Source organism: Chthoniobacterales bacterium (genome assembly GCA_018883245.1).
In the GTDB taxonomy this organism is placed as follows: domain Bacteria; phylum Verrucomicrobiota; class Verrucomicrobiia; order Chthoniobacterales; family JACTMZ01; genus JACTMZ01.
Genome location: VEQL01000006.1, coordinates 1 through 115,343, shown reverse-complemented (window position 1 = coordinate 115,343; position 115,343 = coordinate 1). Strand labels below are relative to the sequence as shown.

102 protein-coding genes, 2 tRNA genes and 1 other RNA gene (1 of these 105 running past the window's edge) are annotated in these 115,343 nt (G+C 61.4%); 52 read left to right on the top strand and 53 right to left on the bottom strand.

Annotated elements, in window-relative coordinates; genetic code table 11:
• A protein-coding gene (locus FGM15_03885; protein MBU3665003.1) for a hypothetical protein crosses the window boundary here: on the top strand, window positions 1-599 show its 3' portion. It extends 136 nt beyond the left edge of the window; 599 of the gene's 735 nt are visible here — the last part of the coding sequence; the start codon falls outside the window, past its left edge; it ends in the stop codon at window positions 597-599.
• A 108-nt stretch (window positions 600-707) separates the two neighbouring features.
• Here FGM15_03885 and FGM15_03880 read toward each other — a convergent pair whose 3' ends face one another.
• Both FGM15_03880 and FGM15_03875 read right to left on the bottom strand, forming a co-directional pair.
• Complete coding sequence (locus tag FGM15_03880; GenBank protein ID MBU3665002.1) at window positions 708-1,739, bottom strand: hypothetical protein; 1,032 nt, start codon at window positions 1,737-1,739, stop codon at window positions 708-710.
• 38 nt (window positions 1,740-1,777) lie between these two features.
• On the bottom strand, window positions 1,778-2,569 hold the full coding sequence (locus FGM15_03875; protein ID MBU3665001.1) for a sugar isomerase domain-containing protein: 792 nt from the start codon (window positions 2,567-2,569) through the stop codon (window positions 1,778-1,780).
• Here FGM15_03875 and FGM15_03870 point away from each other — a divergent pair.
• From FGM15_03870 to FGM15_03855, 4 genes are all read left to right on the top strand, one after another.
• On the top strand, window positions 2,561-3,487 hold the full coding sequence (locus FGM15_03870; protein ID MBU3665000.1) for a helix-turn-helix domain-containing protein: 927 nt from the start codon (window positions 2,561-2,563) through the stop codon (window positions 3,485-3,487). The genes FGM15_03875 and FGM15_03870 overlap by 9 nt on opposite strands.
• Before the next feature lie 154 nt (window positions 3,488-3,641).
• Complete coding sequence (locus FGM15_03865; GenBank protein ID MBU3664999.1) at window positions 3,642-5,012, top strand: SLC45 family MFS transporter; 1,371 nt, start codon at window positions 3,642-3,644, stop codon at window positions 5,010-5,012.
• Window positions 5,013-5,279: 267 nt separating this feature from the next.
• Window positions 5,280-6,524, top strand: coding sequence for a DegT/DnrJ/EryC1/StrS family aminotransferase (locus tag FGM15_03860; GenBank protein MBU3664998.1), 1,245 nt, complete (start codon window positions 5,280-5,282; stop codon window positions 6,522-6,524).
• A 258-nt stretch (window positions 6,525-6,782) separates the two neighbouring features.
• Window positions 6,783-7,691: a gfo/Idh/MocA family oxidoreductase gene (locus FGM15_03855; GenBank protein ID MBU3664997.1), complete on the top strand. Its 909-nt coding sequence runs from the start codon at window positions 6,783-6,785 to the stop codon at window positions 7,689-7,691.
• 276 nt (window positions 7,692-7,967) lie between these two features.
• On the opposite strand, the gene FGM15_03850 is transcribed toward FGM15_03855, so the two are convergent.
• Genes FGM15_03850 through FGM15_03830 form a run of 5 tightly spaced genes read right to left on the bottom strand, consistent with a single transcriptional unit; the run spans window position 7,968 to window position 12,796 of the window.
• Window positions 7,968-9,107, bottom strand: a complete 1,140-nt coding sequence (locus FGM15_03850; GenBank protein MBU3664996.1) for a M20 family metallopeptidase — start codon at window positions 9,105-9,107, stop codon at window positions 7,968-7,970.
• Window positions 9,104-10,003: an L-serine ammonia-lyase, iron-sulfur-dependent, subunit alpha gene (gene sdaAA / locus FGM15_03845; GenBank protein MBU3664995.1), complete on the bottom strand. Its 900-nt coding sequence runs from the start codon at window positions 10,001-10,003 to the stop codon at window positions 9,104-9,106. The genes FGM15_03850 and sdaAA overlap by 4 nt, the downstream gene beginning before the upstream one ends.
• Before the next feature lie 4 nt (window positions 10,004-10,007).
• Window positions 10,008-10,682 carry an L-serine ammonia-lyase, iron-sulfur-dependent, subunit beta gene (sdaAB, locus tag FGM15_03840; protein ID MBU3664994.1) on the bottom strand — a complete coding sequence of 225 codons (675 nt, stop codon included), beginning with the start codon at window positions 10,680-10,682 and terminating at the stop codon, window positions 10,008-10,010.
• Between the two features lie 11 nt (window positions 10,683-10,693).
• Window positions 10,694-11,758 carry a dihydrodipicolinate synthase family protein gene (locus tag FGM15_03835; protein ID MBU3664993.1) on the bottom strand — a complete coding sequence of 355 codons (1,065 nt, stop codon included), beginning with the start codon at window positions 11,756-11,758 and terminating at the stop codon, window positions 10,694-10,696.
• Window positions 11,759-11,761: 3 nt separating this feature from the next.
• On the bottom strand, window positions 11,762-12,796 hold the full coding sequence (locus FGM15_03830) for an NAD(P)-dependent oxidoreductase (protein MBU3664992.1): 1,035 nt from the start codon (window positions 12,794-12,796) through the stop codon (window positions 11,762-11,764).
• Between FGM15_03830 and FGM15_03825 the strand changes: the two genes are divergently transcribed.
• Together FGM15_03825 and FGM15_03820 are read left to right on the top strand one after the other, a co-directional pair.
• On the top strand, window positions 12,648-13,667 hold the full coding sequence (locus FGM15_03825; protein MBU3664991.1) for a TetR/AcrR family transcriptional regulator: 1,020 nt from the start codon (window positions 12,648-12,650) through the stop codon (window positions 13,665-13,667). The genes FGM15_03830 and FGM15_03825 overlap by 149 nt on opposite strands.
• Window positions 13,668-13,736: 69 nt before the next feature.
• Window positions 13,737-14,630, top strand: coding sequence for a PEP-CTERM sorting domain-containing protein (locus FGM15_03820; protein MBU3664990.1), 894 nt, complete (start codon window positions 13,737-13,739; stop codon window positions 14,628-14,630).
• A 443-nt stretch (window positions 14,631-15,073) separates the two neighbouring features.
• Here the strand turns inward: FGM15_03820 and FGM15_03815 are convergent, their stop codons facing one another.
• From FGM15_03815 to FGM15_03805, 3 genes are read right to left on the bottom strand one after another with little or no spacing between them, the layout of a single operon-like run.
• Window positions 15,074-15,709, bottom strand: a complete 636-nt coding sequence (locus FGM15_03815) for a DNRLRE domain-containing protein (protein MBU3664989.1) — start codon at window positions 15,707-15,709, stop codon at window positions 15,074-15,076.
• A 41-nt stretch (window positions 15,710-15,750) separates the two neighbouring features.
• Complete coding sequence (locus tag FGM15_03810; protein MBU3664988.1) at window positions 15,751-16,920, bottom strand: type II secretion system protein; 1,170 nt, start codon at window positions 16,918-16,920, stop codon at window positions 15,751-15,753.
• Window positions 16,539-17,558, bottom strand: a complete 1,020-nt coding sequence (locus tag FGM15_03805; protein MBU3664987.1) for a LacI family transcriptional regulator — start codon at window positions 17,556-17,558, stop codon at window positions 16,539-16,541. Before FGM15_03805 ends, FGM15_03810 begins: the two co-directional genes overlap by 382 nt.
• A gap of 154 nt (window positions 17,559-17,712) precedes the next feature.
• Between FGM15_03805 and FGM15_03800 the strand changes: the two genes are divergently transcribed.
• Together FGM15_03800 and FGM15_03795 are read left to right on the top strand one after the other, a co-directional pair.
• Complete coding sequence (locus tag FGM15_03800) at window positions 17,713-19,329, top strand: hypothetical protein (protein MBU3664986.1); 1,617 nt, start codon at window positions 17,713-17,715, stop codon at window positions 19,327-19,329.
• Complete coding sequence (locus FGM15_03795) at window positions 19,326-22,139, top strand: hypothetical protein (GenBank protein ID MBU3664985.1); 2,814 nt, start codon at window positions 19,326-19,328, stop codon at window positions 22,137-22,139. Before FGM15_03800 ends, FGM15_03795 begins: the two co-directional genes overlap by 4 nt.
• A 220-nt stretch (window positions 22,140-22,359) precedes the next feature.
• Here the strand turns inward: FGM15_03795 and FGM15_03790 are convergent.
• Window positions 22,360-22,433: transfer RNA gene (locus FGM15_03790), tRNA-Asp, on the bottom strand.
• 108 nt (window positions 22,434-22,541) lie between these two features.
• Here FGM15_03790 and FGM15_03785 point away from each other — a divergent pair.
• On the top strand, window positions 22,542-23,651 hold the full coding sequence (locus FGM15_03785; protein ID MBU3664984.1) for a carbohydrate kinase family protein: 1,110 nt from the start codon (window positions 22,542-22,544) through the stop codon (window positions 23,649-23,651).
• 14 nt (window positions 23,652-23,665) lie between these two features.
• Complete coding sequence (gene hemL, locus FGM15_03780; protein ID MBU3664983.1) at window positions 23,666-24,955, top strand: glutamate-1-semialdehyde-2,1-aminomutase; 1,290 nt, start codon at window positions 23,666-23,668, stop codon at window positions 24,953-24,955.
• An 18-nt stretch (window positions 24,956-24,973) separates the two neighbouring features.
• Here the strand turns inward: hemL and FGM15_03775 are convergent, their stop codons facing one another.
• The gene (locus FGM15_03775) at window positions 24,974-25,342 is read right to left on the bottom strand and encodes a hypothetical protein (protein MBU3664982.1); all 369 of its coding nucleotides are present in this window, start codon (window positions 25,340-25,342) and stop codon (window positions 24,974-24,976) included.
• Between the two features lie 17 nt (window positions 25,343-25,359).
• Here FGM15_03775 and FGM15_03770 point away from each other — a divergent pair, with 17 nt between their 5' ends.
• Genes FGM15_03770 through aroQ form a run of 4 tightly spaced genes read left to right on the top strand, consistent with a single transcriptional unit; the run spans window position 25,360 to window position 30,409 of the window.
• Complete coding sequence (locus FGM15_03770) at window positions 25,360-27,915, top strand: glycosyltransferase (GenBank protein MBU3664981.1); 2,556 nt, start codon at window positions 25,360-25,362, stop codon at window positions 27,913-27,915.
• Window positions 27,771-28,889, top strand: coding sequence for a tRNA preQ1(34) S-adenosylmethionine ribosyltransferase-isomerase QueA (queA, locus tag FGM15_03765; GenBank protein ID MBU3664980.1), 1,119 nt, complete (start codon window positions 27,771-27,773; stop codon window positions 28,887-28,889). The genes FGM15_03770 and queA overlap by 145 nt, the downstream gene beginning before the upstream one ends.
• Before the next feature lie 42 nt (window positions 28,890-28,931).
• Window positions 28,932-29,948: an NAD(P)-dependent alcohol dehydrogenase gene (locus FGM15_03760; GenBank protein MBU3664979.1), complete on the top strand. Its 1,017-nt coding sequence runs from the start codon at window positions 28,932-28,934 to the stop codon at window positions 29,946-29,948.
• Window positions 29,945-30,409 (top strand): gamma subclass chorismate mutase AroQ, encoded by a 465-nt coding sequence (gene aroQ, locus FGM15_03755; GenBank protein ID MBU3664978.1) that lies wholly within the window; start codon window positions 29,945-29,947, stop codon window positions 30,407-30,409. The genes FGM15_03760 and aroQ overlap by 4 nt, the downstream gene beginning before the upstream one ends.
• On the opposite strand, the gene FGM15_03750 is transcribed toward aroQ, so the two are convergent.
• Window positions 30,367-30,813, bottom strand: coding sequence for a nucleoside deaminase (locus FGM15_03750; protein MBU3664977.1), 447 nt, complete (start codon window positions 30,811-30,813; stop codon window positions 30,367-30,369). The genes aroQ and FGM15_03750 overlap by 43 nt on opposite strands.
• 74 nt (window positions 30,814-30,887) lie before the next feature.
• On the opposite strand from FGM15_03750, the gene rpe reads away from it, so the two are divergent.
• Window positions 30,888-31,520 carry a ribulose-phosphate 3-epimerase gene (rpe, locus tag FGM15_03745; protein ID MBU3664976.1) on the top strand — a complete coding sequence of 211 codons (633 nt, stop codon included), beginning with the start codon at window positions 30,888-30,890 and terminating at the stop codon, window positions 31,518-31,520.
• A gap of 169 nt (window positions 31,521-31,689) precedes the next feature.
• Here rpe and FGM15_03740 read toward each other — a convergent pair whose 3' ends face one another.
• The 5 genes from FGM15_03740 to ffs all read right to left on the bottom strand — a co-directional run bounded on the left by FGM15_03740 (window position 31,690) and on the right by ffs (window position 35,544).
• Window positions 31,690-32,892 (bottom strand): bifunctional folylpolyglutamate synthase/dihydrofolate synthase, encoded by a 1,203-nt coding sequence (locus tag FGM15_03740; GenBank protein ID MBU3664975.1) that lies wholly within the window; start codon window positions 32,890-32,892, stop codon window positions 31,690-31,692.
• Complete coding sequence (locus tag FGM15_03735; protein MBU3664974.1) at window positions 32,889-33,734, bottom strand: acetyl-CoA carboxylase carboxyltransferase subunit beta; 846 nt, start codon at window positions 33,732-33,734, stop codon at window positions 32,889-32,891. The genes FGM15_03740 and FGM15_03735 overlap by 4 nt, the downstream gene beginning before the upstream one ends.
• Window positions 33,735-33,743: 9 nt before the next feature.
• Window positions 33,744-34,478: a ComF family protein gene (locus FGM15_03730; GenBank protein ID MBU3664973.1), complete on the bottom strand. Its 735-nt coding sequence runs from the start codon at window positions 34,476-34,478 to the stop codon at window positions 33,744-33,746.
• Entirely contained in the window at window positions 34,444-35,376 is a 933-nt protein-coding gene (locus FGM15_03725; GenBank protein MBU3664972.1) for a CPBP family intramembrane metalloprotease, read from the bottom strand. The genes FGM15_03730 and FGM15_03725 overlap by 35 nt, the downstream gene beginning before the upstream one ends.
• Before the next feature lie 73 nt (window positions 35,377-35,449).
• Window positions 35,450-35,544: signal recognition particle sRNA small type (ffs, locus tag FGM15_03720), an RNA gene on the bottom strand.
• A gap of 143 nt (window positions 35,545-35,687) precedes the next feature.
• Between ffs and FGM15_03715 the strand changes: the two genes are divergently transcribed.
• The 4 genes from FGM15_03715 (at window position 35,688) to FGM15_03700 (ending at window position 38,729) form a co-directional block, all read left to right on the top strand.
• Window positions 35,688-36,494 carry a hypothetical protein gene (locus FGM15_03715; GenBank protein ID MBU3664971.1) on the top strand — a complete coding sequence of 269 codons (807 nt, stop codon included), beginning with the start codon at window positions 35,688-35,690 and terminating at the stop codon, window positions 36,492-36,494.
• Window positions 36,495-36,498: 4 nt separating this feature from the next.
• On the top strand, window positions 36,499-36,699 hold the full coding sequence (locus tag FGM15_03710; protein ID MBU3664970.1) for a hypothetical protein: 201 nt from the start codon (window positions 36,499-36,501) through the stop codon (window positions 36,697-36,699).
• A gap of 15 nt (window positions 36,700-36,714) precedes the next feature.
• Window positions 36,715-37,680: a glycosyltransferase family 9 protein gene (locus FGM15_03705; protein MBU3664969.1), complete on the top strand. Its 966-nt coding sequence runs from the start codon at window positions 36,715-36,717 to the stop codon at window positions 37,678-37,680.
• 239 nt (window positions 37,681-37,919) lie between these two features.
• The gene (locus FGM15_03700; protein ID MBU3664968.1) at window positions 37,920-38,729 is read left to right on the top strand and encodes a TlpA family protein disulfide reductase; all 810 of its coding nucleotides are present in this window, start codon (window positions 37,920-37,922) and stop codon (window positions 38,727-38,729) included.
• A gap of 10 nt (window positions 38,730-38,739) precedes the next feature.
• Here the strand turns inward: FGM15_03700 and FGM15_03695 are convergent, their stop codons facing one another.
• Window positions 38,740-39,339 (bottom strand): SET domain-containing protein, encoded by a 600-nt coding sequence (locus FGM15_03695; protein ID MBU3664967.1) that lies wholly within the window; start codon window positions 39,337-39,339, stop codon window positions 38,740-38,742.
• On the opposite strand from FGM15_03695, the gene FGM15_03690 reads away from it, so the two are divergent.
• From FGM15_03690 to FGM15_03680, 3 genes are read left to right on the top strand one after another with little or no spacing between them, the layout of a single operon-like run.
• Window positions 39,338-44,923: a hypothetical protein gene (locus FGM15_03690; protein MBU3664966.1), complete on the top strand. Its 5,586-nt coding sequence runs from the start codon at window positions 39,338-39,340 to the stop codon at window positions 44,921-44,923. The two genes, FGM15_03695 and FGM15_03690, sit on opposite strands and share 2 nt — an antisense overlap.
• On the top strand, window positions 44,608-47,151 hold the full coding sequence (gene pbpC, locus FGM15_03685) for a penicillin-binding protein 1C (protein ID MBU3664965.1): 2,544 nt from the start codon (window positions 44,608-44,610) through the stop codon (window positions 47,149-47,151). Before FGM15_03690 ends, pbpC begins: the two co-directional genes overlap by 316 nt.
• A gap of 3 nt (window positions 47,152-47,154) precedes the next feature.
• Window positions 47,155-48,309: an NAD(P)/FAD-dependent oxidoreductase gene (locus FGM15_03680; protein MBU3664964.1), complete on the top strand. Its 1,155-nt coding sequence runs from the start codon at window positions 47,155-47,157 to the stop codon at window positions 48,307-48,309.
• Here the strand turns inward: FGM15_03680 and FGM15_03675 are convergent.
• Entirely contained in the window at window positions 48,306-50,216 is a 1,911-nt protein-coding gene (locus FGM15_03675) for a hypothetical protein (protein MBU3664963.1), read from the bottom strand. The genes FGM15_03680 and FGM15_03675 overlap by 4 nt on opposite strands.
• 126 nt (window positions 50,217-50,342) lie before the next feature.
• Between FGM15_03675 and FGM15_03670 the strand changes: the two genes are divergently transcribed.
• The 4 genes from FGM15_03670 to nadA all read left to right on the top strand — a co-directional run bounded on the left by FGM15_03670 (window position 50,343) and on the right by nadA (window position 54,181).
• A complete protein-coding gene (locus tag FGM15_03670; protein MBU3664962.1) occupies window positions 50,343-51,074 on the top strand; it encodes a hypothetical protein in 732 nt (243 codons plus the stop codon).
• A gap of 100 nt (window positions 51,075-51,174) precedes the next feature.
• Window positions 51,175-52,302, top strand: coding sequence for a glycerate kinase (locus tag FGM15_03665; GenBank protein ID MBU3664961.1), 1,128 nt, complete (start codon window positions 51,175-51,177; stop codon window positions 52,300-52,302).
• On the top strand, window positions 52,299-53,222 hold the full coding sequence (gene fabD / locus FGM15_03660) for an ACP S-malonyltransferase (GenBank protein ID MBU3664960.1): 924 nt from the start codon (window positions 52,299-52,301) through the stop codon (window positions 53,220-53,222). The genes FGM15_03665 and fabD overlap by 4 nt, the downstream gene beginning before the upstream one ends.
• 35 nt (window positions 53,223-53,257) lie before the next feature.
• Entirely contained in the window at window positions 53,258-54,181 is a 924-nt protein-coding gene (gene nadA, locus FGM15_03655; protein MBU3664959.1) for a quinolinate synthase NadA, read from the top strand.
• Window positions 54,182-54,219: 38 nt separating this feature from the next.
• Here nadA and FGM15_03650 read toward each other — a convergent pair whose 3' ends face one another.
• From FGM15_03650 to FGM15_03635, 4 genes are read right to left on the bottom strand one after another with little or no spacing between them, the layout of a single operon-like run.
• On the bottom strand, window positions 54,220-54,534 hold the full coding sequence (locus FGM15_03650; protein ID MBU3664958.1) for a YbaB/EbfC family nucleoid-associated protein: 315 nt from the start codon (window positions 54,532-54,534) through the stop codon (window positions 54,220-54,222).
• Window positions 54,531-56,138 carry a DNA polymerase III subunit gamma/tau gene (gene dnaX / locus FGM15_03645; GenBank protein ID MBU3664957.1) on the bottom strand — a complete coding sequence of 536 codons (1,608 nt, stop codon included), beginning with the start codon at window positions 56,136-56,138 and terminating at the stop codon, window positions 54,531-54,533. Before dnaX ends, FGM15_03650 begins: the two co-directional genes overlap by 4 nt.
• A 39-nt stretch (window positions 56,139-56,177) precedes the next feature.
• The gene (gene purH, locus FGM15_03640) at window positions 56,178-57,704 is read right to left on the bottom strand and encodes a bifunctional phosphoribosylaminoimidazolecarboxamide formyltransferase/IMP cyclohydrolase (protein MBU3664956.1); all 1,527 of its coding nucleotides are present in this window, start codon (window positions 57,702-57,704) and stop codon (window positions 56,178-56,180) included.
• Entirely contained in the window at window positions 57,701-59,521 is a 1,821-nt protein-coding gene (locus tag FGM15_03635) for an ABC transporter ATP-binding protein (GenBank protein ID MBU3664955.1), read from the bottom strand. The genes purH and FGM15_03635 overlap by 4 nt, the downstream gene beginning before the upstream one ends.
• A gap of 133 nt (window positions 59,522-59,654) precedes the next feature.
• Between FGM15_03635 and FGM15_03630 the strand changes: the two genes are divergently transcribed.
• Window positions 59,655-60,278, top strand: coding sequence for a uracil phosphoribosyltransferase (locus FGM15_03630; protein MBU3664954.1), 624 nt, complete (start codon window positions 59,655-59,657; stop codon window positions 60,276-60,278).
• A 9-nt stretch (window positions 60,279-60,287) separates the two neighbouring features.
• On the opposite strand, the gene FGM15_03625 is transcribed toward FGM15_03630, so the two are convergent.
• Window positions 60,288-61,598, bottom strand: coding sequence for a DUF4159 domain-containing protein (locus FGM15_03625; GenBank protein MBU3664953.1), 1,311 nt, complete (start codon window positions 61,596-61,598; stop codon window positions 60,288-60,290).
• A 92-nt stretch (window positions 61,599-61,690) separates the two neighbouring features.
• Between FGM15_03625 and FGM15_03620 the strand changes: the two genes are divergently transcribed.
• The 3 genes from FGM15_03620 to FGM15_03610 are packed head-to-tail and all read left to right on the top strand — an operon-like array spanning window position 61,691 to window position 64,303.
• Window positions 61,691-62,347: a DUF374 domain-containing protein gene (locus tag FGM15_03620; protein ID MBU3664952.1), complete on the top strand. Its 657-nt coding sequence runs from the start codon at window positions 61,691-61,693 to the stop codon at window positions 62,345-62,347.
• A 9-nt stretch (window positions 62,348-62,356) separates the two neighbouring features.
• Window positions 62,357-63,244, top strand: a complete 888-nt coding sequence (gene folD / locus FGM15_03615) for a bifunctional methylenetetrahydrofolate dehydrogenase/methenyltetrahydrofolate cyclohydrolase FolD (protein ID MBU3664951.1) — start codon at window positions 62,357-62,359, stop codon at window positions 63,242-63,244.
• Between the two features lie 24 nt (window positions 63,245-63,268).
• Window positions 63,269-64,303, top strand: a complete 1,035-nt coding sequence (locus FGM15_03610; GenBank protein MBU3664950.1) for a spermidine/putrescine ABC transporter substrate-binding protein — start codon at window positions 63,269-63,271, stop codon at window positions 64,301-64,303.
• A gap of 59 nt (window positions 64,304-64,362) precedes the next feature.
• Here the strand turns inward: FGM15_03610 and FGM15_03605 are convergent.
• A tRNA-Thr gene (locus FGM15_03605) sits at window positions 64,363-64,438 on the bottom strand.
• Window positions 64,439-64,531: 93 nt separating this feature from the next.
• Here FGM15_03605 and FGM15_03600 point away from each other — a divergent pair.
• The 4 genes from FGM15_03600 to FGM15_03585 are packed head-to-tail and all read left to right on the top strand — an operon-like array spanning window position 64,532 to window position 68,052.
• Window positions 64,532-65,011 (top strand): Lrp/AsnC family transcriptional regulator, encoded by a 480-nt coding sequence (locus FGM15_03600; protein MBU3664949.1) that lies wholly within the window; start codon window positions 64,532-64,534, stop codon window positions 65,009-65,011.
• A 15-nt stretch (window positions 65,012-65,026) separates the two neighbouring features.
• Window positions 65,027-66,202 carry an aminotransferase class I/II-fold pyridoxal phosphate-dependent enzyme gene (locus FGM15_03595; GenBank protein ID MBU3664948.1) on the top strand — a complete coding sequence of 392 codons (1,176 nt, stop codon included), beginning with the start codon at window positions 65,027-65,029 and terminating at the stop codon, window positions 66,200-66,202.
• Window positions 66,203-66,215: 13 nt separating this feature from the next.
• The gene (locus FGM15_03590; GenBank protein MBU3664947.1) at window positions 66,216-66,749 is read left to right on the top strand and encodes a DUF983 domain-containing protein; all 534 of its coding nucleotides are present in this window, start codon (window positions 66,216-66,218) and stop codon (window positions 66,747-66,749) included.
• A gap of 46 nt (window positions 66,750-66,795) precedes the next feature.
• Window positions 66,796-68,052 carry an MgtC/SapB family protein gene (locus FGM15_03585; protein MBU3664946.1) on the top strand — a complete coding sequence of 419 codons (1,257 nt, stop codon included), beginning with the start codon at window positions 66,796-66,798 and terminating at the stop codon, window positions 68,050-68,052.
• On the opposite strand, the gene FGM15_03580 is transcribed toward FGM15_03585, so the two are convergent.
• Window positions 68,053-68,847 carry a polysaccharide deacetylase family protein gene (locus FGM15_03580; GenBank protein ID MBU3664945.1) on the bottom strand — a complete coding sequence of 265 codons (795 nt, stop codon included), beginning with the start codon at window positions 68,845-68,847 and terminating at the stop codon, window positions 68,053-68,055.
• 27 nt (window positions 68,848-68,874) lie between these two features.
• Window positions 68,875-69,795 carry a LysR family transcriptional regulator gene (locus FGM15_03575; protein ID MBU3664944.1) on the bottom strand — a complete coding sequence of 307 codons (921 nt, stop codon included), beginning with the start codon at window positions 69,793-69,795 and terminating at the stop codon, window positions 68,875-68,877.
• A gap of 55 nt (window positions 69,796-69,850) precedes the next feature.
• On the opposite strand from FGM15_03575, the gene FGM15_03570 reads away from it, so the two are divergent.
• Genes FGM15_03570 through FGM15_03560 form a run of 3 tightly spaced genes read left to right on the top strand, consistent with a single transcriptional unit; the run spans window position 69,851 to window position 73,138 of the window.
• A complete protein-coding gene (locus tag FGM15_03570) occupies window positions 69,851-70,546 on the top strand; it encodes a YggS family pyridoxal phosphate-dependent enzyme (GenBank protein MBU3664943.1) in 696 nt (231 codons plus the stop codon).
• Window positions 70,543-70,857, top strand: a complete 315-nt coding sequence (locus FGM15_03565; protein ID MBU3664942.1) for a DUF971 domain-containing protein — start codon at window positions 70,543-70,545, stop codon at window positions 70,855-70,857. The genes FGM15_03570 and FGM15_03565 overlap by 4 nt, the downstream gene beginning before the upstream one ends.
• A 55-nt stretch (window positions 70,858-70,912) precedes the next feature.
• The gene (locus FGM15_03560) at window positions 70,913-73,138 is read left to right on the top strand and encodes an NADP-dependent isocitrate dehydrogenase (GenBank protein MBU3664941.1); all 2,226 of its coding nucleotides are present in this window, start codon (window positions 70,913-70,915) and stop codon (window positions 73,136-73,138) included.
• Between the two features lie 128 nt (window positions 73,139-73,266).
• On the opposite strand, the gene glmS is transcribed toward FGM15_03560, so the two are convergent.
• The gene (gene glmS, locus FGM15_03555; GenBank protein MBU3664940.1) at window positions 73,267-75,114 is read right to left on the bottom strand and encodes a glutamine--fructose-6-phosphate transaminase (isomerizing); all 1,848 of its coding nucleotides are present in this window, start codon (window positions 75,112-75,114) and stop codon (window positions 73,267-73,269) included.
• A 100-nt stretch (window positions 75,115-75,214) separates the two neighbouring features.
• Here glmS and FGM15_03550 point away from each other — a divergent pair, with 100 nt between their 5' ends.
• Window positions 75,215-76,519 carry a glucose-1-phosphate adenylyltransferase gene (locus FGM15_03550; GenBank protein MBU3664939.1) on the top strand — a complete coding sequence of 435 codons (1,305 nt, stop codon included), beginning with the start codon at window positions 75,215-75,217 and terminating at the stop codon, window positions 76,517-76,519.
• Window positions 76,520-76,529: 10 nt separating this feature from the next.
• Complete coding sequence (locus FGM15_03545; protein MBU3664938.1) at window positions 76,530-77,945, top strand: sugar porter family MFS transporter; 1,416 nt, start codon at window positions 76,530-76,532, stop codon at window positions 77,943-77,945.
• An 83-nt stretch (window positions 77,946-78,028) separates the two neighbouring features.
• Here FGM15_03545 and FGM15_03540 read toward each other — a convergent pair whose 3' ends face one another.
• Window positions 78,029-78,613, bottom strand: a complete 585-nt coding sequence (locus tag FGM15_03540; protein MBU3664937.1) for a hypothetical protein — start codon at window positions 78,611-78,613, stop codon at window positions 78,029-78,031.
• A gap of 61 nt (window positions 78,614-78,674) precedes the next feature.
• Between FGM15_03540 and FGM15_03535 the strand changes: the two genes are divergently transcribed.
• The 3 genes from FGM15_03535 to FGM15_03525 are packed head-to-tail and all read left to right on the top strand — an operon-like array spanning window position 78,675 to window position 82,026.
• Window positions 78,675-80,957, top strand: coding sequence for a hypothetical protein (locus FGM15_03535; GenBank protein ID MBU3664936.1), 2,283 nt, complete (start codon window positions 78,675-78,677; stop codon window positions 80,955-80,957).
• A gap of 50 nt (window positions 80,958-81,007) precedes the next feature.
• Window positions 81,008-81,535 carry a lipocalin family protein gene (locus tag FGM15_03530; protein MBU3664935.1) on the top strand — a complete coding sequence of 176 codons (528 nt, stop codon included), beginning with the start codon at window positions 81,008-81,010 and terminating at the stop codon, window positions 81,533-81,535.
• Window positions 81,532-82,026 (top strand): DUF4339 domain-containing protein, encoded by a 495-nt coding sequence (locus FGM15_03525; GenBank protein MBU3664934.1) that lies wholly within the window; start codon window positions 81,532-81,534, stop codon window positions 82,024-82,026. Before FGM15_03530 ends, FGM15_03525 begins: the two co-directional genes overlap by 4 nt.
• On the opposite strand, the gene FGM15_03520 is transcribed toward FGM15_03525, so the two are convergent.
• Complete coding sequence (locus FGM15_03520) at window positions 82,001-83,296, bottom strand: argininosuccinate synthase (protein MBU3664933.1); 1,296 nt, start codon at window positions 83,294-83,296, stop codon at window positions 82,001-82,003. The genes FGM15_03525 and FGM15_03520 overlap by 26 nt on opposite strands.
• Window positions 83,297-83,381: 85 nt before the next feature.
• On the opposite strand from FGM15_03520, the gene FGM15_03515 reads away from it, so the two are divergent.
• The 5 genes from FGM15_03515 (at window position 83,382) to FGM15_03495 (ending at window position 88,667) form a co-directional block, all read left to right on the top strand.
• Complete coding sequence (locus tag FGM15_03515) at window positions 83,382-83,852, top strand: Rrf2 family transcriptional regulator (protein ID MBU3664932.1); 471 nt, start codon at window positions 83,382-83,384, stop codon at window positions 83,850-83,852.
• 99 nt (window positions 83,853-83,951) lie between these two features.
• Window positions 83,952-85,826, top strand: coding sequence for a hypothetical protein (locus tag FGM15_03510; GenBank protein ID MBU3664931.1), 1,875 nt, complete (start codon window positions 83,952-83,954; stop codon window positions 85,824-85,826).
• 50 nt (window positions 85,827-85,876) lie between these two features.
• Window positions 85,877-87,163: a phosphopyruvate hydratase gene (locus FGM15_03505; protein ID MBU3664930.1), complete on the top strand. Its 1,287-nt coding sequence runs from the start codon at window positions 85,877-85,879 to the stop codon at window positions 87,161-87,163.
• Complete coding sequence (locus FGM15_03500) at window positions 87,160-87,531, top strand: septum formation initiator family protein (protein ID MBU3664929.1); 372 nt, start codon at window positions 87,160-87,162, stop codon at window positions 87,529-87,531. The genes FGM15_03505 and FGM15_03500 overlap by 4 nt, the downstream gene beginning before the upstream one ends.
• A gap of 74 nt (window positions 87,532-87,605) precedes the next feature.
• Window positions 87,606-88,667 (top strand): peptide chain release factor 2, encoded by a 1,062-nt coding sequence (locus tag FGM15_03495; GenBank protein ID MBU3664928.1) that lies wholly within the window; start codon window positions 87,606-87,608, stop codon window positions 88,665-88,667.
• A 188-nt stretch (window positions 88,668-88,855) separates the two neighbouring features.
• On the opposite strand, the gene FGM15_03490 is transcribed toward FGM15_03495, so the two are convergent.
• The 7 genes from FGM15_03490 to FGM15_03460 form a co-directional block, all read right to left on the bottom strand.
• Window positions 88,856-90,238, bottom strand: coding sequence for a transcription termination factor Rho (locus FGM15_03490; protein MBU3664927.1), 1,383 nt, complete (start codon window positions 90,236-90,238; stop codon window positions 88,856-88,858).
• A gap of 35 nt (window positions 90,239-90,273) precedes the next feature.
• On the bottom strand, window positions 90,274-91,035 hold the full coding sequence (locus tag FGM15_03485; GenBank protein MBU3664926.1) for a YebC/PmpR family DNA-binding transcriptional regulator: 762 nt from the start codon (window positions 91,033-91,035) through the stop codon (window positions 90,274-90,276).
• A 196-nt stretch (window positions 91,036-91,231) separates the two neighbouring features.
• On the bottom strand, window positions 91,232-93,046 hold the full coding sequence (typA, locus tag FGM15_03480) for a translational GTPase TypA (protein ID MBU3664925.1): 1,815 nt from the start codon (window positions 93,044-93,046) through the stop codon (window positions 91,232-91,234).
• A 62-nt stretch (window positions 93,047-93,108) separates the two neighbouring features.
• Window positions 93,109-93,594: a hypothetical protein gene (locus tag FGM15_03475; GenBank protein ID MBU3664924.1), complete on the bottom strand. Its 486-nt coding sequence runs from the start codon at window positions 93,592-93,594 to the stop codon at window positions 93,109-93,111.
• Window positions 93,595-93,707: 113 nt separating this feature from the next.
• Window positions 93,708-94,448 carry a polysaccharide export protein gene (locus FGM15_03470; protein ID MBU3664923.1) on the bottom strand — a complete coding sequence of 247 codons (741 nt, stop codon included), beginning with the start codon at window positions 94,446-94,448 and terminating at the stop codon, window positions 93,708-93,710.
• Window positions 94,273-96,465, bottom strand: a complete 2,193-nt coding sequence (locus tag FGM15_03465; protein MBU3664922.1) for a polysaccharide biosynthesis tyrosine autokinase — start codon at window positions 96,463-96,465, stop codon at window positions 94,273-94,275. The genes FGM15_03470 and FGM15_03465 overlap by 176 nt, the downstream gene beginning before the upstream one ends.
• A gap of 71 nt (window positions 96,466-96,536) precedes the next feature.
• Entirely contained in the window at window positions 96,537-96,869 is a 333-nt protein-coding gene (locus tag FGM15_03460; GenBank protein MBU3664921.1) for a hypothetical protein, read from the bottom strand.
• 201 nt (window positions 96,870-97,070) lie between these two features.
• Here FGM15_03460 and FGM15_03455 point away from each other — a divergent pair, with 201 nt between their 5' ends.
• Entirely contained in the window at window positions 97,071-98,732 is a 1,662-nt protein-coding gene (locus FGM15_03455; GenBank protein ID MBU3664920.1) for a 2Fe-2S iron-sulfur cluster binding domain-containing protein, read from the top strand.
• A 15-nt stretch (window positions 98,733-98,747) separates the two neighbouring features.
• Here the strand turns inward: FGM15_03455 and FGM15_03450 are convergent, their stop codons facing one another.
• Window positions 98,748-99,428, bottom strand: coding sequence for a metal-dependent hydrolase (locus FGM15_03450; protein MBU3664919.1), 681 nt, complete (start codon window positions 99,426-99,428; stop codon window positions 98,748-98,750).
• Window positions 99,429-99,493: 65 nt separating this feature from the next.
• Here FGM15_03450 and FGM15_03445 point away from each other — a divergent pair, with 65 nt between their 5' ends.
• A complete protein-coding gene (locus FGM15_03445) occupies window positions 99,494-100,462 on the top strand; it encodes a bile acid:sodium symporter family protein (protein ID MBU3664918.1) in 969 nt (322 codons plus the stop codon).
• Entirely contained in the window at window positions 100,459-101,238 is a 780-nt protein-coding gene (locus FGM15_03440) for a hypothetical protein (protein MBU3664917.1), read from the top strand. The genes FGM15_03445 and FGM15_03440 overlap by 4 nt, the downstream gene beginning before the upstream one ends.
• 61 nt (window positions 101,239-101,299) lie before the next feature.
• Here the strand turns inward: FGM15_03440 and FGM15_03435 are convergent, their stop codons facing one another.
• The 8 genes from FGM15_03435 to FGM15_03400 form a co-directional block, all read right to left on the bottom strand.
• The gene (locus tag FGM15_03435) at window positions 101,300-104,401 is read right to left on the bottom strand and encodes a hypothetical protein (GenBank protein MBU3664916.1); all 3,102 of its coding nucleotides are present in this window, start codon (window positions 104,399-104,401) and stop codon (window positions 101,300-101,302) included.
• A complete protein-coding gene (locus FGM15_03430) occupies window positions 104,401-107,193 on the bottom strand; it encodes a hypothetical protein (GenBank protein ID MBU3664915.1) in 2,793 nt (930 codons plus the stop codon). Before FGM15_03430 ends, FGM15_03435 begins: the two co-directional genes overlap by 1 nt.
• An 86-nt stretch (window positions 107,194-107,279) precedes the next feature.
• Entirely contained in the window at window positions 107,280-107,864 is a 585-nt protein-coding gene (locus FGM15_03425; GenBank protein MBU3664914.1) for a hypothetical protein, read from the bottom strand.
• 48 nt (window positions 107,865-107,912) lie between these two features.
• Complete coding sequence (locus FGM15_03420; GenBank protein ID MBU3664913.1) at window positions 107,913-108,398, bottom strand: hypothetical protein; 486 nt, start codon at window positions 108,396-108,398, stop codon at window positions 107,913-107,915.
• 174 nt (window positions 108,399-108,572) lie between these two features.
• Window positions 108,573-109,028, bottom strand: a complete 456-nt coding sequence (locus FGM15_03415; GenBank protein MBU3664912.1) for a hypothetical protein — start codon at window positions 109,026-109,028, stop codon at window positions 108,573-108,575.
• 1,200 nt (window positions 109,029-110,228) lie between these two features.
• Entirely contained in the window at window positions 110,229-110,771 is a 543-nt protein-coding gene (locus FGM15_03410) for a hypothetical protein (protein ID MBU3664911.1), read from the bottom strand.
• A gap of 22 nt (window positions 110,772-110,793) precedes the next feature.
• Complete coding sequence (locus FGM15_03405; GenBank protein ID MBU3664910.1) at window positions 110,794-111,090, bottom strand: hypothetical protein; 297 nt, start codon at window positions 111,088-111,090, stop codon at window positions 110,794-110,796.
• A 20-nt stretch (window positions 111,091-111,110) separates the two neighbouring features.
• A complete protein-coding gene (locus FGM15_03400; GenBank protein ID MBU3664909.1) occupies window positions 111,111-111,638 on the bottom strand; it encodes a hypothetical protein in 528 nt (175 codons plus the stop codon).
• Between FGM15_03400 and FGM15_03395 the strand changes: the two genes are divergently transcribed.
• Entirely contained in the window at window positions 111,628-111,921 is a 294-nt protein-coding gene (locus FGM15_03395) for a hypothetical protein (GenBank protein MBU3664908.1), read from the top strand. The genes FGM15_03400 and FGM15_03395 overlap by 11 nt on opposite strands.
• Window positions 111,922-112,068: 147 nt before the next feature.
• Here the strand turns inward: FGM15_03395 and FGM15_03390 are convergent, their stop codons facing one another.
• The 6 genes from FGM15_03390 to tnpA all read right to left on the bottom strand — a co-directional run bounded on the left by FGM15_03390 (window position 112,069) and on the right by tnpA (window position 115,269).
• Window positions 112,069-112,473, bottom strand: a complete 405-nt coding sequence (locus tag FGM15_03390; GenBank protein MBU3664907.1) for a hypothetical protein — start codon at window positions 112,471-112,473, stop codon at window positions 112,069-112,071.
• A 438-nt stretch (window positions 112,474-112,911) separates the two neighbouring features.
• Window positions 112,912-113,118, bottom strand: coding sequence for a hypothetical protein (locus FGM15_03385; protein MBU3664906.1), 207 nt, complete (start codon window positions 113,116-113,118; stop codon window positions 112,912-112,914).
• A gap of 72 nt (window positions 113,119-113,190) precedes the next feature.
• A complete protein-coding gene (locus FGM15_03380) occupies window positions 113,191-113,967 on the bottom strand; it encodes an IS5 family transposase (protein MBU3664905.1) in 777 nt (258 codons plus the stop codon).
• A gap of 13 nt (window positions 113,968-113,980) precedes the next feature.
• Window positions 113,981-114,232: a hypothetical protein gene (locus tag FGM15_03375; protein MBU3664904.1), complete on the bottom strand. Its 252-nt coding sequence runs from the start codon at window positions 114,230-114,232 to the stop codon at window positions 113,981-113,983.
• A 295-nt stretch (window positions 114,233-114,527) separates the two neighbouring features.
• Window positions 114,528-114,782 carry a hypothetical protein gene (locus FGM15_03370; protein ID MBU3664903.1) on the bottom strand — a complete coding sequence of 85 codons (255 nt, stop codon included), beginning with the start codon at window positions 114,780-114,782 and terminating at the stop codon, window positions 114,528-114,530.
• A 13-nt stretch (window positions 114,783-114,795) separates the two neighbouring features.
• Complete coding sequence (tnpA, locus tag FGM15_03365; GenBank protein MBU3664902.1) at window positions 114,796-115,269, bottom strand: IS200/IS605 family transposase; 474 nt, start codon at window positions 115,267-115,269, stop codon at window positions 114,796-114,798.
• Window positions 115,270-115,343: the final 74 nt, after the last annotated feature.

Here is a 115,343-nt window from a genome sequence, read left to right as displayed (position 1 = left end):
CTTGGAAATCCGGGCCGGACGACGAAAACGCATTCGATTTCCGCCACGAGCTGGAATTCGGCGTGACCGACCGGTTTCAACTCGCCCTTTACGCCGCGGACTGGAACGTGGCCGACAACGTGGCGAGATACCAAAACACGGCATTGGAGGGCATTTACCAGCTGACGAACCCCGCAACTTCATTTCTGGGGTCCGCGCTTTACGGCGAGGTGAAGCTCGGCGACCAGCAATTCAAGTTGGAGACAAAAGGAATCCTGCAAAAAAATATCGGGCCCCTGGTTCTTGCATACAACGCGACCCTTGAAGCCGAATGGGAGGGGGCGAATCTCGACAACCTCGACGAGCGCCAGGGAAAGCTGGAGCACAGCGCAGGCGCGAGTTGGAAGATTTCGCCGAACATCAAGGTCGGCGGAGAATTCCAGCAAAAATTCTACCTCGCCGATTGGTCGGTTCCTACTCAGACGACTGTCTACGCCGGACCGAACATCGCACTTGAGTTCGGCAGATACTTCGCCACGTTCACCGGCATGATCCAAGCAACCGGTATCTCGGGGCAACCGGATTTCCAGTTGCGCACAATTTTCGGAGTCGAGCTTTGAGTTCCGAAAAAAACCGAGCCTGCGGGCCCCGAAAGACCTTGGACTTCTCGAGATTGATGCTGGAAAGCTGAAACTTGTGCAAGCTGCCCCAGGGAACGCTGGCCGGCTTCAGCGCGAAAGCACTTCCCCGTAGGCTTCACCGAGAGTTTTCCAAGCCAATTCCGGATCGGGGGCTTGCAGAAAAGTTCCGGCACCCGCCCGGTAAGTCCATGAGAAGATCGACTCGATGCCGGCCGCAGCGTAGCAGCGCGCGATCTCTTTGATGAAATTGATGTCACGGGGGCTGTCGAAATAACTCATGATCCATCGCTGCGGAATTTTGCCGTTTGCGAGGGCCAGACGGACGGTCTTCTCGGCGAGTCGGCGATGCACATCGATCGGCGCATCATAGCTCACGACAATCGAAGTCGAAAAAATGTCATAGAGCGGATTGGCCGCGATGGACTCCCAGTCGTCGAAGCCGCGCTGGTAAGACAAGTAATAGTTGTTCTCCGCCGGCAAACTGCACTGCGTGATGCTCAGCGCAGGATTGCGGGATTTGGCAATGCGCCCAGCCTCCGAGAGGATTTCATTGGCTTGATCGTGCCGGAACTTGCGGACGGTCTCGGTCAGAGTGCGTGGCATTTCGTAGCCATACTTGCGCTTGAAGATTTCCTGCGTGATAGGGCTGCGACAGGACCAATCCGTTGTACTCTGGTAGCCGACGGGGTCGATCGGCATGGCGTAATGCGGTTCGTCCCAGAAAAAGCCATCGGCATCGCATTCGCGGGCCAAGCGGTCGACAATGCCCCAGAAATACTCGCGGAAGGCCGGGGAAGAGGGCGAAGCCGCGGCCAGAGGTTCGCCGGCGACCGCTGTCCACTGGCGGTCGTGCAGGTGGCACTCCTGGAGAAAGCGACTGGGAGCCTCTCCGCCGAAGAATTTCCCCACTCCCCAAGTGTTGAGATAGACTTTCAATCCCCGCTTTTTTGCCTCATCGACGATTTTTGGAATGTTGCGGGTCCAGAAAAAAATATCGAACTCTGTCAGCGCCAGGAGGACCGCCGTGCAATGGTGCGCCCTCATTTCCTCAAAGTCCCTCCGCGCATGCTCGGGGTAGGAAATGCCGTAATAACTAACTCCGGTCTCTTTGACAGCCATGATCGTGCTCCTTGTCTTGGTCGGATCCGGTCAATTACTTACAGGAATTTGACCCGTGAGTTGTATTTGGCGCGCAGAGCAGCGTTGAACTCATCGCCGCCCGCCACATTCGCACTTCGCCAGACGGGCGGTTCGACGCCGCGGGCCAGGCAGGCCTTTACGCATTCGATCTCAAGGCGGTGCGCAATGTAGAAGTCGATCGTGCTGGAAATGCCGGAGATCGGCTGCGCCAACCCCTCGACTTCAATGACGGTATCGCCGAACGGGACATAGTTTTCGAGCTTGATGTCGGCCACGTCGAAAAGGTGCTTTCCGCTCCTGTGGCGCAAAGGAAAATCCTTGGGCGTGTTCCGGTCCCAATCGCTGGAGGAGATACCGACCACCCGGGCGCCCTTCTCCTTGGCGCGCAGCGCGCAATCGATTGTCGGCGGGTTGAAACCGTAGCTGTGGAAACAGAGAAGCAGGTCGTCCTTGCCCAAGCCGTAGTAGTCAACCAGAGCATCGCCAACGCCGTGCATGCGCTCATGGGACAAATACATGTAGGCGGGTGTGACCGGATGAATGGCAAAATCTATCATCGGACACAAATTCGCCAGACCGCCGGCCCTCCAGAAAAGCTCCTGCATTACAAGACAGGTGTGGCCGCCTCCACCGAATAGATAAATCAACCGGTCCTGCTCGATCGCATCTGCCATCCATCCCGCGGCCTTGGCGAGATTGCCCGCCTGCTCGCTTTCGAAGCGCGCAGCCAGTTCGTTGAATTTGTCGAGAAATCGCGAGTCAAACAGTTGATTGGAAGGTTTCATCGCGGCCAGTTTTCCATGGAACATCCCGCCTGGCTTCCGTATTTGTCTTGCGATACAAAATACAACATGACGACGCTCGATTTACGCTGCACGCCGGAGCGTCACATCCTCGATCTCAGGAAGTTGGATTTGCCCGGAGCCCGTGTGCTCGGGCGCTACCGCTATTCCTACCCGCATCGTCCGCTCCCACCCCACCGACATCCGGGCATGATCGAAATTTGCTACCTGCACCGGGGGCGGCAAATCTACGACGTGGAGGGACAAACCTTTGTGATCCACGGAGGAGAGTTCTTCGTGACCCTTCCGGGCGAGCGGCACAGCACCGGCGCGGACCCCGAAGATCGTGGAGTTCTTTATTGGATGATACTCTCCCTGACGGGGAACCGCGGCCCCTTCCTCGGGCAAACGGAGGGAATCGGCAGACAGATTTCCAAGCTGCTGGCCAAGCTTCCGCGCAGGCAGTTCGCGGCGCCCAAATCGACGCAGCGCACCCTCGAGCAACTCCTCAAATTCGGGGAAGCCAAGCCCGGTATTCTTTCAAAAATTTCCGCCCGTGTTATCGCGCTCGACTTTTTGCTCTCCGTGATCCACTCGAGCAAACGCCAGATGGAGCGCGAGTCCCCGGCATGGCTGCCGAAGGTCCTGCAGCATATCGACCACTCGTTTGCCGACAACCCGCAGGTTCCCGAACTCGCCGAAGTGGCGGGGCTTTCCGTCTCGCGGTTCAAGCTCCGGTTTCGCGAGATCACCGGTGTTGCTCCCGCGGAGTTTGTGCTGCGCAAGCGCCTCGCCGAAGCGGAGCGGCTTTTGACAACAACGGGCATGCCGATCACGAAGATAGCCTTCGACCTAGGGTTCTCTTCCTCGCAGGGGTTCGCCACCGCTTTCCGCCGGATGACCAACCGACGACCCCGCGACCTCCGCGCGGGCGACCGTTCATGAGGAAGATTGCCGCTGCTTCGCGGAACCATCGAGACGCTTTTGAAGAAACCCGTTAGTCATCAATATAAGCCAGACTTCTTTCGACCTTTCTTTCGAGACCGGATTGGGAAAGGTGTTCCATGCGCATGATTCGGCCCCAAAGCAAAAACCCGAGATGAGTTCCCACGGGCCGACAGGCCACCACACCGGCAAAACGTGGAAGGTGGGCACGCTCGTGTATTCCACCACCGGACTGGTGATTTTGTTCGGTTGGCTGCTGGTCGGCGATTTTTCATGGCAGGCTCGCGAGCGTGCGGTGACCCCGGTCGCGCAGGTCATGCTCAAACAGTTTGCGGTTTCCGACATGATGATCGGGTTTTTGGTGGGCTCGATGCCTTCGGCGCTGGGAATGTTTTTGAGCCCGGTGGTGGGGTATCGGTCGGACCGACTGCGTTCGCGGTGGGGGCGCAGGATTCCTTTTTTACTGGTGACGACACCGATCGCCGCAGGTGCCATGATGGCGCTCGGTTTTGTGCCCATGGGCGCACGATGGTTGGATACTTCCTTGGGAGAATCTTCGCCCGGACTTAACGCGTGCTTCCTCGGACTCTTCGGGCTGTTCTGGATTCTCTTCGAAGTTGCCGCCGTGGTCGGCAATGCCATTTTCGGCGCTCTGATCAATGACGTTGTCCCGACCGCCGTCATCGGCCGTTTTTTCGGGCTTTTCCGTGCGGTCAGTCTGATTGTCGGAGTGCTCTTCAGCTATTTTGTCCTCGGCAAAGCCGAGGAGGGCTACCTCTACATTTTTCTCACGATGGGACTGATTTACGGCGTCGGATTCGGGCTCATGTGTTTGAAAGTGAAGGAGGGCGATTACCCGCCACCCGCGGAATGCGGGGCGCCCAAGCGGAGTTTCGTAGCGGCGGCCAAAATCTATTTCCGCGAGTGTTTCACCCATCCCTATTACCTCTGGCTTTTCGGAGCCTGGGGTCTCGCAAACCTTGCCTTCAACCCCTTTTACACATTCAGCCTTTTCTACGCACGCAGTGTGGGGATGAGCTTGGACCAATTCGGCAAATGCGGAGCGATCTCGCTCCTTTGCTCTTTGATCATATCCTATCCGATCGGCTCGCTTGCCGACCGGATACATCCTCTGCGGGTTGCGCTGATTTCGCTTGTCCTTTACGTGGTGTTGGCCGGATGGGCTGCGCTTTTTGTGCGAACTCCGGACTCGTTTGCTTTCGCACTCATCGCCCACGGCGTCCTTGCCGGCGTGTTCTTGACCGGCACGGCCTCGCTCGGGCAGAGACTTTTTCCTCACGCCACCTTTGCGCAATTCGCCTCGGCAGCGACCCTTATCAACGGATTGCTTCTGATGATTATGCCTCCCCTCATGGGGGCGTGGATTGATATTTCGGGGCACGCCTATCACCTCACGTTTGCCGCGGGCTGCGGCATAGCCATGCTTGCGGTGGCCTGCCTTCTGGTCGTGTTCCGCTACTACCACAGGCTCGGCGGCGACAAGGCCTATGCCCCGCCGGAGTAGAGAGCATGCGAGTGGGAAGCGAAGGGTCGAGCGGATTGATTGATTGGGCAGGAGCAGAACCACGACGGTTCCCGCCAAAAGAACGCAGAGGCTGCGCCCCGATGGCGGATATCAAAAGCGTTCACGTTCAAAGGCGCCGAGGCGGAAGGTAATCTGTATGACCCGGGTCTGGATCGCTGTTAGTATGGACAACAACCAGAATTGCGCGGCTTGAAACTGCTATGCGGCTGTAAAATGCGGGGTGCGTGATCGCATGGTGCTTCTTTTATGAAAACGAATGTCAGGCAGGCTTTGCGGGCGCGCCCGACTCCGGGTTTGGGCCGGCTTTGGGTCGGAGAAGAAGAAAGCACCCTAATCAACGAAGTGCTGCGATCGCAGGAGCTGAACCGTTTTTACAAAACAGGCGAAGCGATGGCGGACCGCCTGGAGGCGGAACTTCGCGGGATGGTCGAGGTGAACCATGCGCTGGCGGTGTCCAGCGGAACGGGCGCGCTGGAATGTGCGCTGGGCGCATTGGGAGTCGGACCGGGCGATGAGGTGCTTGTGCCAGCGTGGAGTTGGGTGGCCTGTTTCACGGCGATCGTCCGCATGGGAGCGAAGCCGGTGCTGGTCGAGGTGGATGATTCGTTGTGCTTTGATCCGTCGGAAATCGCAGCCAAATCCACCCCCCGAACAAAGGCCGCGATCGTGGTGCACTTTCAGGGGGCGCCGGCAAGGATGGATGTGATCATGAGCGAAGCGGAGCGGCACAAGATCAAGGTGATCGAGGACTGCGCGCAAAGCCCCGGTGCGTTTTTCAAGGGGCGGCGTGTCGGGGCTCTGGGGCACATCAACACGTGGAGCTTTCAGCATCAAAAAACCATCACGAGCGGCGAGGGCGGAGCCGTGTTGACCGACGACCCCGCACTTTTCGAGCGTGCCGTGCGAATGCACGATCTCGGCCAGTATCGTCCGGCGTTTGCCCTGCAAAGAGCACCGGAGTTCCCGTCGTTTTGCGGCGGCCAATACCGGATGGGAGAGCTGGCGGCAGCCGTCGCGCTGGCGCAACTGCGCAAGCTGGATCGCATCCGGGCTCATTGCCGCGATCTCCAGCGGGTCTTTTTCCTGGAGCTCGGGGAGATTCCGGGTATCCGCCCCCGGACAATCCACGATCCGGAGGGGGATTCCGGGATCGAGTTGTATTTGTTCCTCGAAGGCGGGCTTGACGCGGCGGTCCTGCGCGAAGCGCTGGAAGCACGCAATGTGAACACCGTGCCGATGACCGGAACCTACTGCCACTACCGCAAGGATTATTGCGCACGGGGGCTGGCGCACCACCCGGCTGCCTCGCCGTTCCGGGACATCGAAATGCCTTCCCGCGGCTACCGTGCGGAAGACTTTCCGCGGACCGAGGCGCTGGTCAGCAACATGCTATCCCTTCCATTCGGCGTGTCTTACACGCAAGAGGATGCTGTCTACATGGCGCGGTGCGTCAGGAACGCTTTGGCGGAGGCCCTCTGCAAGACGTATTGATCCGGTAAATACCGTGCCAGCAATTTCTCAAAACGTGCGATGCGTGGCGCCCCTTGCGCACGGGACAATGTGCGAAACAAAGGGATCGCCTTCGGCGCGCGCGTTCAATGTCCCGGGCCGCCACCGCATCTCGTCACCGCAAGAGGCACGAAGGATGAATATCTTGGCCTCGTTGGAGCGCGAACCCAACTGCGGACGCAAAACCATGGAGGAAACCGCGGCTTGGATAGCCAGCAGGAGCGACTGAGCAAGCCAACCATGCCCGCCACGCTCAAACTCGCCATGGTCGGCCTCGACACCTCGCATGTCGAAGCCTTCGCCAAATTGCTGCACGATACGTCGCACCCGTATCATGTGCGCGGCGCGCGGGTCGTGGCCGCCTATCCGGGAATTCCCAGCCAGGACTTCGCCCTCAGCCGCGACCGCGTCGATGGCTACACCCGGAAACTGCGCGACGAGTTCGGCGTGACCATTGTCGGCAGCGAGGAAGATGCCGCTGTGGCGGCCGACGCTGTTTTGCTCGAATCTGTCGATGGCCGCGTCCACCGCACGCAGTTGGAAAAACTTGCCCCTGCGGGGAAACCCGTCTTTGTCGACAAGCCGTTTGCCCTTTCGATGTCGGATGCAGAGGCCATGTTCGAATTGGCGGCACGTCACCGCTTCCCCCTGATGAGTTCCTCCGCCCTGCGTTACGCGCAGGGATTAATCGATGCCTTGGCCGACGGAAGCAAGGGCCCCGTTATCGGAGCCGACTTTTACGGTCCGATGGCCATCGAACCGACCCAACCGGGTTTCTTTTGGTATGGCATCCACACCGCCGAAGCGCTCGTCGCCACGCTGGGATCCGAGGTCCGCGGGTTCGCAGTCGCGTCCAACGACGATCATGATGTCCTCACGGCCGAGTGGGCCGACGGGCGCATCGGAACAATCCGAGGGAACCGTAAGGGCAACACAGGCTTCGGCGGTGTGATTCACCGGGAGAAAGGGTCGACCTTCATCGACGTCTACGCGCACCCCAAGCCGTATTACGCCGGGCTGCTCGAGAACATCATAGCCATGGTGAAAACCGGTGTGTCGCCAGTTCCCGTGGCGGAGACCCTCGCCATTATCCGCATGCTCGAAGAGGCCAACCGCCTGCGCGAGAGCAAAGCCCCGGCCCGACTCTGACCGGCAATGTCGTCCATCTACGACTCTCCGATTTTCGACATCGCCAACGCCAAATACGAGCGCGCATGCGCGTGTCTCGATGTGCCAAAGAATACGAAGGAACGCACCATATGCATCTTGGCAAAGGCTTGCCGGTAAGCTCGCCGATTCGGCAAACGTCACGACCTTTGCACCCGCGAAGCCGCTCCCGGCACCGGCGTGCAAAAAGTGATTCAGAGAAAAGCGGGGCTTGTCTATGCGGAGACAAGAACCGATCTCGGCTCCCGAACATCCGGCTCAGCTGGCTGTTGCAATAACCTGCGCGAGCATATCGGTGGCACGCTCCACTTCATCGAGGTCGATCCATTCATCAGCCGTATGGGCGCGGGCGAGATCGCCCGGACCGAAGACCACGCAAGGGATCCCGGCAGACGCAAAAAAACCGGCATCGGTGGCATAGCGCGCGGGTTCATGCCAACCCGCGGCGGTCAGGCGGCCGATGACTTTGCGGAACGGGCTGTCTGGCGCGAGCGCGAAGGGCGGGTATTCCTGCGTGCGCTCGCGCAAGATGGCGATCCGCGATCGGCGCGCACAAACGGCGGCCGCGGACTGCTCGAGTATCCGCTCCGCTGCGGCAACATCCATTCCCGGGGGCAAACGGAGGTCCGTCTCGACAACGGCGCGCGAAGGAACACGGTTGACCTGATCCCCGCCTTGGATGATTCCCGCGCTGAAGGTTGGAGGCCCGGGTTCCGCCGTTGGCTCGGGACTACCGGAACCCGCCACCGCCCGTTCGGTCTCCACGATGAATTCCGCCGCGGCATGGATGGCGTTGGCACCGCGCTCTGGCGTCGAGCTGTGCGCCGCGACACCTTCGACCGTAATGCGATGGCGCACCGCGCCCTTGTGCGCCGCGACCGGACGCAAATTCGTCGGCTCGCCGACGATCATGCCGTTGCAGCGGAATCCCGACGACGCCAAATGCCGTGCCCCGAGTCCGCCGAGCTCCTCGTCGCATGTGGAGACGAAATACCACGTCACCCGAGGACGTCCGTGGTCGCGCAAATGACACAGCAGCGCAAGGATCATCGATGTCATAGGCCCCTTGGTGTCACAGGCCCCGCGTCCGTGGAGTTTGCCGCCGCGCACTTCCGCGCCGAACGGATCGACGGACATTCCAGCAACTCCCACCGTGTCGCTGTGCGCTTCCAAGGCATACGACTTCGTCCGGTCGCACCCGTCGAAACGGGCCACGAGATTAGGGCGACCGGGAGCAGGTTCAGTGATGGCGATATCATCGGCCCAAGGCTCGAGCAGGGCGGCCAGCAACGCGACCATGCCTGCTTCGCCGTGCCCGTCCGGACCGCCGGTGCTGGGGCAGCGAACCAATTGCGCCAAAAGTTCGGGCGCCGACGGCATCGGCGGGCGCGGTTTCACAATTTCGGGGAGACCGGCGGGAGTTTGCCCGGACGGAATTTCAGTCCGGTCGGCGTTGTGGCCAGGCCTCCTTTCGAGGTTTCCTTGTAGATGCGGGGCATGTGGCGCCCGACCTCGCGCAACGCGCCGACCACTTCGTCATAGGGCACGATGCTGCTTACCCCGCTTAGTGACACGGCCGCGGCACCGAAGGCGTGCAGACCGAAGAGTCCGTTGCGCATCATACAGGGCGCCTCGACATAGCCGCCGATCGGATCGCAGATCAGGCCGAGGGTGTTTTGCAGCGCAAGGGCAGCCGCGTTGACGGTCTGTTCCGGAGATCCCCCGTCGAGTTCGCAAATGGCTGCCGCTGCCATGCTCGAAGCGCTGCCCACCTCGGCCTGGCATCCGCCCTGCGCACCGGAAAAGCAGGCACCATGCCCGATGATGCGGCCGATCCCCGCGGCGGTGAACAGCCCGAGCGCAGTCGCTGCATCGCTTGCCCCGCGTTGCTCTTGCCAAGTGAGAAGGCAGGCGGGGCAAATACCGGCACTGCCGGCGGTTGGCGTAGCCACGATGCGACCGAATGCCGCATTGGTCTCGAGCACGGCGAGAGCGTAAGCGATAGAGCGCTCGAAGACCGACCCCAACGCGCTGACCGCCGGACCCTCGCTGTGCTCGAGGACTTTTTTCGAGTCTCCCCCGGACAAGCCGCTGCGGCTGCGCTCCGTGATGGACAAGCCGCGATGCACCGACTCCTTCATGCGGCCATAATATTCCTCCATGCGGAGGATAATTTCCTGCCGCGGAACGCCGGACAATTCGACCTCGGCACGGATGGTGATCTCGGCGACCGACGCGGCGTGCCGGGCGCACAGATCAAGAAGCTCGCTGGAGGTTTTGAACTGGTAGTCCATGTGCTCAATAACCCGGCAGAACCGGGAGGACAGCATGACGCTGAACGGAGGGCACATGATCGAGAAGGGCCAGGAGCGTTTGCGGAAAGCGGCCGTCGATCTCCACTGCAGTAAGCGCCCCCTCGCCGCGCTCGGTGCGGCTGGTGCGGATGGTCGCGACATTAATTTCCACGCAAGCCAGCAGCGCGGTGATGCGTGCGAGGAAACCGGGCGTGTCGTTGTGCCAGAGGAGGAGCGTATCAAGGCGACCAGTCAAGTGCAGATCGTGTCCGTCGATGGCCGTGACCAAAACCGCGCCGCCGCCGGTGGAGCTGCCGGTGATTTTTTCCCGCCGCGTTGATCCCTCCAGCGAGAGGTCCGCGCTGTTGGGGTGCGCCTCGGCCCCGAGGTCCACCTCGCGGAAAACAATCTGCAGGCCGGCCGACGGGGCCAATTCGAGAGCGCGAGGCAATCGCTCGTCGTCGGGGGCGAATCCGAGCAACCCAGCTGCAAGGGCTTCCTTTGTTCCATGCCCGTCGCCGGTGGCGGCAAATGAACCATGCAGCCCGATCTCGGCGCGACACGGTGCTTCGCCGAGGACTTGGCGCGCAGCCCATCCGATGCGGCAGGCTCCTGCGGTGTGAGAACTTGAAGGTCCGGTCATGACAGGTCCGATGATTTCGAAGACGGACAAGCCCATAGCGATCAGTCTCAGGATAGCCAGCGGTCCAGATTGGCCGCAACGAAATCGTCATCGACCAAGTGAGGGTATGCGGCGATCACGCGGTCGAGTTCCTCGGCTTGCCCGGGCGACAATGTTTCCTTCGGGTTGAGGCAGCAGATCGACGGCGCCAAGCCTTGACGCCGCAGCACTTCGAGAATGCCGGGTATGCAGCCGTGGAATTTGTTGGCGGCATCGAACAGCGCCGCGTTCATGTCGGTCACGGCCACCGCTTCGGCAAGCCATTCGGCGGAAATTTGCTTCCCGTCGCGCGCCGCCTTGATGCGCTCCAACTGATCGACGGCCCGCCGGGTCCAAACCCCCCAGTGTCCGAGCAGGCCGCCGGCGATGTGGCGATGCACGAGGCGGCCGCGATGCGGGAAAACCCACGGGGTAAGCAAATCGGTGACGATCGAGTCGTCGTTGCCAGTGTAGAGCGCGATGTCGTCGCGGCCGGCCTCGATGACCGCGCGCACCACGTCGATCGTCTGGTATCGGTTGAACGGTGCCATCTTGATGGCCACCACATTATCGATTTCGGCGAAACGCCGCCAGAATGCCGAAGGAAGAATGAGGCCTCCCGCCGCTGGCTGGAGGTAGAAACCAACCACGGGGAAATGCCGAGCCACCTCGGCGCAATGGTCGACCAACTCATCGAGCGTGGCCTCTTTCATCGCGGCAAGGCTGAGCAATCCCGCGTGGTAGCCCAGGCGCGCGGCCAAGCCGGCCTCGGCCACAGCCTGCGATGTGTTCCCGCACAAACCGGCGATCTTCAACACCGGCCGGCCGGTGCGCGCGACGTGGCGGTCGATTTCCTCCGAGGCCAAAGCCAACACCGGTTCGAACAAGCCGTGTTGCGGTTCGCGGATCTCGAACTGGGTCGAATGCACACCGACAGCCAGCCCCCCGGCACCAGCCTCCAAATAGTAGCGGCTGATGGCGCGCTGGTGCTTCTCGCTCAATCGCCGCCGGGTGTCGAGGGCCAGCGGTTGGGCCGGAATGACCTGACCTTCAGCCAGGAGCTTGCGGATCATCTTCGTTTCCATAGAAAGCAGAATTCAGTATTTGCCGTCGCGGCGTTCGAACTTGGTCGGCTTGCCGATGGTCTCGCCGCCGGACTTCAGCCAAGCCGCGGTCCATTCGACAGCCTGGTCGATGCCGACTTGCGGCTCGCCGAAAAGCGAGAAGGCCTTGCCGGGGTTGTTGAGCCATGCGGTGGACTCCTCGGCCCCCGTGAGCAGCGGTTCACGCCCGAAGATTTTTCCGAACCGCGCCGCCAAGTCCCGCACCCTGACAATGGGGAGACCGGTCACGTTGAGCACCGCGGCGGGACTGGCCGTCAAAACAATCGACCGCAGGATGTGGTCCACCGCATCCCGCTGCCAGATGACATTGACATGTCCCATCGTCACATCCAACGGCTCGCCGGCCATGACCCTCTGGGCAATATCGACCAACACGCCGTATCGGAACTCCACGGCATAGTTGAGGCGGATGAGCACCACGGGCGTCCCGCGGCATGCCGAGGCCTCGACAAACGCGTTCTCTCGCCCCGCACAAGACACGGCATAGTCGCCTTGCGGCGATACGGGATCCTCCTCGCGGCTGCCGCCGGATTCGATGGCGACAAAGGGATACACGCATCCGCTGGAAAACGCGACGATGCGTGACGCGGGAAACCTCGCTGCCACTTTGGCCGGCATTTCCTCGTTGAAACGGCGCAGGGCGCCCGGTTGTTCGGAGGTGCCGAACTTGATGCCGGCCATGAAATAAACTGCGCGAAAATCCGGCAAGGTGGACAGGGCCGCGTCATCCAGCAAATCGGCGGAAACCGTCTCCACCCCGAAGCGGGTGAACGCGTCGCGCGCTTCGGGCGACCCGAAACGCGAGACCGCGACCACCGGAACCTCGCGCCGCCCCGCCCCGTCGAGTGCACGCCGCAGCATGGCTGCCATGTGCAGCCCCATCTTACCTCCGGCTCCAAGCACACCAACCGGCCCCTCCAGGGATGCGGCTGCACGAATGGCGGACGCGGAAGGCTCGGACAGAAATTCGTCGATGCGCGAGGCTTCGCAAGGGAGCGGGGAATTCATAAGACGGCACACTTCACCGTTTGGTTACTTTGGTCAAGCGGCAAATCGTCACGGAAGATCGTTGGGGAAAGTTGAGGCGGGAGCTTGGGGACAAGGGAACGGCCGAGCGGGCGAACCGAGGCGGACACCCCTCTCAGCTTCCCGGAACAAAAATTCGTCGATCGGTCCCCCGCCCAAGGATAAAAAAACACCCATGGACCGTCGCAACACCACCAAACGTCCGTCCCCGCGTGGCGGCAAAAAAACACGCCCGCAACGCGTGAGGGACCGGTTGCTTGGCGCCGCTCTCAATCTCTTCGCCGACCGCGGCTATGACGGCGTTGCCGTCGACGAGATCGTGGAGGCCGCAGGGGTGAACAAACGGATGGTCTACCACTACTTCGGCAGCAAGGAAGGCATCTACAGCGCGGTGCTCGAGCAGGCCTATGAGCAACTACGAGCCAACGAAGAGAAGTTTTTCGCCCCACGCAAGACACACGGCAACCCGCGCAAAGCGATGCGCGATCTCGTCGGACTCAACTTCGAGTTCCTGCGCAGCCATCCGGAATTCGTCCGCCTCCTGCTTTGGGAAAATCTCCAGCGCGGCACCCACATAGGCAAGACCGGACCGGCCGTGAGCAAAAGCCCGATGCTCGCCCATTTGCAGGCCCTGCTCGATGCGGGCGTGGCCGAGGGGAGTTTCCGCCGCGGACTCGATGCGCGCCAGGTGCTGGTCAGCCTGATCGGCCTGTGCCTCGTGTATTATTCCAACCGCCACACCCTTGCCCGCACGGTCGGCGTTGACGTGTCGGACCCGACGGTGATGCGGAGAGCCATTCAGTGGAGCGCGGAGCTTATCCTCGACGGCATCGGCCGGCGACCCGCGCGATAAAAAGCCCCCGCTGTCGCCGGCTCCGGAGACAACCGTGGCCGCGTCTGCCAAGCCAAATTCCTGCGCAAGATGGCGGCGCCGTTGGCATCTCATGGGGCTGCATTAGTCAAACCCACCCGACAAGTAATCAATATCACGAATGAATCATTGGCGACCGAGAGGCGCTTGGTTGATGCACTAGGTGCATCAAAGAGGCAGATGCGCAATTCGTCCGCTTCTTGGGCAAATCAACATAAACAACACCCTCTACCCATGAACATTAAGAACGCCGTTTTATCCGTGCTCGTGTTGGCAGTCACTGCCACGCAGGCTTTTTCCCAAGCGATTATCGTTCCGATTACCGACGATGCAACAATCCAACAAAATGCCCCTACAAACAATTATGGGAGCGCGACGGGCTTTGGCGTCTACAATAGAACCAATGTTTACTATAAATCTTGGCTCAAACTTGACGCATCGTCCTTGCAGACCCTCACCGCGGGAAATACCAAGCTCACCCTCACGGCTGCGAACACCACCACCGGTTATACCGTCGAATTCTACCTATTGGCGGGGATCGACAGCAGCACGTGGAGCGAGAACACCATCACTTGGAACAATGCCCCGGGCAACAACACCAGCGGGTTCGGCTTTACCACACAGGCCAATGCCAGCTTGATTGGCAGTTTTACAAACTTCTCCTTCACCGCAAACACCGCCTACAACCTTGTCTTTACCGGCGCTGCCGAGACATCTCTTCTCGACGCGCTCAATAGCGGCAGCCGCACCGCAACGATTGCGCTCACGCGGCCAACCAACTCAACCGGAACCTCGGCGAACAATTTTTTCAGCACTGAGGCGACCACCGCCAGCTACGTCCCACAATTCTCGGCTGATGTGATCCCCGAACCCTCCACCTACGCAATGCTTGTTTTGAGCGCACTTGGCCTCAGCGGTTATGCGCTGCGCCGCCGGCTTCGCTGACCCGGCAGGCCGTCCTAAGGCGCATTTCTTCTGCAAAAGCAGCAATAATTCTGTCGGCGCTTCCTATAATTGAGGCGCTTCCCCGTGAATGCTTCGGCATGGAGGACTTACGCAAGAACACCGAGGGGTTTTGTATGCAGGCCATTGATCCTCTGCATCCGATCCTCACGGTCCAGGTTCAAAACATAGGTAACGGAATAGGTTCAAGACATGGGTAACACTTTTCGGCTGATGGCCGATGTGATGAGCATCGGTTCATGCCTTGGAAAGAGACCCAAAAGATGGACCAGAAAGTGATGTTTGTTCAGCAAGCGCTCAACCCGCAGGCCAACTTCCGGCACTGCTGAAGGTTTTTTACACCGCTCTAAACAGTCGGGGGCCCCGTCTCCGGCGCGCCGTGCAGGCAAAGCCAGACGGCGTATCAAATCCTCGTCGCTTCGGAATCAGTCCCGTGTCTCGAGGATGAGGCGGGGTGGCGTGTGGGCCGGGTTTTCCTTGCTGGCGAGGGTGAATGTGCTGGCTTGGGCGTAAGGTTTCTGGACGATAACGAGAGTGATTGTTTTTCCGGCGCGCTCATTAAGGGCGTCAAGGAACAGCGATTCGGCATTTGCATCGGCAAAAACGAGTTCGGTTTCATTTCCCGGACCCTTGCCGCCGATGTCGCCGATGCGCAGGGCAGAGCCAGCAAGCAAATAGGACGACGAAGTATCGTTGCCAGGCGCGTTGTTCCATGTGATCGAGGCCTCGTCCCAGTTGGCGCCGTCTTCCAGCATCCAGATCTCGGCACCCCGATCTCGCTTGGCGGTGTAGAGACCGACAAACCGTGCGGCGTCGAAAGAACCGGCAGGCAATCGGAAGGAAATGTATGACTTGGCGGCATCGCCCGTGTCGCCGTTCGGTCCCGAATAGGCCCAAATGGCGCCATCGTTGCCGCGGTTGGAGTCCGGTTCCGCCTGAAGAACCACCGCGTCCGCCACGGGTTCGATTTCAAGAGATCCGGCGAGGAGAGGCGTGCCACTAAGGGCCGGCGCGCAGACGGAGGCACACAGAAAGGGCCGAATACTTTTGATTGTTTTCATTGTGTTGCTGGAAATCGGGACAAAATTGTGCGGTCTGCTGATTACCAGCCTTTAGGCTTCCTCACGGTGCCGGGATCCCCACCAACATCGGTTTGGTTTTCCACGTGCCAGTCAAGGAAGAGGACGTTGATGCCATTGTAGATTTCGCCAAAGGGCGGAGACGCATTTGGCGTATCGGTCCAGTCCCAGAGAATCGGGGTTATGGAAGCGGGCAGTCTTGCCTTCCAAAGGTTCGGATTGCCGACCGGACGGTTGTTCTTGCTCTTGGCACCGACGTTGCCCACGGGAAAGTAATAGGTGCCGGGTGAATCGGGATCCTGGATAGCGACATTCGCGTAGTAAGCAACAGCCGACGGCAGACCGCTCGACCGGAACCACCGAACCCACGGCTCGGTGACGAAGCTTTCCTGCATGCCTTTGAAGCCCGAACCTGCAGCTTCTGCCGGGGCAATATAAGCTTGGATATAGTTGATCAAATGTCCGCTTGAAGCGCGCCACGGGGATTGGCCCTGCTTCAGCGGGCCAGGGAGATTTCCGCCATTATCCAAGGCATAGGAGTTCATTGCCAGCCCGATGTCCCGAAGCTTCGCCACACCTTCGGCGCGGGCCGCCGATTTCCGAACCCCTGAAAGTGCTACCATTGCCAGCGAAGCCAGCACGCCAAGGATTGCCACCACGGCAAGAAGTTCGATCAAGGTAAAGCCACCCCGCCTGGCATGACAGGTGCGGTCGGGGAATTGACGCAGTATCATCGTGGAAAGGCGCGCGATTCGCCGTCTAAAATTCCTTTGCTGCCGCGACCAGCGAACTTCCGCAAAAGTTATTCTGATTATCCGACCGTCTTTCCGGGATGAAACGTCCCCTCGATAGCGGTCATTTCCGGGACGGAGGGGACGCCGCATTCGCGGGCATGGTGAAGGCTGATAAGTTTGCGCGCGGCAATCTCGCCAATGCGCAGGTTGTCGAAAACCATGCCGCCGATGTGCCGTGACGGATCCGCCACGGTGAAGCACAGGCTGATATCTCTGGGGATGCGAAAGCCGGCGGCTTTGAGCTGGTCGGGCACTGATGAGTCTGTCGTGATCACCGCGTCCGGCCTGTGCCGATTCAGCCATCGTTCGAAGCGTTCCGGAAGATTGTCGCAGCGCAAGGGAGGAATTTTGCGCCCCCCGTTCTGCAGCAGCTGGGCAACGAGGAATCCCCCGAGCCATGCGCCCTGCGCCCGGCGTTCGATCTGCTCGCCGTAGGCAAACCCGATCGCCCGGCGTCCGCGGCGGTGCAGTGATTCGAAAAGAACGCGCATCGAAATGAAACCTTGGGCCGTCACCATGTGAAATCGCGGACGTTCGAGCGTGAACCCGAACGTCACCACGGAAAATTCGGAGAAATCCCAATCGGTCACCGTGCCGGGCTGTTCCTGCGGGCACACGAGAATGCACTCGATCCCCCGGGCCTTGAGGATGTCTTCCATGCGGCGGGGCGTCATTCCCGCTTCGCCCATCCAGAACGTCTCCAGCTCGTATCCGTGTTCGCGCAAGAAAGCTGCCGCCCCGCGGTGGTATTCGACGAAGGTCCCGATCTTCCACCCCTCCGCCCGCGAGAAATTCGTCAGCCACGCGACCGTCCCGAGGTAGCCGGGTTCGCGTTTGCCGGTCCGATACGCCGCCAGTGCGGCCAGTGCCGGATCGATTCGGTAGCCATGTTTCTCCGCATAGTCGGCCACCCGGCGGCGCACCGACGCTGACAACTTCCCCCGTCCATTGAGGGCCTGCGACACCGCCGCCTGCGACAAATCCAATGCGCGCGCGATATCACGCTGCGTCGGCCTCCGGGGAACTGGCGACTTCATGCGGTGTGAGGCTATGGTCCGCCGTGGAAAGGTGGGGCGACAAGCAGAGATTATATTGATAATCTGGATTGCCCGCACCGCCGGCAGGCCGTAGAATTATCTGTATAATCCTCCATTGAATTTCGCTCATCGCGCAGCAGGCCAGTCTTCTCGGGTGACTTCTCGCCAAACCGATTCCGGCCCCAACGGCTTGGCCTATTTTGATGCGTGGACACAGATCGGCGGCTTGATCGGCGATCACCCTTCGTTGCCGGCGGCCTTGGGGGACTTGGAGGCCGGGATGGACCGGTGCGGAATCGCCAACGCGCTGGTGGCGCGGCGCGATGTGAAAGCTTTGGACAGCCTCGAGGCCAACGTGGCATTGAGCGACCAACTCTCCGGCGGGCTTTCCCCGGTGTGGGTGGTCATGCCGGGAGCGGCGGGGGATTTCCCGGAGGGCGAGGCTCTTGCACAGCTGCTGGATGAATACCACGTGCCCGCAGTGCGGGTGTGTCCCCGCACGCACGGTTGGGATGCGATGTCTTTGTCGGGCCGGTGTCTGATTGCGGAATTGAGCGCAAGGGGCTGGCCGGTATTCGTCGAACTGGGCACGGAGATGGAAATCGGCGAATTGGCGCGCTTGGCGGAGGCGGTGCCCGGGGCCCGGTTCGTCGCGGTGAACCTCGAATGGACCCGCCAGAGGATGGTGAGTGCGCTGGCGCGGGATTGTCCCAACGTGCATCTGGCCTTGCACCTCTATCATGCCAACCGGGGCATCGAGCAGCTTGTGTCCCTTGGGGCCGCGGATCGTCTGCTTTTTTCAACGGGTTCTCCGGTGCGCGAGGCGGGGGCGGCGCGGGCCGCGCTGGACTGGGCGGATATCCCCGACACAACGCGGCGCATGATCGCCGGGGACAACCTCCGGAGAATTCTCAAATACCAGCCGACGGCGAAGCGGCAACCGGCCGCGGCGTTTGATTCGATCGTCCTCGCCTGCCAGGCCGGGAAACCTCTCCCGTGCGATACGATCGATTTTCATGCCCATGTGGTCAATGACGGGAGCAACAGCGGCGGATCGCAGGTGATGCTGCGGGGGGATGCCAAGGGGATGCTGGAAATGGCGGACCGCACGGGCGTGCGGGAAATCGGATTGATGACTTGGCAGGGCATCCAGGGCGTTGAGCAGGAGGCCGGCCACCGGACGGTTGTGGACGCCGTGCAAACAAATCCCGATCGCCTGTGGGGTTTGGCGTCGATCCATGTAGGCGACAAGACCGACTCGCGAAAAATCGCCGAACTCGACGATCTCCGGCGGCGCACACGCATTCTTGGTCTCAAACCCTACCCCACCATGGGCCTGCCGTATGACCATCCGAAATATGCAGCCCTTTGGGAGTATGCCCAGGCGCACGGGCTTTACGTCGGCGTGCACCCTTACCACTGGTATGAACCCGGCGAGTTTCGCAGCCTGTGCAGCCGCTATCCGGAACTCACCGTGGTAGCCTATCATGCGGGCAGCAGTTACGAGATTGCCGACACGGTCATCACGCTGTGTCGCGAGTTTCCGAATTTGTATGCCGAGATAAATTACAGCACGGTGACCGGCGGGGTGATTGAATACCTTGTCAAAGGCTGCGGTGCGGAGCGCGTGCTGTTCGGCAGCGACCAGCCCATGCGCGACCCGCGCCACCAACTCGGCTGGGTTGTCTATGCCGACGTGCCCGAAGCCGTGAAAACCATGATTCTCGGGGCCAATGCGCGGCGACTTCTCTCCCGGCCTTCCGCCACGTGAAAATATTCCGCATCCTTGCATTTCTTCCCGTTGTTGCCGCGACGGCCGCGCCCGATGACCTCGGGCGTGAAGCGGTGATCCAATACGGCTGGCAGCGCCACGAGGCAGAATTGTCCGGCTACCGCCCGGATTTCCAGCCGGGCTGGCCGATGTTTGACGCACGGAATCTTCCCGTGATCAAGGCCGGCTCCGAGAATGAAGTCGGGCTGCCCCCATTGCAGCAACTCGGCGAGGACGGTCGCTGGCGCGACTGGAACTATGACGCCGCCCTTCCGGGAAAAGCCGGACAATGGGCGAATCTCAGCCTCTTCCCGGCGGTGTTTGATGCCGACGGGGATGCCTATTTACTCGTCGATGCGACGGGAGACAAAGGAGGTTCGTGGGTCCTCCTTCATGCCCGCGCAGGCTCGCAGAAGTGGACCGCACACGCACTTCCCTACGGAAAAATGCGCGGAGATTACAAGGGCCGCATCGAGGACGGGAACCTCGCGATCATGCAGGTGCCCGACAGCGCGGAGCCCCTCGCGCACCCGCCGGTGATCCTCGGCACCGACGGCGAAGCCCTTTCTTTTGTTGCCCCGGAAAAGACCGCCGATGGCTCCCTTGTCATCCCCTCCCCGCAGAAAATCGCCTCCGTGGCCGGCGACCTGGACGTGAAATTCGACGCGTCATGGAAGGCAGGATGGGGCGGATGGGGACACGGCGAACCGCAGCGGGTGGCAACACACGGGCCGTGGATTTTCTTCGTCTGGGCGCGACCGACACCCGTGCCTCCGCACCCCGGCACGCCGATGTTCATCGCGGCATGGAACCGCGAGACGAAGTCCCTCGCCGGCCCGCTTTACCTCGGCTCGAGCGGACGCGAAGTGGACAGCCACAACATGCCCGTTGTGGTCACCGACAGCCGGGGTTTCGTGCATGTCGTGCTCGGCGCCCACGGCACGATCGAGAACCCGCTCGAAACATGCCTCTACATGAGGTCCAAAAAGCCCCTCGACATCACGGCGGGGTTCGGCGAACCCGAGCCGTTCCCGATTCCCGGAACGACATATCCTGGCGCTGTCGTCGGACCCGACGATGCGCTGCACATCCTCGTCCGCCGCTACGAGCAATACGCGGTCGTCCGCGAGGACACATTCGCCCGCGGCTTTGTGCTCAAAACTCGCGACCCCAAACATGACACTGCCGCATTTCCCGTTTATCCCCCTTCCCAGCTTGTCTATCTCCGCAAAGACAAAGACGGGTGGTCGCACCAGCCGCTGGTGCGTTCCTACTTCGGTTCTTATGTTTTCTGGCACAACAGATTGAGCATCGACCGCAGGGGAAATCTCTACGCAGCCTACCGCTACAGCCCGCGATCGGACTTTCTGGAAAAGCCCGTGCCCGCGGCACTGCTGACCAGCCGGGACGGCGGCAACAAGTGGCACCTCGCCGAGACGGCAGACTTCCTCATCGGCGCCGGACTTCCGGTGCCCGACACCGTGCCCATGCCGATCCGGCTGGGCGAGGAATCCGGAAAAACCAGCCTCGGCGAACCCGGATTCGGCTACAAACCCAACGCGATCTTCTTCGACCCGGCGGGGCACGCGTGGATTCCGCTCTGGCCATCCTCCGACAAGGCCCCCGCGTTTCAAATCCTCCGCGATGGCGCGTGGAAAACCGTCTCGACGGATTCCGCACTGCCTGAAGATTTCAAACCGGGTCCATGGATGCGAATGAACCGGCATTTCCCCGTGTTTGATTCCCGCGGACGCTCCTACGTGCTGGCCGATGGCACCGGCTCGCCCGGTGGCGCCTGGTATCTGCTCGTTTCGGCGGACGGCGGGGAAACATGGACGGCGCATAGGACTCCGCTGGGTGCGCTTCCTGGCGGGTTCAAAGACCTTCCCGACGCGAATGCCAACTTTCCCCGTCTGGTCGATCCCGACGGCGACCAGCCGCCCGCAATCCTTGCCAACGACGGCGAAAATCTCCTGCTGTTTGACGTCCGTCTCGACGATAAGGGGACTCCGAATTTCCAGAATGCGGTCAAGCTCGCGGACTCCGCCGCCCGGCACTCGGACAATGTGCCGACCCGCAGCCATGCCGGCTGGGGCGGCTTCGGGCACGACAATGGCTCACGCGCTGTGGCCATCGGCGACAAAATTCACGTCGTCTTTGCCCTGCCACGTCCGGTCGAGGGATTCGCCGGCACGCCGTCCTACGCCGTCACGTATGACCGCACCGACGGCAAAGTCACCGGACCGGTGTTCCTCGGCACAAGCGGCATCGAGATCGATGGCCACAACATGCCGGCGATCGTGGCGGATTCGAAGGGCTACCTGCACGTCGTGCTCGGGGCTCACGGCGGGAGACAGGGACAAAGCTTCATTTACTTGAAGTCGGCAAAGCCCGACGACACAACCGCATGGGAAACGCCCGTGGCCATGGAAAAGGGCACAACCTACCCGATCCTGCTCTGCGATAAACGCGACGTCCTCCATGTCATATCGCGCGGGCCCGACGGCACGCTCGTCCACGACCGCAAACCGCAGGGCGGCGCTTGGGAAACACGCCGCGAACTCGTGCGTCCCTTCCACGACGGACGATACGCGCTCTATTACCAAGACCTCGCCGAGTCTCCCGATGGCAGGCTTTTCCTCCACTTCCGCGCGATGAACCGCACCACCGGGCGTGCATCGCCGGACTCGGACCAGAAAGACTATGACCCGGTTTTGCTTGTTTCGGACGACGGCGGCGAAGATTGGAAAGCGGCAACAACCGAGCTGTTTGGAAACAGCTCCCCGGGCACCACAGAAACCGGCCCATAGGTCGTGAAAGAGCGCCCGGCCACGAGCGCAAAATGACACCGGGAAGAAGCTCTGTCATGCGGGTCATTCTCTTTATCTGGAACTGAGCCATTCCGGGGTGGCTCGCAGGGAATTTCAGAAGATCTTTTCGCGGGGCAAGCCAAACAGCCTGGCATCGGGACGACATCCTACGCCCATTCAGTCCCCAAACTTTGATGTAGACCCCCCGACCCCGAGAGACCGGAGCCTACGGGACTCGAACCCGCAACCTCTGCCGTGACAGGGCAGCGCTCTAACCAATTGAGCTAAGGCTCCTCGCAGAAAGTCCTATAAAAGCGTAGCCGGCGATGTGGCGAAAGCTCTTTTTACATAAGCCAAATTCGCGTGCCTTCCCGGTGCGCGGGTTTTAACCTTCGTGATCCTATGAGCAACTCATCGCTGGCAGCAGCAGCGGCGGATTTTTTATCCGAACGCGCCAAAGCTCTCCCGCATTCTCCGAGCCTGGTCGGTCTTGACGGCTTCGCGGACACGATCCTGCATGTAGTCGCCACGCGCGAGAGCACGGAGAGCTACAAACGGATGTCGAGCATGGCTGAGTTCGGCAAGAGGATCGGAGCGGCTGCCGGGCTGAGTGCGAACTTCGAAATGGTGCCGCAGATGGTGAAGCTCGGAGGCAACGGCCCGATCATGGCCAATGCGCTCGGCGCCTACGGCACGCCGGTGACCTACGTCGGCGTTCTTGGCGCTCCGAACATCCATCCGGTCTTCGCGGATTTCGCGGAACGCGCGAAGGTGATTTCGCTGGCCGAACCCGGCTACACCGATGCGATCGAGTTCGACGACGGCAAGCTGATGTTCGGAAAGCATTCGAGCCTGCGCGAAGTAAACTGGGAAAACCTGCTGGCACACATCCCCGCGGACAAGCTTGTCGGTCTTTTCCGCGAGTCGGCTCTCGTTGCGCTGGTCAACTGGACGATGCTCACGGGGATGACACGGATTTTCGAAGAACTGCTGGAAAAGGTCATGCCGCAAGTCGGTGGTGAGCCGTGGATGTTTTTCGATCTTGCGGATCCGGCCAAACGGACGCGCGAGGATATCAAGAAAGCGATCGGCCTCATCGCGCAATTCCAGACACATGCCAAGGTCATCCTCGGCCTCAATCTCCAGGAGGCGCGGCAGATCGGGGAAGTCCTCGGTTTTCCCCCGTGCGAGGAAACGCACGATGCGGGGGCAGCACACGCAGCCTTGATACGCGCAAAACTCGGTGTCGAGACGGTGGTCATTCACCCCGTGGCTTTCGCCGCTGCAGCGGACGCACAGGGCACATCGGCGGTGCAGGGACCGTTCATCGAAAAGCCGAAGATCACGACGGGTGCGGGCGACCACTTCAACGCCGGCTTCTGCATCGGGCGCATGCTCGGGGCACCCCTCGACGTCAGCCTGCAAATCGGCGTGGGAACTTCGGGATTTTATGTTCGCACCGCGAAAAGTCCGTCGGTCGCGGACATGACGGAATTTCTCCGCACGCTCTGAGCGCGAGACTCTCCATGCCCGGACGTCCGCAATCACAGAAACTTTTCGCCGCGGCGCGCGCGCGCATTCCCGGCGGAGTAAACTCACCCGTGCGCGCGTTCCGGTCGGTCGGCGGCGAGCCGTTTTTCGTCGATCATGCGCAGGGTGCGCGTATCCGCGATGTGGACGGCAACGAATACATCGATTACGTCGGCACGTGGGGACCGGCGATCCTCGGTCACGCACCGGAGGTCGTGATCGACGCAGTGCGCGAGGCGGCGAAGCATGGTCTGAGCCACGGCATCCCCAACCCGAGGGAAGTCGAAATGGCCGAGCTGATCTGCGCGTGGGTTCCCTCGGTGGAGAAAGTGCGGATGGTCAACAGCGGCACCGAAGCCACGATGTCCTGCGTGCGGCTGGCGCGCGGGTTCACCGGGCGCGGCAAAATCGTCAAGTTCGATGGATGCTACCATGGACACGTGGATTCGTTGCTGGTCCGCGCGGGTAGCGGCGCCCTTACCCACGGGCAACCGGACAGCGCCGGTGTGCCGGCCGAGCTGGCGGCACTGACGATCACCTTGCCTTTCAACGATACCGCGGCGCTCGGGGAGCTGTTTGCGCGCGACGGGGAAGGCATCGCCGCGGTGATCGTCGAACCGGTGCCGGCGAACGCCGGGCTCATACCTCCCGAAGACGGCTATCTCGCAAACTTGCGGAGACTCTGCACCGAGCACGGCGCGCTTCTCATTTTCGACGAGGTGATGACGGGGTTCCGCGTGGCCAAGGGCGGTGTGCAGGAGTTGACGGGCATCGTGCCGGATCTGACCGCAATGGGGAAAGTCATCGGAGGCGGGCTGCCGGTCGGAGCTTTCGGCGGTCGCGCGGACGTCATGGACAGGCTTTCACCCGACGGGCCGGTTTACCAGGCCGGGACGCTTTCGGGAAACCCGCTTGCCATGGCGGCGGGCTTGGCGCAATTGCGCGAGCTGGAACGAACCGGCGCATGGAGCAAACTCGAAAGTCTCGGCGCGCAATTCGAATCCGCGGTGCGCGAGACCTTGGCCTCGACCGGCCGCAATTTCGCCTTTCACCGCCTCGGCAGCATGTTCTGCCTGTTTTTCACGGATGGTCCCGTGCGCAATCTCGATGACGCCAAAAAGTCGGACACCGAGGCATTCGCGCGCTTTTTCCACCATTGCCTCGACCGCGGCGTCTATTTTGCACCTTCGCAATTTGAAACGGGTTTCATAAGCACGGCCCACAGCGCGGAAGATCTTGCACGCACCGCGGAGGTCGCGACTGCGGCGTTGCGGGCGACTGCCTGAGCCCGGTCGCGCGCCGGCTCAAAAGACCAGGACAACCACGATCGCCGCAAGCACCGCGACCGCGATGCCGACACCGATGCTCTGCGCCGTGCCTGAAAAAGCGGGCCGGAACTTCCCGCACCACTCGGCGAAGAGCAACCAAAGCGCGGGGATGAGCAGCAGCCAGACTCCGCCGGTGGCCGCGAGGACGGTCATGCGATCGGACCAGAGGCCGCTCGACGACGAGACAGCACCGGAATTGAGCAGGATGCGCGATGCCATCACTCCGAGTGCGAGCATGATGAATTGCGCCAAGGCGATGGCGATGTTCATGACAATCCACACCCTGTCGTCCGCGGGGGCGGCGGTCAATACCCCGATCGTCTCGACATCGGGTGCGGCTTGCACTAGCTAAACGTGCTTCCGTGAGCCAGCTCGCACCCATCCGCGTCCAAGCCAAATTTTTCCACGAGGGCGACCGGAAGTTTTTCGTCAAGGGAACGACCTACGGTCCGTTCGCACCGGACGCCGCGGGTCTGCACTTCGGCACACCGGAAAAGGCGCGCGCCGACATGGCGCTGATGCGCGAGGCGGGCATCAACCTCGTGCGCGTCTATTATGTTCCGCCCGCCTGGTTCCTGGACATTTGCGCGGAGCACGGCATCCGCTGCCTCATTTCGATCCCGTGGGCCGAGCACATCGAGTTCCTCAACCAGCGCAAGATCCGCCGCGAGATCGAGAAAACGGTCGTCGAAGCCGTCTCGGAAAACCGCGGACACCCGGCGATTTTCGGATTTCTCATCGGCAATGAAATCCCGAGCCACATGGTGCGTTGGCTGGGGCCGCATCGCGTCACGGAGTTCCTCGAAAACCTGATCTATCTGGCGAAGCGGGAAAACCCGGGCGTGCTTTACTCCTACGCCAGCTTCCCGCCCACGGAATACCTGCTCCCGCAGAACGCTGATTTTTTCACCTTCAACGTCTATCTGCACAAGCAGGCGGAGTTCGAACGCTATCTCGCACGCTTGCAGAATCTCGCGGAGGACCGTCCGCTCATGCTCGGGGAATTCGGCATGGACACCATCCGCCATACCGAAGACGAGCAGGCGGAGATGCTCGCATGGCACATCGAGAGTGTGGTCCGCGGGGGATTGGCCGGCACGATCATCTACGCATGGACCGACGAGTGGTTCCGTGGCGGGCAGGAAATCCTCGATTGGGCGTTCGGTCTGGTCACGCGCGAGCGCAAAACGAAAAAGGCGTTCCACGTTGTGAAGGAACTTTTCTCCGGCGAAAAACCGGTGGCGGAGCGCGTGCCGCTGGAGCGCTATCCGCGGGTGTCGGTCATTGTCTGTTCCTACAACGGGGGCAAAACATTGGGCGACTGCCTCGAGGCCCTCGACAAGGTGGATTACCCGGACTTCGAGATCGTCTTTGTTGATGACGGATCTACCGACAACTCTCAGGACGTGGTTGCGGAGTGGGAAAAGGCGCGCGAAGCGCGGCGGGCAGGAGGCGCGAAGTTGCCGGACTTCCGGAACATACGGCAGAAAAACATGGGCTTGAGCTATGCGCGCAACGCGGGCGCCGCAGCGGCAACCGGGGAGATCATCGCTTACACGGACAGCGACTGCATGGCCGACCCGGATTGGCTTTACTACCTCGTGGGCACGCTGCTTTCGGGTGATTACGCCGGCGTGGGAGGCCCGAACATTTCGCCGCCGGCGCAAGATTGGATCCAGGCATGCGTGGCGGCCGCTCCGGGCGGCCCGAGCCACGTGCTGCTCACCGACGTGGTGGCCGAGCACATCCCGGGTTGCAACATGGCGTTCCACCGCTGGGCGTTCGATTCGGTGGGCGGTTTCGATCCGGAATATCGCAAGGCGGGCGACGACGTGGATTTCTGCTGGCGACTGCAGCAGTCCGGTCAGGTCATCGCGTTCAGCCCCGCGGCGATCGTCTGGCATTACCGGCGTTTCACTTTGCAGGCGTTCCGCAAGCAGCAGGAAGGCTACGGCGAGGCGGAATCCATGCTGCGATTCAAGCACCTGGTTTTTTTCGGTCCGACCGGCACGGCGAAATGGAAGGGCCAGATCTACGGGACACCGCGCTTCACGTGGCTGGTCAACCGCCCGCTGATTTACCACGGCGTTTTCGGGGAGGGACTTTTCCAGAGTATTTATCCGACACCGCGTTCGGAGGTGGCGAACTACCTTGCGAGCCTTGAGTGGGTCATGCTCACGGCCTTCGTCTTCATTCTTTCGATCGGCTTTCCCGCCCTGCGCATCGTGCCCTACATCATGTTCGGAGGCACATTCCTCGTGGCGCTGTCCTACATGCTGCACGCGCGCCTGGAGCCGCAGTTCGACTCGGTGCGCGCGCGTCTGCTCGTCACATTCCTGGCCTTCACGCAACCGCTGGTGCGCGGATGGACCCGCTATTTCACCTGGCTGAAATACAAACGCACGCCGGAGAACGTCATCCGCACGCCCGAGCAGGAACTCGAGACGCGCCATGCGGCAGGGAGCAACACGGAGTTCGAATTCTGGAACGAGCAGGGCCACGGGCGCGAGAGGCTGCTGGCCGAGGCGACGCGGTTGCTGGAAGACGAAGGCTGGAGCTACTCGCTGGACACCGGTTGGAACGACTGGGACATCCAGATCTACGGAAGTTTCTGGTGGCTGGTCCGGCTGCGCTCGGTGACCGAATATCACGGGGGACCGAAGTGCCTGACGCGCGCCACGCTCAAATTGCGAATGGGAGGCGCAACCATTCTCGCCAACTTCCTCGCGCTGTGCCTGCTCGCCTACCAGCAGTTTGCCGCGGCCGGGATCCCATGGTGGTCGGCGAGCGCTTACGCGGGCTTCGTGGTTTTTCTCGCCTACCGCGGGAGGAGGCTCAAAAGGCGGGCGGCCGACCTTCTCGTGGTGGCCGCCAACCGCGCGGGCTTGGGACGCGTGGCGAAAAAGAAAAACAGTTGAGCGGGCGGATCTCCGATTACGATTTCGAACTGCCGCGCGAGCTTGTGGCCTCGCGCCCCCTGCCCGAACGTTCGGCTTCGCGGATGCTGGTCGTGGACCGCACCGCCGGAAAGCTGGAGCACTGCATGTTCCGCGATCTGCCACGATTCATCGCACCGGAAGACTTGCTGGTGCTGAACGATTCTCGCGTGATACCCGCGCGGCTTCTTGCCGACGAAGGCCGGATCGAACTGCTGCTTTTCTCGCGGCTGGGACCCGCACGCTGGCGCGCCTTTGCGCGTCCGGGCAAGCGGACGCGTCCCGGCGACTCATTCCGTGTGGCAGGCACCATCGCCCGCATCGAGTCGGTGGAAGAATCGGACGGCACGCGAATCGTGCAATTCGAGGCGGAGCCGGATCTTGAGGCGCTCGGGCACATGCCGATCCCGCCTTATCTCGGACGCGAGGACGACGAGGAAGATCGCACACGCTATCAGACCGTCTTCGCGCGGAGGAACGGATCGGTCGCCGCGCCGACAGCCGGGCTGCATTTCACGCGGGAAATACTGGCGGCGCTGCCGCACGCTTTTGTCACTCTTCATGTCGGGCCGGGGACATTTTTACCCGTGCGCGCGGAGCAACTGGACGAACACCGGATGCACGAGGAGGAATACGAGGTGAGCACGGAAACCGCGCAGCGCATCAACGAAGCGCGGAGAGTCATCGCCGTGGGCACGACGAGCCTCCGCGTGCTCGAGTCGCTCCCGCCCGGCGCGGTGAGCGCGTGCGGCGGGCGGACGGATCTGTTCATCCGGCCCGGCTTTGCTTTCCGCCACGCCGGGGCGCTGATGACGAATTTCCATCTGCCCAAGTCCACTCTCTTCGTGCTGGTGTGCGCCTTCGCCGGCGCTGGGCTGATGCGGGAGGCCTACGCCGAGGCGATCAGGGAAAAATACCGTTTCTTCAGCTATGGCGATTGCATGCTGATCGTCTGATCGGGCTGGATTTCCCCGGGGCGGGTCCGCTAAAAGCGCCTTATGGATACCGTCAGAGCTTACGCCGCAAAATCCAAGGGTTCGGCCCTCGAGCCGATCGAATACAAGCAGGAACCGCTCGGCGACGAGCAGGTGGAGATCGCCGTCGACTATTGCGGCATCTGCCACTCGGACATTTCCGTGCTGAACAACCACTGGGGCAACGCGGTGTATCCGCTGGTGCCCGGACACGAAGCCTCGGGCCGCGTGGTGGCGGCTGGCCACCACGTCAAGAACGTCAAAGTCGGCGACCGTGTCGGGCTCGGCTGGTATTCGGGAAGCTGCATGAGTTGCCGGGATTGTCTTCGCGGAGACCACAATCTTTGCAGCAAGGGCGAGGACACCATCATCGGACGGCACGGCGGATTCGCCGAGCGCGTGCGCGCCCACTGGGTCTGGGCGGTGCCCATCCCGGAAGGAGTCGATCCCGCGAAGGCCGGCCCGCTTTTTTGCGGCGGCATCACGGTGTTCAATCCGATCGTGCAATTCGGCGTCAAGCCCACCGACCGCGTCGGCGTGGTCGGGGTGGGCGGCCTCGGGCACATGGCAATCCAGTTCCTCGACAAGTGGGGCTGCGACGTCACCGCCTTCACTTCTTCGGATGACAAAAAGCAGGAACTGCAGCAACTAGGCGCCGATCACGTGGTCAACTCGCGCGATCCGGCACAACTCAAAGCGTTGGCCCGGTCGCTGGACTTCGTTCTCGTGACCGTGAACGTGCCGCTCGACTGGCCCGCCTACATCGAAACGCTCGGACCGCGCGGGCGTCTGCATTTCGTGGGCGCCGTCCTCGAACCGCTCAATATCGGCGCCTTCCCCCTGATTGTCGGCCAGCGTTCGGTGTCCGGGTCGCCGCTCGGAAGCCCGGCCACCACCGCCCAAATGCTGGATTTCTGCGCGCGCCACGATATCGCGCCGGTCACGGAAACTTTCCCGATGTCGAAAGTGAACGATGCGATCGCTCACCTCGAGTCCGGTAAAGCGCGCTACCGCATCGTGCTGCAAAACGATTTCCGATGAAGCACGCCTTTCCCCTGATGACTGCGGTTTTGCTCGCCGCCTGCTCTTCGCCCGGCGGCGAGTTGGTCTCCCTCGCGCAAAAGCGTCTGGCCCTCGCGCGGGACATCGCGTGGTATAAATATTCGCGCGAACTCCCGGTTTATGACGCGACGCGCGAGACCGCGCTGCTCCAAGCCGTCATTGCCGAGGGCACCGCGGCGGGTGTCCCACCCGAAACAACGCGCCGCTTCTTCGCCGCGGAAATGGAGGCGTCGCGCCGCATCCAGTGGGAATGGATCCATGCTTGGAGAAAAAATCTGGCCCCGCTGCCCGAAGGAACTCCCCCGGATCTATCGGGCAATCTGCGCCCGCAGATCGACAGCATCAACAGCCGCCAGATCCAGGCGTTGTCACGCGGCGCACAGCCACCCTCGATCAATCAACTCTCGGATATGGGCGCGCGTTTCTTGCCGAAGAACTGACGCAGCAATGCCGCGGATTCCTCACCGAGCACGCCGGACGTCACCTGACACCGGTGGTTGAGCGGTTCGCTCTGCAGCAGGTTGATCCATCCGCCCGCGGCTCCGGCCTTGGGATCGGGACAGCCGAAAACCACGCGGCGTAAACGCGCGAGGACGATTGCGCCGGCGCACATAGGGCACGGCTCCTTGGTGACATAAAGATCGCATTCGTTGAGCCGCCAGTCGCCGACGGCGGCCTCCGCCTGGGTGATGGCGAGCATTTCCGCATGCGCGGTGGCGTCCTTGAGCAATTCCACCTGATTCCACGCGCGGGCGATGACCTCGCCGTTGCGCACGATGACCGCCCCGATCGGAACCTCGTCGGCAGCTGCAGCCTTGTGCGCGCACCGGAGGGCGTTCTGCATGTAGAAAACGTCCGGCTGCCAGTTGAAGCCTTGGATTTGGTCCGTCGTCACCTTAACCTCCGCGTGTGCAAGCGATCGTCGCCCCCTCCATACTCGCTTGCGATTTCGCGCGCCTTGGCGACGAGGTCGCCGACGTGGCGCGCGCCGGCGCGGACTGGATCCACTGCGATGTGATGGACGGGCATTTCGTGGACAACATCTCGTTCGGCTCGGCGTTTGTCGAGGCGGCGTCACGGCACACGAAATTGCCGCTCGACGTCCACCTGATGATCACCAACCCAGACCGTTACCTTGACCGCTATCTGCCTGTCGCAGCTTCGGTGGATATCCATCTCGAGGCCGACGCGGATGTTCCGGAGACTTTGCGGCGCATCCGCGCGGCGGGAAAGAAAGCGGGGCTGGCGATCAACCCGCATACGCCGGTCGGTGCCATCGAGCCCTACCTCGGCCAGTTCGACATTCTGCTGGTGATGACGGTCGAACCGGGATTCGGCGGGCAGCCATTCATGGAAGACATGCTGCCGAAAATCCGCGAGGCGGCAAAGTTTAGGAGAGGCGCGGCGCCGGACTTCCTGATCACAGTGGACGGGGGGATCAACATCGACACTGGTCGTCAGTGCCGCGAAGCGGGTGCAAATGTCATGGTTGCCGGAACTTCGGTGTTCCACGCGAAGAACCGGCGCGCGGAAATCGAAGCCCTTCGCTGATAGGAATCGCCGGCATGCCCGGCGATGGGGATTCCGCACTCGAACCTATCCCAAAACCGCGCGGGGTGGCGCAGACTCATGGCGGAGCGGATGGCAAGGCGCGAGCAGGGAGCGATGCCTCTGCGCATCGTGACTGGAGAAGCAACGCCGCCACGTTTCGGGATAGGTTCTACTGCGACGAGGCCGCGGGCTGCGCTTTTCCTTCGAGCAAAGCCAGAGCCTCGCCGGCAAGAAACAGAGAACCGGTGACGAGCACCGGCCTCCGACCGCATGACTTGAGCGCACAAGCCAAGCTGCTCTCGCTTGTTGCTGCAAACCCGAGCTTCTCCGCAGCCGCTCGCAGTTCGGCGGTTGCTGCTGCACGCCCGCTATTGACCGGAACGAGAACGACTTCGTCCGCGATATCCCGCAGCTCGCGCAACAATTCCTCCGGGTTTTTGTCGCACAGTGCACCGAAGACGAGGCGCGCCTTGGTGTCGCCAAAGACTTCCCGCCATGCGGCAACCAAGGCCCGCGCTGCCGGCACGTTATGCGCCCCGTCGATGACAAGATTGCCGCCGATGCGCTGGAAGCGGGCTGGCCATTGCACCGAAGCAAGTCCGCGTGCACAAGTTTCGACATCAGGCATCAAACTCGCGGCATCCAAAGCGGCCAGAGCCACCGCGGCGTTCCATCGCTGGTGCGCGCCCGCCAAACCGACCGACAGTTCGCAAGGGGCTTCCACGAAGCGCACAGACGCACCGACTTCGCGCGCGCGGGCTTCGAGAACTTCGCGCACTTCGGTCTCCTGCGGTGCGGAAACCACCGGGATGCCGGGCTTGATGATCCCCGCTTTTTCCATGGCGATAGCGCCCAGCGAATTCCCAAGCCACTGCTGGTGATCGAGACCGACAGGCGTGATGACCGAAACGAGCGGAGTCACCACGTTGGTGGCATCGAGGCGTCCGCCCATGCCGGTTTCCCAAACAACAATATCCGCGCCTTCGCGCGCGAACCACCACGCCGCCAATGCCGTTGTAAGCTCGAAGAACGTGGGGGCATGATCCCACATCGAGGAGCATTCGCGCAGCAGACCGAGACCTTCGGCGACCGCCGCCTCGGGAATCATCGCTCCGTCCAAGCGGATACGCTCCCGGAAGTCAACGAGGTGCGGCGAGGTGTAAAGGCCACAGCGCATCCCGCCGGCGCGCAGCACGGCATCCATGACGGCGCAGGTGCTGCCCTTGCCGTTGGTGCCCGCGACGTGGAGAAAACGCAGGCGGTCCCGGGGATTGCCCGCAGCGACAAAAAGGCGGCGCGCGTTATCCAGCCCAAGCTTGATTCCGAAGGCCTGCGTCCCGTAGAGCCACGCGAGCGCGTCGCGGTAGTTCACTTGCGACGGTCGAGAAAATCGAGGAGCTGAGAAAGCACCGCACGCATGCGATTGCGCGGCACGATCATGTCGACAAGACCGTGATCCTGGAGGAACTCGGCGGTCTGGAAACCCTTGGGCAACTCCTGGTGCGTGGTCTCGCGGATCACGCGGGGCCCGGCGAAGCCGATCATGCATCTGGGTTCCGCGATGATGACGTCGCCAAGCGAGGCGTAGCTGGCCATGACTCCCGCCGTCGTCGGATTCGTGAGGATCGAGATGTAGGGCAAGCCGGCTTCCGAATGCCGGGCCAGAGCACCGCTGGTCTTGGCCATTTGCATGAGACTGAGCATCCCCTCATACATGCGGGCACCGCCGGACGCGGAAACAATGATGACAGGCCATTTCTTTTGCGTGGCCCGCTCGATGATGCGCGTGATTTTTTCCCCGACGACGGACCCCATGGTTGCGGCGATGAAATTGAAATCCATGACCGCCAGACCGACCCGGTGCCCGCCGATCGCGGCATCGCCGGTGATGACGGCGTCCTTGAGCCCGGTTTTTTTGCGGTAGGTTTCGAGGCGTTCCTTGTAGGTGGCGACGCCGCGGAACTTGAGCGAATCGACCGAGAGCATATCGGCGTCGCGTTCCTTGAAGCTTCCGGGATCGACAAGGCTGTCGATGCGCTCGCCCGAGCCGAGCGTCATGTGGTGCTGGCACTTCGGGCAAACTTGGAGGTTCTGGGCCAGTTCGATCTGGTGGATGACGTCACCACATGACGGGCACTTGGTCCACAGACCCTCCGGAACATTGCTTTTGCCCCGGGGTTTGAGCTTCAGAGCGGGTTTCTGGAAAATTCCCATGCGAGCCTTTTAGCCCCGCGCGACGGTAATGACAACAACCGCGGCGGCGCCCCCGTGGCGGAGTGCGGCAGCACATGCACTGGCCGTCGAGCCCGTGGTGAGAACGTCGTCGACCACTGCCAGGGTGCGACCGGCGACATCGGCACCTTTGGCAAGGCAGAATGCGCCCTCGAGATTGTCGAACCTCTCCTCGCGATGAAAATTTGTCTGCGTGAGCGTGTAGCGGCCCCGCCGCAGGCAATCCAGGACCGGCAGCCGGATCCGCCTTGCGGCCTCGTGCGCGAGCAACTCGGCCTGGTTGAATTCGCGTTCGCGCTGACGCGCCGGATGCAGGGGCACCGGCACGATGGCATCGGGGTGCAAGGCCGAAAGACGTTCATCGCGGAATCCCTCGGACAACATGCGTCCGAGCACGCCCCGCAGGTGCAGCCGGCGCCCGTATTTGAACTGGTGCACCAGATCGCGCACCACCCCGCGACTGCGGTAGGCGGCCGTGGCGAAATCGAATGCCAGTTCGCGGTCGCCGCAATTCATGCAGCGAAAAACCCCGGTGATCGCCCCGCTGTAAGGCTGGCTGCAAATTGCGCAGCGCGGGCCGGACAACCGCGGCCGCGACTGGCGGCAGGATCGGCACAGTCCGCACTCGAACGCGGTGGCTGCGCGCCCGCATCCCGCGCACCGCGGCGGGTAAAGCAGACCGACGGCCGGCTCAAAGACCTTGCGAATCCGCCGTGCGCGAAACATTTCCGAGGTAAAAACGCACCATCAGTCCGGTGAGCAGCAGGGCCAGGACCGGCAGCAGCCCCGTGGGCACGGCGCCGCTGACCAAGTTGGGGCCCACCCACGGAAGAAATCCGGCGGGATCGGCCCACGTCGGCCGAAGGAGAAGGTTGGTCGTCTGCTGCGAGAAGACCCAGCCCGCGTGCAAGCCGATGGGCAGCCAGAGCGATCGCGTCCGCACGGTGCATTCACCGAGGATCCAGCCGGCCACGAGCAGACTTGCCAGACCCAAGACAAGCAACGCGGGGGAAGGAAGCCCCGGCGCAAGGTTCAGCATCTCGAAGAACCCGCTCCACCATCCGACTGCATCCGCAGCGATTTCCGTTTTGGCGGGCTTGAGGAAATGGACGACGGCAAAAAACGCGGCGCTCACGAAGATCGCCATCCTTGCGGGCAGACTCCAAAGACAAATACCAAGGACGACTCCACGAAAAACTATCTCCTCGACCGCGCCGACGACGCAGGCCGTGACCACGATGCGGCCGATGGCCGCCCAAGCCGGGGCGGGTGCAAAGACGAACCAGCCGCCAACCAGATACAGCGCGACCAGCAAGGCAACGCCGAAACTCGAAAAGCCCAGCCCGGCAGCCACGTCGGCGGCGGCGTGCGGATTGCGCCGCAGATTCAACTCGGATGGCCGGCGCAGGCCGATCCACCGGAGGGCGGGCCACAAAAGAACCAGAAAGCTGATCTGCAGGCACCGCGAGAGCACACGATGGAAGGGAAAACCCGCGAGCCAGTCGGACATTCCCGAGGCCTGCAAAAATTGACCGAACCAGAAAACCGGCGGGGCGACCGATGCCCCGGCCGCGAGCGCTATGAACAGAAAGACAAAGATTTTGAGATAGGCCGGCATCCGCATTTCGTGGCGCGCGCGGCGCCGGATAAGATCGCGAGTAAAGCAGCCCCAAATCCGATTCGGGGCAAGCAATTAAGGACGCCGGGGAACCGCGGCAGGGTCGAGCGGGCTACCGTTGCTGCATTCCTGCCCTGGCGGGGTTCGTCCGTCGGACCTCCACGGCCCCCGGCGCCGAAAGAAGGTTAAACGATAACTGCGGCGGAGCAAACCTTGCTTCAAGGACGCACCCGCAATAGCAGTATTCGGCAAAGTGTTCTTGTGCCGATTCAAGCGCGCCGATATAAGAAATCTTCGCCAGTAAGAAAGTCGTTCCCATGACCAAACCCCTCCTGATCGTCAGTATTATCCTCTCCCTCGGAGCAGCAGTCCTTGGATACATGAACCGGGACAAGATGGTAGCCGCGCGCACCCAGCTTGCTGACGTGGAGTCGCAGTTGCAGGCGCGCACGCAAGAGTTGGGCGCGACCAAAAAAGAGGCCGAAGGTAAAAACCAACAGATCACCGCCCTGACGGGCGAAAAGGAAAAACTCGCCGGCGAGCGGGACGCGGCCAAAGGTGAATTGACCAAGGCAAAAGAGGAAGCCACAGCCGCACAGCAGAAGGCCACCGCTGCCGAGACCGAACTTGCGCAGGTCAAGACCGACGCGCAGGCCAAGGACACGCGCATTGCAGAACTCGAGCAGCAGGTCGCCGCGGGAACCAAGCCGGGCGACACCGAAGCACCCGCGCCCGAACTGGCCGAAGTCCAGGCGCGCGTCACCGAATTGGAAACCATCAACGCCCAGCTTCAGGACCAAAACACCGGCCTCGCCGCGCAGATGGCCGAGCTGCAGCGCAAAGAAAAAACCCGCCAAGAAGGGGTCATGCGCCCGGGCGTATCCGGAACAATCCTCGCCGTCAACCAAGCATGGAATTTCGTCGTCCTGAGCCTCGGCGACCGCCAAGGAGTGGTGCCCAATGCGGAAATGCTCGTGCAACGCGGCAACCAGTTTCTCGGCAAAGTCCGCGTCACCTCCGTGGAGCCGTCAACCTCCGTGGCCGACATCCTCGTGCGCACCGTGCCCCGCGGGCTGAGCGTGATGCCGGGCGACCGCGTGATCTACCAGGCGCAGCGCGATTGATTGCATGAAGAAAAACATGCTGCTCGCCATGCTCGCGGTGCTGGCCGCAGTGTGCGGCCCGACCGGTTGCGAGACCACGCGCAATGATGAAAGTGTTTCATCCTCGCGCGGACGCATGAGTTCGATCCCTTGGAACCGGCCCGCCAAATGGGAGGGCACGGGTGTCCTCGGCGGACAGATGGGCGGCATGCAGGGAGGTTTTTAGAACCCTTCCCTCGCGGTGAGCGGCCGACCGTTTTCCCGTGCGCTTGTTGTCCGCGGTGGCGCACTGGGTGATTTTCTCCTAAGCCTGCCCGCGATCGCATCAATGCGTGCGGCATCGCCGGACGCCCGGATCGAAGTTCTTGCCTACCCCGGCATTGCTGCATTGGCCGGGGATAGCGGGCTCGTCGATGCCGTGCGCCCGATCGAATACGCGCCACTCGCCCGCTTTTTCACCCGCGGGGGCGCGATGGATCCCGAGCTTCGCGAATATTTCGCATCCTTCGACACCATCGTCAGCTACCTCTACGACCCCGACGGAATCTTTGCCGAAAATCTCCGCGCATCGGGCGTCAGGCGTCTGGTCATCGGCCCGCACCGGCCGGCAGAAACGTCGCATGCCATCGACCAATTCGCCACGCCGCTCGCGGAACTCGGCATCTCTTTTTCCCGGCGGGCGCTCAGGCTGAGTTTGCATCCCGAAAAATATCCGACGCCGGTCATCGCCTTGCATCCGGGGTCGGGTAGTCCGCGCAAGAATTGGCCCGCAACCCGCTGGGCGCGCGTGGCAAAAACCCTGCTTGAAACCTATCCACAGACGCGCGTCGCGGTTGTGGCCGGGGAGGCGGATCAAGCCGCCTTGGACGAGATGCGCGAACTTACCATGGAGAAAAACGTCGAATGCTGGCGCGATTTGCCGCTCCCGCAGTTGGCGCGGCGCCTGGCGGGAGCAAGCGCCTATCTCGGCCACGATACCGGGGTGAGTCATCTTGCCGCGCTTTGCGGGACCCCGTCGCTGTTGCTTTTCGGTCCAACCGACCCGGGGGTGTGGGCTCCACCGCACGATCATGTAGCGATCCTTCGCGCACCGGGCGGAGAACTCGCCGCCCTGCCGACGGATACGGTGCTGGCAGCCGCATCGAGGCTCGTATCGGACGCCCTGCTTGCCAGCGGAGCGGGCGGGGACAACAATGCGCGCCGATGAAACTCGGAACCACCTGCTTTCTTTTTATCGCAGCCGCGGCCATTGCCACGGCCGCACCCGAAACGGAAGACGCCGCCTGGGAGGCACTGCAAAACCAATCCGCGGACCTCACCGCCGACCTTCCGCAGGACGAAGATGCCGGGAAAAAAATGCTGCGCGAACGCCTTGAGACCCAACTCGAGGGATTCAAAAAATTCCTCAAGGATTATCCGGAGAGCCCCAACCGGTGGGAAGCGCGCATGGCCATGCTGCAAATCGGCAATTCCGTGGCGATGCTCGGGGAGAAAGATCCCGGGATCGCCAGCCAAAAGGACGAACTCGAGTCGATCGCCAATGATCCGAAAGCGCCGGAAAACATCCGCGCCGATGCCGGACTCGTCCTTTTGCAGATCGCCTCGATGGATTTCGACCGCGAACGCACCGAGGCCTCGGCCAGGGCGTTGAGCACCGCGATCAACAAGTTTCTCGAGACCCACCCCGACGACGCGCGCACGCCGGCCCTGCGCCTCACCGAGGCCCAAGCCTTGGAATCATTCGACCCGGACAGGGCAAAAAAACTTTATGACGAGGCGGCAAAAAACGAAGACCAGGAAATTTCCGCCGCCGCGAAAACCGCGCTCGATATCATGGCCCTGCGCGAAAAACCGCTGGAGCTGTCTTTCACTTCAGTGGACGGACGCAAAGTCGATCTCGCCGAACTGCGCGGCAAAGTCGTGCTCGTGGATTTCTGGGCCACTTGGTGCCCGCCGTGCGTCGAGGAGGTGCCGGAAGTGGTCGAGGCTTACGGGAAGTTCAAAGACCGCGGATTCGAAATCGTGGGCATTTCACTCGATCAGGACAAAGGCGCCCTCGAGGAATTCACCAAGAAAAACAAAATGACTTGGCCGCAGTTCTTCGACGGCAAGGGCTGGGAGAACGAGATCGCGAAAAGATTCAAGATCCAGTCCGTCCCGACCATGTGGCTGCTCAACCGCGAAGGGAAACTGGCCGACGCCTCACCGCGGGGCCGGCTGGACAAAGCGATCGAGGCCGCGCTGGCGAAACCCTGACCGCACGCGCTCAGCCGGATTTTTTGCGACGGCGTTCTTTTTTGGCCGCGTTGCGGACGCGCCAGCGCAGCGGCGCCTTGACGATGTAGCCTGCGCATGTGCGGGCGCCGCAGCGGCACGGGTGGTCGCGATAGTGGTCGTAGTCGTAGTAGTAATCGTAGGTCAGCTCCTCCCCCGGACGGATCGCGCGCAGCGAGACGATGTAGACACGGCCCCTCACGATCTGGGACTCGCAGTTGGGGTCGCATGAATGGTTGATGTAGCGGGCGGTGTTCCAGAGGACGCGTCCGTCAATGTCGATGCGGTTGTTGAGTTCGAAGATGTAGATGCAACAGTCGCCACCGCGTGCGGCACGGCGTTGGCGCAACATCTCCCGTCGCCACCCCTCGGCTTTGCTGATCCGTTCCCCCGTGTATTCGATGATGCGCGTGCCCCGGGGAATCGTCTTGGCTGCGAACATGCCGCGTCCGTGGATTTTCGATCCCTTCACCGCCGCCCATTCGCTCTTGGTTGGAGCAGGCTTTGCTTTGCTGCTTTTTTTCATGGAAAACCTCTCTTGATAGCAGACGCAAGGTGTCAGTGAAAGAACTGCCGCCAATCTTCTCGCCATGCCAATGCCCCACCTTAAGATCGGGGGCACCCAGATGAAAATGATCCGCCTCGCCCTCCTGGCGGCCGCCGTGTTCTGCGGACCGCAATCGCTCCCGGCCGCGCCACCCTACGTTCAAATACTGCCCGACTCGGGCGAACTGCAACCAGGATCAACGCTCGAGTTCCGCTTCGCCGAACCGGTGATCTCAAGCGAGGACCTCGGACCCGCAAAAGACTCGCCGGTCGTTTTTGATCCGGCCCTTCCGGGAACTTTCACCTGGCTGAGCACGCGCAGCGGAGTGTTCGTGCCGGATGGCCCTCTGCCACTCGGCGGACGTTGGACCGCGCGCCTCCGCGAAGGACCCGCAACCGCGGACAAAAAGCCCGCCGCATCATGGCGCGCGGAATTGAGCACGCCGCCCTTCGGAGTCACCGCGGTCTCGGACGGCGTATGGAACAAGGACGAAGTGCCGGCCGATGTCATTGTGAAGCTGGCTTTCCAGCTGCCGGTGAAGGCCGAGGCGGAATTCTTCGGTTTCACCGACAACTCCGGCCGCGAGGTGCCCGCCGAAGTGCGCCACGCGCGGAACTTCAACGTCGCGGCCGATGCCGGGGATTGGAACATGCGCTGGCAGCTTATTCACGATCCATCCGCCGACGAGGATCAGGAGGAATTCCCCGCGCGCCTGATCGTCACGCCAGCGGTTCCTTTGCCTGCTGGCACAGGATGGAAACTCGTGGTGAAGGCGGGTTTGCCGGCGCAGTCGGGAACCGACAAACTCGCCGAGCCTTACGCGGTGCAACTCGGCACCGTTCCTCCCTTCACGCTGAAAAAATCCGAGGCCGCGAACTACATCAACTCGGGGCCGACGCTTCATCTTGAGTTCACCGGCGCGCTCGCACCGGACATCACCCCGGAGACAGCGGGAAAATTCTTCCATATTTCGCCAGCGCCCGCGGACCTAGGCTGGGAAATCGACTATGACACAGCCACGGCCCGCGGCGCGTTCGAGACAGGAAAGGACTACACTCTCGCCATCGGCAAAGACGTCTGCTCGGCGGTCGGGCAGCCGTTTGACGGCGAACGCGAGCAGACCGTTCAATTCGCCCCCGTGCTTCCGCGGATTTATCTGCCCGAGTTGACCATGTCGCAGATCCTCGGCGGACGCCGCAAGCTGCCCGTGCGCTCCGTGAATCTTGCCTCGATCCGCGTCAAAGCGACTCTTCTGCCGCCGCTGGAGACAGCCAAGGCATTGTCGATTTTCGAGGAGAACCGCTGGAAATACAGCGACGGGGAACCGGTGCCGGTGGAAGACTTCAAGGGCCGGGTGCTCTGCGACGAGACTGTCGCGCCACCCGATACGCAGATCGACCGCAAACAGACCATCGAACTCGATTGGGACCGTCTGCTCGGCGGCAAAAAAGCCGGTGCCGTGCTCATCGAGCTGCAAGGCGACCCGTTGCCCGGCGCGGCGCGGCAAAGGCCCGCGGCCCAGGCCCTGGTGCAGATCACCGACTTCGGCATCCTGTGGCAAAAAACCGGAGCGACTGTGCGCACGCATGTTTTCTCGACCGCGACAACCGCACCCGTCGGCGGCGCTTCCACCCGCCTGCTGGACGGCGAATTCAAAACGGCAGCCGCCGCGAAAACCGACCGTCAGGGAAATGCCGCGCTGGAATTCGACACAGTCCCGGCATGGCTCGTCGTCGAGTCGGGCGAGGACGCCTGCGTGCTGCGGATGGGACCCGAAGCCGACGCCCTGCGTATCGGCGAATGGTATTCGGCCACCTGGTCGCCCGGGACGCGGGAAAGCTCTCTCCGCGCGATGATGTTCACCGATCGTCCGCTCTACCAACCTGGCGAGACGGCGCATCTCAAAGGCCTTGTGCGCCGGATTGACAAGGGAGCAATGGCGCTTGCCGAAGGCCAAACCGCCATGCTCGTGCTGCGCGGCCCGGAATACAACGAGGTCCTGCGCCAAGAAGTCGAGACCGACGCGAAAGGGGCTTTCGATTCGGACCTTGCCATACCCGCGGCGCCGCTCGGCAACTACACACTCCAGCTTGCAAGCGAAGGGGGCGGCCCGATCGCCTCGGCCTCGTTTATCGTGGCGGAGTATCAACCCGATGCATTCGAAGTGAACATCGATATGCCCGAAGATTTTGCTGCCGGGTCACCGGCACCGAAGGCCGCGGTTGACGGCCGATATTTTTTCGGCGGACGACTCACCGATGCCGACGTGCGTTGGACCCTGCGATACGTCCGCCAGACATTCGCCCCGGAAGGCTTCGAAAAGTTTTCGTTCATCGGACCCGAAGAAGAGGATGCCAAACCTCTGACCCTGCGCGGCGACACGAAGATCACCGGGACAAAGCCGGCGACCATCGAGCCCGTGCTTCCCACGCCGGAAGGCGCGCCCTACCGCGGCATTCTCACTGCTGAAGTCACCGACATCAACCAGCAGACCGTCACCGGCGCGGCAGAGTTCACGCGCCAGGCATCGGATTTTTACCTTGGCATCGCGCAGGACGATGAACGCGTCATCCGTCTCGGCGAAGAAATTCCACTTCAAGTCGTGGCCGTGCAACCGGACGGAAAACCCTTCGCCGGCCCCGTTGCGTTGACCGTGTCGATCAAGCACTGGCGCTACCATGTCGTCCGTGTGCAAGGCGCGGGCGGCGCCGTGACATTCCGCCGCGAGACGGTCAAGGAACCCGTGGCCGAGATGAAGGCCGCGACCGTTGCGCCGGTCCGGACCCCGGAGGGGTGGTCCGCGGGCAAACAGGAAAGCTTGCGTTTCAAGGCGGCGACGCTCGGACATCACCAAGTCCGCGTCACGGCCCGCGACAAGACCGGCCGCACGGTCTCCACCGAAACTTCGTTCTACGTGTCCGGCGAAGGCGAGACGGTTTGGGACTACCGCAACCCGTGGGAAGTCACCCTCGTCCCGGACAAAACATCGTATCTGCCCGGCGAAACCGCGCGCATCCTCGTGCAGACACCGATAGCCGGAAAGGCATTCGTCAGCATCGAGCGCGGGGACACGATCTTGCGCAACATGCAAATCGAACTCACCGGCAACGCGCCGGTGATCGAGATTCCGGTCGGCGAAGACGACGCACCCAACGTCGATATGTCGGTGGTCATCCTGCGCGGTGCGGACGGCAGCCCGCGCAAATTCCCCGCTCCCGATTTCCGTTTCGGCTCCTGCTCCCTGAAGGTCGAGCAACCCGGGGCACACTTGCGGGTGGAAGTGTCTCCCGAGCGCCCCAAGGTGCAGCCCGGCGAAGATATCGTGACGACGGTGACCGTGACTGACCACAAGGGCAAACCGGTGGGCGGGGCAGGCGTGACATTCTACGCGGTCGATGACGGCGTGCTGGCGCTCACCGGATTCAAGCGTCCTGACCCAGCGGATATCTTCCTCGCCCCTGTCGCCAGTCGCGTGCTCACGGGGCTGAGTCTGGCGCAACTGCTGCCCGAGGATCCGAACGATCTCGAGTTCGGCAACAAGGGCTATCTCATCGGAGGAGGAGGCGAGGAAGGCCCTGTGTCTTTGCGGGAAAATTTTCCCGGCACCGCGTGCTGGCTGCCCTCGCTCGCGACGGGGAATGACGGCAAAGTGACCGCGCGCTTCACCGCGCCCGACGCGCTCACACGCTACCGTTTGGTCGCCGTGGCCACCTCGGGTCCCCTCGCCTCCGGATCCGGCGAATCGGGTGTGAACATCTCACGGCCGCTCATGATCCTGCCCGCGCTCGGACAATTCGCCAACGCAGGCGACAAACTCACGGCCCGCGCCGTCGTGCGCAACGAAACCGGTGTGGATGGCAGCGTCGAAATCACACTCTCGTCGCCGGCGGGGAAAAACAGCGCGTCGCTGGAGATTCCTTCCGGTGAATCGCGCGCCGCCGATTTCCCGCTTTCGTTCTCCGAACCAGGAACGGCCGACCTCGAATGGTCCGCCACATTGCGGTCCGGTTCCACATCCTTCAGTGATCGCGTGAAGACCGCGCTGCCTGTCCGTTCGCCGATGCTGCAGCTCCGCGAAACCTATTTCATGCCACTCGACGGGAAATCGAACAATCTCCTCGAAGGCGTGAATCCGCAGCTCGCCGAGGGACGAGGCACGGTGGACGTGACTGTGGCCAACACACGCCTCGCCGGCCTGGGCGAACAAGCACGCTTCCTCGTCGAATATCCCTACGGATGCGTCGAACAAACCTCCTCCGCCCTCGTGCCGTGGTTGATGATGCCCGCGCTCGGACCACTCATGCCCGGGTTTGCTCGCGATGCGGAGGAAACGCGACGGGTGGTGAACGCCACGGTGGCCGAGATATTTGAATTCCAAACCTCGGACGGCGGCCTCGCCTTCTGGCAGGGCGGCCGCCAATCTGCGCCTTTCCCCAGCGCCTGGGCGGCTATCGTCCTCGCGCGCGCCGCGGCGCAGGACGTGAAAATGCCGGGCGGATGGTCAAAGTTGCTGGATTACCTCGCCGGATCGATGCGCGGACTCGCTGATGACGATTCGGCCGGGCGGCTCTCCGAGAAAGTCTATGCCGCCTACGCTTTGGCCTTGGCCGGGCGCGCCGAAGCTTCCTACCACGAGGAACTTTTCCGCCGCCGCGCCGAATTGCCCGCCGAGGCGCGCTGCATTCTCGCCCTGGCAATCATGCAGGCCGATGGCCCGCGCGAGATGGCCGCAAAACTTTTGAAGACCGACAAGGCCGCACCCGAGGATGTTTCGCCCTTCGGGGGTGCCGCGCGCGACCGCGCCATCCACCTGCTTGCATGGACGCACTACGAGCCGAAAAACAGCGAAGTCGCGCGCCTTTTGGCCGAGGTGCTCGCATTCGGGCCGGCAAACCGCGACGGCACCACACAGAGCTGCGCCTGGACGCTGCTGGCCCTGGCGGACTATCGCGTGAAAGTCGAAGGCAAGGACAGCAACCGGCGCGAGGCACGCGGCACGATCGTGGCCGCGGCAGAGTCAGTGCCGTTTGCGGTGAGCGCGAAGACACCCGCCTTCGGGCACACCTTCCCCTTGACTCCGGGAAACCAACCGGGGGCTTTGTCGGTGGACAATCCTTCCGCCGCGCCGCTCTACGGCGAGGCGCGATTCGCCGTCTATCCGCCGCTCGGCGAACAACCGCGCCAGGACCGCGGCTTCGCTGTTTCGCGCAGCTACCGGAAAATCGCCGGCGACGGATCGCTCCAGCCCGCGGAAAATTTGCGCGTGGGCGACAGATTGGTCGTGACACTTCGCGTTGAAACCACGCGCCCTGCGTGGTTCGTCGCCATCGACGACCCGCTGCCTTCCATCCTCGAGGCGGTCAACCCGGATTTCGTCAGCCGCGATGTCGGGGGTGCGGCAAATCAGACGCCGTGGCTTGTGAGCCACAGCGAGACGAGGTCCGATCGCGTCCTCTACTTCTGCGACGCGATGCCGGCCGGTGGCCATACGTTCACCTACTTGGCGCGCGTGCGGATGGCGGGCGAAGCGACCGCAGGCGCGACAAAAGCCGAGTCGATGTATCGTCCCGAGCGCTTCGGCCTCGGCGAAATCAGCCGGTTGACCAGCCTGCCGGCCGGCACGCCGTGAAAAAAATCGGAATTGTCCTGCTCGCTGCCGCTGCGATCTGGGTTGGCGCGGATGCGCTGCTGCGCGTGGCTGTCCCGGTTCCCGCGGCATTGTGCGGACCGCCTCCGGAAAGCACCGAATTTCTCGACCGCAACGGCGAACCGCTGCGCGTGATGCTGGTGGACGACTTGCGTTATTCCCGCCCGGTGCGACTCGCTGAAATGTCGCCTCACGTCGTCGCCGCAACCCTCGCCGCCGAGGATGCACGATTTTACCTTCATCCCGGCGTGGATCCGTTCGCCGTGGCGCGCGCCGCGTTCAACCGGCTGCGCGGGGCCGAACCGGCATCCGGCGCATCGACCATCACGCAACAATTGGTCAAGGAACCCGGGCCCCGCACATTCGGCCGCAAGCTGCACGAAATTCTGCAAGCGGTGCGCCTTGAGCGGGAATGGCCCAAGGAAAAAATTCTCGCGGAGTATCTCAACCGCCTCGATTACGGGAACCTGCGCACGGGCATCGCCGCGGCAAGCCGCTATTATTTCGCCAAACCTCCCTCGGATCTGAGCGCGGCCGAGGCCGCGTTCCTCGCCGCGCTGCCGAAAGCGCCCGGCCGTCTCGATCCGCATCGCAACCGCACGGGAGCGCGGGAGCGCCAGCTATGGATTCTGGAGCGCATGCAGCAGACCGGCGCAATCGACGCCCCGGGTTGCGCGCGTGCCGCGAGCGAACCGCTGGCCTTGCGTCCCCACCGGCAGGATTTCGCCGCGCCACACTTTGTTGATCTTCTTCTCCAGCGCCGCGGGATTCTGCCCGGGAGCGGGGGAGCGGTCCGCACCACACTCGATCTCGGTCTCAACCGCCGTGTCGAACAAGCCCTCGCAGCGCAGCTTGCCCGCATGGCAAAGCACAACGCCAACGGAGCAGCCGCCGTGGTGCTGCACAACCCGACCGGAGAAGTTCTCGCGTTGGCCGGATCGGGCGATTACTTCGCCGCAGGCGCGGGCCAGGTCAACGGCGCTTGGATCGCACGCTCGCCGGGCTCGGCGGTGAAGCCCTTCACCTATCTACTCGCCTTGGAACGCGGGGCAACGCCGGCAACCGTCGTGGCGGACGTGCCCGCGACATTCTCCACGCCAACGGGCATCTACCGTCCGAACAACTACAACCATCGTTTTCACGGTCCGGTGAGCCTTCGCAACGCGTTGGGAAACTCGCTGAATGTCGCCGCGGTTCGCGCGCTGGAAATCGCGGGCGGCCCCGCAGCCCTCCACCGCCTGCTTCGCGAACTCGGGTTGTCCACCCTCGCGCACCCCGCCGAGCATTACGGTCTCGGGCTCACGCTCGGCAACGGCGAGGTGCGGTTGCTCGAGTTGGCCAACGCTTACGCCACGCTGGCCCGCGGAGGAATCCACCGCGGCTTCCGACTCCTCGCCGGTGGTTCGAATGACGACACCGCCGGGCGCAGGCTTTTCGGCGAGGCGTCCGCCTACCTTGTCAGCGACATGCTGGCCGACAACCGCGCGCGCGCCGCATCATTCGGGCTCGAGTCTTATCTCGCGTTCCCCTTTCCCGTGGCTTGCAAGACAGGCACCAGCTCGGACTACCGCGACAACTGGGCGGTCGGCTACACGCCGGAATTCACCGTTGCCGTGTGGTTGGGAAACCCCGACGGCGAGCCGATGCGCGCAATCACCGGGGTGACCGGAGCCGCACCCGCGATGCGCGAGATCATGAATCACCTTCATGCGACGCGCGGCACTGGCTGGTTCGCGCGGCCGGCGGCTGTGCGCGAAGGATTCGTGCATCCGCTCACCGGAAACTCAGTCGCCGCTTCGTGCCCGGCCGCAGTGCGGGAAATTTATGCAAATACACCTCCGCCCGAAAATCCGGACGATTATGACACGAAGGGCCGCGTCATGCTTCCCGCGGAATACCGGGAATGGCTCGCGGGACCGCAAAACGGATTGGGCGACACCGTGGCGTGCGCTTCCCGCGAGGAGGACTTCCGCATCACCTCGCCCGCATCCGGAACCGTGTATTTCCTCGATCCCGACCTGCCGCCCTCCGCGCAGCGCATTCCCCTGGTCGCAAACGGGACCGGCGAGATCACGTGGTCGAGCGGGACGCTTGCGTGCGACGCCGGCAAACCGGGGCCGGGAGCCGTGCTTCGCGAGGGAGAGCACGTCATCACCGCGCGCTCCGGCAACCGCACAGCCACGACACGCATCACGGTGCTCACCCTCTGACCCGTGGAGCACCGTGATGTCATCATACTTGGAGGCGGCGCAGCAGGTCTGTTCTGCGCCCTGACCGCAGGACAACGCGGTCGCCGCGTTCTCGTTCTCGAACACAACGCACGGGTCGGGAAGAAGATCGAAATCTCCGGAGGCGGGCGCTGCAACTTCACCAACATCCGCGCCACGCCGGAGAATTATCTTTCGGAGTCGCCGGACTTTTGCCGCTCGGCTCTCGCCCGCTTTGCGCCAAACGATTTTCTCGCGCTTGTCGAAAGTCACGGCATCCGGTGGCATGAAAAGAAACTCGGGCAGCTCTTCTGCGACGGCAGTTCGCGCGAAATCGTCGCTATGTTGCTCGAAGAATGCTCACGAGCCGGGGCGGAAGTGCGCTGCGGCGTCCACATCAACGAAATCGCCAAGCCGGAAAAGTTCCGTATCTGCACCTCCTCGGGCGATTTCTCCTGCGATGCACTGGTCGTAGCCACAGGCGGTCTGTCCTTCGCAAAGCTCGGCGCCACGGGCCTGGGACACGACATTGCGCGGCAATTCGGTCTCCGCCTAACGAAGATCCGGCCCGGGCTTGTTCCGTTGGCGTTGGACCACAAGGATCTGTCCGTCTTTGGACCGCTGAGCGGCGTTTCGATTCCCGTGCGCGCGATGCACCATGGAGCAGTTTTCGAAGAGTCGCTTCTGCTGACTCACCGCGGGTTCAGTGGTCCGGCCGTGCTGCAGATTTCGAATTATTGGCACCCGGGCGAAGCCGTCGAGTTTGACCTCCTGCCGCACGGCAATGACACGCCCGCCCCGGGACGGGAACCGGCGGTTGCCCAGCTTGCGCGGTTCTGGCCCAAGCGTTTCGCGGAGGCGTGGTGCGCGCGGCATGCACCGGCCAAACCGGTGGCACAATGGACTGCACGCGAACGCGAGCAGACAAGCCGATTGATCCATCACTGGCCTGTCACTTTTCCGGCGAGCGAGGGCTATCCGAAGGCCGAGGTGACTTTGGGCGGCGTGGATACCCGGGAGCTTTCCTCGAAGACCATGGAATGCCGCAGCGTCTCCGGATTGTATTTCATCGGAGAGGTCGTGGATGTCACCGGGTGGCTCGGCGGCTACAACTTCCAGTGGGCTTGGGCCAGCGCCCATGCCGCCGGAGAGGCTATTTAATTCGCCGGGGGCTGACTCTTCGCTTTCTCGATACGTTCGAGAAATTCCCCCGCCAAGCGAGACCCGGGAAAATGCTGGCCGAGCCGCAGCAAACGCGCGGCCTCGTCATTGCGCCCGAGGGTCCAGTAATGGACGCCCAAATACTCGTAACCCGCCCCGCTGTCGGGATCGCGGGCGATCGCACGCAAATGAAATGGCAGCGATTCTTTCTGGCGCCCACACCAGTCCAAGACCAGTGCGTATTCGCGCAAGCCATAGGCAAAAAAGGGTCTCTCCCCGACTGCGCGGGCGTATTGTGCTGCGGAGCGCTCATACCATCCGCGCTTCTCTTTCGTTGCGGTGCAGGCATTGCCGATCAGGCCTGCTGATTCGCCAGCCAGCACAAGCAAGCGCGGGTTGTCCGGGCTCCGAATCAGGCCCTCGGTCGTGAGATCCCAGGCCACCCGCGGATCGCCGCGGAACATCGCACGTTCAGCTTCCAGGGCTTTCTGCTCCGCGGGCAACTCACGAGTCACAGACCAAAGGAGCGCGATACCCGGCAGCAGAGGCATGACCGCAAGAACGCGCATCCACCAGGGCAGCGAATACGTCGCGCCCAAGTCCGATGCCTTTCGCGTGGCCGCGATCCATCCCGCACAAAGCGCCACGGGTAAAGCAGCCGCCGGAACATGCAATCGGTAGTCGAAAAAGGAGTGCACAGCCAGTGCGACCAGCGCGGCCAGCGCGCCTGTGAGAACGGCAAGGGACGAATCTTGTGGAAGCAGTCCCGAGGGCGTCGTCTCGCGAGCGATGCGAAGGGCGTTGCGCCATGCTGCAGCGATGTGGGTGAGAAAAAAGCACAGGCCCAGGGCGAGCCCGATGCGCCCATATTCAACCAGCAATTGCAGCCAGTCGTTGTGCGCATGGTAGGGACGGCCATTGAAGGCTCCGCCACGGTAGCGAAGCGACAACTGGTCGAACATGTTGGCGCCGGCTCCAAGCCAGGGATCGAGGCGAAGCATCGGTGGCAAGGCCTCGAACCAGAGCTGCTCGCGGAATTCGTCAAGGCCGATGCGCCAGACACGCATCTGCACGGCCAAGCTCTCCCATCCGGTCAGCAAAGCGGCACCGAGAAAGATGCAGGCGAGCACGGGCAGCGCGAGCAGAAGCAACCCGCGGTGCGCCAAAGCACCGCGCTGGATGATGAAGAAACTTGTCGCGGCAAACACCGCCAGTCCGGCCAAGGACCCGAGATAAGCGGAGCGCGAGAGCGACAGCACCAAGCCGACAAAGCCCGCAGCGGTTGTCCAAAGAAGAATGAGTTTCAACGCGACGCCAACGCGGGCCCACAAAAGAAAGCCGAGCGAAAGAAACGTCGGCACAAGAAGCACCGCAGAGAGAGAGCCGCGACTGGCCAGCGTCCCCGTGACCCAGCCCTGATTTGCAGTTTGGCCCTCGATGCGGAGAAATTCGATATCCGGGGCCAGATCCCCGAACGGGTGGAAAGGTTTTGCGGAGGCGAACTGCGCAAGCGCCAAAGACGTTTGCACCACCGCCATAAGAATCATAGCCCCGACAACAAACCCTCTTTGCCTCGGCGCACGCATCTGCCAAGCAGCCGTCAAGTAGACGCTGAGCGAGGCCATAAGCAGCCAAAAGTCATCCCGCGCCGCGTAAGGATCGGGGCTCTCTGACTGGCGCCAAATCAGGTAGCCGGCAAAAAGCAGAGTGACACCAACGCACCAAGCTCCAGGTTCTTCGCCAATCTTCCAACAAAGCAGTCCTGCCGTCAGAGCGGCCGCTCCCGCCAGAAGATATCCGGGCGCCGCCAATGCCGGATACCACCAGCCGCCCAGAAAGATCTGCGAGACGACGAGGCCTGCCGCCAACAGGACGGCACACAGCCAGCCTAGCAAGCGCGGCACCATACTTCCGCAAGGCTATGCGCGATGCTCGCCGACAAAAGAGTTTTTGCTGGCGGTCAAAAGAAGCGCTTCCCCTCCCAAAGGCCATTATTTGCTTGCAAAACAGCGGGCCGGTTTAATCTTGAGGCAATGAAAATGCTCTTTTCCCCCAGCCGCCCGATCGCACTGCTTCTTCTTGTGGCGCTTGTTGCCTTTATGGCACCCGCTTCGACAGCCAAGGCACAAGGAGCACAAAGCGGCAACGGTGCCCAAGCCGTCGAGACAGCCAAGCAATTGGCCCTCAACCAAGACTCGGTCCAAAGTGAAGAAGAAGCTGCTGACATAGCTCAGTCTTTGGGCGAAGCCTTCGGAGCAAATGGCGACGCGCAGGCTCTTTTGGCCACAGTGGAACAGATGGCCCGCCAGAATCCTGAAAAAGCAGACGCTATCGCTGCAGCTGCCACGGCCTTCGTGCCAACGCCGCAATTCGCGGTAAGCGTCGCACAGGCCGCTGCCAATGCTGCTCCTTCATCGGCCGCAGCGATCGCGGGTGCCGTTGCTGCGGCGGTTCCGTCGGCCGCTGCCGCGGTGGCCGGTGCCGTTGCTGCGGCGGTTCCAGCAGCCGCCGTGAGCGTGGCCGAAAGCGTGGCCGAAGCAGCGCCGAGCCAGCAACAGGCGATTGCGGAATCTGTCATACAAGGCGCGCCGAACGCCGATGCAAACGCCATTCAACAGGCAGCCCAGCAGGGCGCGCAAAACGCGCAGCAAAACGGCGGGGGTGTCGGCGGCCCGGGAGCTGGAGGCCAAGGGGGAGTCAATCTTCCGTCGGGTTCTTCCGGCGGTGGAGGCAGTAGCGGAGGCGGCACTCCTCCCTCCCGCTGATTCCATTTCTTTGTCGTCGGAGCACAGGCAGCCAGCGACTACAAGCACGCTGGGCACACGTTGCAGACAAAAAGGTCCTGCAGGTCAGGCGCGTGCGACCATGCAGATTCTGATAGCCCCGGATAAATTCAAAGGGTGTCTCACTGCGCGCGAAGCGGGGGAACATATTGCCGCTGGATGGCGCGCAGCGTGGCCTGATTGTGAAATTATCCAGCAACCGCTCGCCGACGGCGGAGATGGCAGTCTTGCGGTTATAGAGTCTGCGCTTGGCGGAGAGCGAATGGCGACGACTACACGCGACGCGCGCGGGCGTCCTGTGCAGGCAGCGTGGCTATGGCAACCAACGAGACGAACGGCATGGATCGAAGTAGCCGGCGTTTGCGGGCTTGCCGGGCTGTCACCGGATGAACTCGATCCGCTAACTGCGACATCCGCAGGTCTAGGCGAAGTAATCCGCGCCGCGCAGGAAGCCGGCGCGGACGATATCCGCCTGTGTTTGGGAGGCAGCGCAACCAACGACGGAGGCTGCGGCATGGCGGACGCGCTTGGTTACCGATTCCACGACAAGCATGGCGTGCACCTCGATCCCCTCCCATGCAACCTTTCGGCACTGGAACACATCGGGAGACCTGCGCAGGGAATTACTTGCAGGTTTTGCGCACTCGTGGATGTGCGAAACCCCCTTCTCGGCCCTCACGGCTCATCCCGCACTTACGCGGCGCAGAAGGGCGCGTCCCCGGAAGCGGTGGAAGCTCTCGAAGCGTCAATGACACGTCTGGCCGATGTGGCCGCGCGTGATCTGCACGCCTCAGCCGCAAACACACCCGGTGCGGGCGCGGCGGGCGGATTGGGTTTCGGCGTGCTTGTCTTCCTCGGCGGCGAGCTGCGCCCGGGTTTCGACACGATTGCCGGCATCACCGGATTTGAAAGGGCGGTGGCTTCGGCTGATGTGATTGTCACAGGCGAGGGCCGCATCGACAAACAAACCGGCGATGGCAAGGTTGCCGCGGGCGTTGCGCGCCTTGCACGTCTCCACGGTAAACCCGTGATTGCTCTGGCAGGTTCCATTCCGTTAAGCAATAGCGAGTGCCGCGACAACTTCGACGCGGCGATTCCGATCTCCGATGACTCCATGACGCTCCAATACGCCATGACACACGCCGGCCCACTTCTCCAAAGCGCCGCTGGTCGCGCTGCAAAGGCACTGCGTGAAGGCGACATTTTATGAACAAAACACTCGCACTCGTTTTTCCCGGTCAGGGAGCCCAAGCGGTCGGCATGGGCAAAGATCTGGCCGCAAAGTTTCCCGTCGCTGCGGACCTTTTCCGTCAAGCCGATGAAATTCTCGGTTGGCCTCTGAGCAGAATTTGCTGGGAAGGACCCGAGGAGGAACTGACCAAGACGTCCGTCTGCCAACCCGCCCTTTACGTGCATGGTTTGGCGGCGTTGGCGGTGGTCCGTGAAAAGCTGGGTGAATTGCCCGTGAGGGGAACGGCAGGACTATCGCTCGGCGAATTCACCGCGCACGCGGCCGCGGGAACTTTCGACTTCGCCACCGGGCTTCAGTTGGTCGCGCAGCGCGGAAAGTTCATGCAGGAGGCCTGCGAGGTGACGCGCGGCGGAATGGCGGCGATGATCGGAGTGGACGAAAACGTGGTCCGCGATCTCGCTGCCCAGACCGATGTCGATGTGGCCAACATAAATTCGCCCGGCCAAATCGTGATTTCGGGCGAGGCCGGTAAAGTCTCGATGGCCGTCGGCATGGCCAAAGATTTCGGTATACGCAAAGCCGTGGAACTCAAAGTGGCCGGCGCCTTCCATTCGCGCCTGATGCAACCGGCATACGAGCGTCTGGGAGAAGTCCTTCTCCGCACTCCGCTGAACGAACCCCACTTCCCGGTCGTTTGCAACGTCGATGCGAAAGCCGTGAAAAACGCCGATGACATCCGGCGCACCCTCGCCGACCAGGTCACGGACAGCGTGCGTTGGGCGGACTGCGTGACATGCCTGCTCGATGAACTCGGATGCGACAGCTTCCTCGAACTTGGCCCCGGCACCACGCTCGCGGGCATGGTTGCGCGCATCCGCAAAGGCACACCCGTGCAATCCGTGGGCACGCCGGAAGACGTGGAAAAGCTCGCGCTCTGATTGCGTCCCCGCGCCCGCAGAGCCATAGTGCACCCATGTTCCTGGCCGATGAGATCAGGCGCCTGAAAAAAGAGCGCAATGCCGTCATTCTCGCACACAACTACCAAGTCGCCGAGATCCAGGAACTCGCCGACCATGTGGGCGATTCGCTCGGTTTGAGCTATCGCGCAGCCGAGACCGATGCCGATGTGATAGCCTTCTGCGGCGTCCACTTCATGGGAGAGACGGCGAAAATCGTGAATCCCGGAAAAACGGTGGTCATTCCGGACCTCAACGCCGGCTGTTCGCTCAGCGACTCCTGCCCGGCGGACAAGCTCAAGGCTTACCTTCGCGAGCATGCGGACAAGAATTATTACGTCGTCGCTTACATCAATTGCTCGGCCGGGGTCAAAGCGCTCTCCGACGTGATTTGCACCAGCGGCAACGCGGTGAAAATCGTCCAGAGCGTGCCAGCGGACCGCAACATTCTCTTCGTGCCCGATGAGAATCTCGGGTCCTGGGTGACCGAGCAGACCGGTCGCCCCATGACGCTTTGGAAAGGCAACTGCTACGTGCATGTGGAATTCACGCGCCAAAGCATCGAAAAGATCCGCGCCGAATATCCGGGAGCACCCGTTGTCGCGCACCCCGAGTGCACGCACGCCGTGCGCATTCTCGCCGACGAGGTGTGTTCGACGGAAAAAATGGTCGGCTATTGCAAAAATTCGCCGGCCGAAGCGTTCATCATCGTCACCGAATCCGGGATGCTCCACCGGCTCAAGCGGGAGATTCCCGGCAAAACCTTTATTCCCGGTCCGACCGATCACTGTGCCTGCGCGGACTGCCGCTACATGAAAATGAACACGCTGGAGAAGTTGCGCGACTGCCTGCGCGACCTTTCTCCGCAAATTGTCATCCCCGAAGAACTGCGTGCGCGGGCCGAGGTGCCCATCCGGCGCATGCTGGAACTGAGCCGGTAGGGCCCGGCGCGCCCGACGCGCCGTGAAACTCTACAAAATCAAAGCCCAAATCCGGGCAAACCTCCGAGGCCACCGGTGACCTTGCCCATCGAATCGGCCTGCAATTTGCGCGCCGCTTCCTGCGCCTCGCGCACTCCGGACAGCACCAGATCCTCCAACATTTCGACATCCCGGGGATCGACGACCTCCGGGGCGATTTTGATGCCGGTGATATCACCGGACCCGTTGGCAGTCACCGTGACTTTGCCGCCGCCGGCGGAAACCTGCAGGGATTGGGCGGCGAGATCGCTCTGCGCCTTGGCGAGACGTTCCTGCATCTTCTGCGCCTCTTTCATCATTTTCTGTATGTTCATTGAGACTCCTCTTTTTCCAAAGTTGCGCCGAACAGCTCGATGGCAGCCTCGATCCCGGGATCGTTTTCGAAATCGTCCGCGGAAGACGCTGCGGCGGCGGGCGCAGCCTTCAACGTGTCTGCGCCGGTCGCCTCCGGACGGAAAACAACATTTCGCCCGGTATTTTTTTCCCAGAGCTGCGAGACGAGTTGCGCCTGGTCTTTGGCATACGGCGCCTTGATCTGCCGTGCGGCGCTGGCGGGAAAAATGACGCGCAGCACACCGTCTTCCTCGGTAATTTCCTGGGCCTCCTCGAGCCAAGCGCTCCGGATGGTGTGCCGGGCGGAAATCTCCGCGACCACTTTGACCCACGCGTCTTTCACGGAGAGGTCGGCACGATGCGACGACTGCGGAGCAGCCGGTTCGGGTTTCGCGATCGCCGCGGGTTTGGCAGGTGCGGGCGCGGCTGCCTTGCGGGTGGCGGCCGCAGGCGCGGGCGCCCCGCCGCGCAGAATGGCGAGCGTTTCGAGCACTTCATCCAAGTCCGCCGTATGCAGAAGCTGGATGCCTTTGACCACGGCAAGCTCGAGGGGAAGTTTCTTGTCGGGCGAAAACCGCAGTCCCGCCTCCGCGGCGGAAAAAATCTCCAGCAGCCCGGTGAGCTTGCGGGCGGGAAAGCGTCCGCGCAGCGGGGCGAGCAACTCCCCGCGGCGCCCCGGCATCTCCTTCGCCGTGACTTCGCTGACCAGCAAGTCGCGGCAAAGCGCGACGAGGTCGGCGAGTAGCCGTCCCAAGTCCTTGCCCTCTTCGGCCTGTGCCGCCACCAGATCGAGCGCAGCCGCAGCATCGCCCGAGAGCACATGACCGGCCAGTTCTGCAACCTGCGCGGCGGAGGCGAACCCGAAAATGGAAAGCACATCCTTCTCGGTCACCTTTTCGCCGCAGAACGAAACGACCTGGTCGAGCATCGACTCGGCGTCGCGCATGCCGCCCTCGGCCGCGCGCGCGATCACGTCCGCCGCCGCCGGATCAAGCGCCACCTTTTCCTTCTTCGCGATGGCCAGCAGATGCGCGGCCGCCACATCGTCGCGGATCGGCTGGAGATCGAAGCGCTGGCAGCGGCTGATGATGGTGGCCGGCAACTTGTGCGCTTCGGTGGTGGCAAAGAGGAATTTCACATGCGCCGGAGGTTCCTCCAGCGTCTTGAGCAAGGCGTTGAAAGCCGCCGTGCTCAACATGTGGACCTCGTCGATGAGGTAGATGCGGAATTTGCCGTGCGCGGGAAGAAAGCGGACGTTTTCCCGCAGTTCGCGCACCTGCTCGACACTGTTGTTGCTCGCGCCGTCGATCTCAAGCACGTCGAGGCTGTTGCCGGCGGCGATCTCGCGGCAGGGATCGCACTCCCCGCAAGGCGTGGCGGTCGGCCCTTTCGCGCAATTCAACGCCTTGGCAAAGATGCGCGCTGTCGATGTCTTCCCCACCCCGCGCGGACCGACGAAAAGGTAGGCATGCGCAAGGCGGTCCGACTTGATCGCGTTGCGCAGTGTGCGAACCACGCTGTCCTGCCCGAGAACCTCCTCGAACACCTGCGGGCGGTATTTGCGGGCGAAAACCTGGTAGCTCACGGGAAAAAATTACGGCATCCGCGACCCGATGCGGAGGATTTAATGCCGGAAATGGCGCTTCCCGGTGAAAACCATGGCCATTTTGCGCGCGTCGGCGGCCGCGATGACCTCCGCGTCACGCACCGAGCCGCCGGGCTGGATGCACGCAACGGCTCCGGCCTCCGCCGCCGAAACCAGTCCGTCGGGGAACGGGAAAAATGCGTCGCTGGCCACGGCGCTGCCTCGCAGCGAGAGCCCGGCTTCCCCCGCCTTCCAGACCGCGATGCGGACCGAATCAACCCGCGACATTTGGCCTGCGCCGATACCCAACGTGCGGTCGGGTCCGGCGAAAACGATCGCGTTGGATTTGACATGCTTGACGACTTTCCACCCGAACTCCATGGCGCGCAACTCGGACTGCGTCGGCGGGCGCGCCGTCACCACTTGGGACGCCTCGGGCTTCTCGGAAGACGCATCATGATCCTGGACCAGCACCCCGCCGATGACCGACCGCACATCACGCGGCGCAGGCTGCGGGAGCCCGCGCAGGAGCATGAGACGGAGATTTTTCTTTTTCTGCAGCAGGGCCCGGGCTTCCGGTTCGAAATCCGGGGCGATGATCACCTCGCTGAAAATTTCCGCGATGGCTGATGCCAAGGGGGCCGTGAGCGGACGGTTGCAAATGATGATTCCGCCGAAGGGTGCCTGGCGGTCCGTGGCAAAAGCTTTTTCCCAAGCCGCGCAGAGATCGTCGTCGTCGCTGCCCACGCCGCAGGGATTGGTGTGTTTGAGGATTGCCACCGTGGGCGCGTCAAATTCCCCGATGAGGTCGACCGCGGCAGTGATGTCCAGGATGTTGTTGTAGGAAAGTTCCTTGCCGTGCAACTGCTCGAGATGGTCGGAGAAATTCCCGTAAAGCTCCGCTTCCTGGTGCGGGTTTTCACCGTAGCGCAGGCGTGCGGCGAGCGGCTGCGAGCAGGTGAACGACGCGCGGGTCCGCTGGCCGGACTGGAGATAGTTGGCGATTGCGCGATCGTAGCGGGCCGTGAGGTCGAAGACTTTCACCGCGAGCCGCTCGCGGAGCTTCAACGTCGTCGCGCCGCCATTTTCTTTCATCGACTCGAGCACGTCCCCGTAGTCGTCCGGATCGCAGATCACGGTGACCGCGGCGGCATTCTTGGCGGCGCTGCGCAACATCGACGGACCGCCGATATCGATGTTTTCGATGGCCTCCTCGAGCGTGACACCTTCGCGCGCAACCGTCTCCCCGAAGGGATACAGATTCACCACCACCAAATCGATTGGGGCGATGCCGTGCTCCTGCGCCTGCTTGGTGTGCTCCGGTTTGTCGCGGCGGAAAAGCAACCCGCCATGGATCATCGGGTGCAGCGTCTTGACCCGGCCGTCGAGAATCTCCGGGAAACCGGTGTGCTCGGAGACGTCTTTCACGGTCAGACCTGCCGCGCGAAGGGCGGAAGCCGTGCCGCCGGTGGAGAGAAGTTCGACTCCCGCGTCGGCCAAACCGCGCGCAAAATCCACCAGGCCCGTCTTGTCCGAGACGGAAAGCAATGCGCGGCGGATTTTCACGACGCCGCAACCTCCCCGTGGCGGAACTGCATTTCGTAAAGTCCGCGGTAGATCTCCGACGAGCGCAGCAACTCCTCGTGCCTTCCCGTGTCCACAATGCGGCCGCCGCTCATCACGACGATCATGTCTGAATTCAGGATGGTCGAAAGCCTGTGCGCGATGGCGACAACCGTTTTTCCGGCGGACAATTTGTCGAGGGCGGATTGGATCATGCGCTCGCTTTCAGAATCGAGAGCCGACGTCGCCTCGTCAAGCAGGAGCACGGGCGCGTTCTTGAGCAAAGCGCGGGCGATGGCCAAACGCTGCTGCTGGCCGCCGGACAACATGCAGCCCTTGTCACCGACCACGGACTCGTATCCTTGCGGCTGGGCCAGGATGAAGTCATGCGCATAAGCCTGCCGCGCGGCCTCCTCGACTTCCGCGTCGGTCGCGTCAGGACGCCCGAAGCGTATGTTGTTCCGGATCGTGTCATGGAAAAGAAAAGTGTCCTGGGTGACGACCCCGATTTTGCCGCGCAACGATTCGAGCTTGAGCGAGCATATGTCGCGCCCGTCGATCTTCACCGCGCCCTGCTGCGGGTCGTAAAAACGGAGAATAAGCGAAAGCACCGTGCTTTTTCCCGCGCCGCTGGCACCCACGAGAGCGACGCGTTGTCCGGGCTCGATGCGCAGGCTGGCGTCCTGCAGGGCCGCACCGTGCTCACCGTAGGCGAAGGACACACGGTCGAACTCGATCCCGCCCCTGCACACGCCCAACGCGGCGGCATCGGACGCCTCGGTGATGGCGGCCGGACGCCGCATCAGCTCGAAAATGCTCGTCGTCGCAGCCAGACATTTCTGCAGCTGGAGATGGATGCGGCTCAGAGACTTGACCGGCTCGTAGAGCAGGAAAATACCCGCCATGAGTGCGAGGAACTTGGCTGCGCTGAGCTGCGCCGCATAAACGTAGAAAAGAGCCATGCCCACACCGATCGCGGCGACCACCTCGACGAGCGGCGTGGTGATTTCCGTGTTCTTGAGCACGCGCATGGAATTGCGGAACTGGTCCATCACCGCCTTGTCGAACATCTGCTTCATCACGTTTTCGCGGGTGAACGATTTGATCACGCGGATACCCGAGAACGATTCCTGGAGTATGACATTCATTTCGCCGGCCAGCTCCTGCTCTGCGCGTCCGGCTTTGCGCACCTTGCGTCCATACATCGCCACCGGAACGATGCAGGCCGGGAAAAGAACCAACGCGACCAGGCTGAATTTCCAATCGATCCAGAGCACGGCCGCCACGCCGGCGACCAGCGCGATCGGCTGTTTGAAAAGATTCACGCTCAACTGCGAGAGCGTGCTCTGCGCGACCGACGTGTCGTTGAGAACGCGCGACATCAGACGTCCCGTGCGCGCCCTGTCGAAAAACTCCATGCTCTGGCCGATGATCGAAGCAAAAAGCTTGCTCCGGATATCATTGAGCACGCGCAGGCTCACCCACGACATTTCGTAGGCGTTGAGATACGAAAAAAAACCGCGCAGGAGCATGACTACCGGCACGAGCAGGCAGACCCAAAGCACGGACTCCACACTCGGCCCGGCGCCGGATGCCGCAGCCGCGGCAATTTTCGCGTTGTCCGCGCCACCCGGAAAAACCCGTTCGCCCACATAGCGCACGAGCAGCGGAATCGAGCTGTTGACCAGCGCGAAAAGCACACCCATCAGGACGCCGACGGCAAACCGGCCCTTGTAGGGCCCGATGTAGGAGAGCAGCTCCAGATACGGCTGCCAGGTGGTCCGGTCGTTTCCGGACTGCGAATCGTGCGGCTTGGTCATGAGATGAATTCTGCGGCGATGCCGCGCGGGAAACGGAGCCTACCAGCAAATGTCGTGGCGGCAAACCCCCGCGTGCCGCATTGACCGGTCACCCGCCAGCGGGAACAATCACGTCCCAGTGACCAAGCAACCGATCGCGGGTTTCCATCTTGTCTCCCATCCGCTCGCCGAACTGAAAATGTCCGCGTTGCGAGACAAACGCACGCCGGCTCCCGACTTCCGGCGCCTTCTGCAGGAACTTTCGCAGTTGGTGGCCTACGAGGCACTGCGCGATTTCGAGGTGACACCCATCAGCGTGCAGACACCCTTGGGCACCGCGGCCGGAGCAAACGCCGCCCGGCCGCTCGTGTTGGTGCCGGTGCTGCGCGCCGGACTGGCGATGGCCGATGGCATCCTTCGCATCTTCCCCGCGGCCGCGGTCGGCCACATCGGGATGTTCCGCGACGAGGAGACGCTCGAACCGGTGAGCTATTACTTCCGGCTTCCGCCGCATTCCGCCGGAGCGCACGTCCTGTTGCTCGACCCCATGCTCGCCACCGGCAACAGCCTCGCCGCCGCGGCAGACCGGTTAAAAAAGGAGGGCATCCCGAAGCTGACGTGCGCTTGCATCGTGGCATCGCGCCAAGGCGTGAAGCGCCTGCGTGCCGCCCATCCCGACATGCCGATTTTCGGTGCGGCCCTCGACGATGAACTCGACGATCGCGGCTATATAACGCCCGGTCTGGGCGATGCGGGCGACCGGATTTTCGGGACCTGAAACGGCCGCCTACAACCGCGGCGCCGTGCGCAACTTGTCCTCCCAGCGGGTCAGGAGGTGGATGATCATGTTGGTCCCGAACTTGTAAGTGTCGAGGATCGATGTAATGGGCGGGTTGGGATCCGTATTATGGATGTAAATGCCGCTGTTCACGTAAAGATCCCAGTCCATGGCAACCCGCACGCCGTTTTCGTCGCGGTCGTTGTTGATGACCCATTTTTTGGATTTTTCGTCGAGCTTGACGCCGAACTGCCACATGTCGGCGTAATCATTGGCCGTGTAGATCACCGCGATCTCGCCGAAATAACGCATCACATAAACGGGCTCCTCATAGTAATTGATCCCCGCAGGTTGCTTCTTGATCTCGGGAAAATAGGGTGCACGGCGGAACATGGGATCGTTGACATCGAGTTCCTCGAAATCTTTGTCCTTGTCCGGGATGACGCGCTTCATCTCGCGGCGAAACGCGATGTCGAAGCGGGACCCGCGGCCCGGCACCGAACTGTCACCCCAGATCGCGCCCCCGAGCCGAACGTATTTCTGGAGATTTTCGACTTCCTTGTCCGACAATTTGAAGTCCCTCGAGCCGGTGAAAAATATGAAAGGAGGCTTGACCGAGAACAGCTTGTCGCTGTCGAGCGGGATCGCCTCGACGTTGCGATAATCGGTCTTGACCTTGTCCTTCGACTCCTTGCTCATGAACTCGAGGATGTTTGGAAGGCTGCCGCGCCAAATTTTGCCTCCTCTGAGATCCACGGTGGAATCCCAGTTGCCGCCACTGTATTTGGCGACGTAAGCGGTGAACGAAAATTCGCGCTGGCGCGTGCCCGTGCCGCTACCTGTCCCCTTGCCCCAGCCGCCGGTGAAGGCGCCGATCTGCTTAGCCACCTCCGCACTCATGCCGGCGGCCCCGACCGACGCGACCGGTGCCGCGGTTGCCACCGAGGTCGTGGCGGCGGGCTTGACCATCGTCGTGGGAGTGATGATGGCGTCCATCGAGAAATTCAAAGGGTTCTGCCCTGTGGTGGTGATGGCAGCCACGGTCGAATTTTGCATGGATGGCGTGGAAACGGTGAAAGTTGTTTCCTGGGGCTGCGCCTGCGAAGGCGCGGGCGGGGCGGCGGCAGGCTCCCCGGCCGCGAGAAATCCTCCTTCGCCACCCTCGAAGTCCGGCGGCTCCTGCATCGCCTCGAAGAGGACCGTTCCGCCGAAAATCGCGATCAGCAGGACGTGCAGAACGAACGAGATCGTGAAAAAGCGCGAATTGCTGAACTTCTCGATCAGGCGGTCGAGCAACGACATCTTTTCTTCGGGATCCATGGGCGAACTATCCAAATATCTCCGCGGGAGCGCCAAAATCAACGCAGGACTGGGCGCTTGGCGCGATTGCCTAGCTTTGACAACCTTGCGGCGTGAGCACAAAACCTGCGCGACCCACTGCAGTCCAGCGTTTCGGCGCGCGGGCCGGGTCACTCGCGCTGCGCGCGCTCTTTGCCACGCTGCGCGTGCGATTGCACGACCAGGCCGGATTTCTGTCCAGCCCGCCGCCACATCCGGTCATCTACGCCTTCTGGCACAACCGCATCCTTGCCGTCACCGCAGCCTTTCTCCGGGTTTACCCGCCGGGACGGCGCGGAGTTCTGGTGCTGACAAGTGCAAGCAAGGACGGCATGTGGCTCGGCGAGGTGGCATCCCGACTGGGCATGGGTTCGGTCCGCGGCTCCAGCTCGCGCCGCGGTGCGGGCGCCATGCGGGAACTCCTCGATAAAGTCGCCCAAGGCCACGACATTGCCATCACGCCCGACGGCCCCCGCGGACCGAAATACGAACTCGGGCCCGGCCCCATTTACCTGGCGCAGAGGACCGGCATCACCATCATCCCCATCCACGCGCGGTTCAGCCGGTGCTGGACCATGAAGACGTGGGACGGCTTCCGCATCCCGCGCCCGTTTTCCTCACTCGATGTCACACTCGCCCCGCCGGTGAGTATTCCCGGGCAGACCGACGAAAACTTTTTCGAGGCCGAGCGCGCAAAAATCGAGTCGGTTTTGCGCGCGGAAGCGGATTAAATGGCGCCCATGCCCGAATTGATCGACGGAAAAGCGGTTGCGGCACGGCGCCTTGAGCAAACGGCCGCGGAGATCGATAAACTCAAAAAACAAGGGATAACCCCGGGACTCGCGGTTGTCCTTGTCGGCCAAGACCCGGCTTCCGTGGCCTACGTCCGCTCGAAGGACAAAACCTGCCGCGAGTTGGGCATGCATTCGCGCAAGATCGAGCTGCCCGCATCGGCGACCCAGGAAGAAGTCCTCGCCGTTGTGCATGAACTCAACGCCGACCCGGCGATCCACGGCATCCTTGTTCAATCACCTCCCCCGCCGCAGATCGACGAGCGGGCGGTCGTGCGGGCGATCGATCCGGCCAAAGATGTGGACGGCTTTCATCCCGTCAATGTCGCCGCGCTGACCGCCGGCGAGGAAGACGCGCTTGTTCCCTGCACGCCGCTCGGCTGCCTCGAGCTGCTCAAAGATTACGACATCCCGCTGGCTGGGGCGCACGTCGTTGTGGTGGGACGCAGCATGATCGTGGGCAAGCCCATGGCACTGCTGTTGCTGCGCAAAGGCGTGGATGCCACCGTGACCATCGCCCATTCCCGCACCCGCGACCTGCCCGCGGTGACAAAGTCCGCCGATATCGTGATCGCGGCCATCGGGAGACCGAACTTTCTCGGGGCGCACCACGTGCGCGACGGGGCGGTGGTGATCGACGTCGGCATCAACCGCGTGGAAGACGCCGCCTCGCCGCGCGGCTATCGTCTCGTCGGCGACGTGGATTTCGCCGCGGTCGCCCCGAAGTGCCGCGCCATCACGCCGGTGCCCGGCGGAGTGGGACCCATGACGATCGCCATGCTCATGCGCAACACGGTCCAAGCCTGCCGGCGCATCACAGGACGCAGCGGGGACTGATCGCCAATTTGCTTTTGCAAACTGATGAAAAAGCGACCTTTTCTCATGATCGCGGCCTTCACCGCGACCGTGTTGCTCGCGGGCTGCGAGAAGCCCGACCCGACGCTTCGATTTCTTCTGCCGGCCCGCGGACTGCCGCTTGATATCATCGAGCAGTTCTCGCGCGAGTCGGCCATCCCCGTCGCGGTGGACACCTACGCAACCCCAGCCGATATGCTGGCGAAACTCTCCGGCGGCGAGGTGCGTTACGACGTGGTCCAGCCGCCTGACTATCTGGTCGGTCCGCTCGTTGCAGACAAGGCGCTGATGCCTCTCGATCCGCAAAAAATCCCCAACCTGAAAAATTTGGATCCGCTGTTCAGCCGGACTTACTTCGACCCCGGCAACAAATTCACCGTGCCGTGGATGGCCGCGTTCACCGGGATCGTCTACAACTCCGAAGTCGTTCCCCCGTCGATCGTGCGCTACGGCGATGTGTTCACCGCCGATTGGGCCAACCGGGTCGTGGTGATCGACGAACCGCGCGAGATCGTGAGCTGGGCGCTGGCCGCGGCCGGCATTCCCGTCAACGATGCATCCGACACCAACCTTTCCATGGTCCGTCCGCTCCTCGCCGACTGGCTGGCGAAAGTGCGCGTTTATGACAGCAACGACCCCGGCAAGGCGATCTTCGACGGCGAGGCGGACATCGGGGTCATGCGCAGCGAAGACGCGGCGATCCTTTCCGCGAAAAATCCGCGCTTCCAGTGGGTGTTCCCAGCGGAGGGTGCCCGCATGTTCGTGGAGGTCCTGGGTATCCCCGCGGGATCGCGCCACGGCGAAGAAGCCATGCGTTTCCTTGAATTCCTGCTGACGCCCCGCATCGGCGTGGAACTCTCGGCCCGGCGCCCCGGCTACAATCCGAATGCCGCGGCCCGCGAGATGCTTTCCGACGAGCAAAAGAAAAATCCCGCCAGCTACCCGACGCCCTTCGACGTTGCCCGCGCCCAACTCGGCGCCGACCTCGGCCCGCAGCAGGAAAAAGTCGAGGCGCTTGTGAGGGGGCTTAAGCGCCCCTGACCTGATCGCGGAAGCCGGCGCCTTGCGCGGCGCTTGGCCGAAGTGTCGGGCTCCAAAAGTGGAGCCGAAGAGGGGACTCGAACCCCTGACCCGCGCATTACGAATGCGCTGCTCTACCAACTGAGCTACTTCGGCGCGATGATGTGAAAATATCGCCCGGATGCGGCCTCTGGCAAGCCCCGCATCTTGCCAGAGCACCGCAGGCACCTCATAATCCGCGGTAAATCCATGGAATCGCTTCTACGCCTCCTGCAACAGGACTCGACCACGCCCCGCGAGGACCTCGCCCGGCAACTGAACATCACGCTGGACGAGGTCAACCGCCGCATTGCCGCGCTCGAGAAAGAGGGGGTCATCCGGGGCTACCAAGCCATCGTGGACAAGGACCGCCTGGACAAAAACACCGTCACCGCGATGATCGAGGTGCGCATCACGCCGGAGCGCGGCGGCGGGTTCGACCGCATCGCCGAGCGCATCGCGAAATTCGACCAGGTGGTGAGCTGCTACCTCATGAGCGGCGGATACGACCTCATGGTCGTCGTGCAAGGCGGCAGCCTGCGCGAGGTGGCCAGCTTCGTCTCGGAAAAGCTCAGCACGCTCGAGCCGGTGATTTCGACCGCCACGCACTTCCGCCTCAAAGCTTACAAGGAAAACGGGGCGCTCTTTGTGGACACCGCGCCCGACGACCGTCTTGCGGTCAGCCCGTAACCCCGCGCCGCGGCCATGGAAAACAAAATCGCCGCGCATGTGCGCGACATCCCGCGGTCGGGCATCCGCGACTTCTTCGAGATCGTGCAGTCGATGCGCGATGTCATTTCGCTGGGCATAGGCGAACCCGACTTTGCCACACCGTGGCATATTCGCGAAGCTGCGCTGTTTTCCCTCGAAAAGGGGCGCACCGGCTACACCTCGAACCTCGGCCTGCCCAAGCTGCGGGAAGCGATCGCGGACTACGTGGCGCGCAACTTCGGCGTGAAATATGATGCGGCGACCGAAGTTCTTGTCTCCGTCGGCGTCTCCGAGGCGATCGACATCGCCCTGCGCGCGCTGCTCGACCCGGGAGACGAGGTTCTTTACCACGAGCCTTGCTACGTCAGCTACAACCCGAGCGTCACGCTTGCCCATGGCAAGGCGGTGGCCGTGCCGGTGCACGAGAAAGACAATTTCCAGCTGCGCGGCGATGAACTGGAGAAGCGCATCACACCGCGATCGAAAGTTTTGCTCCTCAATTTCCCCACGAACCCGACCGGCGCCACCATGCCGCGCCAGGCACTGGAGGAGATCGCTGCTGTCTGCCGCAAGCACGACCTCATCGTGCTTTCCGACGAGATCTACGCCGAGCTGACCTATGACGGCACGGAACACGTCTCCATCGCTTCGCTGCCGGGCATGCGCGAGCGGACTGTGTTCCTGCACGGACTTTCCAAGGGCTGGGCCATGACCGGGTTCCGCATCGGCTACGCCTGCGCGCCGCGCGCGATCATCGAGGCGATGATGAAAATCCACCAATACGCCATCCTTTGCGCGCCGATTATGGCGCAAGATGCAGCCATCGAGGCTCTCCGGCACGGCGATCCCGCGGTCGCCGACATGCGCGAGAAATACCAGTTGCGCCGAAACTACATCACCGCCGCGTTGAACAACATGGGTCTTCCCTGCCCCCTGCCGCGCGGGGCGTTCTATGTTTTTCCCGACGTCCGTTCCACCGGCCTGACGAGCCGCGAATTTTCCCTGCGTCTCCTCGAGGAGAAAAAAGTCGCCGTCGTTCCCGGGCCGGCCTTCGGCCCGTCGGGCGAAGGCTTCGTGCGATGCAGCTACGCCACGGCGCTGGACCAGATCAAAGTCGCGATGCAGCGCATGGCGGAATTCGTCGCGGCGCTCAAAAAACAGGCGGCTTGATGTCCGTGCGGCTTTGACCGGCACCGCCGGCGCAGCTATGGAGGATCGCGTGACCGGCGGACAATCGTGGAACAAGGCGGCACGGTATTTCGGCCGGGCGATGCTCCTGCGCTGTCCGGTCTGCGGCAAGACGCCGGTGTTTCCTCCCCTCGCGCGCACCCGCAGCTTGCACGATTGGTTCACACCGCTCGACGGCTGTCCGCGCTGCGGTTACGCCTTCGACCGCGAGCCGGGCTACTTCCTGCTCTCCATTTGGGCCATCAACTACGGCATCGCGGCCGTGCTGGGGCTGGTGCTCTACGGGGCCTTCGAATGGTTCTTCGACTGGCCGGTCTGGACGCTCATCGCCGCGGTGGTCGGACCGGTCGTTCTCTTCAATGTGCTTTTTGTCCGCCACTCCAAAACCATTTTCATCGCTTGGGACCATTTCTTCGATCCCCACGAACGCGAGGACGACGGCGGCGACGGAAACGTGCCGCACTCGCCGGAACCGCCTCCGCGTCAGCCACCCCGCAGGGCCCGGTTGCCGGCGGACGCGGGTGTGTGAATTCGCGGGGCTCGCGCGAGACGGCATCCGGGGTTAGAAAGAAAACGTGTTACCCGAGTTGCTGAAAGCACTTCTGGTCAGCGCCTCGCTGGGCGCCCTGCTCGGGCTGGAGCGCCAGTGGAGCGGCGAGCGCGACAATCCGCAGAGCGACACAACCGCCGGCGCGCGCACGTTCGCGCTGTGGGCGGTGATCGGGACGCTCTGCGCGTGGTTCGACCGCCAACTTACCGCGGGCTTTTTTCTCGCGGGGTTTGTCGCCATCGCCGCGCTTCTCTCGTTGTTCCTTTTCAAGCGCGGCGGACGGAATTTCGGACTCACGACCGGGGCGCTCGGGCTCGCCACCTACCTGCTCGGAGGCCTCGTGCTTTACGGCCAGGAAACTACCGCTGTCGTCATCGCCGTTTCCCTCCTCCTGCTGCTGGCCTCGAAAGAACATCTGCACCGCTTGTCGCGCAAATTTTCCCCGATGGACGTGCGGCAGGCGCTGCAGTTCGCCGCCGTGACCGGCATCGTGCTTCCCCTCGTGCCGGACACGCCCTGGGGGCCCTACGGCGCCTTCAATCCGCGCAACATCTGGCTCATGGTGGTGCTCGTTTCGGGGCTCGGCTTTGTCGGCTATGTTGCCATGCGTGCGTTCGGGCAGGAGCGGGGAATCGCGGTCACCGGCCTGCTCGGCGGTGTCGCCTCCAGCACCGCAACCACCCTGGCCATGAGCCGTGAAAGCCGGGTTTACCCGGAGACCGGTCGTATGTGCGCTCTTGCCGTGACACTGGCCTGCACAGTGATGCTGGCACGCGTGGCTGTGCTGGTAGGCGCGGTCAGCACTTCCCTGCTATCCGCCCTCGCACCCATCCTCGTCTTTGTCGCCCTTCCGGGCATTCTCTTCGCCCTTTGGAACTGGCGGAGCTTCACCGGCTCCAACCCCTCGGGCCGTCCGGCCAGCGAGGTGCGCAACCCCCTGAGCCTGCGCGTGGCAATCCAATTTGCCGCGCTCTACGCACTCATCGTCTTGCTCGTTCGCTGGGCGAACGAAACTTCCGGCGGAACCGGAGTGTATTGGGCGAGCTTCTTTTCAGGCATGACGGATCTGGACGCGATATGCCTTTCGATCTCGCAGCTGGAGGCAGCCGGAAAAATCGCATCCGGTGACGCGGCCCGCGCAGTCGCCATCGCCGCAGGTGCCAACTCGCTGCTCAAGGCATCCATCGCCTACGCGTTGGGAAGCGCGGTGATGCGCGGACCGGTGGTCGCCGTGCTCGGACTGACCGCTCTGGCTGCCGCTCTGGCTGCTTGGCTGTGCTGATCAGCGCACCGCGGTGCCGTGCCGCGCGACCTGCGTGGCCGCGGACGGCGGTTCTTGCAGGGCAAAAAGCTGGCTGACCGTGGCAAATCCGTAGCCCTTGGCCTTGAGTCTGGCGATCACATCCGGCACGGCCTCGATGGTGCCCGGATGGATGTCATGGGCCAGGAGAATGGCTCCCGGGTGCGCCCCTTGAACAAGGCGGTCGGCAACCACGCCGGCACCGGGACGTTTCCAATCGAGCGGATCGACCGACCACAGCACGACGTCGAGGCGATGATCGTTGATGATGCTCTGCCGGACGCGCTCGTTGATCGCACCGTAGGGCGGCCGCATGGCCGTGGGACAGCGTCCCGTCGCACGCATGATCGACTCGTTCGTCCTGACCATTTCGTCGCGAAGTCGCGCGGCACCCACGGAAGGCAGCGGCGGATGCGTGTAGGAATGGTTGGCGATCTCGTGACCCTCGGCCACGATCCGGCGCGCGATTTCCGGATAGGCATCGACATTGCGCCCGATGACAAAAAATGTGGCGCGAACGCCTTCGCGGCGGAGGATATCGAGCAGCTGCGGTGTCAGTTCCGGGTGAGGACCGTCATCGAAAGTGAGGGCCACGACAGGTCGCGATGTGTTGACCGAGTTGTAGCTGGCCCGCTGGAGAGGCGGCCGGCCCGCCGTCACCCCGGGAGGAGTGATGCTGAGCGAGGGTGCGTTCCCCGGGGGCGAAACCATGCCCTCTTGGGCGCAAGCGGCGACCAGCATGGACGCCGCGGCGGCAAAGGGAAGAATCGATCGCATGGCTTTGGAAAATTGCGGCGGAAAGAACTAATCCGCCAGCCGCGCTTTTTTGGCAAGCCCCGTGCGAGATTTTGCCCCGCGCAGCATTTCGAGAAAGTGCCGCAAAGCCAAAGACCCTGCGCGGTTGCGCCGCATGATCACACCCACCGGCCTCCACATGTCGGCCGAGGCGATTTCCACGGGAATGAGCGAACCCGCCTTGCGCTCGTTGGCCAGAACCGTTTCGGGCAGGATGGAAACAGCGTTGCCGATCTCGACGGCCCGCTTCACCGTTTCCACGTTGTCGAATTCGTTTTCCGGACGCATAGAAACGCCGGCCGCGCGCAGCGCGCGATCGATGGCTTTGCGTGTGGGCGTGTCGGCATCGAAAGCTATGAACTTTTCCGGGCCGAGTTCGGAAAGCGGCACATGGGACCGGCGTGCGAGGCGGTGAGAAGGGCTGCAGACCAACACCAACCGGTCGCGCCAGAGGACTTCGGCAGACAGCCCCCTCCTGGCCGCCGGATAGGCGACGAAACCGGCGTCCGCGCGACCGTGCAGAACAGCGGCATAGACATCGGAAGAACAAAGGTAATCGGTGTGGATTTTCACCTGCGGGTGAAGGCGGGCGAACTGGCGCACGTAGGGCGGCAACTCGTGCAAGCCCACGCTGAGCACCGCGGCCAGCCGCAAATCCCCCATCACAACGTTCCGCAACTCCCGCAGGCGCTCATCTAGATCGTCAACCACTGCGAGAATTTCCCGCGCGGCACCGAGAAAAACCTCGCCCTCGGGCGTCAGGGAGAAATTTTTCTTTCCGCGGTCGATCAGTTTCACACCGTGCCTGGCCTCCAGCGCCTTGATCTGCTGGCTTACCGCACTCTGCGTGATCTGGTTCTTCCGGGCAGCCTCCGAAAAACTGGCGGTTTCAGCCAGATCGCGGAATACTTTGAACAAAGAAACGTGCACGGCAAAAATGTATCAGCGCTGCTAATGAGGTCAACTTGAAGCATAAGCCCGACTAATGGAAGATATCGCCGGCAACATCGGAAAAATCCACGACCGCATTGCACGAGCCGCGAACCGCCGCGGTCGCGATCCGCTCACTGTTCGCTTGGTGGCGGTTTCGAAAACCCACCCGGCAGAGGCGGTGTCTGCGGCGGTAGCGGCAGGCCAGCATCTTTTCGGCGAGAGTCGCGTTCAGGAAGCCCGCGACAAAATCCCCGCGTGCCCGCGCAATCTCGAATGGCACTTCATCGGACACCTGCAGAAAAACAAAGTCCGGCAGGCCCTGCCGCTGTTTTCATTCTTCCACAGCATCGACAGCACGGAACTTGCGCGGACCATGGACCGCATTGCCGGCGAGAGCGGGCGCACGGTGGATGGCCTTCTCGAGGTCAATGTTTCGGGCGAGCAGAGCAAATACGGATTCACGCCCGCCGTGCTGCGAGCGGAATTCGCCGGCCTTGCGGCGCTGCCCAAACTGCGTCTGCGCGGCCTCATGACCATGGCCCCCTACAGCGACAACCCCGAGGAAGCCCGTCCGGTTTTCCAAGCTCTGCGGGAATTGCGCGATGAACTTCAGCGAACGCACACTCATCCGCTGCCCGAGCTTTCGATGGGGATGAGCGGCGACTTCGAGCCCGCGGTCGAGGAAGGGGCTACCCTGGTCCGTGTCGGCTCCTCTATCTTCGGCGCGCGCCCCACCCCGACGGCATGACACCGCAAATCCGCAATCTGCAAGTCATAGGCCGCGAACTGGCCATCGCATGGAGCGACGGACACGAGACCTATCTGCCGCTGGAAACTCTCCGCCGGGCCTGCCCGTGCGCCGTCTGCAATGGCGAACCCGATGTTCTCGGTCGCGGCGAAAGACCGCAGGTCACCCACAGTCCCGATAGCTTCGAACTGCTTTCCTACGACTTGGTCGGAGGCTACGGCTGGCAACCGAAATGGGCCGATGGCCACGCAACCGGTATCTATTCGGTCGGATATCTGCGACATATCGACACCCAGTCTCCCCGGGCGTGACCCTCCGAGCTTGGATGAAACACGCGCACGCGCTTTAATAAAGGGCTATTTCGTTATGCCGTCCAAATCGACCATCATTTACACCAAGACCGACGAGGCGCCGCTGCTGGCGACTTATTCTTTCCTGCCAATCGTTCAGGCATTCACAAAGCATGCAGGCATCGGACTCGAACTGCGCGACATCTCCCTCGCCGGTCGCATCCTCGCGGCGTTCGCCGACAAGCTGCCGCAGAACGAGAAAACTTCGGATGCTCTGGCCGAGCTGGGCGCCCTCACGCACAAGCCCGAGGCCAACATCATCAAGCTGCCAAACATCAGCGCCTCGATCCCGCAGCTCAAGGGGGCCATCGCCGAACTGCAAAAGCAGGGCTTCAACGTGCCCGATTATCCCGAGACGCCGTCCGATGACGCCACAAAAGAAATCAAAGAGCGCTACGACAAAGTCAAAGGCAGCGCGGTGAACCCCGTGCTTCGCGAAGGCAACTCGGACCGCCGGGCACCCAAGGCGGTGAAGGATTACACCCGAAAACACCCGCACAAAATGGGCGTCTGGTCGCCCGACTCGAAAACACGCGTGGCCACCATGGGCGCGGACGACTTTTTTTCGAACGAGAAGTCCGTCACGGTCCCCTCGCCCACGACAGTCGAAATCGAGTTTGTGCCATCCGGCGGTTCGCCTGTGTTGCTCAAGGACGGCATCAAGTTGCAGGCGGGTGAAGTGTTCGACGGGACATTCATGAGCAAGAAGGCGCTCGTCGCATTCTTGGAAAAGCAAATCGCCGCCGCACAAAAAGAAGGCGTCCTTTTCTCCCTGCACCTCAAAGCCACGATGATGAAGGTGTCGGATCCGATCCTGTTCGGACACGCGGTCAAAACCTTCCTCGGCGACTTCATCGCCAAGCACGCCGCGACGCTCGAAAAGCTCGGGACCGACTTCAACAACGGACTCGGCGACCTCGTGGCGAAGATGGACAAACTTCCCGCGGCGGAAAAAACGGCGCTGGAGACCGACCTAGAATCCGCGCTCACTGCGCGCCCGCCGTTGGCCATGGTCAACTCGGACAAAGGCATCACCAACCTCCACGTGCCCAGCGACGTGATCGTCGATGCCTCCATGCCGGCCATGATCCGCGAAGGCGGCAAGATGTGGAACGCTCAGGGCAAAACGCAGGACACGCTGGCTGTCATTCCCGACAGCTCATACGCGTCCGTCTACCAGGCAACGATCGACTTCTGCAAAAAGCACGGCGCGCTCGATCCCACCAAACTCGGATCCGTCCCCAACGTCGGCCTCATGGCCCAGGCCGCGGAAGAATACGGCTCGCACAACAAGACTTTCGAGATTCCATCCGACGGCACTGTGCGCGTGAGCGACGCCGATGGCAAAATTCTGATGGAACACAAAGTCGGGGCCGGCGATGTGTGGCGCGCTTGCCAGACCAAGGACGCTGCCATTCGCGATTGGGTCAAGCTCGCGGTGAAGCGCGCACGCGCCACCGGCGCACCCGCTGTCTTCTGGCTCGACAAAAACCGTGCCCACGACGCGCAACTCATCGCCAAGGCCGAGCGCTATCTCGAAGACCATGACACCGCGGGACTCGACATCCGCATCCTGCCCCCGGCCGAAGCCTGCAAGTTCAGCCTCGAGCGGATCGTCGAGGGGAAGGATACGATTTCTGTCACCGGCAACGTGTTGCGCGATTATCTCACCGACCTGTTCCCGATCTTGGAGGTGGGAACGAGCGCGAAAATGCTATCCATCGTTCCGCTCATGAACGGCGGCGGGTTGTTCGAAACCGGGGCTGGCGGATCAGCACCGAAGCATGTGCAGCAATTTCTGTCCGAGAACTACCTGCGCTGGGATTCGCTCGGAGAATTTTTCGCCCTGGCTGCATCTCTCGAACATCTCGCGGACACCACGGGCGACAAACAGGCGAAAATCCTCGCCGATACGCTCGATGCGGCCACGGCCAAGTTCCTCGAGAACAATAAAAGTCCGGGACGCAAACTCGGCACGCTCGACAACCGTGGCAGCCACTTTTACCTCGCGCTTTACTGGGCGCAGGCGCTCGCCGCGCAGAACGAAGATTCCGGACTGAAAAAAATCTTCGCTCCCGTGGCGGAAGAACTCGCGGCCAACGAGGATAAAATCGTCGCCGAACTCGCCTCCGTGCAGGGCAAGGCTGCCGATATCGGCGGATACTACCGCCCGGACGACGCGAAAGCTTCCGCCGCAATGCGCCCGAGCAAGACATTCAACCGCATCCTCGCGGCGATATAGAACCTATCCCAAAACCTCGCGGGGTGGCGCAGGGTCATGGCGGCGCGGATGGCAAGGCGCGAGCAGGGAGCGATGCCTCTGCGCCAGGTTTTGGGATAGGTTCTAGCAAACCGTAGCGCGAAGCGCTTTTATTCCACGGTCACGCTCTTGGCGAGGTTGCGCGGTTTATCCACATCGCAACCGCGCTGAACGGCGATTTGGTAAGAGAGCAACTGCAGCGGAATGACCGTGAGCACGGGCATGAGCCACTCGGGCGCGTCGGGAACCCAGAGGACATCATCGGTGATTTTTTCCAACGCGGCGTGGCCTTCGGTGCCCACACCGATGACCGGTCCCTTGCGCGCGCGCACTTCCTGGATGTTGCTGGCGTTTTTCTCGAAGAGCGCATCGTCCGGAGCAATGAAGACCGAAGGCGTGTCGGGGTTGACCAGGGCGATGACGCCGTGCTTCAACTCGGCGCTGGGGTAGCCCGAGCAGAACATGTAGCTGATTTCCTTGAGCTTGAGCGCGGCCTCGAGCGCCACCGGATATTGGAACTGGCGGCCCATGAACAACATGCCGTGGGAGTTGGCGTATTTCTGCGCAACTTCGGGCAGATGCGGGTTCATCTTGAGGACGCGTTCCACTTTTTCGGGCAACTTCTCCAACTCCCCGATGATGCGCATGCCGTCCGAGGTCGAGAGATGGCGGATGCGGCCCATGAGAAGCGAAAGAAGCGTGAGAATGGTGACTTGCGAGGTGAAAGATTTGGTCGCGGCCACGCCGATCTCGGGGCCGGCGTGCATGTAAACGCCGCCGTCGCTTTCGCGGGCGATGGTGCTGGCCACGTTGTTGCAGATCCCCAGCGTGCGGTGCCCTTTGCGCTGGCTCTCGCGCAAGGCCGCCAATGTGTCGGCCGTCTCGCCGCTCTGGCTTATGACAAACGTGAGCGTGAATTTGTCCATCGGCGTGTTCCGGTAGCGGAACTCGCTGGCCACCTCGACCTCGGTCGGCAGGCAGGCGAGGGTTTCCATGAGGTATTCCCCCGTGAGTGCCGCATGGTAGGCGGTGCCACACCCGATGAGGACGATGCGTTCGACTTCGCGCAACTGCGCCGGGGACATGTTGAGGCCGCCGAGCTTGGCCGTGGCTTCCTCCGCCGACAAACGGCCGCGCATGGCATCGCGCACCGTCGAAGCCTGCTCGTAGATTTCCTTGAGCATGAAGTGCGGGTATTCGCCCTTGGAAACTTCCTCCGCGTCGAACTCGACCGTGCTGATCTCGTAGTCGCGTCCGTCCCCCGCCAGCGACTGGATCTGGAAGGTGTCGGGTCGCAGCATGACGATCTCGAAATCCTTGAGATAGACGACGTCACGCGTGTGGTTGACCAACGCCAAGGGATCGCTCGCGAGGAAGTTTTCCCCGCGTCCGACCCCGAGCACCAGCGGGCTTCCGCGACGCGCGCCAAGGAGAAGGTCGGGAACTTCCTTGTGCATGACGGCGATGCCGTAGGTGCCTTGGACTTCACGCAGCGCACGGCGCACCGCCTCGACGAGGTTCTCGGCGGAGGCGTCGCCCAACTCGGCGGCGTGTTTGCCGATCAGATGGGCGAGGACTTCGGTGTCCGTCTGTGATTTGAAGGTGTGGCCCTCGCGCTCGAGTTCTTCGCGCAGCGTCTGGTAATTTTCGATCACGCCGTTGTGGACGAGCACGATGTTGCCGCTCTGGTCGGCGTGCGGATGCGCATTCTCCTTCGTTACCGCGCCGTGCGTGGCCCAGCGTGTGTGGCTGATCCCGCGGTGGCCGTGCACGGGTTCGCGGGCGACCAGATCGGCGAGATTCTGGATGCGGCCCACGGCTTTTCGGATCTCGAGCGCGCCGTTGTTGCCGAGCGCAAGACCCGCGGAGTCGTAGCCGCGGTATTCCAGCCTCCTGAGCCCGTCCAACAGGATGGGCGCCGCTTCCGCGGGACCGACATAACCAATGATTCCGCACATAAGCCGATCATGCTGCCCCATCCACCAACTAGTGGCAACAACGCTGATGCGTGCAAATGGGCGTGACATTTGCGCGCATTTGGAAGAGCCAAATGAAGCGATGCCCGACAAGACCCCTCCCCAAGTTGCCTCGGCACTCGGACGCACTCTCGGGATCATCATGGGCGGCGGTGCGGGCAAGAGACTTTTCCCACTCACCAAAGACCGCGCCAAACCGGCCGTGCCTCTCGGCGGGAAATACCGCTTGGTGGACATCCCGATCAGCAACTGCCTGAACGCGGGCGTGCGCGACATCTATGTGCTGACGCAATTCAACACCGCGTCGCTGCACCAGCACATCAGCCGCACCTACAAATTCGACATTTTCAGCGCCGGAAGTTTCGTCGAGATCCTCGCCGCGCAGCAGACGACGGGCGGAGCAGGATGGTATCAAGGCACGGCGGACGCGGTGCGCCAGAACCTTTCCTACTTCCTCGAAAAGCCGTGGGATTATTTTCTCATCCTCAGCGGCGACCAGCTTTATCAAATGGACTTCCGCGAGCTGATGGCGGCGCATCTTGCCGCGCAGGCGGATGTGACCATCGCCACCTTGCCGGTGGAACGCAGCGAGGCGGAGGGGTTCGGCATCATGCACACGGACGAGGACCGGCGGATCACGCGTTTCGTTGAAAAGCCGAAAGAGCCGGCGCTGCTCGAGAGCCTGCGGATCCCGGCGCGCCTGTCGGCCGAACTCGGACTGCCCGCGGGTGCGGAACGCTATCAGGCCTCGATGGGTATCTACCTTTTCAACCGCGACGTCCTGGCCCGATGCCTCGCCAACAACTTCGAGGATTTCGGCAAGCATGTCATTCCCGCGGCGATCAAGGACTGCCGCGTGCAGGCGCACATTTTCCAGGGCTACTGGGAGGACATCGGGACGATCCGCGCGTTTTTCGAGGCCAATCTTGCACTGGCCGAAATCGAACCGCCCTTCAGCTTTTACCGGCCCGGCGCCACGGTTTATTCGAGGCCGCGCTTCCTGCCGGCGAGCAAGATCAACAGCGCAACCATCAACCGCGCCGTGGTTTCCGACGGCTGCATCATCACGGGCTCGTCCCTCGACGGCTGCGTGGTCGGGATCCGGAGCATCATCGAATCGGACTGCGTCCTGCAGAATGTCGTGATGATGGGCGCGGATTTCTACGAGGCCGAATCAGTCGCGCCCGCGGGTGCCCCGCCCATCGGCATCGGGCGCAATTCGACCATCCGCGACACAATCGTGGACAAAAACGCGCGCATCGGGGAACGCGTGGTGATCAGCCCCGAGGGCAAACCTTCCGAGATGGACGGCGACAATTTCTACATCCGCGACGGCATCGTCATCATCCCCAAGAATGCGGTAGTCCCGGACGGCTCCTGGATCTGAAAGCACGTTTATGACACAATCAAACGCATCCCGCCCCGCAGGGGAGCAAAACCTCGCGCAAGTCCTGCTTATCTCCTGCGTAGCGGCCATCGGCGGCTTCCTCTTCGGTTTCGACAGCGGCGTCATCAATGGCACGGTCGACGCGCTGCAAGCCGCCTTCCAATCCTCGAGCGTCGGTTCGGGATTCAACGTCGCCTCGATGTTGCTCGGATGCGCGGCCGGAGCACTCGTGGCGGGCCCGGTCGCGGACAAGCTCGGCCGCCGGATCGTGATGCTGATCACCGCAATCTTGTTCGGCGTGAGCGCTTGGGGATCGGGGATCTCGCAAAGCTCCGCGGAATTCGTCGTTTACCGTCTGTTGGGAGGGTTTGCGGTCGGCGCCGCGAGCATTCTTTGCCCCGCTTACATCAGCGAGGTGGCGCCCGCGGCCCTGCGTGGGCGTCTGGCGTCGCTCCAGCAACTGGCCATAGTCCTCGGGCTGTTCGTGTCGTTTCTGAGCAATTACCTGATCGCGCATGCAGCCGGCGGAGCGGCGGGCGAATTTTGGTTCGGCTTCGAGGCATGGCAGTGGATGTTCTGGGCCGAGGCGGTGCCTTCGTTGATTTTTCTCGGATCCCTGATGTTCATCCCCGAATCCCCGCGTTATTTGGTCGCCGCAGGCAAACTCACGGCCGCGCGTGAAGTCCTTGTGCGGCTCGGCACAACAGCGGACCCCGACTTGATGGTGGAGGAAATCAAAAAAACGCTCAGAGCCGGGCACAAACCCCGTGTCTCCGACGTTTATGACAAAGCTGCCCGCCGCATCCACCCCATCGTCTGGGTCGGAATGGGTCTGGCGGCCTTCCAGCAACTGGTGGGCATCAATGTTGTGTTTTACTACGGCGCCGTGCTCTGGCAGGCCGCGGGATTTTCCGAGGCCCGCGCACTCATGATCAATGTGATCAGCGGGGCGGTGAACATCGGCTCGACGTTGGTGGCCATTGCTCTCGTTGACCGTCTCGGCCGCAAGCCCCTCCTTGTTTTCGGCTCGGCGGGCATGGCGGTCATGCTCGGAATCCTCGCATGGATTTTCGCCTCGGCAGGCTTGGATGCGGCGGGACGATTGCAGTTGCCGGCGCGCGAGGGCACGGTCGCCCTGATCGCTGCCAATGCCTACATTTTCTGCTTCGGGGTTTCCTGGGGCCCGGTGATGTGGGTGATGCTGGGTGAAATGTTCTCCAACCAATTCCGTGGCGCGGCGCTCTCGCTCAGCGGGTTTGTGCAATGGATGTCCAATTTCGCCATCACGATCACCTTCCCTATGCTGCTCGCTGGCTTCGGACTCGGTGGCGCCTACGGCCTCTACACGTTCTTCGCGCTGCTGTCCGGCGTCTTCGTGGTTTTCCTGATCCGCGAAACCAAGGGAAAATCCCTCGAGGAAATGTAAGACCCGGGTCATTTGAACCTATCCCAAAACCGCGCGGACGAAAATTGTCCGCAACGCCACCGTGCCAGATTTTGGGATGGGTTCTACTCTTCGATGACCACCGGCGTGCCCACCTTGACCCGCTGGTAAATGAGAGGAGCGATGTCCGCGGGCAGACGCACGGAGACGTCGGATGCGGGATAACCAGGCAGACGCCCCGCGTGCAGTGCCAGGCCATCCGCGTTGAGCTTCATATAGTATTGCAAAGCCACGGGCCGGAAAGCGGTGCCGCTGGGCGCGGGATCGGTGCGCGTGCTCACGCCGTTGCGCACAACGCGGCCCTTGGCATCGATAAAATCCCCGTGCTGCCCGGAAAGATGCGTCGTCGCCTTCTCGGTGATCTCGTAGTTGCCCGCCGGTGTGCGGGCGCGGCGCTGTCCGCTCGACACGGGCGCTTCGATGGCCACCTCCCCGCAAACGAGCAGGCAAGCGCGCTGCCGTCCGAGCGACACAGTGATCTTCGTGTTTTCCGGGGTCGCAAGGTCGAGCACACGCGGCACCACTTTGGGAGGCACTGGGACCGCGCCTAACACCGCGCTTTCGTCGGGTGCGGACGGCGTATCCGGCACCTGGCCCGATGCGCACGCAAGAGCCAGAAAACACAGAATGCCGACGGCGCGAAAGGCCATGACTTTGAAACTAGAGTTGCGCTCGCCATTTTCAAACCCTTTTGATTTGCTACGTCAGAGGATGAGCGTCACGAGGAAATTCTTCCGCTCCGCGGCTGTGGCGGCGCTGGTTGCCTGTGCGGCAACGCACCGTGCCGACGCGGAATTGGCCCCGCCACCCCAGGGCAGAGACGTCACGGTTGAGGTCATGCGGGGCGGTCGGGTCACGATTCCCCTGGAAGCATTTTCGCGCACCATGTCACCCGTCACCTTCGGCATCGACCCCGAACGGCGGCCGCGTCACGGGCGGCTGGGAGAAATCCGCACGCTCAAGGGCAAGCTCAACAAAGCGACTGTGGTTTACACGCACGGCGATGACGAACAATCGATGTCGGATGAGTTTTACTTCACTTCCCGCAAGAACAGCGGCGGCGGGGCGAGCCGGGCCAAAGTGACTATTTTCGTCGTCGATCCGCCTCCGGTTCTCGCCGCCCGCGCAGTTCTCGACTTCGGCGAAATTGTCATGGGAGAAAGCCCGATCCTGACATTGCCCCTTGCGAACGTCGGCGGAGGAAGGCTCGGCATCGAGCTGCGGATTCCCGAACCGTTCCGGCTCGAAACGGCGGCGGCGTTCCAACTCGGGCGAGGAAAGCAGGCCGATGCCGCCATCTCATTCGCTCCGACCAAGCCCGGCGACTATCTCTCGCAGTTCCAGCCGGCACCGTCCGATCCGGGCATCAAAGTGACACTGCGCGGCAGGGCTATTGCGCCGATCGAGGTCAGTGCGGTGGACAATGTCCTGAAGCCCTCAGCGGACGGAAGCCGCTCGGCCGAAGTGAATCTCCTCAACCGCTCGGCGTATCCCGTGGAGGCGGAAATCGCACTGCCGGCTGACATTCCAGTCCGCTCTTTCATCAGCACCTCAGCCATTGAGAGAATAGAAATCGAGCCCGGACAAACCGCAACCGCGACGCTGAGGATCAGCCCGGAACAAAAGGGGCCTCTCGAAAACTTTTCCGTGGAGTTCCGGACCCTCTCGACCGCCGGCGAATACAGCACCTCGCTCGAATTTTCGGCTCCAGCCGTTCCGCCGCGGTTGGAAATCGCGGAAACGCCGGACTTCGGGGTCTTGAAGGAAGGAAGGACCGCAAAGTCGCGCCTTGTGGTGAAAAATTCCGGCGGCGCGGCCGCGGACTTTCGGGTCAAGGCGCAACCCCCGCTGCGCATCGCCGACAAGCAGGAGACCTTCACCGTGCCTCCCGGCGGATCTGTGCCCGTGGAACTGACTGCACGGCTCACGACAACAAACGAAGTGCTGCCGCCGAACATCGTCGTCGCGTTGAACGGAAGCCTCACGAATGTGCCGGTGCGCTTCTCCGTGCCCCCATTTGAATCGCCAACACCAACACCCGCGCCGCCCACTGCACACCCGTGGATACTGAACTCAGAGGAAGGCGTGCAGCTTGCCTTGGAAGGGCAGCAACTGATGCTGCGTTGGGTCGTCGAGAAGCCGGGTTGGAAAGACCCCGCCGCAGAGATTTACCGTGGAAACGCTTGGCAACGCTACGAGGCGGCCCCTCCACCGGATCCCGGGTTTTGGTCCAAGCTTGTCGAATGGTTCCGGAGCATCCCGGGAAAAATCCGTCGTGTGTTGGCACCGCTCGGCGACGATCGCACCGACATCGAGAAACTCGGCGGCGCATCGTCGGACCGAGCAACGCCCGGGCCCAAGACGCAAATAGCCATCGCGCCGCAGGATGCGAGCGACCGGGCCTTGTGGCGCCTCACCGCGGTGAGCGAAAGCAGCGGCACACGCGAACAAGCGAGCGAATATTTCCATCTGGATCCGGCTGCGAAGAAGTTGATCCCGGCCGAAGCACCGCCGCAACCGAGCCTCACGAACGCGGTCAGGTTGCCGGAGCTTCAGTTGCGCGGCGCACGCGCGAAATCCGAGCGTCGCAAAGCTCACCTCGCATTGGTTGTTCCCTATGACACAGCGACGAACCCGGAACCGCAAATCTCCGACTACGAACTCGAGCAGGTGGCCCTGCGATATTCGCCCTCGGGAATGCAAAGCGAGACGGTCAAGACGGATGCGACCGCAAAGACCGTGGAACTGGTCCGGGCAGCGGACACGAACCTGGTTGAAGTCCGGGCCGTGATCGATGGGCTCGCCCCCGGAACGCGCACGTTCTGGCGACTGAAGCGAACTCGCGCGTCAGAGGAACCTCAGCTCACAGGGGAGATTTCCGTCGTGACCGCCCCGCCGTTATCTTTCCCGTGGCGCTGGTTGTTCATAGGGGGCGCCTCACTTGCCCTTGCCGTGATCTTTTATCTGCGGCACATGCGCAACCGCGCATATTGACGACGGTGCTTTGCGCTGGAAAACGGGCAGCCAAGCGGCATTCTTTGGACATGAAAAAATGGATTCTTCCGGCTCTTGTCGCCGGAGGTCTTCTGTGCTCATGCAGCACACTACCCCCGCCGACCACCGTGGGCTCGGTTGACCTCGCCCGCTACTGCGGCACATGGCACGAGATCGAGGCGTTCCCCAATGTCTTCCAGCGCGGTTGCCAAGGTTCCACGGCAACCTACACGGCTTTGCCGGACGGGAAAATTCGCGTCGTCAATTCTTGCGTCCGCAACGGAAAAACGGTTTCCGTCACAGGAACGGCGACTCCCGTGCCGGGCAGCAACAACAGCCGGCTGAAAGTGCGTTTCTTCGGTCCGTTCGCCGGTGACTATTGGATTCTCGATCTGGACAAAAACTACCGATGGGTCGCGGTCGGACACCCGAACCGCCAATACCTCTGGATTCTTGCCCGCACTCCGAATCTCGACTCCGCAACGCTCGCACGCATACGCACGCGGCTTGCTGCGCAGGGCTATGACATAAGCCGGCTCGTGGCGTCCGCCGAAGCCCCCGATCGCGAAGCACTTTGAACCCCAACGAAAACATTTCCCGGGAAGGCCCGGCGGTTCCGATCCAGCCGCCGCGTCCACAAGAGTCGTTGCTGCGCCGGGGAGACCAAAGTGCGTCCAAGCGCAAAGCAGGCGAACCGGAAATCTACCTTTCCTGGGGTGGCACGGTTTACGGTCCTGCGGCGCCGGATGATGTCCGCGCAGGGGTGCGCGCGTCGTATTACGACGAAAGCACGACGTTTTGGCACGAAGGAATGGACGAGTGGCGTCCGCTGGGGGAATTCCCCGAAAATTTCGCCGCGAAAACTTCGTCGCGGCCCGGACCCAGACCCGGGCCCGGCCCCAAAGCCGAATCCTCTGCGCACCGCGAAAAAAAACGCGGGCGCTCAAAACCGGCAAAACCTCCGAAGCCGCGTGCGGCGGTGAACTACGGACTCTGGATCGTGCTTCTTTTCTGCCTGCTCGCGATAGGCGCGACGGTCGGGATCATCCTTTTGCTGATGCTTGTTTGAGGCCGCCTTTGCCGACGGCGGCTGCGACTTTGAGCCGCAGCGCGTTGAGGCGGATGAACCCCGTGGCGTCCGACTGATTGTATGCCTGCGTCGGATCGGCCTCCATCGTGGCCATGTGGGGATTGTAGAGGCTAAGCCCGCTGCGGCGTCCCGCGGCGATCACGTTGCCTTTGTAAAGCTTCACCCGCACCTCGCCGGTGACGTTCTTTTGCGTTTCTTCCACCAGCGCCTGCAAAGCCATTCGTTCGGGAGCGAACCAGAACCCGTTGTAAACCAAGGTGCTGTATTGCGGAATGAGCGAGTCGCGCAGGTGCATCGCCTCGCGGTCCATGGTCAGCGACTCCATCTGACGGTGCGCAAAGTGCAGGATCGCGCCGCCGGGTGTCTCGTAAACACCGCGGCTCTTCATGCCGACAAACCGGTTCTCCACCATGTCCACCCGCCCGATGCCGTGCTTGCCGCCGAGCTTGTTGAGGACCTTCATGACCACAAGCGGACTCAAACGGTTGCCGTCCGGCTGGTGGCCGAGTTCCTTCAGTGCGCCCGCGACACCGTCGCCCTCCAGCCCGATGCAATCTCCTTTCTCGAATCGCAGGACCACGTGCTCTGCTTTGTCGGGAGCATCCTCGGGCGACACGCTCAAGCGGAACATATCTTTGTTTTCCGCGCCACCGGCGTCGAACCACGGGTCTTCGAGGATGCCGCTCTCGAAACTGATGTGCAGCAGATTGCGATCCATCGAATAGGGCTTTTTCGCCGTCACCGGGACAGGAATCCCGTGGGCTTCCGCGTAGGCGATCATTTCGGCACGGCCGGGAAATTTCTCGCGGAACCGCTCCTGGCGCCACGGTGCGATGACCTCCAAGTCCGGAGCAAGCGCCGCAGCAGCCAGCTCGAAACGCACTTGGTCGTTGCCTTTGCCCGTGGCGCCGTGGGCAACCGCCTGCGCCCCCTCCTCCCGCGCGATCTCAACCATGCGCTTGGCGATGAGCGGGCGAGCAATGCTCGTCCCGAGAAAATATTGCCCCTCGTAAAGCGCGCCGGCGCGGAACATGGGGTAGATAAAATCGCGGGCGAACTCGTCCTGCAGGTCATCGACAAAGCATCGCGTGGCACCCGTGCGCAGGGCCTTGGCTTCCAAGCCATCCAGTTCTTCCTCCTGCCCGATGTTCGCGCAGAACGCAATCACCTCCGCCGAATAAGTTTCCTTCAGCCACTGCAGCAGCACCGACGTGTCGAGACCGCCCGAATACGCACATACGATTTTCATCACGGACTCTCTTACCGGCTGGCGGCCCCGCTGGCAATGCGCCGGAGAGCTTGCCCGGACTCCGGCGGGACTTAAACTCGCCCCGGTGAAAGTTTCCAAACGTGGAGAATACGCGCTGCGGGCGCTCATCGATCTCGGCATGGCCGCCGAGCTGGGCCGCCCTTTGCTCCGCGCTCAGGAGATAGTAGCGCGCGAAAACCTGCCGAAAGGCTTTCTCGACCAGATTCTCATGCAGCTACGCAAGGCGGGGTTCATCGGCACCAAACGCGGAAAGCACGGCGGCTACTTCCTCGCCAAACCGATGGATAGCATCTCCTTCGGCCAAGTGATCCGGCTCATCGACGGCCCCCTCGCCCCCATCCGCTGCGTCAGTCAAAGCAAATACGAAAAATGTTCCTGCCCGGACGAAAACACATGCGGATTGCGCATGGTCATGCTCGACGTGCGGAACGCCATCGCCGGAATTCTCGACCGTCACACACTCGCCGATGCGGTGCGGTGCTCGCTGGACAAAATGCGAACCTGCGGAACGAAGTTGCCCTACGCCGAAAATTGAGCACCGTTCCCCGAGCAGAGCGGCGCGAATATTGCACGGGATCAGGCGAAATTTTCCATGGCCCGGCGAGGGCAGAGCAGTTAACTTCACCTGCTCACTATGCATTCCGAACTCTCGGCCGCCATCAACGAAGGAAAACTCTCCCAGCAACAAGCAAGCATTCTCGAACAACTCGCCCCCGGGGCCTTCGCCCTGCATAAAAGCTGGGGCTGCGCCCGCGTGGCCGGCGCGGATTTTCTCATCGGCCAACTGGAGCTGGAATTTTCGGGCGGACGCAAGCAGTCGATGCAAATGGCTTTTGCCGCGGCGGCCCTCACGCCGATCGCGGATGCCCACGTGGAAGCACGCCGTCTGGCGGACATCGAAGCAGTGCGGAAAGAAGCCCTCGAGTCTCCGGTCGATTTCGTCCACCGCGTTGTCTCGGATTTCAATTCGCGCCTTACGCTCGAAGCTTTGGGCGACTATCTCGGCGCATTGCTTCCCGACAGCGCTTTTCCCAAAGGCGGCAAAGACGCTTTCAAACGCTGGTGGACCTCCCTCCGCGGAAAGCTCAAAAACGACGGCCGCTTCGTCCTCCCTTCGAAAAAGAACGAATTCGTGACCATCCGTGAGCGGCCGGCTTCCCCCCACCTCGACATCGTCGATGCGTTCGAGAAAGCGCGCCATCCGAAAGACCAAGGCGCGGCCGCCGAAACCCTGCTCAAAGGATTGGAAAAATTCGAAGGCTCGCCGGACGAGTTGAGCCGCGTGCTGGGCCTGCTCGAGAAGGCTGCAGCCGACAGCCAGAAGAGGCTTCCGGCCCATTCGATCCACCTGCTCTGCGTCCGTGACGAGATCGTCGAGCGGCGCAAAATTCCGCTGCCCGAAGGCGCGCTCACGCTCACAAGTTTTCTTGCCCATCCGCCGGCGCATCTCGCCGCACTCCTTGCGCCCCTGCCGGCTGCACGCATCCGGCATGCGCTCGAAGCGGGCGCCGCGCAAAGCGACGCCGCGGCCGATCGCCTGTTGATCGACGTGCTGCAGGAAGGCGACGGCAAGGTCGTCGCCGAGGCCACGCGTCTGCTCTTGGACAAAGGCCACCTGGAACCTCTGCGCGAATACCTCGGCCGCTCGATCCGTGAGCGCACCGCCAATCCCGAGGTGCTGGCATGGCTCCTTTCCAAGCGAGCAGACGGCCTCGCCTCGCTGATCAGCCCCGAAACTCTCGACGCCGCGATCACCGTGGTGGAGCGCGAAAACATCAAGGACAGCAAACGCGCTCTCAAGCTCCACAAAGTCCTGTCCGACGACAAAACGCTCATCGCCGCCGCGATCGAGGGTTCCGACGGCGAGGCTGCACGCGAACTCATGCGCAAGATCATGCGCACGCCCGTCTTCGAGGAAATGGACAAGAGGGCCCTGCTCGCCCGCGCGATCAAGGCGCGGCCCGAATTGCAGGAACTGCTCGAAGCCGGGGAGGAAAAACCCTCTGCCGCCGCTCCGGCCAAAATACTCACCGTCTCGTGGGCCAGCCTCGAGCGGCGCAAAAAAGATTACGACGAACTCGTCAACGTGCGCATCCCGGCCAACAGCCGCGACATCCAGGTGGCGCGCGAGCAGGGCGACCTGCGCGAAAATGCGGGATTCAAATTTGCCAAGGAGCAACAGGGCGTGCTCATGCGCCAGAAGGCGGAACTCGAGCAGCAGCTGGCCAACTGCCGCGGCACCAACTTTGAAAACCCGGATACCTCGCGCGTCGGGCTCGGCACGACCGTGCGCCTGCGCGACAACACCACGGGAACGGAAGAGCAACTGCACATCCTCGGCGCCTGGGACGGCAATTCGGACAAACACATCGTGTCATACCTCGCCGCCGCAGCCACCGCTCTCATCGGCAAGACGCCCGGCGAGAGCGTGCGTGTCCCGGGCGAACACGGCGACCGCGAGGTCACCATCGTTTCCGTCGAGGCATTCAAAAATCTTGAAATTCTCTGACCGGCGACCCCATTCTGCCGTCCAGGCGCCCGAGCGGCCCGACTTTTCCCATGTCCAACACCTCGATCAAAACCGTCCGTGGCCGTGAAGTCATCGACTCGCGCGGCAACCCCACTGTCGAAGTAGAAGTTTCTCTCCTGGGCGGCGCCACCGGGCGCGCCATCGTGCCGAGCGGCGCCAGCACCGGCGAGCACGAGGCATGGGAACTCCGCGACGGAGATGCCGCACGCTACCTCGGCAAAGGCGTCACCAAAGCCGTGGCCAACGTGAACAAGGCCATCGCCGACGCGGTCACCGGCATGGACGCACTCGACCAAGTCGGCGTGGATCGCGCCATGCGCAAACTCGACGGGACCGCCAACAAGAAAAAGCTCGGCGCCAATGCGATCCTCGGCGCCTCCATGGCCACGGCGCACGCCGCGGCGGCGCAGCTTGGGCAGCCTCTCTTCAAATACCTCGGCGGCCCCAATGCCAAGGTGCTGCCGGTTCCGATGATGAATATCGTCAACGGCGGCGCGCACTCGGATGCCCCGATCGACTTCCAAGAGTTCATGATCATGCCGCGCGGACTCCCGACGTTCCGCGAAGCCCTCCGCTGCGGTGCGGAAATTTTCCACGCGCTCAAATCGGTCCTCAAAGGCCGCGGGCTCTCCACCAGCGTTGGAGACGAAGGCGGATTCGCCCCGAACTTCGCCTCGGCCGAGGATGCACTCGACACCATCGCCGCTGCAGTCAAAAAAGCCGGCTACAAATTCGGCAAAGAAGTTTTCATCGCGCTTGATTGCGCTTCCAGCGAGTTCTACGACAAGACCAAGAAAGCCTACGTTTTCAAAAAATCGGACGGCAAAGTCCGCTCGGCCGACGAAATGGTCGCCTACTACAAAAAGCTCTGCGCCAAATACCCGATCATCTCGATCGAGGACGGTTGCGCCGAGAACGACTGGGCGGGATGGAAGAAACTCACGGACGCACTCGGGGACAAGGTGCAGCTCGTCGGCGACGACCTCTTTGTCACCAATGTCGATTTCCTGCGCAAGGGCATCGAACAGGGCGTCGGCAACTCGATATTGGTCAAAGTCAACCAGATCGGCTCGCTCACCGAGACACTCGACGCCATCGAGCTGGCCCGCGAGAACAGCTACACCGCGGTGATCAGCCACCGCTCGGGCGAAACTGAGGACGTCACCATCGCCGACATCGCCGTGGCGACCAACGCCGGCCAGATCAAGACCGGATCCCTTTCCCGCACCGACCGCATCGCCAAATACAACCAGCTGCTGCGCATCGAGGAAATGCTTGGCAAAGACGCGGTTTACGGCGGAAAAATGCACGCATGAATTTCTTCGACGAAGAGGACAATCTGCCGGTGCGCCGGCGGCGGCACCAGGAACCCGATTTCTGGCACCGCCTCAACCGGGTCCTCGGCGTTCTTCTCGTCTTCGGCATTCTTGCCGGCGTCGGCATCGTGTTCTACCCCGTCTGGGACAAACAGCAGGACATGCGCGCCAACCTCGCCTCCCTCCAGCGCGAGCAGGATGAGAAGTCGGCGCTGCTTGCCAAGGCCCACCGCGAGATAGAACTTCTTCGCACCGACGCGGAATACGTCGAAACCATCGCCCGCGACCGCCTCAACCTCATGAAACCGGGCGAAACCATCTTCCGCGTGGAACTCCCGCGCACCCTCGGCACCAGTGTCCAACCCTGACTTCGAAAGCCTCGATACCTCCGGGCTCGCGTCCCGCCTGACGCAGCTGCGGAGGTTTCTTTGACTACGACAAGCTGACCACCGAGCTTGCGGCTGTGGAAGGCCGCATGGCCGAGCCCGGATTCTGGGACAACAAGGACAAGGCGCAGTCCGACGTCGAAAAGGTTTCCCGCCTGCGCGGCAAGATCGAACCGTTCCGCGGACTCGAAACACGCATCGCCGACATCGCCGTGCTCCACGAGATGGCAGAAGCCGAGCCCGCAGGCGACGCGCGCACGCAGGCCGAGCAGGAAGTCGTCAAAGAATTCCATGACCTCGAACAGGCGCTCGACGGATTCGAAATCCGATGTCTCCTCGGCGGAGAATTCGACCGCAACGCCGCTTACCTGACGATCCACTCCGGCGCCGGCGGCACCGAGGCCTGCGACTGGGCCGACATGCTCATGCGCATGTATCAGCGCTGGATCGAACAGCACGGCATGAGATCCGAAATCCTCGACATCCAACCCGGCGAGGAAACCGGCGTGAAATGGGCCACGCTCAAGGTTGCGGGCGAATACGCCTACGGTTACCTGCAGACAGAGCGCGGCGTCCACCGGCTTGTGCGGATCTCTCCGTTCGACAGCAACAAGCGCCGCCACACGTCTTTCGCCAGTGTCGATGTCACACCGGAGATTCCCGAAGATGCGCCCATCGAGGTCGAGGACCGCGACCTCAAGATCGACACCTACCGCAGCGGCGGCAAGGGCGGACAGAACGTCAACAAAGTCGAGACCGCCGTGCGCATCACGCACATCCCTTCGGGCATCGTCGTCGCCTGTCAGGCCGAGCGCAGCCAGGGACGGAACCGCGAAATGGCCATGCGCATGCTCAAGGCCAAGCTTTACCAGATCGATCAGGACAAAAAACGCGCCGAGGTCGAACGCCAATATGGGGAGAAAGGCGACATTGCCTGGGGCAACCAGATCCGCAGCTACGTCTTCCAGCCCTACCAGATGGTCAAAGACCTCCGCACCGGTGTACAAACCAGCGACGTCCAAGGCGTGATGGACGGCGACCTCGACGCCTTCATCCACGGCAAACTCCGCGGCCTCACCTACAAAAAAGGCGCCGCCGCCGAAGACGAGGATCTTTGATCCATTCCGATCAAATCGTTGGCGCCGCGGGCTCCACAATCCAGCGCGGGCTCCACGTTTCTCCGGCCCGGGAGCCTGTTATGTGCTCTACTGGCAGTGCATAGCCCGATTTCTGAAAGCCCCATGCCATTACGTCAACAGACCCGGAATATCCCGCCGGTTTGTTGATTTATTCCTGCTCAAGAATCTCAACCCGGAATGCTTTTCAGCATCTCGACGTTGGTCGGGTATTTGCGGATGAAGTGGAGCAGGCGCTCGATGGCCTCGATCGGTTTGTGTCCGGCCAGGCCTCGGCGGATGACGTTGATTTTGTGCAACTGCTCCTCGGGCAGGAGAAGCTCCTCGCGGCGGGTTCCGGAGAGGAAGATGTCCACTGCCGGGTAGATGCGCTGGTCGCTGACCTTGCGGTCGAGGACGAGCTCCATGTTTCCGGTGCCTTTGAACTCTTGGAAGATGAGTTCGTCCATGCGGCTGCCGGTCTCGATGAGCGCGGTGGCCATGATGGTGAGCGATCCGGCTTCCTCGGTATTGCGGGCCGCGGCAAAAAGTTTGCGCGGGATTTCCAGCGCGCGCGAATCGACGCCGCCGCTCATGGTCCGTCCGCCGCCGCCCGTCGCGTTGTTGAAGGCGCGGCCGATGCGGGTGAGCGAATCCATCAGGACGAAGACGTCCTTGCCCATCTCGACGAGGCGCTTGGCCCGCTCGATGGCCAGGATGGCGATGCGCGTGTGGCTCTTGATGTCGCTGTCGTTCGAGCTGGCCATCAACTCGGCCTGCGGGACAGTGCGGCGGATTTCGGTGACTTCTTCCGGACGTTCATCGACCAGCAGGATGATAAGCTTCATCTCGGGATGGTTCTTCACCACGGCCTCGGCGATGTGCTGCAAGAGCGTCGTCTTGCCGGTGCGCGGGGGTGCGACGATGAGTCCGCGTTGGCCTTTTCCGATCGGCGTCATGATGTCCATGACGCGCGTGGTGTAGCGCTCGGGCACGGTTTCGAGGTTGATGCGAGAATTCGGGTTGATCGTGGTCAACTCCTCGAAATACGGGATGTTGGCGTATTTGGCAGGATCCTCTCCTTCGATCTCGGTGCAGCGGAAGAGCTGCGGACCGCGGCTGCCCTTGCGGATTTCGCCCTTGATCCAGATGCCGTCGCGGAGGTTGTGGGCACGCACGACTTCGGGCGTGACGAAGATATCGTTGTTCGACTGCGTGAAGTTCCTCTTGGGATTGCGCAAAAAACCGAATCCCTTGCCGCTGACTTCGACGATGCCCTCGGCAAAGACGGGTTCACCGGACGGCTCTTCCTCGATCGGTTCCCCGGCATCGGAAGGTCCGTCGCCACCGCCGCGCGGTGCGCGGTCATCACGATCGCCGCGATCATCGCGGAAGCGCCGGTTGCGGCGCTGGCGGAAATTGCGGTGGCGGCGCGGCCGTCCTCCCTCTCGCTGCCCGTCGCCCTCTCCGGACGGCAGGGCGTCGGGAGCGCGATGCGGAGGCAAAGCGGCTTCGCGACCGTGCTCGGGAAGGGCCGCTTCGCGTTCGTGGACCGGCAGGGCCGGGGTGTTCATGTCTTTGTTTTCGTCCATGGATGTCAGGGTGAGATTCAGTTGGAGCCGGAGATGCGCTCGAGCACCTCGGCGGGAAGTTCAAAATTGGAATAGACGTTGAGCACGTCGTCGTTGTCGTCGAGCGCGTCATGCAGTCGCATGACCTGTGCGGCGGTTTGTTCGTCGGCCACGGTCATTGCGGTGTGCGCGACGAAGACGAGCTTTTGCGATTCAACCGGGACGGACGCCGCGCGCAGTGCATCGGCCACCGCGGCGAGACGGTCGGGGGCGGTCATGACAACGTGCGGGTGCCCGGGCTCGCTGGTCAATTCGTCGGCCTCGGCCTCGATGACCAACTCGAGCAGACGCTCGGCATCGGAAGCGCCCTCCGACACGGTCACCTCGCCCTTGCGCGAGAAAAGATGAGCAACGCTGCCCGCGCCGCCGAGATGCCCTCCGTGCTTGGAAAAGATCAGACGCACGTCGGCTGCGGTGCGGTTGCGGTTGTCGGTCGCCGCCTCGATAAGCAAGGCCACGCCGTCGGCCGCATAGCCCTCATACATCACTTCCTCCAGCGCCGCCTCCCCGGTGTCGCCGCTGCCGCGCTTGATCGCGCGTTCGATGTTGTCATTGGGCATGTTTTGGGTGCGCGCCAGGGCGATCGCCGACCGCAGCCGCACGTTGGCGTCCGGATCCGGACCCCCGAGCTTCGCGGCGACGGCGATCTCTTTCGCCAGCTTGGAGAAAATTTTCCCCCGCTTCGCGTCGATCGCGCCCTTGATGCGCTTGACTTTGGACCACTTGTTGTGACCGGCCATGAAATGCGCCCGGATGTGTTCCCGGGCCCCGGTAATAAAAATACGGTATGAGTTTGTTCTTGGAGGATTGCGCGCCGGACTTTGGCAACCACTTGCCGGATCGCCTCAAAAGGGAGCGCGACGAACGGCGCGGACAATCGGAACAACCAAATAAGACACCGGCCCGCCCCGGGTGTCAACCGACTTCGGCAAAAAATCAACCAGCCGTCTTGGTGGCCGCCCGCTTGCGTGCCGTGGCATCGAGTATTTTCTTCCTCAGCCTCAACGACTTGGGGGTGACCTCGACGAACTCGTCGGGCGCGATGTATTCGAGGGATCGTTCGAGCGAGAGGGTCACGGGCGGCGCCAATTGGATGCCTTTGCCATCGCCTTGGCTGCGCATGTTGGTGAGCTTTTTGGCCTTGCAAGGATTGACCGGCAAATCATCGGGCCGCGCATTTTCGCCCACGATCATTCCCTCGTAGATCTCGACTTGGGGTCCGATGAAAAGGCGGCCTCGTTCCTGGATCGAATCCAACGCGTAGGCCATGCTCGTGCCGGTTTCCATCGAAACAAGCACACCTTTGCCGCGGCTCGGAATCTCGCCCTTGTGCGGACCGTATTCCTTGAAAAGGTGGCTCATTGTTCCGAGGCCTTTGGTCGTGTTGACCAGATCGGTCTCGAATCCGATCAATCCGCGCGTCGGGATCACCGCCTGCACCAGCACGCTGTGCGGGTTGTGCTCCATGTTGACGATTTCGGCCTTGCGCGAGGCCAGCGTCTGCAAAATATCGCCGAGGTTTTCGGGCGGAAGATCCACATAGAGCGTCTCCATCGGCTCGAGCAAGGAACCGTCCGCGGCGCGGTGAAAAATCACCTCGGGTCGCGAAACGAGCAGTTCGAATCCCTCGCGGCGCATCTGCTCGACGAGGATGGCGATCTGCATCTCCCCGCGCGCTTTGACCTCGAACTGCCCCGCCGTCTCGGTCTCGCTGACCTGCAACGAGACATTCGTGCGCATCTCGCGGATAAGGCGGTCTTTGATCTGGCGCGCAGTGAGCAACTTCCCCTCCCTTCCGGCGAGCGGCGAATCATTGACGCAAATGCGCATGCTGATCGTCGGCGGATCGATCTCCACGAAGGGCAGCGCCGCGCGCTCCTCGCTATCGACGAGCGTCTCCCCGATGAACACGTCCTCGAAACCGGCAAGGCCGATGATGTCGCCTTCGGATGCCGAATCGATCTTGATTTTCTCGAGCCCTTCGTGGCCGAAGATCGCGGTGACATTGGCGCGCTCCTTGCGTCCGTCTTGATGGATGCAAACGATGCTCTGCCCGACCTTGACCGAGCCGCTGATGACACGCCCATAGGCGATACGTCCAAGGTAATCGCTGTAGTCGAGGTTGGAGACAAGCATCTGGAAGTAGTCCGCACCGGACTTCTTGGGCGCCGGGATGTGCCAGGCGATCGCCTCGTAGAGCGGCACCATCGTGGAGGAAGGATCGACCAGCTCGCGCTTGGCGAATCCGGCCTTGGCGCTGGCGTAAATGTGCGGGAAATCGAGCTGCTCATCGGTCGCGTTGAGTTCGAGGAAAAGCTCGAACACCATGTCGAGAACTTTGTGAGGCCGGGCGTTGTCACGGTCGATCTTGTTGATAACCACGACAGGCCTGAGGCCGTTCTCCATGGCTTTGCGCAGGACAAATTTGGTCTGCGCCTGCGGACCCTCGTAGGCATCGACGACAAGGAGCACGCCATCGACCATCTTCATGATGCGCTCCACTTCCCCGCCGAAGTCGGCGTGTCCGGGCGTGTCCACGATGTTGATTTTGTATTTGTCCCAGTGGAACGAGGCGTTCTTGGCCCTGATCGTGATCCCCTTCTCCTTCTCCAGATCCATCGAGTCCATCACACGCTCCTCGACCTTCTCGTGCGCTTGGAACGTGCCCGACTGGCGCAGCAGTTGGTCGACGAGCGTTGTTTTGCCGTGGTCGACGTGGGCGATGATGGCGACGTTGCGTATGTTTTCCATGCGGACTCCAAAAAGGAGGGCGGACTATCGTTGGTGCGGCGTCCGCTGTCAACCGTGCGACCTCAACGGATGATCAGCGGCACGATGGAGTCGGGCGCTTGGTGCATGATGTGCATGACACGCCGGAATCCCTCGTCGTTCACCGTGATGCACGAGAGCGAATCCGGCTGGCCGCGGCGTCCCTCGGGATGCAGCAGGATCGCATCGGCCTTGTAGCCTGGACCGGGTTTCCCGGGCGGTTGACCCGGCCCGGTGATCGCGGGGGTCTGGGCCGGCCAGTTCGTCCCGCTTTTTCGCTTCGGCTGGAGCGTGTAGCGTCCGGCCGGCACCCCGCGCGAGCTGCCGATAAAACCGTTCTCGTTCGAGCGAAACGCCCCGAGGTATCCCTGGCGCCCGTAAACATACATCGTGCCGGGCGATCGCCGGTCTTCCGGGTCGTCGCGCTCGAGGACGATCCCGATCCACCCGTCTCTTGCACCCGCGGGCTTCTTTCCCGGATCGGCAGCCACACGGCGGTAAATCTTTTTCGGCGCAGGGAAACGACGCATGGATCGGAAAATTCACTTGCCCCGTGAATCCGGGCCTCATGCGTGGAAAGAGCGTCTCGTTCCGATCATGCTGCTTCCGAACAACCGGGGTTCACGGTGATCGGCCCGCAGCCTCACCACCAACTCTGAGGCACCTCGATCTGGTCGCCGGGGAGAAGTTTGATGTCGAGCGCGGGGTTGGCACGCACAGCTTTCACGTCGATCAACTGAACGGTGCCGCGGCGCAAAAGACGAACCTTGCGCTGGTCGGCGTATTCCGTGAATCCCCCGGACGCGCTGATGGCGCCGAGGACAGTGAGGTCCTGCGTGTATTCCACGCGGCGCGGTTGACGCACGTCACCGCTCACGTTGACGAAGCGACTGACTGTCGGCACGGCTATCGTGATCGTCGGATTGGTGTAGATTTCCCCGCCCCGGTAGGCGCCCTCGATCGCGCGCTGCAGGGCGGCTTGGGTGAGTCCGGCCGCGGAGATTTTCCCCACGTGGGGCAGGTTGATGAACCCCTCTCCGTCCACGGTGTAGGAACCGGTGATGAGCGACGTCTCCTCGGAAGGAACACCCCCGATGCGCAGCTCCATGGTGTCGCCCGGGCGGAAAGTCACTTCCTGCGCCTGGAGGCCCGACGCAAAGCCGAAGACAAATGCCACGAAAACGGCGCGTGCCGCCGGTCTGAAAAGCTCAGTAATCATCTTCGCCAACGGTTTTGGAGGAACTTTGCACACCGCGCCGCGCCGCGCGGCCTTCGGCTTTTGCCGGGGCAGACGAAGCCACCGGGCCGGAGACTTGGTCGGGCGCAGCTTGGTAGTAGTGGTAGTAATTCGTGTAATACTCGTAATATTGATCGTGGCGCACATCGACGTTGTTGAGCACGACACCGAGGATCTGACCGCCCACGTTCTGCACGGCCTGCTTTACCCTTTGCAGCATGGCACGCGGGAAGCGGCGGTGCTGCACGACAATGATCGTGAGATCGAGGGCGCGCACGAGCACGGATGCATCGCTCACGCCCAGGATCGGGGGAGAATCGAAAAAGACGATATCGTATCGGTTTTTGACCTGCGCAATGAGATCGACCATGCGCTGGGAGTTCAGGACACCGACGGCGTCGAAAGGCAGCTTGCCGCTGGGAAGGATGGAGAGATTGGGCACATTGGTCGGCTGCACGACGTCCTCCAAGTCAACGTCGCTCGTGAGAAAATCCGTGAGTCCGCGGTCGCCGTCCACACCGAACAAGCGGTGCTGGGTCGGGCGGCGGAGGTCGGCATCCACGACCAGAGCATTGTAGCCGCCCTGCGCAAAAATGTAGGCAAGGTTGGCGAGAGTGGTGGATTTCCCCTCGCCCGCGCCGCCGCTGACAAAAGTCATGGTGTTCGCATCGGCCGACTGGCGGTTGAACTCCACATTGGTGCGCAAGATGCGGTAAGCCTCGGCGTCCGCCGTCGCATCGGGGTCATCCGGAAGAAAGGTGATGTTTTTCGGAATGACCGCCAGCACCGGGACCTGGAGGAAGTTTTCCACGTCCTCCATCGTCTTGACGCTGGTGTCGAGGTATTCGAGGAAGAAAGCCAGGCCGATGCCCACGATGAGGCCGACAACGACGGCAAGCGCCATGTTGAGCATGACGTTTGGCTTGGACGGGGCGGAGGCCGGTTCGGCCTTTTCCCAGATGCGCGCAGGGCTCATCGGCATGCTGCGCTGCATGGTCTCGGTGGATAGCCTCAGCTCGGCCGCTTCAAGGATCTTTTTGGCCTGGATGTAGTTGTTCTTCGCGCGGGCGTATTCCGCGCTGCGAGATTTGGTGTCACGCTGGTTGGCGCGCACTTTCTCGAGTTCCTCCTCCATGGTGCCAAGGGAGCGCTGGGTGATTTCGAGGTTGGCCTTGAGCGTCCGGCGGATGCTGCCCACCTGATCGGTGAGCTGCTTCTCGTAGGTGTCCTTCTTCGCGGCCAAAGCACGGATTGTCGGATGGCGGGCGCCTAGGCCGGACTGCATCGCACGGGCCAACTCAGAGGCTGTTTCCTGGTATTGGGGAAGGATCTGGCTGATGGTCTGGTCTTCGATCTGCAAAGTCGGCAGGGCGCGCATGAGGTCGTCGCCCGAAAGCTTTTCGATCTCGTCGTATTTGGTGCGAAGGGTCGAAGCCTGAACGCGCGCTTCGGCCACGAGTGCCTCCTGGTCGAGAAGGACTTTTTCCTGCGCCTGCATGGGATCTTCCATGCTGTCGGGATTCAGGTCGGTGATGCCGAGTTCCGTGCGGATGCGACTCATCTCGTCGTTCGCCTCCTGGACTTTTTTCCGCTGCTTGGTCACCTCATCCTCGAGCGTGGCCAACGAACGGTTGAGCATTTTCTGCTGCTCGTCGATGCGCTTGCGCTGGTATTCCTGCGCGATGGTGTTGGCGAGGTCGGAGGCTTCCTGAGGATTGGTGCTCTCGACGCTGATCTGGAGCAGATTCGTATTACGCACCTCGCGCACGTCGATCATGCTGCGCAGCTTGAAGTAGGCCTGCTCTTTGGACCGGATATCGTATTCCTCGCCCCATTTTTGCAGTAGGTTGAGCGAGTCGATGACCGGATAAAGCATCTCCTTGCGCTGGATGATCTGGAACTGGGTCGTGGCGAAGCGCGGATCCATGCCCATGCCGCCCTCGTAGCCCTCGCGGAAGATCCGGATCTTCTGCTCGTTTTGCTCGACCTCGATGATGACGTTCGACTGGAACTGGCGCGGCAGGAAATACGTGGTCACGCCGGCCGTGACCACCACAAGCAGAAAGGCCAGGACAATGATGGGAAGGCGGAGGCGGATGACACGCCAATAGTCCAAGAAATGCAGTTTGGCCTCTTGGACGGCTGATGGCTCTCGATCTGTCATGGGACGGATATTTCAATCTATCAGCCACCGATGTCTCTGCAAGGGAAAGCGCGGTCGCGCTTCAAGACGCTTCAGGGAACGTAGATCGCCACCCCTTCGACCACGGAAGATGCACCGAGATTGCGCACGAAGACACCGTTGGCACCGACCTCGGCCGCTTTGGCTCGCAGTTCCCCGGAAATCGGGGCGATGCGCGAGGGTCCGACCCATGCCCAAGGCCAGAAGCTCCGGTCGGTAATGATGCCGATTTCTTCATAGCGGGCGGGAAGGCTGTGATAGAGCAACACATCATCCGGGTGAATCGGAGCCCGCGCCACGCCGGTAATGAACGTGTCTCCGGTTGCGCACCCGCCCAAAACCGGCAGAGCGAGAATCGCGATTATCCGCAAAAGCCCTCGGGTCATGAGTCCAGTGTGGGGCCATCGACGCTTCTTCGTCAACCCGCGGGGACTCCGGTCACCCGCCTTGGACTCCGGTCACCGCGGAACACCGCGCACCGCACGCGACCGGCGGTCCGGTTGCACCGCACCCTCACTTCCTTCTTTTCCCGCGCACAAGATGACGTCATCGTGTCCCATCACATTCACGGCATCCTTGACCAATTCATGAGCGCGAACGGCAGCAACGAGACCACGATGATCAACGTCCAGATCGACGGCGAATGGCGACAATTTCCGAAGGGCACGCGGCTCATCGAGGCATGCATGCAGAGCGGCCACTTCGTCCCGCATTACTGCTACCACCCGGCGCTCACTTCCCCGGGAAACTGCCGCATGTGCCTGCTGGAGATCGGTTCTCCCAAAACCGATGCCAACCGCCAGCCGGTTCTCGGACCCGACGGACGCCCCGAAATCGCATGGAATCCGCGCCCGCAGATTTCCTGCGCATTGGAAATTTCCGAAGGCATGGCGGTGAAGACCGACTCCCCGCTGGTCGAAGATTGCCGCAAGGGCGTGATGGAGTTCCTGCTCATCAACCATCCGCTCGACTGCCCGATCTGCGACAAAGCCGGCGAATGCCGCCTCCAGGAATTCGCCGTCGAATTCGGCCAAGGCGGTTCGAATTTCCTCGAAGAAAAAGTCAAAAAACCCAAACAGCAGGACATCGGCAGGCACATTGTCCTGGACGACGAGCGCTGCATCCTCTGCTCGCGCTGCATCCGTTTCATGCAGGAAGTTGCGCACGACGACGTGCTCGGCTTCGTCGATCGCGGCAGCCACACCAAGCTCACCGTTCACGAAGGGCAGCGCCTCGACAGCAATTACTCGCTCAACACGGTGGACATCTGCCCCGTCGGCGCCCTCACCAGCAAAGATTTCCGCTTCAAAATGCGCGTCTGGTTCCTGCGCGAAACGAAAAGCATCTGCACGTCCTGCGGCACCGGTTGCAACACCGTCATCGGCGCGCGCGAAAACCAAATCGTCCGCCAGACCCCGCGGCAAAACGACGCGGTCAACTCCTACTGGATGTGCGACCACGGGCGCCTCAACTACGGCTATCTCTACCGCGAAGACCGCCTCGTCCAACCGCAACTCCGCGAAAACGGCCGATTGCAGAAATCCACCTGGCCGCGCGTCATCCAGCAAGTCGCGGAAAAATTGTCCGCCATCCCGCGGGGCGAGATCGCGATGCTCGCCTCCGCACGCATGACCAACGAGGAGCTGTGGCTTGCCGGCAAGATCGCTCGACACCTCGGCATCACCCTGCACGAAATCGTGCCCCGCCCGCAGGAAGCGGACGGGATCCTCGTGTGCAACGACGGCAACCCGAACACTCGCGGGGCCGAATTGCTAGGAATCACCCGCAATCCGCCCGGCACGAAGGCCCACGAAATCGCCACGGCGGTGCGCAACGGGAAAGTGAAGGCCTTGCTTTGCCTCGGCGAGGACCCGAGACATCTCGGACTGAGCGAGCACGAAATCGCTTCCGTGTCGCAACTCATCTGCCTCGACATCCTGCCGAACACCGCCACCAAGCACGCCGCGGCGATTCTTCCCGGAGCGGGCTTCGCCGAGAAACGCGGCTCGATGGTCAACGTCAAAGACCGCATCCAGCGCCTCAACTGCGCGGTTCAACCGCCCGGACAAGCCCGCGACGATTGGGAAATTCTCGCCGACCTTCTCCGCGCCCTCGACGGCGAAGCGCCGCAGACCCTCGAAAGCGTCTTCAAGGAAATGTCCTCGGCCGTCCCGGCGCTGGCCGGCTTGACCCTCGCCGGATTGGGCGACAGTGGCATCGTATTGAAAACGGCGGCAACGCTCACCTGAGCGCACCCGCGCCGGTCAGAACTCTCGGCTTTCCCCGATCTTCATCAGGTGCAGATTGGCACCTCGGTCGCTGAACACCCGAATGGCCTCGTGATGGTCGATCTCGATCGGCGGGAAGGTGTCATAGTGAACACCCACCACTTCCTCGGCCTCCACGAAATTGGCGGCACGGGCGGCGTCATCCGGACCCATGGTAAAGTTGTCCCCGATGCAAAGAACGGCGAATTTTAGCGAAGCACTTTCGCCGACCAGTTTCAGGTCGCGCGTGAGCGCCGTGTCGCCGGAGTAGTAAAAGTTGCCCCCCTCGCTCTCCACGAGGAAACCTCCCGGATTTCCACCGTAAGTCCCGTCGGGCAACACGCTGGAGTGGATGGCCGGGATCATCTTCACACGCCCGAACGGAAAAGTGTGGGCGCCCCCGAGATTCATGGGATGGGTCTTCGCAACCCCCTGCTTCCCGAACCATTCGGCAATCTCGTAGTTGGCGACCACCGTCGCCCCCGTGCGCTTCGCGATTTCCGCCGCGTCGGCCACATGGTCGAAATGCCCGTGCGAGACAAGGATGTAGTCGGCCGGGATTTTCTTCACATCGACAGATGCCGCTTTCGGGTTCGGAGTGACGAAGGGATCGAAAAGAAGATGCGTGCCGTTCACCAGCACACCGAAACACGAGTGTCCGTAATAGGTCAGTTTCATGGCGCTTGCTGCCCCGAGGTAAACCTTTCCGTTTTTCATTGTCAAACCGGCTCGGAAAAGGGCGAATGGCGCCCTTGATGCGCACAAAGTTGCTCGCCATCGCCGACTGGTTTCCCGCATGGGTGCTGGCGGCGGCTCTGATTGCCCTATGGGAGCCCCGCGTCTTCGCCTGGTTCAGCGGACCATGGATCGTCTGGGGACTCGCCGTCGTCATGCTCGGCATGGGCATCACACTGGATCTCGCGGATTTCACCGCCGTTCTCCGCATGCCGCGTGCCGTCGCGTTGGGTTTCGCCGCGCAATACAGCATCATGCCGTTTCTCGGTTGGGCCGTGGCCAAGGCACTCGCACTGCCGGCGCCCTTCGCAGTCGGACTCATCCTCGTCGCCTGCTGCCCCGGCGGCACGGCATCCAATGTCGTCACTTACCTCGCCCGCGCGAATGTCGCGCTTTCCGTCATCATGACCATGTGCTCGACCTTCGCCGCCGTGATCATGACACCCGTGCTCACCGGCTTGCTGGCCGGCGCCTATGTCCCGGTGGATGCGACGGGGATTTTTCTCACCACCGCGCAGGTCGTCCTGGCTCCCTTGCTGCTCGGCTTGCTCTTGCACCACAAGGCACCGCGGCTGACGTCCGTCATTCTGCCCGCCGGCCCCCTGCTTTCGGTCATTGTCATAAGCCTCATCGTGGGGAGCATCGTGGGCCAGAATGCGCAGGCCATTATCGAGCACGGATCGCGGATTTTGCTCGCCGTAGGCCTTCTTCACGCGGGGGGATTCGCCCTCGGCTACGCCGCAGCCAGAATCTTCCGCTACGACCGCGCGATCGCACGCACCGTCTCGATCGAGGTGGGAATGCAGAACTCGGGATTGGGGGCGGTTCTGGCAAAGACACGGTTCGCAGCGGAGCCGCTTACCGCCGTTCCTTCGGCGATGTCCAGCGTCTGCCACTCGGTCATGGGCAGCATGCTCGCCGGTTGGTGGCGATGGCGCGGCTCCCTCAAGGCTGGCGACACTGACGCCGGCCCATGAGGCCGAAGGCGGACGCCCTGCGCGGCGTCATTATCCCGAGCTACAATTCGGGACACCTGCTCGCGGAAACGCTACGGGGCACACTCGCCTCGGGCTTTCCGGTGATCATAAGCGACGAGCGACTGGTTGGGCTTCTAAATGAACCATGCGATATGTCAGAGTATAATTTTGGGGATGACATCGCCCAATCGCTCAGCATCGTTGCTCCTGGAGGAGACTTGTTCGGAAGCGACGATGATAGTTGGCTTGCGGGCACGGACATTTGCAATTTCACGTTGTTGACACGCCTTGCGCTTGCTGGAAAGCGGCAAGCCTTTGAAGTCGTGCGGCAGAATTTTAGAGAGCCCAGCTTACGACTCCCATACTCAGACGTCTTTTTGGTGCACTATGTGGAGTATTCGCTTGCCGAGGAGCCTTGGCGCGTGCGGGAGCAAGTTCTTTCGGGCGCAGCTGCAACTGAGTCTGCAGCCGCATGGCCTTTCGATGACGATGGCTACATCGAGCCACTTGCAGGGAACACGAGTTTCGATGATATTCGATATAGTCTTGACGCGCTCTCATTTGGCTTTTTGTCCATGTCGGCTAAATTCGTTGAGGGGAAAGTGAAAGTCGAACTCGCCTGCGAACACTTTCTCGGCGAGGGTCTAAAAGGACAATCTCTGGCCGACCATCTCCTAGATGCCTCGGACTGTTACGCTTGCAGTGCGACAACCTTCGGAAGTCACAAAAAAGATCTTTCCGTTGTGACGTTGGTTTTTACCGCTGACTTGACCTGAAAAGCAGCCTCAATTTACACGCACGGCTCATGACGAGCCTCAAACGTTTCATAAAAGGACTTCAGATAGCCCGGACGGCAACAGGTTCGGCTTCAATCTTTTCCTTGGAAATCCCGAGGAGCAGAGCAGCTGCTTCGATGTAGGAATCCAGCTGGTCTTTGTATTTGGCCCGAAGATCGACGGGGCCTTTGTCGGTCTTGAAGTCATAGATCCGCGCCTCGGTCGGTTGGTCATCTGAACCCAGCTCGATATGGACGCGATCGAAGATGCCGCTCAGCGGTCGTCCATGGATCTCCACGTCGAAGGCTCTTTCGCGCCAGAGCAAAACTTTTCCTTCGGGCTTTTTCAGGACAGTTGCGCGGTCGCTCCCGAGAAATTCACGCACGAGTTTGGTTGCTTCCGGTGTCGCGCCGGCGAAGTCGGGTTCCTCGCCAAGCCATTCGACCTGCGCAAGCAGCTCGTGCACTTCGGTGCCGAGATGCCGCGCCGCGCCGCCGCCGAGGATCAGGCCGGCCGGGATGTCCTCGCCCTCATGTGATGAAGGCGAACTCTCCCGCGTTTCCCTGCTGTCCTGTTTGAGTTTCGTGCCTTTGATGTCAGGCGCCGTTGCATCCTTGCGTTGGAAGGCCTCGAACCACTTGCCATCGCCCAAGGAGCGGTTGTCGGGATCTTCTCCTTGGCCTTGCGGGAAAAAGTCCTGCAACCAACGACCGGCATTTTTGAAATCCTTGGTCGGCGCCCGCAGGCAGTAGAGAGCGTGCTTGGCCCGCGTCATGGCAACGTAGAGCAGGCAGAGATTCTCATAGGTCTGCCGTGCCCTCAGATGTTCGCGCACTGAATCAAGCGTCTTATCGGCGGCGCAGATATCCTTGGAGGGTAGCGACATTCCCCACTCGACTCCGCCCTCCGAGTCGCGGTGCACGGAAATTCCGCTCGTGTCGCGCAGATCCGACAGGCCCTTTCCACCGAGTTCGGGCAGAATCACCATGTCCATGCCCAGACCCTTGGAGAAGTGGATGGTCATCACGCGCACGACACCGGGTGTTTCGGTTTCCTGCTCGATGCGGTGGTCGACGAACTCGATGAAAGCCCGCAAATCCTCGCCGGGTTTCTTTTGCGCCTCGTAATCGGAGGCCGCCTCGATGAAGGCCTCGACTTTCGTCGCATCGATCAGCGATTTGCGGACGACCACGCGCACCCAGCCGGACAATGTTGCCGTCAAACCGGATTCTGCGATCCGTGCCGAAGCGGTGTAGTGAAAGGATTCCGCATCGTTCGCGGCGAGAAAACCCAGCGGCGAAGCCAGAAACTGTTCCTTGGCGATGATGTCGATCGGCGAGGCAAGGAATTTGACCAGGGCAAACAAAGCCAATCCCTCGGGCGACTTGAGACAGGGATTCACACGCCCTTGGGCGGCGACGGGAATGGGCTGTCTCTGCCCCCGCAGCAAAGCGACATAGTGATCGAGTGCGGCGCGGGTGCGCACGATGATCGCGCAATTGATTCCGCGACCGATCGGATCGACCTCGCGGATGGTATCAAGCACCGCCTTATCCAACGCTTCCTGGCTGGCATCGTCGCCATCGTCCTTGTCGACCGCCAAAGTCTTGAACTGCGCGAAGCCCTTGCCGATCCGATTCAGGCGCGGCTGATGGTCGACCCATGCCTTGCGCCAGTTGGCCACCGTTTCCGCCGGTAAATCAAAATCCGCCGCGCCATCCAGACAAGACGGAGCAAAGACCGCATTGATCACCTCGACGATGTTTCCGTCGGAGCGCCAGGACTCGTGGAGCCTGTCTTGTGCGATCTCCACGCCCCTCTTGGTCCGGAAGTTGTCGTGCACCTGCCCGAACAACTCGAAGTCCCCGCCGCGCCATCCGTAAATGGCCTGCTTGGTGTCTCCCACGTAGAAAAAGCTGCGGCCTTCGTCACCGCAAACCACCTCGTCGGCCAGGGGTTCCATGATGCGCCACTGCAGGCGGCTGGTGTCCTGGAACTCGTCGAGCAGCCAGTGGTTGTAACGGCCATCCAACCGATACTCGATGTGCTTGTGGTCGATCTTCTTTTGATGGATGGCCAGGAGCGTGGCCAGATCGGTGAAGGTCAATTGGCCGGCGAGGCGCACGGTCCTCTTGTAAATCTCCTCGTAGTCTTTGAGCAGAGCGTAGAGCGCCCGGGAGGATCCGAGTTTGCTCAGCAACTCGAGTTTGGCGATCGCGTTGAAAAGATTGTCCCGCGCCGCCAGCATCGGAGGGCGCAGAAACAACTTGGTGCGCCCGATGGCGATGTAGGGCTCGTTGGATTGTCCGGTGCCGCGTCCTGCATCGGTCAGCTTTTTGACAAAGGCGGCAAGCGGGCCGCTGATGCGGCGCGGCGGATGGTGCGCCACGGCAAGTTCAAGCCAGCCCTCGATGGTGCTTTTCGCTTTTTCGTCGAGTTTCGGATCCGATTGCGCGAATGCCGCGCTGCGAAACTTGTCCGCCGCCGTTTTGACATCATCCGCATTGAGAATCGCGCTGCCTCCCGGCCAGATGATGTCTTCTTTGCCCCACGGCCTGTCTCCGGGCGTCTCAATGAATTTCTCGTGCAAAGAGGATGCTGCGCGGGAAACAGACTTGAGGGCCGACTGCTCGGCGCGGTTCCGGCTCTGCTGGCGCAGTGTCTCGATGAGTTCCTCGAGTCCCCTTTTCTCCGTTGCTTCGGCAAACAGCCGCTCGAGCGTCCGTCGTTGCAACTCCTCCTTGTCGGCATCGTCGAGCAACTCCACTTCCTTGGACAATCCCAACTCGAAGGGGAAGGCGCGCACAATGCGTCCGAAGTATTGGTCGAGCGTTCCCATGGAGAGCCGGGGCAAAGCGTCGACCAGAGCGCGCAGCAATTTGGTGCAACCATCGGCGTCGATCGGTCGGCAGTCCTTGCCGATCTGGTCCTGTAAATTTTTCAGTTCCACGGGATCCGTGGCGGCTTTGGACAGACGCTCGAAAAGTTTCTGCAGGAACTCGGCGGCCGCGGCCCTGGTGAAGGTGAGCGCGAGGATTTCCTCGGGCTTGGCATCCCGCTGAAGCAACTGGATACAACGGGTGACAAGGCAGTGCGTCTTGCCGCTGCCAGCATTGGCGACGATCAGCAGATTGCGCTCGAAGTTGTTGGCGCGTCCGTTCATCACGGGTTGCAGTTCAGCCGGTGGGCCGACTCCTCGTCGATCATCTCCTGGGGATCCCCTTGCATGAACCAATCTTCGAAATCATCGAACTCGATCTGCGAGGAGGGCGCGGGGGGCCAGAAGTGTCCGCCTTTGACCAGTTGCGCGATGCGTTCGGCGCATTTCTCCGCCGATGCCTGCATCTCGTCGGTGAGTTGGAAGATTTCCAGCGAGTCTTTGCTCAGGTCTCCATCCGGCGGGAGCAGGAAGTAGCCGACCTCGATGCCCTTGGCCGCATGCTCCGGCCAGATGCGTTTGGCCAACCAAGCATACAGCGGCAATTGCAGATCGGTCCACGAACGCGGGCGGGGTTCCCCCTTCTTCGTCCGTATCTCCAACTCCGCCTCGGGCAAATGATCACTCTCCCGCAGGGGACCGATGTGTGTCTTGGTCGGATTCTTGGGCTGCGAATAGGTTTTGTAGTCCAAGATGCGCAGGCCTTTTTCGGGATGCACATCGATGCGGTCGATCGTTCCGGTGACCGGCAGACCGCCGAGTTGATGGTTGTCTTCGATCGTCACCTTGAACTCCGCCTCGATGGTCTTCCATCCTTCGTCGCGGATGATGGACTCGGTGGCGGCGGCGGCCGCGAGGCGGGCGCGCATGTTTTCGATCTGCACCCGGACTACCGGTGAGGGCTTTTCGCCATAGTAAGCGGGTGAGACGGCATCGAGGATCTCCGAGAGCTTGCGTGCGATTTCGTCCGGATCACGCAGACCGGCCAGGGATTTGTCCAAGGCAAAATCCTCTAGGACCTTGTGCATCACCGTGCCGAAGTCCGTCGCGGGAATTTCCCGCGCATCGGCATCGAATTTCCGCATCTTCAGAATATGCGCGAGGTAAAAGCGCAGCGGACACTCGAGATAACTCTTGAACGCGGTCACGCGAATCGATTTGGGCGGAAATTGCTCTGCCGTGGGTTCCGGGATGTGCAGCTTGAAGCTCGCATCGTTCTTGTCTTTGCGCTCCGAGCGCGGCGCCGGTTTGAGCAACCAGTCGGAGCGACTCGGCAATTCGCTGTCGGCGCAGGAGAAGAGCAGACGCGAGGGACGGTTCGGCTCGCCTTGCTTGCGGAAGCGCGAAAAACCGAGGCGCACCTGCGATGCGGGCCGGGAAGAGAGAATACAGGAGAGCAGGTAGGCATCGCGGGCCAGGCGCCTTTTCTGGTCGGTCAAACCGAGACCTTCTTTTTTTGCGTCCGGCAGAAAGGCATCGTCGTAGGTTCCGGATGGCAATGCTCCCTCGCGGCAACCGGCGATGACCAATGTTTTGGCATTGCTCCATGGTGCCTCGAGCCATCCCTGGACTTCGATGGCGCCGGCTGGAGCACGGGGAAAGATGCGTTTGCGGAGAATGTCGGCCTTGGCCGCAGCACGGCGCATGTCTTCCGGCAATTCCCGCAACAGTGCCGAGTTGTCGAACTGCCCGGTCACTTCGGCGATCGCCGCCAATTCCTTGGCCGCGAAGGATCCCGCCTCGACCGTTCCACGGTGCTCATTGACCGCCGAAAGCATTCCGCGTCCGTCGAGTTTGCGCGCAAGAAGGCTCTCTGCAGTCCTAACGAGGTCTTCCTGCGCAATGAAAGCTCTCAAAGCACCTTTGTTGCTCGGACGCTCGGCGTGCTGGAGCCAACTTCGGGCCGACGGAATATTTTCGCACAACCGCTGACCGATCAATAGATCGCAGGACTCGAGGGCGTCATTGGCCCTGAACTTTTCCGCTTTGCCCGCTTCGGCGACGAAGAACGCGAGAAAAGCCGGCTTTTGCAGGAGAACGCGCAGGTCACGAAGACGGCGGGTCGCGGCGAATGCATCCCAACCGAGCAGAATCTCCGCCGACTCGGTCTGAGCCAACCCTCGACCTTCGGGCAGATAAGATTCCGCATCGCGCCAGGTGATTTCTTGCGCGAGGGCCACCGCTGATTCCGGTGCGGCCGCAAAGACTTCGAAGTCTGCATCAGCCTGGGCGCCGACGTAGTCGAGGAGGAATCCCGCCTCGGTGGGAGGATCGTTGGCCGGCAAGATCGTATCTTGCTCCACACGCAGCAGTCCTCCTTCGGTCCACTCCTTCTTGGGACGCCCCATGGCATCGAGATGCTTTGCTTGGCCCTGCGGACTCCAGGCGAGCACGTCGATTGCGATCCCCTTTTTCTCAAGCGACTGCAGATATGTTTCCACGACCGGCGCAAGGTCGGGGATGCATGCCACGACAACGCGCTTCAAATCTTCTGTGGCCGCCGGACTCTTGGCCTGCTCCAAGCGCACATCGTTGGGATCGCGCAATCCGTGTTTGGACAAGAGTTTGAGATACTCGGCGTAAAGTTTGCCGAAGGCCTCCCAGCGTTGTGCATCTTCAGTGAGTTGTTTGGGAAGCGACGGCGAAGCCGGATCGAGTCCCGCTTCGGCCAATTGGTCGCAGACATTGCAGAGGCGCGCCGCTACGCCGAATCGGTCGTCGGGAGTATCGAGAGGGACGACGGGCGGGATCAGGGAGGCAAAAGTCTTCTGCTTGGCGGGATCGAGTAGGTGCACCCATGCCGCTTCCCGCTCCAAGCGACTAGCCACGGCAAGTCCGCTCGGAACAAGCGCATCCATCGGAAGCCGGAATTGCGGGGAAAGGACACCGTGTTTGGAAAGTTCCCTTCTGATGGCACGGCCGGCACCGGCGGTCGGAATAAGGACCAGCGTGTCCCCCAGATCGATGGGCCTTCCCGTCCGACCCGCCAGCAAATGGGCCGCGACCTGTGGGGCCAAGGATTCAGGTTTGTCGAGGGGAATGACGGGCTTCAAGAGGATTCCGACCCTAGCAGATCAGGCCGGAAAAGCGAGCCGGGATCGTGTCATAACCTTTTGATGCTAAACAAAAGGTAGCGGAATTCTCCCTCTCGCGAGTAGTCGTTCCATTCACAAATGTAGCTTCCCGAGATGGTTATCGGATGGACCCGTTTTGCGCCCAGTGACTTTTTGTTGCTATTGTTTTCCCACGCCATCCTTCCGTGAATTGCTCTCCCTTGGTGGAGGGAAAAGCTCGAGCCGTTGCCGCGACACGGACCCCAATAGGATGCGTCACTTGTGATGAACAACACAAAGCCCCCACGATTGGATTTTTCAACGCGCGAAAGATCTTTCAGCACATCGTAGCGGCCAAGCGGTTGTGCTCCATGTTGCTTGAGAGCAAAATTCTCTTCAGAGATGGTAATATCCCTTACCGCCGTCTTGTATTTGAACTCGATCACGGTAGCCGGCGCAGGAATAAGTAGGTCTACTTCACCCACATCCGGGAGTGGAACTTCCAGCCTGAGTGACACGCCTTTGGTGGAAGCGAGTTCCCAGGCGAATGCGTGCTGCAAGTCGGCTTCGGAATGAAAAACGGGGCGGCGCTTAGACAAATTAACGATGGCGCTAGTGACGGTTTGTTTATCCATTTGGGGGGTTCTTCGGAAAAGCAAGCCAAGCAGCCTCGGTTATCGCTCTCAAACAGCAATGTTATTGATACGCTCAAGTGCCTTCCTCGCTTCGTCCGCAACCAAGTCCGGCTGCGAGTCGTCGCGATAGGCTGCGAAAACATGCTTCCCATTTTCCTTTTTGACGGTAACTGCATTCGGCCGTGTTTTGTCATCTCGCACTTCTTCTAGGAATTTAACGGCATCTCTCCTTCTGAGAGCCGACATTATGCGTATTGTGTTGATCTTGCTCGCATCATTACAGGCCCCAAAAGCCCCGATGCAGTCTCTGATAATAATTTCGTTGATCAGCTTGGGTGAATGAATGGCAGCAAGGTGAAGCACGTCTGTCGCGTGCATTTTACAGGGCTTGTCACCAGCCGAGTGCAAGTAGTCCGGAGCGGATAAAAGGTCGGAATGGGCAAGCGAGACGGCCTCGGAGTCAGTTGGAAGATCATACCGGGCCAAGTGCAAGCGTTTGATCTCTTGCATTAATTTTGATTCAGCTTTGTTCATAGCAGTTTGGATAGTTTCAGAGTAGATTTAGGCAGAGCAGTCTGCCGCGTGCATCTGGATTCTCGGAGTTTCCGAACCTAGTCGAACTGCCATAGGGGATGCAGTTCCTATTTTGCAAAGTTGGGCAGCCCAAGGGGCTGATCCTTTGCCTGAGCCGATCTATCTTGATTTGGGCTACTTAAAAACGACGATTTTTTCCCCAAAGTAGGAGTCGTCCTCTTCAACCTGATACCGCACATAAAAATGACCGTTATACTCACCGTCATCATTGCGGAACTCTCCCCCGCCATTCTCCTCAGACACTAATCGCACCGATTTATCGGGAGGGTCTTCATCTTGGAACACTGCCCAGCAAGAGGCCAATTTTCTTGGGTCGATTTTTTTGTTTGCCGACAGATCAGATAAAAATGTGTCCGCTAAATCTTTCCAAATCTTGGCATCGGCTTTCCAGATATTATCGCCGACAGCTACTTTAACTTTAGCTGAATTGCCGGGCGAACAAATCTCATCGCCGATCCACTCCAAATTGACTTCTTTCGTTCCTGATCCCTCTGGGTCCCCGCACATAATTAAGTCCGAGGAACTCTCTTCTGGAACAAAACCAACATCAATAAGGAATTTTTCTGCCATAGGTTTACATTAAATACAACACGACAGAGGTCGACGGTCAAGCCTTTTTCAGTCGGCCCGCCGCTCAGGTAAAAGGCTCCCCACTTTAGCCCGGGTGTCGTCTGCTCAAAAGATGAAAAGATATCGCTTAGCTTATTGCTCATGGGCTTCTTTTATTTTTATTTAACGAAGCTTGCCCGAAGCAGCCGCCCGAAGCGAGACGGAAACCTGTCATAGCCGTGCTTTTCTCCCAACTCAGTCCGCGGCAACGACATTGACTGTGGACTTGCCCAGCGCAGGCTCTAGTTCCTTCCAAGGGAGACAGCACTGAGTTCCTGTTCATTTGCTGCAGCCTCCGTCCGCCAGCACTTCCCACTTTTGTTCCACTGAGGCTTGAATCTCTGAAGCAAAAAGTCTTCCCATCCTGCCGCTAAATTTATTGTGTAGCTCATCCACCGAATAGGCGAGGCGTGTATCGGTAGCACAAGGATGCGAACGTCCTTCCCACGTCCCAGCAATTTGCGGATTCCCGCTTGAAGCTTTCGGTCCAGCAAACGAAGGCTGTCAGGTTTACTATAGTCTGCAATTCGCTTGCTGAGGACCTTTGGCGTCCTGCCTATATAGAGAACATTATTCCCGCTGCAGAATGCATAAAGGGCACCGTGTGAGGCCGTAAGCCACCGCCAACGGGCCGATTTGTAGCCGACCGCTTTCAATTTCCTGCCATCGGTTTGCCATCGTGCTGCGTCCTCGAAGCCTATGGCGAGCAGAGCGACCGCACTAGACCCGTAGCGAGTAGGAGGCATATTCAAAAGCCTTTCTGCGCTTTCAAGATTTGCCAAGCCAGACCATGACTCATTGCGAACAAGGACAAAACACCTGTGATACTCCCTTTTGGTGCCTTACGAGCGGCATGCCTGAATTGGTGCTATCGACCAAAGCAAGCAGCACCCTGAGCCTGCCGGCTATTTCTAGGAGCAACTCCTCCTCTGATTGAACTGAATTAGCCTCCAAATTGTTTCGCGATGTTTTCGCTTGAGAAGCTGGGGTCGTCGATCCGGTCAGGACTTTTTGTTCTTCACTCATAGGGGTGAAAGTTTTCTGTGGCTGGAACGCAAGCCTGTCTGAATCACCAGCACGAAGCGAGCCGAAAACCCGTCATAAACGCGGCGGTTCTCTAACTTAGTCCACCGCAATGGCTTTGGAGATCGTCACGCCGCTTTAATCCGCGGCAGATTCATCATCACCATCTGTCCACCAGCGTGATTCCCAGATGGTGCCAGACCTCATTCCCTGCTGTGCGGCATGAGCGTCCACTTTCGCCCACGCATCCTTGAGAACCTGCATGTCGTCGATTCCTTTGAATCCACCAAGCCGCAAGCCCACGGCTGCAAAGACCCGGTTGTCCAAAGGTGGCAAGAGGGGCATTTTTTCAGGGTTTCCGAGCAGCCAGAGGTATTTCAGGTAGAGCGCGATTAATTTCTGTGAAATCCCGAGGGTGATCATGCCTGGTGCCAAGACTGCTTTGTGATGCTTGTTGGCTTCCCTCTTTAGGTCCTCGATCTCTTGGCAGAAGGTGACGGGCGTGTATTCCCACGCGATGTAGCGCAAACCGAGAGCGGTGAGCCATTCTTTGGTCCAATTTCTGAACTCCCCGCGACGAGGGTCATCCACCGCCACCGCGTAGACCGACGTCCCCCGCTGGGTCGCCGCGTTGAAAGAATTTCTCAACACCATTTGGTGAATGAAGGGATTTATTTCCATGGAATTACATGCTTATTGGCATTCACGACCAATTAACCGGCGTGAAGCGGCCTGAAAAACTGAGTCTTTTGTCATCGCGGACGACTTGCCTGGTCCGGTTTTTGTAGCTTTCGCCGTCAGTTTCGCGGTGTTTCCCGCAATGCGCCTGCTCGACCGCGAGAAGAAAGCGGATGTCGCTGACCGCCTCCTTCAGATCCTCCTCGAGCTTTTGGCGCTTGCTGATCTTGCGGCTGATCATCAACGCGATCACGGCGCCAATAACGGTGGCAAGCACAGTGAAACAACCGGTGATTAATGCCGCTTGAATTTCCGGGCTCATGAGCGAGGCGAAGTGGGCATTCAGCCGAGAAATGTCTTCCTAAATCGTGCGGCCGCAGCTGCGTCGTATTTGCAATCCGCGGGAGCGGTAAAGGGTAGCCCCGAACTGATGAGAACAGCGGAAGATGTCTCGCTCGATTCGATGCCCTCACCTGTTAAGCCTTGAACGCCAGTGATGATAAAATACTGGGCAGAAGCTGCGGCTGGGTCGGTAGCGAAAAGATTGAAGCCACCAATGCGCACAATTTCAAAAACAAGCTTGGAGCGATCATAAACATCAACCGAACCGGTGAAAGTCGCAGTGCCCTCGGAGTTCTCCATCGCCAGTATCCCTGCTGAAGACATGTCGCAGGAGTTGCCCGTGGCTTGGAGCACTTTGAAAAGGTTGGGGACATCCGCCAACTTGAAGCTGTCGATCTTTTTTCCGTCCGAAGTGACAAGAACTTTGGTCTTTTTATCCAGAAGGATGCCGCTGCCGTGAAAGACATCTGACCTCTCGAACCACCGAGGCTCGTCTTGCTCAAACCAAGTCTCGGCCATGGATTTCAAGGCAGCCTTATTTTCCGAGGGCGACTGGCTGGGGTGCGGGATTTTGGTGATGGCAGTTTCGTTCGTCGTGCCGCTGATGACTAATGTTAGGTCCATAAGAGGTATTGCTCAATTAGCTAACGTGCCACTCGGGTGCCAGGGTAAGCGACATCCAGTAGCCAAGCTCGTTCTTCATATCGAAGGGCTCATCCAGCGAGCAGTCGGTCCAAATGTCGCCTTCGAATTCATCCGCGCGGTCGAATTTAACTACGTGGTAGCTGTAGCTCGTAAATTGACCCTCTGAATCAAACCCGGATGCAGCAACCAGAATGAGGGGATTCTCTGAGGAGCTAGGCCAGTCTTGGTTAGCGTGTATCCAGTTCATAAATCGCATTTTTTCAAATAAATGTCCGTAAAGCGAGCACAAACCGTGTCATAGGCGACGCGTATACTAGACCCGGTGCCAGATGAATTGTTCCATCTGGATCAGGGAGCCGAAGGGGATCGGCGACGTTTCGGCGTATTTACGCAGCTTGGTCTGGATCGCGAGATAGTCCCTAACTTCTTGATCGGCAACTGAATCAGCCTCCACCCGGCTCCAGGCGTTCCATAAGATTGGCACGCTTTTGAACTTGCCGAGGACGATGCGGTCTATCGGCGCGTGGAGCAGTTTCTCTGTAACCGCATCGATGAAGTCGAGGGCCCAGAGATCCTTGAAAAAGAGATTCACCATTTTCTGCCCCACCCCGAATCCACCGCGCTGTTTGAGGATGGAGGCGACTGCCAACGCGGATTGCAGGACGAGTCGGTCGAAGGCTTTCTGCGTTTCAGGCAATGCCTTGGCAACCGCCCGCATGTAAAGCGGCAGCAGAACAGCGCACCAGATCTCGTCGGCCCGAACTCGAAGTGATTCTCGAAGGGACCCTTGCTCGTGAATGAGTAGGGATTGGTGCGCTCGGCCCTTGCCCGAAATCCTCTGGGCTTGTCGGGCAATTCGGTGCGCCCGTTCGCATTGCTCATCTTTCCGGTCATTCCGACATAGACGAGGGATGAGGCAGTGCGGCCACTTCCCTGCCAAATCGCATAGACACCCTGGCCAATCGGCCAAGGCAGTTTGGAACAGTTGTCTTCCTCGACAACGTGGAAGCAATCCACCGCTTCGAAGCAACGCCGCAACTCACCGTAGAAATCGCGGAAAGTGCCCCGGTTGCAAGCGAACAGTTGATCCAGATTCATACTGTCTTTGCTACCCCGTCTCAGTCGTGGGTCACAAAAAGCTGCAAGTCCGAACATCTCAGGCATTTCCCCAAACATCGGGCCATGCTTTCCCGAAAGCTTCGACGACGCTGCTCGGTAAATTGTCGAAGTCGAGGTTTTCCAACCCCACGCATTTGACATGCTTGGCCAGCTGCAGCCCAGAGGCTTCGGTAAGTGAGGAAATCCCATTGAGATCCAACTCCCCCTCGTGCTTGGCCAACGCTGCAGCAACATCCTCGGGCAAATCCGTGACGTCATTCAGATTGATTCCCCCTTTAAACCGGCTGAGAGCCTCAGCTGCTTCGGGACTTAGAACCTATCCCAAAACCTCTTTCATGAGCAGAAGAGCGCAAGCGAAATGAAGGAAGCCTTGGAAAGCGAGTTGGGATTTTTCCCACCGGATACAAAGGCGCCGGTAGTTTTGCAGCCACGCGATGGTGCGCTCAACAGTCCAACGCCGTTTGTAGCGACGCAGAGCGCGGCCGTCCTGCGAGACATGTCGGTTGGCCCGATTGGGGGCGATGAGTTCCATGCCTTGCAGGGCGAGTTTTTCATCCAAGGCATCGCTGTCGTAAGCCTTATCGCCGATGACTCGCTCGGGCAACTCGGAGCTGAGCATGAAGCCGAAGAGTTCCTGGATCAGACCGCTTTCATGCGGGTTGGCCGGGGCCGTGCTGACCGCCAGCGGCAGTCCTTTAGCATCGACCAAAATCATGATTTTCACTCCTTTGCCAGCCTTGGTGCAGCCGATGCCCGCGCCGCCACCCTTGGCTTTGGCAAAGGTTCCGTCCACGAAGCATTCGTAGAGCCGGAAGCGACCTTGCTCTTCGACCAAGCGCCCCATCGAACGCATGAGATGATCGAAAACTCCCGCCCTCACCCAACGCAAAAACCAGCGGTGCACGCTGCTCTTGGAACCGAATCGCTTGGGCAGATCTTTCCACTTCGCGCCATTGTCCAAGACCCAGAAAATCCCGGCCAAGGCGCGCCGTTTATCGATCGGAGGTCTGCCACCTTTGGGACTGACAGCGTGATCGGGAACCAACATTTCAAGGACATCGAGTTGTGTTTTGCTGAGTATAAGCATGACCATAACGCAGCAGCCTTCATGCCAATGAAGGGGGTTTTGGGATAGGTTCTAGTTTGAAGTTACCGAGAAGGCTTAAATAGTCACCGTTGAATCCCTCAAGAAGTGTCGTGAGAAAGTCCAGCGGCAGTTGGCTGATGTCCGTAATGCTGAGCTTTCCCCGGAAGCTTCGGATCTCCTCGGCCAGCGCAGGAGTCAGTTCAACGCCATCCTTCAGTGTTGCCGATTGGATGCCTTCGTATTCCGTGATTTCAAGGGAAGGGAAATTCATATGCTGCGAAAATATCTGGTCCGACGGTGTTTTTCGAGGGCAAAACGTGTCATAGCTTGAGCTCTCGATAGCAGTGGTTTCAGCAGTTAATGGTAAATTCTTCGGTCTCTTCTCCGGTTTCGTCGTCCGTTTCTTTGTTGTAGCCAGCCATCCACACATCAGTTTTTTCGCAGTAAACTCCGTCTTTCAGGACTCGGACTTGTGCATGTTCAGGCACCCCGCGCAGCGCTTTCTTGAGTTCTTTTACGGTCATGCTGTTTATCGTTGGTGATTCACGATGCGGGAGCTGGCTGGTTTATTTTAGCCGGCGCTTGATATATCGGACGCGTTTCGCGAGATCACCATAGAGCTCGATCTCCTCATTTTGCGAAAGGCTTTCAGCCGCCGCTTGGGAAACTTCCTCGGCCAACAAACCGGCGAGATCAACAGGACCCCGGTGCTGAGCAAGGCTCTTGGCGGCCGCGTCGGAAATTCCTTTAAGCGCCTTTAACTCCAACCGCCCTTGGTGCTTGGAGAGGCTCTCTGCAGCAGAGTCGGAGAGACGGAGCAATCCACTAAAACAACTACCGTCTAGAAGACGGTAGGTTTGCCTTCGGCGGCACATCGTCAATTAGAAATTGACCGTCATCGTGGACAGGCTCTCCCTCCTGCTCGGCGATGTAGCTCTTTATCATCGCATCCGTGATGTTGCCCGAGCTTACCGCCAAGTATCCCCTGCCCCACAGATGCTTTCCCCAAAACTGTTTGCGCAGATGCGCAAACTCCTGAAGGAGTATCCGTGAACTCGTTCCTTTCAGCCACTGCACGATCGAACTGATGTCCTGCTGCGGACGATAGCTCAAAAACATATGCACATGATCCCGCGCAATCTTCCCGCTGATGATCACCAACTCGCGCTCCATCGCCACTTGCCTCAGCAGATCCCTCACCCGCAGCGCAACTTCCCCAACCAACACTTTCTTGCGGTATTTCGGTATCCAGACCAAATGCACCTTCAGGTCGTGCTTGCTGTGGCTGCCCTTCCGATAGAGCTTCATCTCCCACAAGTCTTCTACCTTCCCTTCGCCTGAAGGCGAGGGATTTAGGACTATCCCCGAGTGGGGACATTAAA

Coding starts and splice junctions, on each gene's coding strand:
- FGM15_03880 (MBU3665002.1), bottom strand. CDS start 1,739: ATGGCTGTCAAAGAGACCGGAGTTAGTTATTACGGCATTTCCTACCCC.
- FGM15_03870 (MBU3665000.1), top strand. CDS start 2,561: ATGGAACATCCCGCCTGGCTTCCGTATTTGTCTTGCGATACAAAATAC.
- FGM15_03875 (MBU3665001.1), bottom strand. CDS start 2,569: ATGTTCCATGGAAAACTGGCCGCGATGAAACCTTCCAATCAACTGTTT.
- FGM15_03865 (MBU3664999.1), top strand. CDS start 3,642: ATGAGTTCCCACGGGCCGACAGGCCACCACACCGGCAAAACGTGGAAG.
- FGM15_03860 (MBU3664998.1), top strand. CDS start 5,280: ATGAAAACGAATGTCAGGCAGGCTTTGCGGGCGCGCCCGACTCCGGGT.
- FGM15_03855 (MBU3664997.1), top strand. CDS start 6,783: ATGCCCGCCACGCTCAAACTCGCCATGGTCGGCCTCGACACCTCGCAT.
- sdaAA (MBU3664995.1), bottom strand. CDS start 10,003: ATGGACTACCAGTTCAAAACCTCCAGCGAGCTTCTTGATCTGTGCGCC.
- sdaAB (MBU3664994.1), bottom strand. CDS start 10,682: ATGGGCTTGTCCGTCTTCGAAATCATCGGACCTGTCATGACCGGACCT.
- FGM15_03825 (MBU3664991.1), top strand. CDS start 12,648: ATGGCTGCCATGTGCAGCCCCATCTTACCTCCGGCTCCAAGCACACCA.
- FGM15_03830 (MBU3664992.1), bottom strand. CDS start 12,796: ATGAATTCCCCGCTCCCTTGCGAAGCCTCGCGCATCGACGAATTTCTG.
- FGM15_03820 (MBU3664990.1), top strand. CDS start 13,737: ATGGCGGCGCCGTTGGCATCTCATGGGGCTGCATTAGTCAAACCCACC.
- FGM15_03815 (MBU3664989.1), bottom strand. CDS start 15,709: ATGAAAACAATCAAAAGTATTCGGCCCTTTCTGTGTGCCTCCGTCTGC.
- FGM15_03810 (MBU3664988.1), bottom strand. CDS start 16,920: ATGGCTCGGGGGATTCCTCGTTGCCCAGCTGCTGCAGAACGGGGGGCG.
- FGM15_03805 (MBU3664987.1), bottom strand. CDS start 17,558: ATGAAGTCGCCAGTTCCCCGGAGGCCGACGCAGCGTGATATCGCGCGC.
- FGM15_03785 (MBU3664984.1), top strand. CDS start 22,542: ATGAGCAACTCATCGCTGGCAGCAGCAGCGGCGGATTTTTTATCCGAA.
- hemL (MBU3664983.1), top strand. CDS start 23,666: ATGCCCGGACGTCCGCAATCACAGAAACTTTTCGCCGCGGCGCGCGCG.
- queA (MBU3664980.1), top strand. CDS start 27,771: ATGGTGGTCGGCGAGCGCTTACGCGGGCTTCGTGGTTTTTCTCGCCTA.
- FGM15_03760 (MBU3664979.1), top strand. CDS start 28,932: ATGGATACCGTCAGAGCTTACGCCGCAAAATCCAAGGGTTCGGCCCTC.
- aroQ (MBU3664978.1), top strand. CDS start 29,945: ATGAAGCACGCCTTTCCCCTGATGACTGCGGTTTTGCTCGCCGCCTGC.
- FGM15_03750 (MBU3664977.1), bottom strand. CDS start 30,813: ATGCAGAACGCCCTCCGGTGCGCGCACAAGGCTGCAGCTGCCGACGAG.
- FGM15_03735 (MBU3664974.1), bottom strand. CDS start 33,734: ATGGGAATTTTCCAGAAACCCGCTCTGAAGCTCAAACCCCGGGGCAAA.
- FGM15_03730 (MBU3664973.1), bottom strand. CDS start 34,478: ATGTTTCGCGCACGGCGGATTCGCAAGGTCTTTGAGCCGGCCGTCGGT.
- FGM15_03725 (MBU3664972.1), bottom strand. CDS start 35,376: ATGCGGATGCCGGCCTATCTCAAAATCTTTGTCTTTCTGTTCATAGCG.
- FGM15_03715 (MBU3664971.1), top strand. CDS start 35,688: ATGACCAAACCCCTCCTGATCGTCAGTATTATCCTCTCCCTCGGAGCA.
- FGM15_03710 (MBU3664970.1), top strand. CDS start 36,499: ATGAAGAAAAACATGCTGCTCGCCATGCTCGCGGTGCTGGCCGCAGTG.
- FGM15_03700 (MBU3664968.1), top strand. CDS start 37,920: ATGGCCATGCTGCAAATCGGCAATTCCGTGGCGATGCTCGGGGAGAAA.
- FGM15_03690 (MBU3664966.1), top strand. CDS start 39,338: ATGCCAATGCCCCACCTTAAGATCGGGGGCACCCAGATGAAAATGATC.
- FGM15_03695 (MBU3664967.1), bottom strand. CDS start 39,339: ATGGCGAGAAGATTGGCGGCAGTTCTTTCACTGACACCTTGCGTCTGC.
- FGM15_03675 (MBU3664963.1), bottom strand. CDS start 50,216: ATGGTGCCGCGCTTGCTAGGCTGGCTGTGTGCCGTCCTGTTGGCGGCA.
- FGM15_03670 (MBU3664962.1), top strand. CDS start 50,343: ATGAAAATGCTCTTTTCCCCCAGCCGCCCGATCGCACTGCTTCTTCTT.
- FGM15_03665 (MBU3664961.1), top strand. CDS start 51,175: ATGCAGATTCTGATAGCCCCGGATAAATTCAAAGGGTGTCTCACTGCG.
- fabD (MBU3664960.1), top strand. CDS start 52,299: ATGAACAAAACACTCGCACTCGTTTTTCCCGGTCAGGGAGCCCAAGCG.
- nadA (MBU3664959.1), top strand. CDS start 53,258: ATGTTCCTGGCCGATGAGATCAGGCGCCTGAAAAAAGAGCGCAATGCC.
- FGM15_03650 (MBU3664958.1), bottom strand. CDS start 54,534: ATGAACATACAGAAAATGATGAAAGAGGCGCAGAAGATGCAGGAACGT.
- FGM15_03635 (MBU3664955.1), bottom strand. CDS start 59,521: ATGACCAAGCCGCACGATTCGCAGTCCGGAAACGACCGGACCACCTGG.
- FGM15_03625 (MBU3664953.1), bottom strand. CDS start 61,598: ATGGATCCCGAAGAAAAGATGTCGTTGCTCGACCGCCTGATCGAGAAG.
- folD (MBU3664951.1), top strand. CDS start 62,357: ATGCCCGAATTGATCGACGGAAAAGCGGTTGCGGCACGGCGCCTTGAG.
- FGM15_03610 (MBU3664950.1), top strand. CDS start 63,269: ATGAAAAAGCGACCTTTTCTCATGATCGCGGCCTTCACCGCGACCGTG.
- FGM15_03600 (MBU3664949.1), top strand. CDS start 64,532: ATGGAATCGCTTCTACGCCTCCTGCAACAGGACTCGACCACGCCCCGC.
- FGM15_03595 (MBU3664948.1), top strand. CDS start 65,027: ATGGAAAACAAAATCGCCGCGCATGTGCGCGACATCCCGCGGTCGGGC.
- FGM15_03580 (MBU3664945.1), bottom strand. CDS start 68,847: ATGCGATCGATTCTTCCCTTTGCCGCCGCGGCGTCCATGCTGGTCGCC.
- FGM15_03570 (MBU3664943.1), top strand. CDS start 69,851: ATGGAAGATATCGCCGGCAACATCGGAAAAATCCACGACCGCATTGCA.
- FGM15_03565 (MBU3664942.1), top strand. CDS start 70,543: ATGACACCGCAAATCCGCAATCTGCAAGTCATAGGCCGCGAACTGGCC.
- FGM15_03560 (MBU3664941.1), top strand. CDS start 70,913: ATGCCGTCCAAATCGACCATCATTTACACCAAGACCGACGAGGCGCCG.
- glmS (MBU3664940.1), bottom strand. CDS start 75,114: ATGTGCGGAATCATTGGTTATGTCGGTCCCGCGGAAGCGGCGCCCATC.
- FGM15_03550 (MBU3664939.1), top strand. CDS start 75,215: ATGCCCGACAAGACCCCTCCCCAAGTTGCCTCGGCACTCGGACGCACT.
- FGM15_03545 (MBU3664938.1), top strand. CDS start 76,530: ATGACACAATCAAACGCATCCCGCCCCGCAGGGGAGCAAAACCTCGCG.
- FGM15_03540 (MBU3664937.1), bottom strand. CDS start 78,613: ATGGCCTTTCGCGCCGTCGGCATTCTGTGTTTTCTGGCTCTTGCGTGC.
- FGM15_03535 (MBU3664936.1), top strand. CDS start 78,675: ATGAGCGTCACGAGGAAATTCTTCCGCTCCGCGGCTGTGGCGGCGCTG.
- FGM15_03530 (MBU3664935.1), top strand. CDS start 81,008: ATGAAAAAATGGATTCTTCCGGCTCTTGTCGCCGGAGGTCTTCTGTGC.
- FGM15_03520 (MBU3664933.1), bottom strand. CDS start 83,296: ATGAAAATCGTATGTGCGTATTCGGGCGGTCTCGACACGTCGGTGCTG.
- FGM15_03510 (MBU3664931.1), top strand. CDS start 83,952: ATGCATTCCGAACTCTCGGCCGCCATCAACGAAGGAAAACTCTCCCAG.
- FGM15_03505 (MBU3664930.1), top strand. CDS start 85,877: ATGTCCAACACCTCGATCAAAACCGTCCGTGGCCGTGAAGTCATCGAC.
- FGM15_03500 (MBU3664929.1), top strand. CDS start 87,160: ATGAATTTCTTCGACGAAGAGGACAATCTGCCGGTGCGCCGGCGGCGG.
- FGM15_03490 (MBU3664927.1), bottom strand. CDS start 90,238: ATGAACACCCCGGCCCTGCCGGTCCACGAACGCGAAGCGGCCCTTCCC.
- FGM15_03485 (MBU3664926.1), bottom strand. CDS start 91,035: ATGGCCGGTCACAACAAGTGGTCCAAAGTCAAGCGCATCAAGGGCGCG.
- typA (MBU3664925.1), bottom strand. CDS start 93,046: ATGGAAAACATACGCAACGTCGCCATCATCGCCCACGTCGACCACGGC.
- FGM15_03475 (MBU3664924.1), bottom strand. CDS start 93,594: ATGCGTCGTTTCCCTGCGCCGAAAAAGATTTACCGCCGTGTGGCTGCC.
- FGM15_03470 (MBU3664923.1), bottom strand. CDS start 94,448: ATGTGCGCCACGATCAATATTACGAGTATTACACGAATTACTACCACT.
- FGM15_03465 (MBU3664922.1), bottom strand. CDS start 96,465: ATGACAGATCGAGAGCCATCAGCCGTCCAAGAGGCCAAACTGCATTTC.
- FGM15_03460 (MBU3664921.1), bottom strand. CDS start 96,869: ATGACCCGAGGGCTTTTGCGGATAATCGCGATTCTCGCTCTGCCGGTT.
- FGM15_03455 (MBU3664920.1), top strand. CDS start 97,071: ATGAGCGCGAACGGCAGCAACGAGACCACGATGATCAACGTCCAGATC.
- FGM15_03450 (MBU3664919.1), bottom strand. CDS start 99,428: ATGAAACTGACCTATTACGGACACTCGTGTTTCGGTGTGCTGGTGAAC.
- FGM15_03445 (MBU3664918.1), top strand. CDS start 99,494: ATGGCGCCCTTGATGCGCACAAAGTTGCTCGCCATCGCCGACTGGTTT.
- FGM15_03440 (MBU3664917.1), top strand. CDS start 100,459: ATGAGGCCGAAGGCGGACGCCCTGCGCGGCGTCATTATCCCGAGCTAC.
- FGM15_03435 (MBU3664916.1), bottom strand. CDS start 104,401: ATGAACGGACGCGCCAACAACTTCGAGCGCAATCTGCTGATCGTCGCC.
- FGM15_03425 (MBU3664914.1), bottom strand. CDS start 107,864: ATGGATAAACAAACCGTCACTAGCGCCATCGTTAATTTGTCTAAGCGC.
- FGM15_03420 (MBU3664913.1), bottom strand. CDS start 108,398: ATGAACAAAGCTGAATCAAAATTAATGCAAGAGATCAAACGCTTGCAC.
- FGM15_03415 (MBU3664912.1), bottom strand. CDS start 109,028: ATGGCAGAAAAATTCCTTATTGATGTTGGTTTTGTTCCAGAAGAGAGT.
- FGM15_03410 (MBU3664911.1), bottom strand. CDS start 110,771: ATGGAAATAAATCCCTTCATTCACCAAATGGTGTTGAGAAATTCTTTC.
- FGM15_03405 (MBU3664910.1), bottom strand. CDS start 111,090: ATGAGCCCGGAAATTCAAGCGGCATTAATCACCGGTTGTTTCACTGTG.
- FGM15_03395 (MBU3664908.1), top strand. CDS start 111,628: ATGGATTTCAAGGCAGCCTTATTTTCCGAGGGCGACTGGCTGGGGTGC.
- FGM15_03390 (MBU3664907.1), bottom strand. CDS start 112,473: ATGCGGGCGGTTGCCAAGGCATTGCCTGAAACGCAGAAAGCCTTCGAC.
- FGM15_03380 (MBU3664905.1), bottom strand. CDS start 113,967: ATGGTCATGCTTATACTCAGCAAAACACAACTCGATGTCCTTGAAATG.
- FGM15_03375 (MBU3664904.1), bottom strand. CDS start 114,232: ATGAATTTCCCTTCCCTTGAAATCACGGAATACGAAGGCATCCAATCG.
- tnpA (MBU3664902.1), bottom strand. CDS start 115,269: ATGAAGCTCTATCGGAAGGGCAGCCACAGCAAGCACGACCTGAAGGTG.